The sequence below is a fragment of the Rhizorhabdus sp. P4_G6 genome (genome assembly GCF_056401045.1).
This window is the reverse complement of record NZ_JBFUKC010000010.1, coordinates 1-111,213: the sequence shown is the minus strand read 5'-3', so window position 1 is coordinate 111,213 and position 111,213 is coordinate 1. Positions and strand designations below refer to the sequence as shown.

At 67.3% G+C, this 111,213-nt stretch carries 108 protein-coding genes and 2 riboswitches (1 of these 110 only partly in view); of the genes, 45 read left to right on the top strand and 63 right to left on the bottom strand.

The features are described 5' to 3' along the window. A protein-coding gene (locus tag AC1DPF_RS12220; protein ID WP_477961581.1) for a VOC family protein crosses the window boundary here: on the top strand, positions 1-345 show its 3' portion. It extends 69 nt beyond the left edge of the window; the window shows 345 of its 414 coding nt (coding positions 70-414); the start codon falls outside the window, past its left edge; its stop codon occupies positions 343-345. Positions 346-347: 2 nt separating this feature from the next. Then, a complete protein-coding gene (gene gloB, locus AC1DPF_RS12215) occupies positions 348-1,079 on the top strand; it encodes a hydroxyacylglutathione hydrolase (protein WP_477961579.1) in 732 nt (243 codons plus the stop codon). Between the two features lie 31 nt (positions 1,080-1,110). On the opposite strand, the gene dapD is transcribed toward gloB, so the two are convergent. From dapD to AC1DPF_RS12170, 9 genes are all read right to left on the bottom strand, one after another. Beyond that, the gene (dapD, locus tag AC1DPF_RS12210; protein WP_477961577.1) at positions 1,111-1,935 is read right to left on the bottom strand and encodes a 2,3,4,5-tetrahydropyridine-2,6-dicarboxylate N-succinyltransferase; all 825 of its coding nucleotides are present in this window, start codon (positions 1,933-1,935) and stop codon (positions 1,111-1,113) included. After that, positions 1,932-2,603, bottom strand: a complete 672-nt coding sequence (locus AC1DPF_RS12205; protein ID WP_477868019.1) for a pyrimidine 5'-nucleotidase — start codon at positions 2,601-2,603, stop codon at positions 1,932-1,934. The genes dapD and AC1DPF_RS12205 overlap by 4 nt, the downstream gene beginning before the upstream one ends. 72 nt (positions 2,604-2,675) lie before the next feature. Next, entirely contained in the window at positions 2,676-3,032 is a 357-nt protein-coding gene (locus tag AC1DPF_RS12200) for a HesB/IscA family protein (RefSeq protein WP_477961575.1), read from the bottom strand. 37 nt (positions 3,033-3,069) lie between these two features. Beyond that, positions 3,070-3,528 carry an SUF system Fe-S cluster assembly protein gene (locus AC1DPF_RS12195; RefSeq protein ID WP_477868023.1) on the bottom strand — a complete coding sequence of 153 codons (459 nt, stop codon included), beginning with the start codon at positions 3,526-3,528 and terminating at the stop codon, positions 3,070-3,072. Positions 3,529-3,554: 26 nt separating this feature from the next. Further along, positions 3,555-4,745, bottom strand: coding sequence for a cysteine desulfurase (locus AC1DPF_RS12190; RefSeq protein WP_477961573.1), 1,191 nt, complete (start codon positions 4,743-4,745; stop codon positions 3,555-3,557). Next, the gene (locus tag AC1DPF_RS12185; RefSeq protein WP_477961571.1) at positions 4,742-5,818 is read right to left on the bottom strand and encodes a SufB/SufD family protein; all 1,077 of its coding nucleotides are present in this window, start codon (positions 5,816-5,818) and stop codon (positions 4,742-4,744) included. Before AC1DPF_RS12185 ends, AC1DPF_RS12190 begins: the two co-directional genes overlap by 4 nt. Further along, positions 5,815-6,558 (bottom strand): Fe-S cluster assembly ATPase SufC, encoded by a 744-nt coding sequence (sufC, locus tag AC1DPF_RS12180; RefSeq protein WP_477868029.1) that lies wholly within the window; start codon positions 6,556-6,558, stop codon positions 5,815-5,817. Before sufC ends, AC1DPF_RS12185 begins: the two co-directional genes overlap by 4 nt. A 207-nt stretch (positions 6,559-6,765) precedes the next feature. Continuing rightward, entirely contained in the window at positions 6,766-8,247 is a 1,482-nt protein-coding gene (gene sufB, locus AC1DPF_RS12175) for a Fe-S cluster assembly protein SufB (protein WP_477868031.1), read from the bottom strand. After that, the gene (locus AC1DPF_RS12170; protein WP_477868033.1) at positions 8,244-8,666 is read right to left on the bottom strand and encodes an SUF system Fe-S cluster assembly regulator; all 423 of its coding nucleotides are present in this window, start codon (positions 8,664-8,666) and stop codon (positions 8,244-8,246) included. Before AC1DPF_RS12170 ends, sufB begins: the two co-directional genes overlap by 4 nt. A 336-nt stretch (positions 8,667-9,002) precedes the next feature. Between AC1DPF_RS12170 and hisG the strand changes: the two genes are divergently transcribed. The 6 genes from hisG (at position 9,003) to AC1DPF_RS12140 (ending at position 15,411) form a co-directional block, all read left to right on the top strand. Then, positions 9,003-9,689, top strand: coding sequence for an ATP phosphoribosyltransferase (hisG, locus tag AC1DPF_RS12165; protein WP_477869230.1), 687 nt, complete (start codon positions 9,003-9,005; stop codon positions 9,687-9,689). Beyond that, a complete protein-coding gene (gene hisD / locus AC1DPF_RS12160) occupies positions 9,670-10,962 on the top strand; it encodes a histidinol dehydrogenase (RefSeq protein WP_477961569.1) in 1,293 nt (430 codons plus the stop codon). The genes hisG and hisD overlap by 20 nt, the downstream gene beginning before the upstream one ends. A gap of 3 nt (positions 10,963-10,965) precedes the next feature. Beyond that, positions 10,966-11,421: a transcription antitermination factor NusB gene (nusB, locus tag AC1DPF_RS12155; protein WP_477868037.1), complete on the top strand. Its 456-nt coding sequence runs from the start codon at positions 10,966-10,968 to the stop codon at positions 11,419-11,421. Continuing rightward, the gene (locus tag AC1DPF_RS12150) at positions 11,418-12,197 is read left to right on the top strand and encodes a sulfite exporter TauE/SafE family protein (protein WP_477961567.1); all 780 of its coding nucleotides are present in this window, start codon (positions 11,418-11,420) and stop codon (positions 12,195-12,197) included. Before nusB ends, AC1DPF_RS12150 begins: the two co-directional genes overlap by 4 nt. 50 nt (positions 12,198-12,247) lie before the next feature. Next, positions 12,248-13,177 carry a thiamine-phosphate kinase gene (gene thiL, locus AC1DPF_RS12145; protein WP_477868041.1) on the top strand — a complete coding sequence of 310 codons (930 nt, stop codon included), beginning with the start codon at positions 12,248-12,250 and terminating at the stop codon, positions 13,175-13,177. A gap of 134 nt (positions 13,178-13,311) precedes the next feature. Next, positions 13,312-15,411, top strand: a complete 2,100-nt coding sequence (locus tag AC1DPF_RS12140) for a sodium-translocating pyrophosphatase (RefSeq protein ID WP_477868043.1) — start codon at positions 13,312-13,314, stop codon at positions 15,409-15,411. A gap of 595 nt (positions 15,412-16,006) precedes the next feature. Here the strand turns inward: AC1DPF_RS12140 and AC1DPF_RS12135 are convergent. Next, positions 16,007-16,255, bottom strand: coding sequence for a hypothetical protein (locus AC1DPF_RS12135; RefSeq protein ID WP_477868047.1), 249 nt, complete (start codon positions 16,253-16,255; stop codon positions 16,007-16,009). A gap of 94 nt (positions 16,256-16,349) precedes the next feature. Between AC1DPF_RS12135 and AC1DPF_RS12130 the strand changes: the two genes are divergently transcribed. From AC1DPF_RS12130 to rpoN, 6 genes are all read left to right on the top strand, one after another. Beyond that, positions 16,350-19,694 carry a glycosyltransferase gene (locus AC1DPF_RS12130; protein ID WP_477961565.1) on the top strand — a complete coding sequence of 1,115 codons (3,345 nt, stop codon included), beginning with the start codon at positions 16,350-16,352 and terminating at the stop codon, positions 19,692-19,694. Continuing rightward, a complete protein-coding gene (locus tag AC1DPF_RS12125) occupies positions 19,678-21,072 on the top strand; it encodes a hypothetical protein (protein ID WP_477961563.1) in 1,395 nt (464 codons plus the stop codon). Before AC1DPF_RS12130 ends, AC1DPF_RS12125 begins: the two co-directional genes overlap by 17 nt. 79 nt (positions 21,073-21,151) lie before the next feature. Further along, positions 21,152-21,457, top strand: coding sequence for a hypothetical protein (locus AC1DPF_RS12120; RefSeq protein ID WP_477868053.1), 306 nt, complete (start codon positions 21,152-21,154; stop codon positions 21,455-21,457). 40 nt (positions 21,458-21,497) lie between these two features. Further along, entirely contained in the window at positions 21,498-22,502 is a 1,005-nt protein-coding gene (locus AC1DPF_RS12115) for a threonine aldolase family protein (protein ID WP_477961561.1), read from the top strand. 165 nt (positions 22,503-22,667) lie between these two features. Further along, positions 22,668-23,444, top strand: a complete 777-nt coding sequence (gene lptB / locus AC1DPF_RS12110) for an LPS export ABC transporter ATP-binding protein (RefSeq protein WP_477868057.1) — start codon at positions 22,668-22,670, stop codon at positions 23,442-23,444. 145 nt (positions 23,445-23,589) lie between these two features. Then, positions 23,590-25,113 carry an RNA polymerase factor sigma-54 gene (gene rpoN / locus AC1DPF_RS12105; protein WP_477961559.1) on the top strand — a complete coding sequence of 508 codons (1,524 nt, stop codon included), beginning with the start codon at positions 23,590-23,592 and terminating at the stop codon, positions 25,111-25,113. 13 nt (positions 25,114-25,126) lie between these two features. On the opposite strand, the gene AC1DPF_RS12100 is transcribed toward rpoN, so the two are convergent. After that, entirely contained in the window at positions 25,127-26,389 is a 1,263-nt protein-coding gene (locus AC1DPF_RS12100; protein ID WP_477961557.1) for a NupC/NupG family nucleoside CNT transporter, read from the bottom strand. A gap of 201 nt (positions 26,390-26,590) precedes the next feature. On the opposite strand from AC1DPF_RS12100, the gene argB reads away from it, so the two are divergent. The 5 genes from argB to AC1DPF_RS12075 all read left to right on the top strand — a co-directional run bounded on the left by argB (position 26,591) and on the right by AC1DPF_RS12075 (position 29,996). Continuing rightward, the gene (gene argB / locus AC1DPF_RS12095) at positions 26,591-27,496 is read left to right on the top strand and encodes an acetylglutamate kinase (protein WP_477961555.1); all 906 of its coding nucleotides are present in this window, start codon (positions 26,591-26,593) and stop codon (positions 27,494-27,496) included. A 326-nt stretch (positions 27,497-27,822) separates the two neighbouring features. After that, complete coding sequence (locus AC1DPF_RS12090) at positions 27,823-28,125, top strand: YggT family protein (protein ID WP_477961553.1); 303 nt, start codon at positions 27,823-27,825, stop codon at positions 28,123-28,125. Further along, positions 28,101-28,439 (top strand): DUF167 domain-containing protein, encoded by a 339-nt coding sequence (locus AC1DPF_RS12085; RefSeq protein WP_477961627.1) that lies wholly within the window; start codon positions 28,101-28,103, stop codon positions 28,437-28,439. The genes AC1DPF_RS12090 and AC1DPF_RS12085 overlap by 25 nt, the downstream gene beginning before the upstream one ends. Continuing rightward, positions 28,436-29,329, top strand: a complete 894-nt coding sequence (gene folD, locus AC1DPF_RS12080; RefSeq protein WP_477961551.1) for a bifunctional methylenetetrahydrofolate dehydrogenase/methenyltetrahydrofolate cyclohydrolase FolD — start codon at positions 28,436-28,438, stop codon at positions 29,327-29,329. The genes AC1DPF_RS12085 and folD overlap by 4 nt, the downstream gene beginning before the upstream one ends. Positions 29,330-29,354: 25 nt before the next feature. Beyond that, positions 29,355-29,996: a MarC family protein gene (locus AC1DPF_RS12075; protein WP_477868069.1), complete on the top strand. Its 642-nt coding sequence runs from the start codon at positions 29,355-29,357 to the stop codon at positions 29,994-29,996. Positions 29,997-30,044: 48 nt separating this feature from the next. Here the strand turns inward: AC1DPF_RS12075 and AC1DPF_RS12070 are convergent, their stop codons facing one another. Continuing rightward, the gene (locus tag AC1DPF_RS12070) at positions 30,045-31,862 is read right to left on the bottom strand and encodes an AcrB/AcrD/AcrF family protein (RefSeq protein WP_477961549.1); all 1,818 of its coding nucleotides are present in this window, start codon (positions 31,860-31,862) and stop codon (positions 30,045-30,047) included. Positions 31,863-32,173: 311 nt separating this feature from the next. Here AC1DPF_RS12070 and AC1DPF_RS12065 point away from each other — a divergent pair, with 311 nt between their 5' ends. Genes AC1DPF_RS12065 through AC1DPF_RS12055 form a run of 3 tightly spaced genes read left to right on the top strand, consistent with a single transcriptional unit; the run spans position 32,174 to position 34,310 of the window. Then, a complete protein-coding gene (locus AC1DPF_RS12065) occupies positions 32,174-32,590 on the top strand; it encodes a GtrA family protein (protein ID WP_477961547.1) in 417 nt (138 codons plus the stop codon). Then, positions 32,587-33,579, top strand: a complete 993-nt coding sequence (locus tag AC1DPF_RS12060) for a glycosyltransferase family 2 protein (RefSeq protein ID WP_477868075.1) — start codon at positions 32,587-32,589, stop codon at positions 33,577-33,579. The genes AC1DPF_RS12065 and AC1DPF_RS12060 overlap by 4 nt, the downstream gene beginning before the upstream one ends. Then, positions 33,579-34,310 carry a class I SAM-dependent methyltransferase gene (locus tag AC1DPF_RS12055; RefSeq protein WP_477868077.1) on the top strand — a complete coding sequence of 244 codons (732 nt, stop codon included), beginning with the start codon at positions 33,579-33,581 and terminating at the stop codon, positions 34,308-34,310. Before AC1DPF_RS12060 ends, AC1DPF_RS12055 begins: the two co-directional genes overlap by 1 nt. On the opposite strand, the gene AC1DPF_RS12050 is transcribed toward AC1DPF_RS12055, so the two are convergent. The 5 genes from AC1DPF_RS12050 to AC1DPF_RS12030 form a co-directional block, all read right to left on the bottom strand. Next, entirely contained in the window at positions 34,238-35,854 is a 1,617-nt protein-coding gene (locus AC1DPF_RS12050; protein ID WP_477961545.1) for a hypothetical protein, read from the bottom strand. The genes AC1DPF_RS12055 and AC1DPF_RS12050 overlap by 73 nt on opposite strands. A 43-nt stretch (positions 35,855-35,897) precedes the next feature. Next, positions 35,898-37,688 carry a hypothetical protein gene (locus AC1DPF_RS12045; RefSeq protein WP_477961543.1) on the bottom strand — a complete coding sequence of 597 codons (1,791 nt, stop codon included), beginning with the start codon at positions 37,686-37,688 and terminating at the stop codon, positions 35,898-35,900. A gap of 43 nt (positions 37,689-37,731) precedes the next feature. Next, positions 37,732-39,267 carry an NAD(P)/FAD-dependent oxidoreductase gene (locus tag AC1DPF_RS12040; protein WP_477868083.1) on the bottom strand — a complete coding sequence of 512 codons (1,536 nt, stop codon included), beginning with the start codon at positions 39,265-39,267 and terminating at the stop codon, positions 37,732-37,734. Between the two features lie 157 nt (positions 39,268-39,424). Further along, positions 39,425-42,109 (bottom strand): aconitate hydratase AcnA, encoded by a 2,685-nt coding sequence (gene acnA / locus AC1DPF_RS12035; protein ID WP_477868085.1) that lies wholly within the window; start codon positions 42,107-42,109, stop codon positions 39,425-39,427. 84 nt (positions 42,110-42,193) lie between these two features. After that, positions 42,194-42,628, bottom strand: a complete 435-nt coding sequence (locus AC1DPF_RS12030; protein WP_477868086.1) for a DUF6628 family protein — start codon at positions 42,626-42,628, stop codon at positions 42,194-42,196. A gap of 185 nt (positions 42,629-42,813) precedes the next feature. On the opposite strand from AC1DPF_RS12030, the gene AC1DPF_RS12025 reads away from it, so the two are divergent. Next, positions 42,814-43,743 carry an MBL fold metallo-hydrolase gene (locus AC1DPF_RS12025; RefSeq protein WP_477961541.1) on the top strand — a complete coding sequence of 310 codons (930 nt, stop codon included), beginning with the start codon at positions 42,814-42,816 and terminating at the stop codon, positions 43,741-43,743. Positions 43,744-43,779: 36 nt separating this feature from the next. On the opposite strand, the gene AC1DPF_RS12020 is transcribed toward AC1DPF_RS12025, so the two are convergent. From AC1DPF_RS12020 to AC1DPF_RS11985, 8 genes are all read right to left on the bottom strand, one after another. After that, positions 43,780-45,108, bottom strand: a complete 1,329-nt coding sequence (locus tag AC1DPF_RS12020; RefSeq protein WP_477868090.1) for a bifunctional folylpolyglutamate synthase/dihydrofolate synthase — start codon at positions 45,106-45,108, stop codon at positions 43,780-43,782. 150 nt (positions 45,109-45,258) lie between these two features. After that, positions 45,259-46,113, bottom strand: a complete 855-nt coding sequence (gene accD, locus AC1DPF_RS12015) for an acetyl-CoA carboxylase, carboxyltransferase subunit beta (protein WP_477868092.1) — start codon at positions 46,111-46,113, stop codon at positions 45,259-45,261. Continuing rightward, on the bottom strand, positions 46,110-46,925 hold the full coding sequence (gene trpA, locus AC1DPF_RS12010) for a tryptophan synthase subunit alpha (RefSeq protein WP_477961539.1): 816 nt from the start codon (positions 46,923-46,925) through the stop codon (positions 46,110-46,112). The genes accD and trpA overlap by 4 nt, the downstream gene beginning before the upstream one ends. Further along, the gene (trpB, locus tag AC1DPF_RS12005; RefSeq protein ID WP_477868096.1) at positions 46,922-48,136 is read right to left on the bottom strand and encodes a tryptophan synthase subunit beta; all 1,215 of its coding nucleotides are present in this window, start codon (positions 48,134-48,136) and stop codon (positions 46,922-46,924) included. The genes trpA and trpB overlap by 4 nt, the downstream gene beginning before the upstream one ends. Continuing rightward, positions 48,133-48,777: a phosphoribosylanthranilate isomerase gene (locus AC1DPF_RS12000; RefSeq protein WP_477868098.1), complete on the bottom strand. Its 645-nt coding sequence runs from the start codon at positions 48,775-48,777 to the stop codon at positions 48,133-48,135. Before AC1DPF_RS12000 ends, trpB begins: the two co-directional genes overlap by 4 nt. A gap of 44 nt (positions 48,778-48,821) precedes the next feature. Next, on the bottom strand, positions 48,822-49,508 hold the full coding sequence (locus AC1DPF_RS11995; RefSeq protein ID WP_477868100.1) for a Crp/Fnr family transcriptional regulator: 687 nt from the start codon (positions 49,506-49,508) through the stop codon (positions 48,822-48,824). A 79-nt stretch (positions 49,509-49,587) separates the two neighbouring features. Next, on the bottom strand, positions 49,588-50,034 hold the full coding sequence (locus tag AC1DPF_RS11990) for a cupin domain-containing protein (protein ID WP_477868102.1): 447 nt from the start codon (positions 50,032-50,034) through the stop codon (positions 49,588-49,590). Continuing rightward, the gene (locus AC1DPF_RS11985) at positions 50,034-50,255 is read right to left on the bottom strand and encodes a hypothetical protein (RefSeq protein WP_477868104.1); all 222 of its coding nucleotides are present in this window, start codon (positions 50,253-50,255) and stop codon (positions 50,034-50,036) included. Before AC1DPF_RS11985 ends, AC1DPF_RS11990 begins: the two co-directional genes overlap by 1 nt. A 93-nt stretch (positions 50,256-50,348) precedes the next feature. Between AC1DPF_RS11985 and AC1DPF_RS11980 the strand changes: the two genes are divergently transcribed. From AC1DPF_RS11980 to AC1DPF_RS11960, 5 genes are all read left to right on the top strand, one after another. After that, a complete protein-coding gene (locus AC1DPF_RS11980; protein ID WP_477868106.1) occupies positions 50,349-50,861 on the top strand; it encodes a hypothetical protein in 513 nt (170 codons plus the stop codon). A 108-nt stretch (positions 50,862-50,969) separates the two neighbouring features. Beyond that, entirely contained in the window at positions 50,970-51,347 is a 378-nt protein-coding gene (crcB, locus tag AC1DPF_RS11975; protein ID WP_477868108.1) for a fluoride efflux transporter CrcB, read from the top strand. After that, on the top strand, positions 51,344-52,477 hold the full coding sequence (locus AC1DPF_RS11970) for an RluA family pseudouridine synthase (protein WP_477868110.1): 1,134 nt from the start codon (positions 51,344-51,346) through the stop codon (positions 52,475-52,477). Before crcB ends, AC1DPF_RS11970 begins: the two co-directional genes overlap by 4 nt. After that, complete coding sequence (locus AC1DPF_RS11965; protein ID WP_477868112.1) at positions 52,474-53,160, top strand: HAD-IA family hydrolase; 687 nt, start codon at positions 52,474-52,476, stop codon at positions 53,158-53,160. Before AC1DPF_RS11970 ends, AC1DPF_RS11965 begins: the two co-directional genes overlap by 4 nt. Beyond that, positions 53,157-53,849 (top strand): ATP12 family chaperone protein, encoded by a 693-nt coding sequence (locus tag AC1DPF_RS11960; protein WP_477868114.1) that lies wholly within the window; start codon positions 53,157-53,159, stop codon positions 53,847-53,849. Before AC1DPF_RS11965 ends, AC1DPF_RS11960 begins: the two co-directional genes overlap by 4 nt. Before the next feature lie 7 nt (positions 53,850-53,856). On the opposite strand, the gene AC1DPF_RS11955 is transcribed toward AC1DPF_RS11960, so the two are convergent. From AC1DPF_RS11955 to AC1DPF_RS11935, 5 genes are all read right to left on the bottom strand, one after another. Continuing rightward, positions 53,857-54,420 carry a hypothetical protein gene (locus AC1DPF_RS11955; protein WP_477868116.1) on the bottom strand — a complete coding sequence of 188 codons (564 nt, stop codon included), beginning with the start codon at positions 54,418-54,420 and terminating at the stop codon, positions 53,857-53,859. Positions 54,421-54,567: 147 nt separating this feature from the next. Continuing rightward, complete coding sequence (gene gmk / locus AC1DPF_RS11950) at positions 54,568-55,209, bottom strand: guanylate kinase (RefSeq protein WP_477961537.1); 642 nt, start codon at positions 55,207-55,209, stop codon at positions 54,568-54,570. A gap of 61 nt (positions 55,210-55,270) precedes the next feature. Then, the gene (locus AC1DPF_RS11945; protein WP_477868120.1) at positions 55,271-55,489 is read right to left on the bottom strand and encodes a hypothetical protein; all 219 of its coding nucleotides are present in this window, start codon (positions 55,487-55,489) and stop codon (positions 55,271-55,273) included. 119 nt (positions 55,490-55,608) lie between these two features. Continuing rightward, positions 55,609-57,000 (bottom strand): class II fumarate hydratase, encoded by a 1,392-nt coding sequence (gene fumC / locus AC1DPF_RS11940; RefSeq protein WP_477961535.1) that lies wholly within the window; start codon positions 56,998-57,000, stop codon positions 55,609-55,611. Between the two features lie 199 nt (positions 57,001-57,199). Further along, the gene (locus AC1DPF_RS11935) at positions 57,200-57,691 is read right to left on the bottom strand and encodes an SspB family protein (RefSeq protein WP_477868124.1); all 492 of its coding nucleotides are present in this window, start codon (positions 57,689-57,691) and stop codon (positions 57,200-57,202) included. Positions 57,692-57,821: 130 nt separating this feature from the next. On the opposite strand from AC1DPF_RS11935, the gene hisB reads away from it, so the two are divergent. The 4 genes from hisB (at position 57,822) to hisF (ending at position 60,631) form a co-directional block, all read left to right on the top strand. After that, positions 57,822-58,418: an imidazoleglycerol-phosphate dehydratase HisB gene (gene hisB / locus AC1DPF_RS11930; RefSeq protein ID WP_340314251.1), complete on the top strand. Its 597-nt coding sequence runs from the start codon at positions 57,822-57,824 to the stop codon at positions 58,416-58,418. 5 nt (positions 58,419-58,423) lie between these two features. After that, positions 58,424-59,041, top strand: coding sequence for an imidazole glycerol phosphate synthase subunit HisH (hisH, locus tag AC1DPF_RS11925; protein ID WP_477869234.1), 618 nt, complete (start codon positions 58,424-58,426; stop codon positions 59,039-59,041). 103 nt (positions 59,042-59,144) lie between these two features. Next, complete coding sequence (hisA, locus tag AC1DPF_RS11920) at positions 59,145-59,873, top strand: 1-(5-phosphoribosyl)-5-[(5-phosphoribosylamino)methylideneamino]imidazole-4-carboxamide isomerase (RefSeq protein WP_477961533.1); 729 nt, start codon at positions 59,145-59,147, stop codon at positions 59,871-59,873. Further along, positions 59,870-60,631, top strand: coding sequence for an imidazole glycerol phosphate synthase subunit HisF (hisF, locus tag AC1DPF_RS11915; protein WP_477868128.1), 762 nt, complete (start codon positions 59,870-59,872; stop codon positions 60,629-60,631). The genes hisA and hisF overlap by 4 nt, the downstream gene beginning before the upstream one ends. 127 nt (positions 60,632-60,758) lie before the next feature. Here the strand turns inward: hisF and gorA are convergent, their stop codons facing one another. Next, on the bottom strand, positions 60,759-62,105 hold the full coding sequence (gorA, locus tag AC1DPF_RS11910; RefSeq protein ID WP_477868130.1) for a glutathione-disulfide reductase: 1,347 nt from the start codon (positions 62,103-62,105) through the stop codon (positions 60,759-60,761). Between the two features lie 113 nt (positions 62,106-62,218). Then, a complete protein-coding gene (gene pgi, locus AC1DPF_RS11905; RefSeq protein WP_477961531.1) occupies positions 62,219-63,724 on the bottom strand; it encodes a glucose-6-phosphate isomerase in 1,506 nt (501 codons plus the stop codon). A 173-nt stretch (positions 63,725-63,897) separates the two neighbouring features. Between pgi and AC1DPF_RS11900 the strand changes: the two genes are divergently transcribed. The 3 genes from AC1DPF_RS11900 to rsmD all read left to right on the top strand — a co-directional run bounded on the left by AC1DPF_RS11900 (position 63,898) and on the right by rsmD (position 66,578). Then, complete coding sequence (locus AC1DPF_RS11900) at positions 63,898-64,923, top strand: cache domain-containing protein (RefSeq protein ID WP_477868134.1); 1,026 nt, start codon at positions 63,898-63,900, stop codon at positions 64,921-64,923. 71 nt (positions 64,924-64,994) lie between these two features. Next, complete coding sequence (locus AC1DPF_RS11895; protein ID WP_477868136.1) at positions 64,995-65,936, top strand: pseudouridine synthase; 942 nt, start codon at positions 64,995-64,997, stop codon at positions 65,934-65,936. Between the two features lie 120 nt (positions 65,937-66,056). After that, positions 66,057-66,578 carry a 16S rRNA (guanine(966)-N(2))-methyltransferase RsmD gene (gene rsmD, locus AC1DPF_RS11890; RefSeq protein ID WP_477961529.1) on the top strand — a complete coding sequence of 174 codons (522 nt, stop codon included), beginning with the start codon at positions 66,057-66,059 and terminating at the stop codon, positions 66,576-66,578. Here rsmD and AC1DPF_RS11885 read toward each other — a convergent pair. The 6 genes from AC1DPF_RS11885 to AC1DPF_RS11860 all read right to left on the bottom strand — a co-directional run bounded on the left by AC1DPF_RS11885 (position 66,553) and on the right by AC1DPF_RS11860 (position 72,987). Next, entirely contained in the window at positions 66,553-67,176 is a 624-nt protein-coding gene (locus AC1DPF_RS11885) for a DUF938 domain-containing protein (RefSeq protein WP_477961527.1), read from the bottom strand. The two genes, rsmD and AC1DPF_RS11885, sit on opposite strands and share 26 nt — an antisense overlap. A 108-nt stretch (positions 67,177-67,284) precedes the next feature. Next, on the bottom strand, positions 67,285-68,853 hold the full coding sequence (gene gcvPB / locus AC1DPF_RS11880; protein WP_477961525.1) for an aminomethyl-transferring glycine dehydrogenase subunit GcvPB: 1,569 nt from the start codon (positions 68,851-68,853) through the stop codon (positions 67,285-67,287). Then, a complete protein-coding gene (gcvPA, locus tag AC1DPF_RS11875) occupies positions 68,850-70,220 on the bottom strand; it encodes an aminomethyl-transferring glycine dehydrogenase subunit GcvPA (protein ID WP_477961523.1) in 1,371 nt (456 codons plus the stop codon). Before gcvPA ends, gcvPB begins: the two co-directional genes overlap by 4 nt. Before the next feature lie 117 nt (positions 70,221-70,337). Beyond that, positions 70,338-70,709, bottom strand: coding sequence for a glycine cleavage system protein GcvH (gcvH, locus tag AC1DPF_RS11870; protein ID WP_477868146.1), 372 nt, complete (start codon positions 70,707-70,709; stop codon positions 70,338-70,340). Between the two features lie 5 nt (positions 70,710-70,714). Further along, positions 70,715-71,845 carry a glycine cleavage system aminomethyltransferase GcvT gene (gcvT, locus tag AC1DPF_RS11865; RefSeq protein WP_477868148.1) on the bottom strand — a complete coding sequence of 377 codons (1,131 nt, stop codon included), beginning with the start codon at positions 71,843-71,845 and terminating at the stop codon, positions 70,715-70,717. Between the two features lie 52 nt (positions 71,846-71,897). Then, positions 71,898-72,015: riboswitch (glycine riboswitch) on the bottom strand. 22 nt (positions 72,016-72,037) lie between these two features. Then, positions 72,038-72,133, bottom strand: a riboswitch (glycine riboswitch). Between the two features lie 206 nt (positions 72,134-72,339). After that, on the bottom strand, positions 72,340-72,987 hold the full coding sequence (locus AC1DPF_RS11860) for a hypothetical protein (protein ID WP_477961521.1): 648 nt from the start codon (positions 72,985-72,987) through the stop codon (positions 72,340-72,342). 107 nt (positions 72,988-73,094) lie between these two features. Here AC1DPF_RS11860 and ispH point away from each other — a divergent pair, with 107 nt between their 5' ends. Genes ispH through rnhA form a run of 3 tightly spaced genes read left to right on the top strand, consistent with a single transcriptional unit; the run spans position 73,095 to position 75,456 of the window. Further along, on the top strand, positions 73,095-74,045 hold the full coding sequence (ispH, locus tag AC1DPF_RS11855; RefSeq protein ID WP_477868152.1) for a 4-hydroxy-3-methylbut-2-enyl diphosphate reductase: 951 nt from the start codon (positions 73,095-73,097) through the stop codon (positions 74,043-74,045). Further along, positions 74,045-75,007: a homoserine kinase gene (gene thrB, locus AC1DPF_RS11850; RefSeq protein ID WP_477961519.1), complete on the top strand. Its 963-nt coding sequence runs from the start codon at positions 74,045-74,047 to the stop codon at positions 75,005-75,007. Before ispH ends, thrB begins: the two co-directional genes overlap by 1 nt. Further along, a complete protein-coding gene (gene rnhA, locus AC1DPF_RS11845) occupies positions 75,004-75,456 on the top strand; it encodes a ribonuclease HI (RefSeq protein WP_477961517.1) in 453 nt (150 codons plus the stop codon). The genes thrB and rnhA overlap by 4 nt, the downstream gene beginning before the upstream one ends. A gap of 29 nt (positions 75,457-75,485) precedes the next feature. On the opposite strand, the gene AC1DPF_RS11840 is transcribed toward rnhA, so the two are convergent. From AC1DPF_RS11840 to secA, 3 genes are all read right to left on the bottom strand, one after another. Next, positions 75,486-77,381: an ATP-binding protein gene (locus AC1DPF_RS11840; RefSeq protein ID WP_477961515.1), complete on the bottom strand. Its 1,896-nt coding sequence runs from the start codon at positions 77,379-77,381 to the stop codon at positions 75,486-75,488. A gap of 172 nt (positions 77,382-77,553) precedes the next feature. Next, entirely contained in the window at positions 77,554-77,925 is a 372-nt protein-coding gene (locus tag AC1DPF_RS11835) for a YbaN family protein (RefSeq protein ID WP_477868160.1), read from the bottom strand. Between the two features lie 59 nt (positions 77,926-77,984). Further along, positions 77,985-80,723, bottom strand: coding sequence for a preprotein translocase subunit SecA (gene secA / locus AC1DPF_RS11830; protein ID WP_477868162.1), 2,739 nt, complete (start codon positions 80,721-80,723; stop codon positions 77,985-77,987). Between the two features lie 206 nt (positions 80,724-80,929). On the opposite strand from secA, the gene argJ reads away from it, so the two are divergent. From argJ to AC1DPF_RS11815, 3 genes are all read left to right on the top strand, one after another. Then, positions 80,930-82,156, top strand: a complete 1,227-nt coding sequence (argJ, locus tag AC1DPF_RS11825; RefSeq protein WP_477961513.1) for a bifunctional glutamate N-acetyltransferase/amino-acid acetyltransferase ArgJ — start codon at positions 80,930-80,932, stop codon at positions 82,154-82,156. A 111-nt stretch (positions 82,157-82,267) separates the two neighbouring features. Continuing rightward, positions 82,268-82,879, top strand: coding sequence for a glutathione S-transferase family protein (locus tag AC1DPF_RS11820; RefSeq protein ID WP_477961511.1), 612 nt, complete (start codon positions 82,268-82,270; stop codon positions 82,877-82,879). Then, positions 82,879-83,673, top strand: a complete 795-nt coding sequence (locus AC1DPF_RS11815; protein WP_477961509.1) for an inositol monophosphatase family protein — start codon at positions 82,879-82,881, stop codon at positions 83,671-83,673. Before AC1DPF_RS11820 ends, AC1DPF_RS11815 begins: the two co-directional genes overlap by 1 nt. 230 nt (positions 83,674-83,903) lie before the next feature. Here AC1DPF_RS11815 and trxA read toward each other — a convergent pair whose 3' ends face one another. The 10 genes from trxA to AC1DPF_RS11765 form a co-directional block, all read right to left on the bottom strand. After that, the gene (trxA, locus tag AC1DPF_RS11810) at positions 83,904-84,224 is read right to left on the bottom strand and encodes a thioredoxin TrxA (protein WP_477868170.1); all 321 of its coding nucleotides are present in this window, start codon (positions 84,222-84,224) and stop codon (positions 83,904-83,906) included. Between the two features lie 49 nt (positions 84,225-84,273). Then, complete coding sequence (gene addA / locus AC1DPF_RS11805) at positions 84,274-87,702, bottom strand: double-strand break repair helicase AddA (protein ID WP_477961507.1); 3,429 nt, start codon at positions 87,700-87,702, stop codon at positions 84,274-84,276. After that, on the bottom strand, positions 87,699-90,749 hold the full coding sequence (gene addB, locus AC1DPF_RS11800) for a double-strand break repair protein AddB (protein ID WP_477961505.1): 3,051 nt from the start codon (positions 90,747-90,749) through the stop codon (positions 87,699-87,701). Before addB ends, addA begins: the two co-directional genes overlap by 4 nt. 185 nt (positions 90,750-90,934) lie before the next feature. Continuing rightward, a complete protein-coding gene (locus AC1DPF_RS11795) occupies positions 90,935-91,693 on the bottom strand; it encodes a nucleotidyltransferase family protein (protein WP_477961503.1) in 759 nt (252 codons plus the stop codon). Beyond that, positions 91,690-92,649: an aminoglycoside phosphotransferase family protein gene (locus AC1DPF_RS11790; RefSeq protein ID WP_477961625.1), complete on the bottom strand. Its 960-nt coding sequence runs from the start codon at positions 92,647-92,649 to the stop codon at positions 91,690-91,692. Before AC1DPF_RS11790 ends, AC1DPF_RS11795 begins: the two co-directional genes overlap by 4 nt. Continuing rightward, the gene (tsaE, locus tag AC1DPF_RS11785; protein ID WP_477868178.1) at positions 92,646-93,089 is read right to left on the bottom strand and encodes a tRNA (adenosine(37)-N6)-threonylcarbamoyltransferase complex ATPase subunit type 1 TsaE; all 444 of its coding nucleotides are present in this window, start codon (positions 93,087-93,089) and stop codon (positions 92,646-92,648) included. The genes AC1DPF_RS11790 and tsaE overlap by 4 nt, the downstream gene beginning before the upstream one ends. 120 nt (positions 93,090-93,209) lie before the next feature. Next, a complete protein-coding gene (locus AC1DPF_RS11780; RefSeq protein WP_477961623.1) occupies positions 93,210-95,597 on the bottom strand; it encodes a sensor histidine kinase in 2,388 nt (795 codons plus the stop codon). Positions 95,598-95,708: 111 nt separating this feature from the next. Further along, positions 95,709-97,118: an adenosylhomocysteinase gene (ahcY, locus tag AC1DPF_RS11775; protein WP_477961501.1), complete on the bottom strand. Its 1,410-nt coding sequence runs from the start codon at positions 97,116-97,118 to the stop codon at positions 95,709-95,711. A 141-nt stretch (positions 97,119-97,259) separates the two neighbouring features. Next, positions 97,260-97,748 carry a hypothetical protein gene (locus AC1DPF_RS11770; protein ID WP_477961499.1) on the bottom strand — a complete coding sequence of 163 codons (489 nt, stop codon included), beginning with the start codon at positions 97,746-97,748 and terminating at the stop codon, positions 97,260-97,262. A 177-nt stretch (positions 97,749-97,925) separates the two neighbouring features. Next, on the bottom strand, positions 97,926-98,486 hold the full coding sequence (locus tag AC1DPF_RS11765; RefSeq protein ID WP_477868184.1) for a YqgE/AlgH family protein: 561 nt from the start codon (positions 98,484-98,486) through the stop codon (positions 97,926-97,928). A 23-nt stretch (positions 98,487-98,509) separates the two neighbouring features. Here AC1DPF_RS11765 and AC1DPF_RS11760 point away from each other — a divergent pair, with 23 nt between their 5' ends. The 3 genes from AC1DPF_RS11760 to AC1DPF_RS11750 all read left to right on the top strand — a co-directional run bounded on the left by AC1DPF_RS11760 (position 98,510) and on the right by AC1DPF_RS11750 (position 101,524). Continuing rightward, positions 98,510-99,472, top strand: a complete 963-nt coding sequence (locus tag AC1DPF_RS11760) for a glycosyltransferase family A protein (RefSeq protein ID WP_477961497.1) — start codon at positions 98,510-98,512, stop codon at positions 99,470-99,472. Positions 99,473-99,563: 91 nt separating this feature from the next. After that, positions 99,564-100,046: a redoxin family protein gene (locus AC1DPF_RS11755; RefSeq protein WP_477868188.1), complete on the top strand. Its 483-nt coding sequence runs from the start codon at positions 99,564-99,566 to the stop codon at positions 100,044-100,046. Between the two features lie 29 nt (positions 100,047-100,075). Then, the gene (locus AC1DPF_RS11750; protein WP_477868190.1) at positions 100,076-101,524 is read left to right on the top strand and encodes an AMP nucleosidase; all 1,449 of its coding nucleotides are present in this window, start codon (positions 100,076-100,078) and stop codon (positions 101,522-101,524) included. A gap of 7 nt (positions 101,525-101,531) precedes the next feature. Here AC1DPF_RS11750 and AC1DPF_RS11745 read toward each other — a convergent pair whose 3' ends face one another. The 4 genes from AC1DPF_RS11745 to AC1DPF_RS11730 form a co-directional block, all read right to left on the bottom strand. Beyond that, the gene (locus AC1DPF_RS11745; RefSeq protein WP_477961495.1) at positions 101,532-102,701 is read right to left on the bottom strand and encodes a GGDEF domain-containing protein; all 1,170 of its coding nucleotides are present in this window, start codon (positions 102,699-102,701) and stop codon (positions 101,532-101,534) included. A gap of 285 nt (positions 102,702-102,986) precedes the next feature. Beyond that, positions 102,987-104,834, bottom strand: coding sequence for a M2 family metallopeptidase (locus AC1DPF_RS11740; RefSeq protein ID WP_477868194.1), 1,848 nt, complete (start codon positions 104,832-104,834; stop codon positions 102,987-102,989). Between the two features lie 89 nt (positions 104,835-104,923). Next, positions 104,924-105,700, bottom strand: a complete 777-nt coding sequence (locus AC1DPF_RS11735) for an alpha/beta fold hydrolase (RefSeq protein WP_477868196.1) — start codon at positions 105,698-105,700, stop codon at positions 104,924-104,926. Next, positions 105,681-106,124 carry a GFA family protein gene (locus AC1DPF_RS11730; protein ID WP_477961493.1) on the bottom strand — a complete coding sequence of 148 codons (444 nt, stop codon included), beginning with the start codon at positions 106,122-106,124 and terminating at the stop codon, positions 105,681-105,683. The genes AC1DPF_RS11735 and AC1DPF_RS11730 overlap by 20 nt, the downstream gene beginning before the upstream one ends. 99 nt (positions 106,125-106,223) lie before the next feature. On the opposite strand from AC1DPF_RS11730, the gene AC1DPF_RS11725 reads away from it, so the two are divergent. Beyond that, positions 106,224-106,556 (top strand): hypothetical protein, encoded by a 333-nt coding sequence (locus tag AC1DPF_RS11725; RefSeq protein ID WP_477961491.1) that lies wholly within the window; start codon positions 106,224-106,226, stop codon positions 106,554-106,556. A gap of 218 nt (positions 106,557-106,774) precedes the next feature. Here the strand turns inward: AC1DPF_RS11725 and AC1DPF_RS11720 are convergent, their stop codons facing one another. The 8 genes from AC1DPF_RS11720 to rpsP form a co-directional block, all read right to left on the bottom strand. Beyond that, entirely contained in the window at positions 106,775-107,800 is a 1,026-nt protein-coding gene (locus AC1DPF_RS11720) for an aspartate-semialdehyde dehydrogenase (protein WP_477868202.1), read from the bottom strand. A gap of 180 nt (positions 107,801-107,980) precedes the next feature. Continuing rightward, a complete protein-coding gene (rplS, locus tag AC1DPF_RS11715) occupies positions 107,981-108,370 on the bottom strand; it encodes a 50S ribosomal protein L19 (protein WP_340314310.1) in 390 nt (129 codons plus the stop codon). A gap of 3 nt (positions 108,371-108,373) precedes the next feature. Then, positions 108,374-109,114: a tRNA (guanosine(37)-N1)-methyltransferase TrmD gene (gene trmD, locus AC1DPF_RS11710; RefSeq protein WP_477868205.1), complete on the bottom strand. Its 741-nt coding sequence runs from the start codon at positions 109,112-109,114 to the stop codon at positions 108,374-108,376. Further along, positions 109,111-109,491 carry a PIN domain-containing protein gene (locus AC1DPF_RS11705; protein WP_477868207.1) on the bottom strand — a complete coding sequence of 127 codons (381 nt, stop codon included), beginning with the start codon at positions 109,489-109,491 and terminating at the stop codon, positions 109,111-109,113. Before AC1DPF_RS11705 ends, trmD begins: the two co-directional genes overlap by 4 nt. Beyond that, positions 109,488-109,787: a hypothetical protein gene (locus AC1DPF_RS11700; RefSeq protein ID WP_477868209.1), complete on the bottom strand. Its 300-nt coding sequence runs from the start codon at positions 109,785-109,787 to the stop codon at positions 109,488-109,490. The genes AC1DPF_RS11705 and AC1DPF_RS11700 overlap by 4 nt, the downstream gene beginning before the upstream one ends. An 80-nt stretch (positions 109,788-109,867) precedes the next feature. Then, complete coding sequence (locus AC1DPF_RS11695; RefSeq protein ID WP_477868211.1) at positions 109,868-110,146, bottom strand: hypothetical protein; 279 nt, start codon at positions 110,144-110,146, stop codon at positions 109,868-109,870. Further along, positions 110,143-110,616: a ribosome maturation factor RimM gene (gene rimM / locus AC1DPF_RS11690; protein WP_477868213.1), complete on the bottom strand. Its 474-nt coding sequence runs from the start codon at positions 110,614-110,616 to the stop codon at positions 110,143-110,145. The genes AC1DPF_RS11695 and rimM overlap by 4 nt, the downstream gene beginning before the upstream one ends. A gap of 6 nt (positions 110,617-110,622) precedes the next feature. After that, positions 110,623-111,048 carry a 30S ribosomal protein S16 gene (gene rpsP, locus AC1DPF_RS11685; RefSeq protein WP_477868215.1) on the bottom strand — a complete coding sequence of 142 codons (426 nt, stop codon included), beginning with the start codon at positions 111,046-111,048 and terminating at the stop codon, positions 110,623-110,625. Positions 111,049-111,213 lie beyond the last annotated feature (165 nt).

Here is a 111,213-nt window from a genome sequence, read left to right as displayed (position 1 = left end):
GGGCTGCGCGAGATCAGGCGCTTCGACAATGAGGCGGGCCGCTTCACCCTGATCTTCCTGGCGGCGCCCGGCGACGAGGACGCGCAGGTCGAGCTCACCCATAATTGGGGCGAGAAGGGCTATGAGGGCGGCCGCAATTTCGGCCATCTCGCCTATCGCGTCGACAATATCTACGAGACCTGCCAGCGGCTGATGGACGCCGGGGTGACGATCAACCGGCCGCCGCGCGACGGCCATATGGCGTTCGTGCGGACCCCCGATAACATCTCGGTCGAGCTGCTCCAGGACGGCAAGCTCGAGCCCGCCGAGCCCTGGGCTTCGATGCCGAACGTCGGGAGCTGGTGAGCATGGCGGTCGAGATCCTTCGCCTGCCGGTGCTCAGCGACAATTATGTCTGGCTGATGCACGATCCGGCCTCGGGCGAGACGGTCGTGGTCGATCCGGCGGTGGCGGAGCCGGTGCTCGACGCCGCGGCGGCGCGCGGCTGGACGATCGGCCAGATCTGGAACACCCACTGGCATCCCGACCATATCGGCGGCAACGCGGCGATCAAGGCGGCGACCGGCTGCATCGTCAGCGGCCCCGCCGCCGAGGCCGCCAAGATCCCGACTCTCGATGTGCCGCTGCGCGAGGGCGATATCGTCCGGATCGGCGCGATCGAGGGGCATGTCATCGAGGTCCCCGCGCACACCGCCGGGCACATCGCCATCCACCTGCCGACCGAGGGCGCCGCGTTCGTCGGCGACACCCTGTTCGCGATGGGCTGCGGCCGGCTGTTCGAGGGAACGCCGGCGCAGATGTTCGCCAACATGGCGCGGCTGTCGGCCTTGCCGGCCGAGACGCGGGTCTATTGCGCCCATGAATATACCCAGTCCAACGGCCGCTACGCGCTGGTCGCGGAGCCCGACAACCTCGCGATCCGCCAGCGGATGAGCGAGGTCGACGCGGCCCGCGCGGCCGGCGAGGCGACGGTGCCGAGCACCATCGCGCTCGAGCGCGCCACCAATCCGTTCATGCGGGCCGCCACCGTCGAGGAACTGGCCGGCCGCCGCGCCGCGAAGGACGCCTTCAGGGGCTGATCGTTGCGCCGGGCAGTTCCGCGGGGCCGCCTCAGTCGCGCAGCAGCTCGTTGATGCCGGTCTTGGAGCGGGTCTGCGCGTCGACCCGCTTGACGATCACCGCGCAGTAGAGGCCGGGGCCGCCATCCTTGCCGGGCAGCGTGCCGGGCACGACCACCGCATAGGATGGCACGCGGCCGACGAAGACTTCGCCGGTGGCGCGGTCGACGATCTTGGTCGAGGCGCCGAGATAGACGCCCATCGACAGCACCGCGCCCTCCTCGACGATCACCCCCTCGGCGACCTCCGAGCGCGCGCCGATGAAGCAGTTGTCCTCGATCACGACCGGGCCGGCCTGCAGCGGCTCGAGCACGCCGCCGATGCCGACGCCGCCCGACAGATGGACATTCTTGCCGATCTGCGCGCAGCTGCCCACCGTCGTCCAGGTGTCGACCATCGTGCCTTCGCCGACGAACGCGCCGAGATTGACGAAGCTCGGCATCAGCACCGCGCCCTTGGCGATATGCGCGCCGCGCCGCACGATCGATCCCGGCACCGCGCGGAAGCCGGCGCTGCGATATTCCGCCTCGCCCCAGCCGGCGAACTTCGACGGGACCTTGTCCCACCAGCTCGCGCCGCCCGGCCCGCCCGGGATCAGCTCCATGTCGTTGAGGCGGAAGGAGAGCAGCACCGCCTTCTTAAGCCACTGGTTGACCGTCCAGCCGTCGGCCCCCTTCTCCGCGACGCGGCGGGTGCCGGCGTCGAGCGACAGCAGCGCTTCCTCGACCGCATCGCGCACCGCGCCCCTGGTCGAAAAGCCGATCGCGTCGCGATCTTCCCAGGCCTGTTCGATGGTCTTCTGCAGATCGCCGCTCATTGCATACCCCCTGTGATTTCGTGCAGCCATTGGCCGACGTCATGGATTTCATAGTCGATGAAGCTCAGGTCGACCTCATGGCTGCCGAGTTCGGAGCCATTGTTCACCCACACCGTGGTCATGCCGATCGCCTTGGCCGGCTTGAGGTTGCGGGCCATGTCCTCGACGAACAACGATGTGGTCGGCTCGATCCCGAATGCCTTCACCATCGACTCGTAGCTCGCGACATGCGGCTTGGGCTGGTAGGCGCAGGCGTGGATGTCGTGGATCGCCTCGAAGCTCTTCGACAGGCCGAGCCGTTCGAGCACCCGCTCCGCATAGACGGCATCGCCATTGGTGAAGATCAGCTTGCGCCCCGGCAGCCTGGCCACTGCCTCGACCAGCCGCCGGTCCTCTTCCAGCGCGTCCATCTCGACATCGTGGACGAAGGCGAGGAATTCATGCGGGTCGATCTCGTGGTTCTTCATCAGCCCGGACAGCGTGGTGCCATGCTCGCGAAACAGCCGCTTCTGGATCTGGTGCGCCTCCTCGGCATCGACGCCGAGCAGTCGCTGGACGTACAGCCCCATGCGCACGTCGATCAGCCCGAACAGATCGGCCGTCGCCGGATAGAGGGTGTTGTCCAGATCGAAGATCCAGGCGTCGATATGGTCGAGGGCGGCAAGCATGGCGGGCGAGTAGCGGTTGGGGGGAGGCGAGGCAACCCGCCGGCCTTCCCAGCCGCGATAAGGGGAGGAGGCTTAAACGGTAAAGCTCTCGCCGCAGCCGCAGCTGCCCTTGGCGTTGGGATTGGCGAACACGAAGCCGGCCGAGAAGTCGTCCTCGACCCAGTCCATGCGCGAGCCGATCAGGTACAGGATCGAGCCGCCGTCGACATAGAAGTCGCCCCCCGGGGTCATGATCTTCTCGTCGAACGGATCGGCCTGGCTGACATAGTCGACCGAATAGGCCAGGCCGGAGCAGCCGCGGCGCGGCGTCGACAGCTTGACGCCGATCGTCCCCTCGGGCGCCGACGCCATCAGATGCGCGATGCGCGCCTCGGCCGACGGGGTGAGCGTCAGCGCGGCGGGACGGGCGCGGGTTTTCACGTCACTCATGGTTCGTCTCCAGACCTTCCCGTTCAGGGAGGGTAGATTACAACATTCCAAGTTCCAGCTTCGCCTCGTCGGACATCTTCGCCGGATCCCATGGCGGATCCCAGACGAGGTTGACCTCGGCCGATCCGACCCCCGGGACCGCGCCGACGCGCAGCTCGACCTCGCCCGGCATCGATTCGGCCACCGGACAATGCGGCGTGGTCAGCGTCATCGTCACCACGACATGGCTGTCGGGGGTGACGTCAACGCCGTAGATCAGCCCGAGCTCATAGATGTTGACCGGGATCTCGGGGTCGTAGATCTCCTTGAGCGCGTCAATCACGCCCTCGTAGAGATCGCCGCCCGGCTCCCCTGCACCCGCGGACGCCGGTTTTTGCGCCAGGAAGCCTTCGAGATAATCGGGCTTGTGGCCCACATCGTCGAGATCGACGCGTGCCTTGGGCGGCGCCGCGACGGCGGTGACCTCCTCGATCTCGATCTTGCCTGGTTCGTTCATTGGTTCGCCTTGCTCGCTATCTGGCATCATCCGAAAATCCGCGTCACCCGTTCGATTCCCCGCGCCAGCGCCGCAACATCGCTCTCGTCATTGTAGATGCCGAAGCTCGCGCGCGCGGTCGCGGGGATATCGAGGTGTTCCATCAGCGGCTGGGCGCAATGATGCCCGGCCCTGATCGCCACCCCTTCCTCGTCCAATATGGTGCCGATGTCGTGCGGATGCACCCCTTCGATCGCGAAGGAGACGATGCCCGCGGCATCCTCCGGTCCGAACAGCCGCACGCTGTTGATCGCCGACAGCGCGTCGCGCGCCTGCGTCACCAGCGCCACTTCGTGGGCGTGGATCACCGGCAGGCCGATCGCCTCGACATAATCCATCGCGGCATGGAGGCCGAGCGCGCCGACGATGTTGGGCGTGCCCGCCTCGAAACGCTGCGGCGCGGGCGCCCAGCTCGTCTTCTCGAACGTCACCTTGTCGATCATCGACCCGCCGCCCTGCCAGGGTGGCATCGCGTTCAGCAGCGCGCCCTTCGCCCAGAGCGCGCCGATACCGGTCGGTCCATAAAGCTTGTGACCGGAAAAGGCGTAGAAGTCGCAGCCGATCGCCTGCACGTCGACCGCGATCCGCGGCACCGCCTGGCACCCATCGAGCAGGATCTTCGCGCCGACCGCATGCGCGAGCCCAGTCGCGCGCTTTGCGTCGAGCAGCGATCCGAGCACGTTGGAGACATGCGCGAAGGCGACCAGCTTGTGTCGCTCGGTGAGCATGCGTTGGGCCGCATCGAGGTCGATCCGGCCGTCCTCGGTGAGCGGGCAGACGTCGATAGCCACGCCGGTGCGGTCCTGGATCAGCTGCCAGGGGACGATATTCGAATGATGCTCGAGCTTGGACAGCAATATGCGGTCGCCGGGGCGGAGATTGGCAACGCCCCATGTCTGCGCGACGAGGTTGATCGCCTCGGTCGCGCCGCGGACGAACACCACTTCGTCCGAGCTGTGGGCGTGGAGGAAGCGCGCGACCCGCCGGCGTGCCGCCTCATAGGCGATCGTCATATCGGCGGAGCGGCGATAGACGCCGCGATGCACGGTCGCATAATCGCGGCCATAGGCCTGGTCGATCGCGTCGATCACCGCCTGCGGCTTCTGCGCGGTTGCCGCGGTGTCGAGATAGTGCCAGCCCTCGGGGATGGCGGGGAAATCCCGGGTCCACGCGTTCATGCGCGTCCCTCCAGCCAGCGCTCGGCGTCGGCCTGGAACATGTCGCGCGCGCGCTGCTCGCCGATCCGCGAGATCGCGTCGGCGATGAACGCCTGGGTCAGCAGTGCGCGGGCGCGATCGGGCGTGATCCCGCGCGACATCATGTAGAACAGCGCGCGCTCGTCGAGCTCGCCGACGGTCGCCCCATGGGCGCATTTCACGTCGTCGGCGAAGATTTCGAGCTCGGGCTTCAGGTTCACGGTCGCGGTGCGCTTGAGCATCAGCCCGCGCAGGCTCTGCTCGCCATCGGTCTTCTGCGCATCGCGCGCCACCTCGACCCGCGCCGCCATGCTGACGGTCGCCCTGTCGTCGGCGACGGCGCGCCACAACTGCCGGCTGGTGCCCTCTTCGCAGGCGTGGCGGACGACAATCGCCGCTTCGTGGCGCTGCTCGTCGCGCGCGAGCAATGCGCCGCCATGCTCGGCATAGGCGCCCGGTCCGTCGAGCAGGATCGCACCATCGATGCGGCTGCTGCCCTGACCGGTGCCGAGCACGGTGGTGACGAGGCTCGCCCCCGCGTCCAGCCGCGCTTCGTCGCGCAGCGAGGTGAAGCCGGACGATTGCGAAATACGGATCGCCCGCATCAGCCGCGCCGAGCGGCCGAGCCCGATGCTGGTGAGCCGGTTGGCCCAGCCGTCGCCGACATAGGTCTCGACGATGCTCGCCTGCGCGTCCTCGGCCATGACGACGCGCGCGGGCAGGTGGCTGGCGCCGCCGGTCGCTACATGGACGATCTCGATCAGGTCCTCGGCCCCGTCCTCATGGACGGCGAGCGTCCAGCCAGAGCCAGTGGCGAGCGCCGCCAGCGGATGCGTGGAGCCGATTCCGGTCGGGCCGACGGCAATCGGGCCGGGGCGGCTGCGCGCCTCATCGAACCTGCCGTCGACGAACAGCAGGCGCGGGCCGTCGCCGATCCAATGTGCATCGAGATCGCGCGCGCCGGCGGCGGGTGCGGCGGCGGCGAGTCCAGGCAGCGCCGACAGGTCGGACCAGCGCCACGCTTCCTCGCGGGGAGAGGGGAGCGACAGGCTCACGCCGCGATCGCTCCGTAACCCTCGCGCTCGAGTTCGTGGGCGAGCTCGGGGCCGCCGGTGCGGACGATGCGGCCGTCGGCGAGGACATGGACGAAGTCAGGTTTCACATAGTCGAGCAGGCGCTGATAATGGGTGATCAGCAGCACCGCCTTGTCGGGCTTGCGCATGATCATGTTGATGCCGCCGCCGATGGTGCGCAGCGCATCGATGTCGAGGCCAGAATCGGTCTCGTCGAGGATCGCCAGCCTGGGGTCGATGATCCCCATCTGCACCATCTCGTTACGCTTCTTCTCGCCGCCCGAGAAGCCGACATTCACCGGCCGCTTGAGCATGTCCATGCTCAGCCCGAGCGCATCGGCCTGCGCCCGCGCGCGCTTGAGGAAATCGCCGCCCGACAGCGGTTCCTCGCCACGCAGCCGCCGCTGGGCGTTCAACGCCTCGCGCAGGAACTGCACGTTGGAGACGCCGGGGATCTCGACCGGATATTGGAAGCCCAGGAACAGCCCGGCCGCGGCGCGCTCATGCGGCGCCAGCGCGAGCAGGTCGACGCCGTCGAAGGTCGCCGATCCCTCGGTCACCTCATAGCCGGGCCGCCCGCTCAGCACGTAACTGAGCGTCGACTTGCCCGCGCCATTCGGCCCCATGATCGCATGGATCTCGCCCGGATTGAGCGTCAGCGACAGCCCCTTGAGGATCGGCTTGCCGTCGACTTCGGCGTGGAGGTTATTGATGTTCAGCATTGACGATATCGTTTCCGTAAATTGCCTCGGCTTCAGACAAGGTGAGCCTTTTGTGCATTAGCGACACGGCGGCGGAAATTTCCTTTTCCGTCATCCGACCGACCCCTTCCAGCTTCTCCCCAGCAGCTTGTGCGGCACGGCCTTCTCAAGCCCCTCCCCTGAAGGGGTGGGGAGTCGAGGCGGCGATCCTGATCGCGAGGCGAAAGCTCAGCCAACCGAGCCCTCCAGGCTTATCCCGAGCAGCTTCTGCGCCTCGACCGCGAACTCCATGGGGAGCTGCTGGAGCACCTCCTTGGCGAAGCCGTTGACGATCAGAGCCACCGAGGCCTCCTGGTCGAGCCCGCGCGACATCGCGTAGAACAGCTGGTCGTCGCTGATCTTCGAGGTGGTCGCCTCATGCTCGATCTGTGCCGAGGGGTTCCTCACCTCGATATAGGGTACGGTGTGCGCGCCGCATTTGTCGCCCAGCAGCAGCGAATCGCACTGGGTGTGGTTGCGCGCATTCTCGGCGGTCGGGCCGACGCGCACGAGCCCGCGATAGGTGTTGTTGCTCTTGCCGGCCGAGATGCCCTTCGAGACGATCGTCGAGCGGCTGTTCCTGCCCAGATGGATCATCTTGGTGCCGGTATCGGCCTGCTGGCGGTTGTTGGTGACCGCGACCGAATAAAATTCGCCGACGCTGTTCTCGCCGGCAAGGACGCAGCTCGGATATTTCCAGGTGATCGCGCTGCCGGTCTCGACCTGGGTCCAGCTGACCTTGCTGTTCCGGCCCTGGCACAGCGCGCGCTTGGTGACGAAATTATAGATGCCGCCCTTGCCCTCGGCATCGCCCGGATACCAGTTCTGGACGGTCGAATATTTGATCTCGGCATCGTCCAGTGCGACCAGCTCGACCACCGCGGCATGGAGCTGGTTCTCGTCGCGCATCGGCGCGGTGCAGCCTTCCAGATAGGAGACGTGGCTGCCCTTGTCGGCGACGATCAGCGTGCGTTCGAACTGGCCGGTATTCTCCGCGTTGATGCGGAAATAGGTGCTCAGCTCCATCGGGCAGCGCACGCCCTCGGGGATATAGACGAAGGTGCCGTCGGAGAAGACCGCGCAGTTGAGCGTCGCGAAATAATTGTCGTGCATCGGCACGACCTTGCCGAGCCACTTGCGCACCATCTCGGGATATTCGCGGATCGCCTCGCTGATCGACCGGAAGATGACGCCGGCCCGCTCGAGCTCGGCGCGGAAGGTGGTGGCGACCGAAACCGAATCGAACACCGCGTCGACGGCGACCTTGCGCGCGCCCTCGACGCCGGCGAGCACCTTCTGCTCCTCGATCGGAATGCCGAGCTTCTCGTAGACGCGCAGGATCTCGGGATCGACCTCGTCGAGCGAGCCCAGCTCCTTCTTCGCCTTGGGCGCCGCATAATAATAGGCGTCCTGATAATCGATCGGCGGCACGTCCAGCTTGGCCCAGTCGGGCGGCGTCATCGTCAGCCAGTGGCGATAGGCCTTGAGTCGCCAGTCGAGCATCCATTCGGGCTCGTTCTTCTTGGCAGAGATGAAGCGCACGGTGTCTTCGGACAGGCCTTTCGGCGCGAAATCCTGCTCGATGTCGCTGGTGAAGCCCCATTCGTAATTGGAGGCCTTGTCGGCGGCGTCGATCGCGGCGCGATTCTTTTCGGTGCGAGTGTCGGTCATGCCGACACTCCCCTAGAATTGCCCGACAGCATTGCAAGGCTGACCCCTCCGAGCGCGCCGCGAATCGTGTCGTTGACCACGCCCCAGTGCGGCTTGACCAGGCACGAGCCCTCGAGCCCGCAGTCGTGGCGATGGTCGTCGACGCAGGCGGTCATCGCGATCGGCCCCTCGACGGCTTCGACGATGTCGGCCAGGCTGATCTCGGCTGCCGGGCGGGCGAGGCGGACGCCGCCGCCGGTGCCGCGCGCCGAGGCGAGAAGGCCCGCCTGCGCGAGTCGGCCCATCAGCTTCTGCGCGGTGGGCAGCGGCACGCCGGTTTCATCGGCGATCAGCGTCGCCGTGAGCCGCTCGCCCGGCGCGTGACGCGCGGCGGCGGACAGCATCACGACCGCATAATCGGCTAGGCTGGACAGGCGCATGACGAGTTCGACTTTCAATCGGATTGATTCGGTCCAATTGGGCAGATGGCCCCGGCACGGCCCGGCGTCAAGGCTGCTTCCCGCAATTAGGCCGCCAGCGCGGGCGCGATGTCCCGGCCGCGTTGGGCGAACACGACCGGGACATCTCGGGCTACGGGTCGGATCGACCCGGGGCACGATCGCGTACATTGCCTTCGGGGGGATGGACGCTGCGGGGGTAACGAACGGCGGCACCGGTTTAATCCCGCGCGGACATATTTTCGCAACCGGCAGATCGCACGGTGCGGGCGCGCTCCGTTGTCAGCCGGGCGGCGCTGCTCTATGGCCCGCGCCGATATGACCGAGCAGATCATCATCGCCGTTCCCAAGGGCCGCATCCTCAAGGAGGTGCTGCCGCTGTTCGCGGCGGTCGGCATCCTCCCGGAGCCGGCGTTCGGTGACGAGGACAGCCGGCTGCTGCGCTTCGCCACCAACCGCGCCGACATCGGCCTGATCCGGGTGCGTGCGTTCGACGTTGCGACCTTCGTCGCGCACGGCGCCGCGCAGCTCGGGATCGTCGGCTCGGACGTGCTGATGGAGTTCGACTATTCGGAGCTCTACGCCCCGGTCGACCTGGATATCGGCCATTGCCGGATCTCGGTCGCCGAACCGGTGGCAATGGCGGCGAGCGACGATGTCCGCGAGTGGAGCCATGTCCGCGTGGCGACCAAATATCCCAACATCACCCGCCGCCATTTCGAGGCGCGCGGCGTGCAGGCCGAATGCGTCAAGCTCAACGGCGCGATGGAAATCGCCCCTGTGCTCGGCCTGTCGAGCCGGATCGTCGACCTGGTTTCGACCGGGCGCACGCTCAAGGACAACGGCCTCGCCGAGGTGGAGAAGATCGCCGATGTCTCGTCGCGGCTGATCGTCAACCGCGCGGCCTTCAAAACCCGCGCAGGCGAGATCGCGCCGCTGGTCGAGGGTTTCCGCCGTGCCGTCGAGTCCAGGGGGGTGGGCCCCGATGCCGCTTCGGCTCGATAGCCGCGATCCCGGCTTCGCGGCGGCGTTCACGGCGCTGGTCGAGGGCCGGCGCGAGGCCGACGAGGATGTTTCGCGCGACGTGACCGCGATCATCGCGGCGGTGCGGGCGCAGGGCGACGCTGCGCTCGCCGACTATACGCGCCGGTTCGACCGGCACGATCTCGACGCATCGGGCTGGCGGATCGATCGTGCCGCCTGCGACGCCGCGCTCGCGGGGCTGGATGCCGAACTGCGAGCGGCGCTCGACCTCGCGGCGGAACGCATCCGCGCCTATCATGCCGAGCAGCGCCCTGCCGACAGCGCGCGCACCGACGCTGCGGGTGTGCGGATGGGTGCGCGCTGGGGTGCGGTCGAGGCGGCGGGGCTGTATGTGCCTGGCGGCCGGGCGGCCTATCCCTCGTCGGTGCTGATGAACGCGATTCCCGCAAAGGTCGCCGGCGTCGACCGGCTGGTGATGGTGACGCCGACCCCCGATGGCGCGGTCAATCCGCTGGTCCTCGCCGCGGCGGCGCTGGCGGGCGTGGACGAGGTCTGGCGGATCGGCGGTGCGCAGGCGATCGCGGCGCTTGCCTATGGCACCGATCGAATCAGGCCGGTGGATGTGATCGTTGGCCCCGGCAATGCCTGGGTGGCCGAGGCCAAGCGCCAGCTTTACGGCGTGGTCGGCATCGACATGGTGGCGGGCCCGTCCGAAATCGTCGTCGTCGCCGACGGCGACAATGATCCGGCCTGGATCGCCTCGGACCTGCTGAGCCAGGCGGAGCATGATCCGACCAGCCAGTCGATCCTGATCACCGACGACGCCGCCTTCGCCGATGCCGTCGCCGTCGAGGTGGAGGCGCAGCTCGGCCGTCTCCAGACCGAGGCGACCGCGCGGGCCAGCTGGGCCGACAACGGCGCGATCGTCACCGTCGCCAGCCTCGGCGAGGTGCCCGCGCTGTCAGACCGGCTCGCGCCCGAGCATCTCGAACTGGCGGTTGCCGATCCGCAGGACCTGTTCGATCGCATCCGCCATGCCGGCTCGGTGTTTCTCGGCCGCCATGCGCCCGAGGCTGTCGGCGATTATGTCGCGGGGCCCAACCATGTGCTGCCGACCGGGCGGCGCGCACGTTTCGCGTCGGGCCTGTCGGTGCTCGACTTCATGAAGCGCACCAGCTTCATCGCGCTCGATCCGGCGGCCATCGCTGCAATCGGGCCGGCGGCGGTTGCGCTCGCCAATGCGGAAGGGCTGCCCGCGCATGCGGCGTCGGTCGCCGCGCGACTGGGACGATAGATTATGACCAAGATCAACGAACGCTCGCGCTCGCGCAGCGCCGCCCGGCTCGCCGCCGCGCAGGCGCTCTATCAGCAGGAGATGGAGCAGACCCCGCTGGCTTCGCTGCTCGACGAGTTCCACCAGCACCGGCTGGGCGCGACGATCGAGGATGTCGAATATGCCGCGGCCGAAGTGAGCTTCTTCGACGATCTGGTGAAGGGCGTCGATGCCCGCCGTGCCGAGATCGACGCCGCGATTGCCGCCCGGCTTGCCAGCGGCTGGACGCTCGAGCGGCTCGACCGCCCGATGCGGCAGATATTGCGCGTCGGCGCCTATGAGCTGATCGCCCGGCCAGACGTGCCGACCGCGACGGTGATCAGCGAATATGTCGATGTCGCGGACGCCTTCTACGATCGCCGCGAAAAGGGCTTCGTCAACGGACTGCTCGACGGCATCGCGAGGGACGTGCGCGCTTGATCGAAGGCGCCGCGATCGTCAACGACCCGTTCTTCTGGCTGCTCGGGATACCGGCCGTCGTCTTGCTGGGCCTCGGCAAGGGCGGCTTCATCGGGGTCGGCACGCTGGCCATTCCGCTGATGGCGCAGGCGGTGCCGCCGGTACAGGCCGCCGCGGTGCTGCTGCCGCTGCTCATCGTCCAGGATGCCGTAGGCGTCTGGTCGTTCCGCGCCAGCTGGGACCGGCGCATCATGGTCGTCATGCTGCCGGGGGCGGTGATCGGCATCGGGCTGGGCTACTGGTTCGCCGCCAGCTTGTCCGAAGCCTGGGTGCTGGTCGCGGTGGGGCTGATTTCCTTTCTGTTCGGACTCCAGCGGCTTTGGGTCGAGCGTGGCGGGCAAGCGACGCCGTCGCATCGGCTGCCCGACTGGATCGGCGCGATATGCGGGGTCGGCTCGGGCCTTTGCAGCCAGATTGCACATGCCGGCGGGCCGCCATATCAATTGTGGGTGATGCCGCAGCGGCTGGATCGCGACAGCTTCGTCGGCACCACCGTGATATTCTTCGCGGTGATGAACTGGATCAAGGTTCCCGCTTATGCCGCGCTCGGGCAGTTCTCCACCGCCAACCTGCTCGCCTCGGCCGCGCTGCTGCCGGTGGCGACCGCCTCGACCTTCGCGGGCGTGTGGCTGGTGCGCAGGGTCGATGGCGAGCGCTTCTACACGATCATATACGGGCTCACCGTGCTGCTCGGGGCGAAGCTGCTGTGGGACGGGGCGGTTCAGCTTGCCGCCTGAACCGGCACGACCTGGGCTTCCCTCCCGGAAACGGGCGTGAACGAATGGCGATGAGCGACGAGAAGCGCCTGGTCGATGCCCTGCGCGGCCTTGCCACGCATCCTGGCGCGCGCGCGCTGCTGGACGACGCTGCGGTGTTGCCCGCGCCGATCGGCCGCGATCTCGTCTTCACCCACGACATGCTGGTGGAGGGGGTTCATTACCTGCCCGGCGACCCGCCCGGCGACGTCGCGTGGAAGCTGCTTGCGGTCAATCTGTCGGATCTCGCGGCGAAGGCGGCCCAACCGGTCGGCGTGCTGATGGGCTATGGCCTGACCGGCGCGCACGATTGGGATGCGGCGTTCGTCGAAGGGCTCGGCCGCGCGCTTACGCATTTCGGCGTGCCGCTGCTCGGCGGCGATACGGTCGCGCAGCCGTCGGGCGATGCGCGCGTGCTGGGGCTGACCGCGATCGGGCAGGTCGCGCCCGGCGGCGCGCCCGACCGGCGAGGGGCGCAGCCGGGCGACCTGCTGTTCGTCACCGGCACGATCGGCGATGCGGGCTTGGGCCTGCGCATTGCACTGGGCGAGATCGAGGGCCCTCGCCGCCTGCTGAAGGCCTATCGGCTGCCGATGCCGCGGCTCGTCGAGGGGCGGGTGCTCGGCGGTCTGGCCCATGCCATGGCCGACGTGTCGGACGGGCTGCTGATCGATGCGCAGCGCATGGCGGCCGCGTCGAATCTTGCGGTCGAGGTCGATCTCGATGCGCTGCCCCTGTCGGCGGAGGCGCGCGGCTTCGGCGAGGATCGCCCAGCGCGGCTCGCCGCAGCCATAGCGGGCGACGATTATCAGCTGCTCTGTGCCGTCCCGCCGGGTGATCGCGATGCCGCCGCGGCGGTCGCGGTCGAAATCGGCCGTTTCGAGGCGGGGGCGGGGCTCGCCGTCCGCGATCGCGATGGCGCGGTGCCGTTGCCCGCGCATCTCGGTTACGAGCATCGCTGAACCGCAGCTGAAGGCCTGAATTACGGGCCTTGCGGCGCGCCGACATCCCGGACATACAGAACGCCCACGCGTCTTGAGGTCAAAAAAGGGCGGAAAAGCCCGATCCGAACGCGAACGGAGCGAAGGGAGTCAGGATGCTCATCATAGAAGTCGCGATCGGCTGCGGGCTGCTCGCCATATTATACGGGCTGTTCACCAGCCGTCAGGTGCTGGCCGCATCGGCCGGCAATGAGAAGATGCAGGACATCGCCGCAGCCATCCAGGAAGGCGCGCAAGCCTATCTCGGACGGCAATATCGCACCATAGCCATCGTTGGCGTGATCGTCGCGGCGCTGGTCTTCTATTTCCTCGGGCTGACCTCGGCGACCGGTTTCGTGATCGGCGCGCTGCTTTCCGGTTCTGCCGGCTATGTCGGCATGAACATCTCGGTGCGCGCCAATGTCCGTACTGCCGAAGCGGCGCGGACCAGCCTGCAGAGCGGCCTCACCGTCGCCTTCCGGGCCGGTGCCGTGACCGGTGTGCTCGTCGCCGGCCTCGCGCTTCTCGCGATCTCGGTGTTCTACTGGTATCTCACCGGGCCGCGCGGCTACGCCCCCAATGACCGGGTCGTCATCGACGCGCTGGTAGCGCTGGCGTTCGGCGCATCGCTGATCTCGATCTTCGCGCGCCTCGGCGGCGGCATCTTCACCAAGGCGGCCGACGTCGGCGCCGATCTGGTGGGCAAGGTCGAAGCGGGCATTCCCGAGGACGACCCCCGCAACCCAGCCACCATCGCGGACAATGTCGGCGACAATGTCGGCGACTGCGCCGGCATGGCGGCCGACCTGTTCGAAACCTATGTCGTCACCGTCGGTGCGACGATGGTGCTGATCGCGCTGCTCGTCACCGGCGACGCGGCTTGGATCGGCAAGCTGATGTCGCTGCCGCTGCTGATCGGCGGCGTCTGTATCGTCACCTCGATCATCGGCACCTATATGGTCCGCCTCGGTTCGAGCCAGTCGATCATGGGCGCGCTCTACAAGGGCTTCTGGACCACCGCGATCCTGTCGGTTCCGGCGATCTACTTCGCCACCGACTGGGTGCTCGGCGACATGACCAGCGCGGTCGGGGTCGGCGATACCAGCTTCCCGATCATCAACATCTTCTATTCGGCGCTCGTCGGCCTGGCGGTCACCGGGCTGCTGGTGTGGATCACCGAATATTATACCGGCACCAACTATCGCCCGGTCCGCTCGATCGCCAGGGCGTCCGAGACCGGCCATGGCACCAACGTCATCCAGGGCTTGGCGGTCAGCCTCGAGTCGACCGCGCTGCCGACGCTGGTGATCTGCGTCGGCATCGTCGTCGCCTATCAGCTGGCGGGCCTGATCGGCATCGCCTTCGGCGCGACCGCGATGCTGGCGCTGGCCGGCATGGTCGTCGCCCTCGACGCCTATGGCCCGGTCACCGACAATGCCGGCGGCATCGCCGAGATGGCCGGGCTCGACGACAGCGTGCGCGTCAAGACCGACGCGCTCGATGCGGTCGGCAACACCACCAAGGCGGTGACCAAGGGCTATGCCATCGGTTCGGCAGGCCTTGCCGCGCTGGTGCTGTTCGGCTGCTACACCACCGACCTGACGCATTATTTCCCGAACCTGGCGGTCAACTTCTCGCTCAGCAATCCCTACGTCATCGTGGGCCTGCTGCTGGGCGCGCTGCTGCCCTATATCTTCGGGGCGTTCGGCATGACCGCGGTCGGCCGTGCGGCCGGTGCGGTGGTCGAGGAGGTGCGCGCGCAGTTCCGGGACAATCCGGGCATCATGGCCGGCACCAGCCGTCCCAACTATGCCCGCACCGTCGATCTCGTCACCAAGGCGGCGATCAAGGAGATGATCGTCCCGTCGCTGCTGCCGGTGCTCGCGCCGATTCTGGTCTATTTCGTGATCAGCCAGGTCGCGGGTCAGGCCAACGGCTTCGCGGCGCTGGGCGCGCTGCTGCTGGGTGTGATCGTCTCCGGCCTGTTCGTCGCCATCTCGATGACCTCGGGCGGCGGCGCATGGGACAATGCCAAGAAATATATCGAGGACGGCAATCATGGCGGCAAGGGATCGGAAGCGCATAAGGCGGCCGTGACCGGCGACACCGTCGGTGATCCCTACAAGGACACCGCGGGCCCCGCGGTCAACCCGATGATCAAGATCACCAACATCGTCGCCCTGCTGCTGCTCGCGGCACTCGCCCACGCGATGTGATCGGAAGCGGCAATCGGTTGAAAGAGGCCCGTCCGGAGCGATCCGGACGGGCTTTTTCATTCCCTCTCCCACTTGGGGAGAGGGAGGGGTCCGCGCCGAAGGCGTGGGAGGGTGAGGGCACGATATGTCAGGCGCAAATGCATGCAAAGAACGGACGAGGTCGACCCGGTTGCGGACATTCGCTTAGAAGGGCAGCAACCACGAAGGCGGACGGAGTCGTGAGGGCGTGACGACACAAGATGCACTTTGGACGCAAGCCTTTTGCGAACTCATGATCAGTTGCCAGCATCCGGGTTGCTCCCGGTTGTTTGATCCAAGTGTACGCAACCCGGCAACGGACCCCGTCGAGGAGTGGGCGGAGGTCGTGGCGCATGACGCACGCGCCGCTGGCTGGAAGGTCGGCGCAAGTGGCCGCGTCGAATGCGGGAAACACGAAGCCTGATGACAGTTGTCAGGTCTATTCCCCCTATGCTGACTGCCAAAGGCGGACAGTCGCTCCGTCACTTCGCACTAACCATTCCTTTGGTTGGCTCGCGCCCTCACCCTCCCACCGCTGCGCGGCGGGCCCCTCCCTCTCCCCTGAGGGAGAGGGGTTTCACGGGGCCTTCTTCCTGATCAGGTAGCGGTAGACGCCGATCAGGTTGATCACCAGCAGGACGATGTTCTGGGTGCCGATCCCCTCCGCGTCGGGCTTGAGGAATCCCCAGGCGATCAGGGCGATCGACGAGGTCACGAAGATCACGAAGGCGATGCCGGTCCAGCGGCGGCCGAGATCGAGCGAGACGAGGAGCGCGGCGATGGCGCCCGCGACCGCGCCGTACCATTGCAGCGCGGCAGTCAGCATAGCGAAAGCATCCTCTTGTCATTGGCGCATGAAGGGCCTCTAACCCGCGTGTTGCGGGTGCGTTCCAGAACCCGGTGCGACGGACCTTGGCAGCATGCACGACCAGCCGATCTTCTTCGATGCCTCCGGACGGCGGCGGCGGCGCTTCGCGCTGGCGCTGATCGCCTTCGTGCTGCTCGTCCTGCTGTCGATCGCTGCCTTCTTCGGGTCGATCGTCGAGGTGGAGCCGCAGCCGCCGCTGCCGTTCGAGGTCGAGCGGCCCGATATCGCGCCGCTGGCCGGCCATGATCACGCGCTGGTCAAGACCAGCGCCCGCCCGATCAAGGATATGTGGCGCGATTTCCGCCATCTGATCGAGCGCGGGCGGCCCGCGCAGGGGCTGCCGCCGACGACCTATGCCTTTCACGCGCCCTGGGACGACGCCTCGGCTGCCTCGCTGGCCCGCCATGTCGACGATATCGACTGGCTGATCCCGGGCTGGATCTCGATCACCGGTGCCGATCACAAGGTGACGAGCTTCGCCGACCCGCGTGGCAAGGCGATCATCAGCCATGCCCAGCACCGGCCCAGGCTGATGCCGATGGTCCAGAACGCGCTCGACGGCGCCTGGGACGGGCCGGGCATGGCCGCTCTGCTGCGCGACCCGGCGCAGACCCGCGCCACGCTCGACAGGGTCGCGCAGCTGCTCGCCGCGAATCAGGCCAGCGGGATATTCTTCGATTTCGAGGAACTGCCGCCCGACGCGCACCGGACCTATCTCGCCTTCCTGCGGCAGGCGCGCGCGCGCCTGCCCGGCATGACCATCGCCATCGCGGTGCCGGTCGCCGATTCCGACTGGGATCTTCGGGCCTATGCGAAGGTGGCCGACCGGCTGTTCCTGATGGCCTATGACGAGCATTCGGAGCCAGGCGATCCAGGGCCGATCGCCTCGCGCGCCTGGTTTGCCGATTCGGTGGCGCGGGCGGTGCGCGGCCTGCCGCCGGAGAAGGTGGTCGTGGCGCTCGGTTCCTATGCCTATGACTGGGAGAAGGGCGGCGACACCATCGCCCATTCCGTCGAGGATGCCTGGCTGACGGCGCGCGAAAGCGGCGTGGCGCCCCGCTATGATCCGCCGAGCGGCAACAGCAGCCTGGCCTATGTGGAGGGCGGCGTCCGCCACGACATCTGGCTGCTCGATGCCGCCGCCATGCACGGCGAGCTCACCACGCTCCGCACGCTCGGCCTGCAATCGGTGGCGCTGTGGCGGCTCGGGACCGAGGATCCGTCGATCTGGACGATGTTCGGGCGCAAGCGCGGCCTGCCCGAGGCGAGTGCGATCGAGGCGATACCGGCCGGCACCAATGTCGACATCGAGGGCTCGGGCGAGATCCTGCGGATCGGTGCGGTGCCGGTGCCCGGCTATCGCCATGTCGCCACCGACCGGCAGGGCGCGATCACCAATGTGCGGTTCGACCGGCTGCCCAGCCCCTATCAGATCCAGCGCACCGGCTATCGTCCCGGCCTCGTCGCGCTGACCTTCGACGATGGTCCCGATCCGGTCTGGACGCCCCGGATCCTCGATATCCTCAAAGCCGAAAAGGTGCCCGCCACCTTCTTCGTCGTCGGCGAGAATGCGCTGACCCAGCGCGCCCTGCTCGAGCGCGAGATCGCCGAAGGGCACGAGGTCGGCAGCCACACCTATACCCATCCCAACCTGGCCGACGCGACGCCGGCACAGACCGCGCTGGAGCTCAATGCCAATCAGCGGCTGTTCCAGGCCTATACCGGGCGGTCGCTGCGGCTTTTCCGTGCGCCCTATTTTGGCGACGCCGAACCGACCACCGCCGACGAGATCACCCCCGTCGCCGAAGCGCAGCGGCGCGGCTATCTGTCGGTCGGCCTGCATGTCGATCCCGATGACTGGAAGCGGCCCGGCGTGGCGCAGATCGTCCAGGGCACCATCGACGGGGTCGAGGGCGGCAATCCCGACTTCTCCACCCAGATCGTGCTGCTCCACGATGCCGGCGGCGATCGCTCACAGACCGTGGCGGCGCTGCCGCTGCTGATCCATGAGCTTCGCGCCCGGGGCTTTCGCTTCGTGCCGGTGTCCGAACTGGCCGGGCTTCCGGCGCTTCAGGTCAACCCGCCGATCTCGAAGAGCGACCGTCTCGCGGCGGAGACCGATCTCGCCCTGTTCAGCACGCTCGGCGGAATGACGATCGCGATCCGGTGGATCTTCCTGGTCGCGATCAGCCTCGGCATCGCACGCGCCGTGCTGCTGTCCGGGCTGGCGCTGGTCCAGGCCCGGCGCGAATCGCGCACCGTGTTTCCGCCGATCGATCCCGGCCGCTTCGTCACCGTGCTGATCCCCGCCTATAATGAGGAGCGGGTGATCGAGCGCTCGGTCCGCCGCGTGCTCGACAGCAGCGAGGTGGAGATCGAGATCATCGTGATCGACGACGGCTCGAAGGACCGCACCAGCGCGGTGGTCCGCGAGGCGTTCGCCGACGAGCCGCGGGTGCGGCTGCTGACCCTGGAGAATGGCGGCAAGGCGCGCGCGCTCAACCGCGCGCTTGAACTGGTGCGCGGCGAGATCGTCATCGCGCTCGACGCCGATACCCAGTTCGAACCCACCACCATCGCCCGGCTGGCGCGCTGGTTCGGCGACGAGCGGCTGGGCGCGGTCGCGGGCAATGCCAAGGTCGGCAACCGCGTCAATCTGGTCACTCGCTGGCAGGCGCTCGAATATATCACCGCGCAGAATCTGGAGCGGCGGGCGCTGGCGCGGCTCGATGCGATGACGGTGGTGCCCGGCGCGGTCGGCGCCTGGCGGCTGGCGGCGATCCGCGGCGTCGGCGGCTATCCCCCCGACACGCTGGCCGAGGACCAGGATCTCACCATCGCCATCCAGCGCGCCGGCTGGAAGATCCATTATGATCAATATGCGGTTGCCTGGACCGAGGCTCCGGAAAGCGTCCGCGCGCTCGCCAAGCAGCGCTTCCGCTGGGCGTTCGGCACGCTGCAATGCTTGTGGAAGCACCGTGCGGTGCTGGCCAGCGGACGGCCGCGCGGGCTGGCCCGGATCGGCCTGCCCCAGGCGATATTGTTCCAGATCATGCTGGCCGCGATATCGCCCGTCATCGATCTTGCGCTGTTGCTCAGCCTGGTCGCCACCTGGTTCGAGGTGGAGGCGCATGGCTGGGCGCAGAGCAGCACCGACATCGACAAGATGCTGACCTATTGGCTGGTCTTCACCGCGATCGACCTGCTCGCCGGCTTCGTGGCCTTTGCCCTGGAGCGGCGCGAACGGTGGCGGCTGCTGTGGCTGCTCGTGCCGCAGCGCATCGGCTATCGCCAGATCATGTATTATGTCGTGCTCAAGGCGCTCGCCCAGGCGATGCGCGGGCCGCGGGTCGGCTGGGGCAAGCTGGAACGGTCGGGACGTGTCACCCAGAGCTGAGGTCGAGCGGCATCCGCGCGCCGCACTCGCCCTGCTTTGCATCGCGCTTGCCCTGGTCCAGCTCTACGCCTTCCACTGGGGCGTCATAACGCCCGATAGTGTCGTCCAGTACGGCCAGGCGCTGAGCGGGCGTTACGACGACTGGCACCCGCCGGTCACCGCCTGGCTATGGCGGCAGCTGCTCCGGCTCGGACCCGGCGGGGCGCCGTTCCTGCTGCTCGACGTCGCGCTCTACTGGGGGGCGATCGGGCTGATCGCGGACAGCCTGCGTGCGCGCCATGGCTGGCGCGCGGCGGTGCTGCCGATCCTGCTCGCGCTGCTGCCGATCCCGTTCGGACAGGTCGGCGCGATCCTGAAGGATCCGCTGATGGCGTGCCTGATGCTGATGGCGGCGGCATTGCTGGTCCGCCGCGCGGCGGGCGGGCCGGCATGGCTGGCGGCGGTTGCGGTGCCGTTGATCCTGATCGCCGCGGCGACGCGCATCAACGCGCTGTTCGCGGCGCTGCCATTGCTGCTGCTCGTGCTGCCGGCGCGGTGGACGGCGAGTCCGCTGCGTCTGTCCGCCGCCGCGACGGCGTCGCTGGCGCTGCTGCTGGCGAGCAACTGGGCGATCAACGAGGCCATGCTGAGGCCCAGCCATTCGCATCCGCTCTATTCGCTGATCAATTTCGATCTCGCGGGGATCGTCGCGCAGGGCGGCGGCAATGGCTATCCGGGGCTGAGCGACGCGCAGGCCCGCGCCGCCACGGCGCATTGCTATACCCCGCGGCTCTATGGCGGCGGCGATGAGCCCGGCTGCACCATGGCCGAGGACAGCCTGGCCGAGCATGTCTCGCGCACCGGCGACAGCCCGATCGGCACCTGGCTCAACGCCGTGATCGCCTCGCCCGCCGCCTATGCCCGGCACCGGCTTGCCCATCTCGACTGGAACTGGCGCTTCCTGCTCCGCGAGGTGCCGGGCGACGCGGTCTACCTGATGAGCCAGCCCAACGAACTGGGGCTCCGCTTCACCCCGAACGGCGCGACCAGCACCATCGTGAAGGCCTCGATGTGGCTGGCCTGGTCGCCGCTGGGCCGCCCGGCCACCTGGCTCGCGGTCGCGCTCGGCCTGATGATCGCCGCGCCGGGCCTGCCCAGCCGGCGCATCGTCGCGGCGCTTGCCGCCTCGGCGCTCTGCTATGGCGGTGCCTATGCGCTGATCAGCGTCGCACCCGACCTCCGCTATAATCTGTGGACGATGCTGGCCGTCATCATCGGGCTGGCCATCGCGCTGCCCGAGCGGGCGGCGCTCGGAGCAGGCCGCCGGCTCGTGGCCGTCGCGCCCGCCATCGCCGCAATGCTGATGGAGACCATGGCCTTGCTGGGGGTTAGCGGCTGAGGCCGATTGCGGTATAGCGAAGCAGCGTGAACGGCTGGCGATCCAGTCGGTTCGTGACAGGAATGGAGAGGATCGGATCGTGGACAATGAAAGGCGAAAGCTTCGCGAAACCGTCGACCTGCTCGGCTTCCGCGCGCAGGCGACCGCCGTCGGGCTGGTGCAGCTGGCGGTGGAGCTCAAGGCCGTCGGCGTCCTCGACGCGGCCGCGGTCGGGCGGATCAAGGATGCCATTTGCGGCGACCTCATGCTGTCGCGGCCCAGCTGCGTGGAGCGCGCCGAATATGAGCGGACGTTGCGGCGCCGGCTCGACGGACTGTTCGATGGCGGAGAGCGCATGGGGGCGGTGCCGCCGCCGCAGCTCGGCCACACGCAGGATGCGGCCTGATAGCCATTGACTTCGCCGACGCGGCATCTGCAATTCGCCGATGCGCTTCTTCTCCGATAATGCCGCCAGCGTCTGCCCCGAAGTCATGGCGGCGCTCGGCCGCGCCAATTCGCCCGATACCGCCTATGACGGCGATGCGCTGAGCGCGTCGCTCGATGGCGCTTTCTCGGATCTGTTCGGCACCCAGGTCGCGGCGCTGTGGGTGTCCAGCGGAACGGCCGCGAATGCCCTGGCGCTCGCGGCGATGGTGCAGTCGCACCAGGCGGTGATCTGCCATGCGGACGCCCATATCCAGGCCGACGAATGCGGCGCACCCGAATTCTACACCGGCGGGGCCAAGCTGATGCTGGCAAGCGGCGTGGGCGCGAAGCTCGATCCGGCGGGCCTGGAGGCTCTCGCCGCCTCTGTCCGCAACGATGTCCACCAGACCCAGCCGGCGGCGGTGTCGATCACCAACGCGACCGAATATGGGCTGGTCTACACGCCCGACGAGGTCGCCGCGATCGGCGAAGCGGCGAAGCGGCGCGGGCTCGGCCTGCATATGGACGGCGCCCGTTTCGCGAACGCCGTCGCGACGCTCGGCTGCTCGCCGGCCGATCTCACCTGGCGGGCCGGGGTCGATGCGCTGAGCTTCGGCTTCATCAAAAATGGTGGCATGTCGGCCGAGGCGCTGCTGTTCTTCCGGCCGGAGCTTGCCCAGGCGACGCGGTATCGCCGCAAGCGCGCCGGGCACCTGCTGTCGAAGGGCCGTTTCGCCGCGGCGCAGATATTGGCGATGCTCGATGGCGGCGTCTGGCTGCGCAACGCCCGCGCTGCCAATGCCGCCGCCGCGCACATCGCCAACGCCGCGCGCGGCCGGCTGCTGCACCCGGTGGAGGCCAATGAGATATTCCTGCGGCTGACGGCGGCCGAGGCCGAGTCGTTGCGGGCACAGGGCTTCGAATTCTACGACTGGACGCCCGGCGTCGCCCGGCTGGTGTGCAGCTGGGAGCAGCCTGCGGGCGAAGTCGACGCGCTGGCCGCGGCGATCATGGCGCTGACCTGATCGCGGCTCCCGCACGCTGTCGGCCGCAGCGGCGCGGCGGCTCGTGCCGGCTTTTCAGCCGGCTTACCGCCCGGTTAGACGTCATGCACGAAGCTTGCCAGTTTCCTTGACCATCGGCTTTCGCTAATCAGGGCGACCTTCACCGCGCCGACAGGACAAGCCTGCATGAACGACACCGCCACGCTCCAGCGTCCGACCGGCCCCGAAGCGGCCAGTGTCGCACGCGGCCTGTCGGTCGTGTCCATCGCCAAGACCTACGACAAGCGCCAGGTGCTGTCGGATATTTCGCTCGATGTCGCGCGGGGCGAAGTCGTCGGGCTGCTCGGCCCGAACGGCGCCGGCAAGACGACATGCTTCTATTCGGTGATGGGTCTGGTGAAGCCCGACGCCGGTCGTATCCTGCTCGATGGCGACGACATCACCACCCTGCCGATGTATCGGCGGGCTATCCTGGGGCTCGGTTATCTGCCGCAGGAAACCTCGATCTTCCGCGGCCTCACCGTCGCGCAGAACCTGCTCGCGGTGCTCGAGCTGGTCGAACCCGACAGGGCGCAGCGCGGCGAGCGGCTGGAGGAGCTGCTCAGGGAGTTCCACCTGACCCATCTGCGCGATTCGCCGGCGATGGCGCTGTCGGGCGGCGAGCGCCGCCGCTGCGAGATCGCCCGCGCGCTGGCTGCCGATCCGTCGATCATGCTGCTCGACGAACCTTTTGCCGGCATCGACCCGATTTCGATCTCCGACATCCGCGAGCTGGTGCGCGACCTGAAGCGCCGCGACATCGGCGTGTTGATCACCGATCACAATGTTCGCGAAACGCTCGACATCGTCGATCGCGCCTGCATCATCTATGACGGCAAGGTGCTGTTCCAGGGCAGCCCGGCAGCCCTGGTGGCCGATCCCAACGTCCGGCGGCTATATCTGGGCGAAGGTTTCTCGCTCTGACGCCATGGTTTCAATGAAATTGAAACCGAGCGGTACCGGCCCGCGCCCCCACCCGACCTCCCACAGAGTAACTTGTTTGGGAGGTCGGGTGGGRGCGCGGGCCGGTACCGCTCTCTCTCCTCCTTCCGAGGAGGGAGAATAACCCATGGCGATCGGCCCACGCCTCGATCTCCGGCAAAGCCAGTCGCTGGTCATGACGCCGCAGCTCCAGCAGGCGATCAAGCTGCTGGCGCTCTCCAATCTCGAGGTCGAAGCCTTCATCGCCGAGGAGATCGAGAAGAACCCGCTGCTGGAGAGCGGCGCGAACGAGGCATCCGAGCGGGACGCCGACGACCGTTCCGACGACGGTGCTGGCTTCGAAGATGAGGGAATCGGCGATGGCGAGGGATATGACGGCCCGACTGCCGACCGGCTGATCGAGGCCGGCGATGCCGTGGCCGATGCCCCGCTGGACGTCGACTATGCGGCGGAGACCTTCCACCATGACAGCGCCGCCGATTCGATGCGCGGCATGGATGGCGGGCTCGGCCTCGAAGGCGACGCCAGCGGCTCGGCCGAAGCGCCCGATCTCGACGACTATGCCACCGCGACGCTGTCGCTGCGCGATCATCTCACCGCCCAGGCCGGCGAGTTGCTGTCGGGATCGGATATGGTCATCGCCGCGCAGCTGATCGACCTGATCGACGAGGCCGGCTATTTCGAGGGCGACACCGCGGAGCTCGCCCGCCAGCTGGACGTGCCGCTGTTCCATGTCGAGCGCGTGCTCGGGGTGATCCAGACGCTCGATCCCAGCGGGGTCGGCGCGCGGTCGCTGGCCGAATGTATCGCCATCCAGGCCCGGGAGGCCGACCGCTACGATCCGGCGATGGCGAAGCTGATCGACAATCTCGACCTGCTCGCGCGCGGCGCGATCCCGCAGCTGCGCCGGCTCTGCGGGGTGGACGAGGAGGACATGGCGGACATGATCCGCGAGCTCCGCAATTACGATCCCAAGCCGGGGCTGCGCTTCGGCGGCGAGCCGCCGGCGCCGGTGACGCCCGATATCTTCATCGCGCGCACGGCCACCGGCTGGGCGATCGAGCTCAATGGCGCGACCTTGCCCCGGCTGCTCGTCAACCGCGCTTATTATACCGAATTGTCGAGCGGGGCGCAGGACAAGGGCAGCAAGGCATGGCTCAGCGAATGCCTCGCCTCGGCCAATTGGCTGGTCAAGGCGCTCGACCAGCGCGCCCGCACGATCGTCAAGGTCGCCAGCGAGATCGTGAAGCAGCAGGAGGCGTTCTTCCTCCACGGCGTCGAGCATCTCCGCCCCTTGACCCTCAAGGCGGTGGCCGACGCGATCGGCATGCACGAATCGACGATCAGCCGCGTCACCTCGAACAAATATCTGATGTGCGAGCGCGGGCTCCACGAGCTCAAATATTTCTTCACGAGCGGCGTCGCCGCGTCGGACGGCGGCGACAATGTCTCGGCCGAGGCGGTGAAAAGCCAGATCGCCAAGCTGATCGCCGTCGAAGGCGACGACATATTGTCCGACGACAAGCTGGTCGACCTGCTCAAGGACAAGGGCTTCGACCTGGCCCGGCGGACGGTGGCCAAATATCGCGAGGCGATCGGACTGGGATCGTCGGTGCAGCGCAGGCGCCAGCGGGCGATGAAGGCGGCGTAGCAGGCCGCGGCGGTCACATCGGGATCAGCAGCCCGGCCAACGCCGCCGACATCAGGTTCGCCAGGCTGCCCGCCACCAGCGCCTTGATTCCCAGCCGGGCGATGGTCGGTCGCTGGTTGGGCGCGAGGCTGCCGGCGGACGCCATCTGGATCGCGATCGACGAGAAATTGGCGAAGCCGCACAGCGCGAAGGTGACCACCGCGACGCTGTGGGGGCTGAGCGTCGCCCTGATCTGGCCGAGGTGGATATAGGCGACGAACTCGTTGAGCGCGACCTTCTCGCCGAACAGCCCGCCGGCGACGTGCGCCTGATCCCAGGGGATGTTGAGGAGGACCATCACCGGCGCGAACAGCAGGCCGAGCAACTGTTGGAAGCTGGCCTGCGGATAGCCGAACCAGCCGCCGACCGCACCGAGCATGCCGTTCGCCAGCGCCACCAGCGCGACGAAGGCGAGCACCATCGCGCCCACCGAGACCGCGATCCTCACCCCGGTCTGCGCGCCGAGCGAGGCGGCCATGATGATGTTTTCAGGCCGTGCGCCGGCCTCGTGCGCTTCGGCGACCGCGATCACTTCGTCCTCGGGCGCGTCGCCGAGCGGCAGTTCGCCCTCGACTGTGCGGGGATCGGGCATGATGATCTTCGCCATCAGCAGCGCGCCGGGCGCCGACATGAAGCTGGCGGCGAGCAGCAGATCGATGCTGATCCCCATCGCCGCATAGGCCGCCAATATGGTGCCCGCGACGCCCGCCATGCCCGATGTCATCACCGCGAACATCTGATGCGGCTTGAGCCCGGCGAGATAGGGGCGGATCACCAGCGGGGATTCGCTCTGGCCGACGAAGATATTGGCGGCGGCGCAGAGCGATTCGACCTTGGAGACGCCGGTCACCGCCTCGATCGCGCCGCCGACCCAGCGGATCACCAACTGCATGACGCCGAGATAATAGAGGATCGACACCAGCGCCGCGAAGAAGATGATCACCGGCAGCGCCGCGATCGCGAAGCTGGTGCCGCCGATCGCAGGACTCGCGATCGAGCCGAACAGGAAATCGGTGCCGGCCTGGGCATAGCCGAGCAGGCTCGACACGCCGCCGGAGAGCCAGGCCAGCGCCGCCCGGCCCCAGGGGACGTAGAGCGCGAGCACGGCGATGCCTGCCTGCAAGGCGAAGGCGGCCCCCACAACGCGCAGGCGGATCGCCTTGCGGTCCGACGACAGCGCCACCGCCACCAGCAGGATGAGCGCGATGCCGGCGACGCCGGTCAGCAATTTGGTCATGCGGGGGCATCTCGCGGTGCAGAGGGCTGACGCCGCACCTTGGCGTGCGGTGTCCGGCGGTCAAGCGCTGCTTTTGCCGCTGCCTGGGGCCTGTCCATTCTCTCCTGGCGATCGGGCGGCGGCCGGATGCGCCCCCGGCCGCGCGATGGCCGGCGCGACGATAGCCTTTCTAACGCCACGGACCTCGGCTAAGGGCCGCGCATGCCGACAGACTACAGCCCCGATCCGATCCTCCTGGCCAAGGCCGAGACCCTCACCGAGGCGCTGCCCTATATGCAGCGCTATGCCGGCGAGACTTTCGTCGTGAAATATGGCGGCCACGCCATGGGCGATCCCGAGCTGGCGCACGATTTCGCGGAGGATATCGTCCTGCTGAAGGCGGTTGGGATCAATCCGGTCGTCGTCCATGGCGGCGGGCCGCAGATCGGCAGGATGCTGAAGACGCTGGGCGTCGAGAGCAGCTTCATCGACGGGCTGCGCGTCACCGATGCCGAGACCGCCAGGATCGCCGAAATGGTGCTGTGCGGATCGATCAACAAGGAGATCGTCTCCTGGATCGCGCATGCCGGCGGCCGCGCGGTCGGCATGTCGGGCAAGGACGGCCGCATGGTGGTGGCCGAGAAGGTCCGCCGCACCCGGATCAACCCCGACACCAGTGCCGAGGAACCCGTCGATCTCGGCTTCGTCGGCGAGCCCGCGGATATCGACCGGCGGGTGATCGACACCATCTCCAAGGCCGGCATGATCCCGGTCATCGCCCCGATCGCGATCGGCGAGGACGGCCACACCTACAATGTCAACGCCGATACGATGGCCGGTGCGATCGCGATCGCGCTGGGCGCGGCGCGGCTGTTCCTGCTCACCGACGTGCCCGGCGTGCTCGACAAGCAAAAACAGCTGATCCGCGACCTGACGCCCGAGCAGATCGGCGCGCTCCGCATCGACGGCACGATATCGGGCGGCATGATCCCCAAGCTGGAAACCTGCGTCGACGCGGTGGAAGGCGGCGTCGATGCTGCCGTCATCCTCGACGGCCAGGTGCCGCACGCGATGCTGATCGAAGCCTTCACCCGCCGCGGCGCCGGCACGCTGGTGCGGATGGGGTAAGTTTTTTTGTTGTGCCCTCAAACGCCGGGCGGCAGGCATCCGCCTGCCTTGGCTTCGCGCCAATAAGGCGCGGCGGCCGTTCGGCCTTGCGGAACACTGGCGCGTTCCGAGGCCGGGCTCATCGTCGGAGCCCGACGGGGCTCCGCAAGGCCGAACGGCCGCCCGAGCTTATTGCGAGGAAGCCAAGCAGCACGGATGTGCTGCGCCCGGCGTTTGAGGGCGAACACAGACTCAGTCGGCACGGCGTGCCGATTGATACGGTCACGTCATTGCCCGCGGCGATCTGCGCCACTACATCCGGCCGCGACACTCTCGAAGGGCTTTAGATGCTTCTCCTCCTCCTGCAGATCGTCGACCTGCTGCTAAGCGTGCTGCGCTGGATCATCATCATCCAGGCGATCATGTCGTGGCTGGTCGCGTTCAACGTGATCAACACCTATAACGACTTCGTCCGCCAGCTGCTCTACGCGCTCGACAAGATCACCGAGCCGATCTACCGGCCGATCCGCCGGATCATGCCCGATTTCGGCGCGCTCGACCTGTCGCCGCTGGTGGCGCTGCTGCTGATCATCATCCTGCAGATGGTGATCGGCCACGCCGAAGCATCGGTGATGATGGCGGGCGTCTGAGCGCCTGGAGCATCGTTGCCGACGGCGTCGTCATCGCCGTCCGCGCCAGTCCCAAAGCCAGCCGCGAGGCCATAGAAGGGATCGTCACAGCCGATGACGGCCGCGACTGGCTGGCGGTCAGGCTGACCGCTCCGCCGAGCGACGGCGCCGCCAATGCGGCGCTGATCCGGCTGGTGGCAAAGGCGCTGCGGGTCGCGAAGGGGGATGTGACGCTGGCCAGCGGCGCGACTTCGCGGCTAAAGAGGCTGCATATCCGGGGCGAGCCCGCGGCCCTGGCCGTTGCCCTCGCCCACATCGTCAAGGACAAGGCATGAGCGCGGACATCATCGACGGCAAGGCGTTCGCGGGCGGGTTGCGCGCGCGGATCGCGGAGATGGTTCCGGGCTTCCGTACCGCTGCCGGCCGCGCGCCTGGGCTCGCCGTGGTGCTGGTGGGCGAGGATCCGGCCAGCCAGGTCTATGTCCGCTCGAAGCACAAGGCGACGATCGAGGCAGGCATGGAGAGCTTCGAGCACCGGCTGCCGGCCGAGGCCAGCCAGGAGCAGCTGCTCGGCCTGGTGCGCCGGCTCAATGAGGACGAGACGGTCGACGGCATCCTCGTCCAGCTGCCGCTGCCGGCGCATATCGACGAGGATCTGGTGATCGCGACGATCGATCCGGACAAGGATGTCGACGGCTTCAACGTCATCAATGTCGGCCGGCTGTCGACCGGCCTGCCCGGCTATGTGCCCTGCACGCCGCTCGGCTGCGTCATGCTGCTGAAGGATCGGCTCGGCGACCTGTCGGGGCTGGACGCCGTGGTGATCGGCCGCTCGAACATCGTCGGCAAGCCGATGGCGCAGCTGCTGATCGCCGAGAGCTGCACCGTGACCGTCGCGCATAGCCGCACCCAGAACCTCGCCGACGTCGTGCGCCGCGCCGATATCGTCGTTGCCGCGGTCGGCCGGCCCGAGATGATCAGGGGCGACTGGATCAAGCCCGGCGCGACGGTCATCGACGTCGGAATCAACCGCGTGCCCGGCGCGGAGCCCGGCAAGACCAAGCTGGTGGGCGATGTCGCCTTCGTGGAAGCTGCCCAGGTCGCGGGGGCGATCACGCCGGTCCCCGGCGGCGTCGGGCCGATGACGATCGCGGTCCTGCTGCGCAACACGCTGGTCGCCGCGTACCGCCGCGCCGGAGTGCCGCTGCCGGCTGACGCGATCTGATGCGCCGTAGCGGGCGCGGCCGGCCATGATGGCGCTGTTCCTCTCGGCGTTCGTCACGCTGTTCGTGGTGATCGATCCGCCCGGCTGCGCGCCGATCTTCGCCGGCCTGACCAGCGGCTCGTCCGATACTCACCGCCGCGCGATGGCGCTGCGCTCGACCATGATCGCGTCGGTCCTGCTGCTGCTGTTCGCGCTGGTCGGCGAGAAGCTGCTCGACACGCTCGGCATCAGCCTCGATGCCTTCCGCATCGCGGGTGGCATCATGGTGTTCCTGATAGCGCTCGAAATGGTGTTCGAGAAGCGCACCGAGCGCCGCGAGGGCCGTGCCGACGAGATCAGCCGCAAGGCGGCCGAGGAGCACCGCCCGGTCGAGGACATATCGGTCTTCCCGATGGCGATTCCGATGATCGCTGGTCCCGGCTCGATCGCGACGGTCATGCTGCTGGTGTCGCGCAGCCATGGCATCCAGCAGACCCTGGTCGTGATTGCCGCGCTGGCATCGGTGCTGCTGCTCACCCTGGCCGCGCTGATCGCCGCCGGCCCGATCATGCGGGTGCTCGGCCCGAAGCTGGAGGCGATGATCAGCCGCGTGCTGGGGGTGCTGCTGGCAGCATTGGCCGCGCAATTCGTGATCGACGGGATCACGGCGGCGTTCCACCTCGGGTGACGCAACCTCCCTCTCCCGCTTTCGCGGGGGAGGGTCGGGGTGAGAGCCCTACCTCACCATCCGCCACAGCCGGAATGGCGAATTGGCCGGCAGCGCCACCGGTGTCAGCCAGGCCGGCACCTTGTCGTCCATAATCTGCATGTAGAAGCCGTCGCGGGCCTGCGCCCGGTAGATGGTCGACTCCGCCATGCCGGGGCACAGCAGCAGCATCGTCGCGCCGTGGCGCTTCATCACGGCATGGGCGACCTCGGGCGATGTCGAGCGGAATGCCCTCTGCACTTCGAGGATGATGTCGCCATTGCGGTGATAGGGGCCGGCTATCGCGCTGTGGCGGGTCATCGTGATCAGCCGCGGTCCCATGTCGATGAAGGTGAGCATCGTTGCGGGCGGGAGCGCATCGAGCTGGCGCAGCGCCGGCAGCGTCGGGCAGCGTCGGGCGTTCTCGGCGGCCTTGGCCGCTGCGCTCGCGCTGCGCACTTCCTTCGCGGTCGGCGGGATCATCGTCGCGAATTGCGCGAGCTGGCCCGACAGCGCGAAGAAGACGAACAGCGTGCCGCCGATCCGGATCAGCGACCAGCTCGATTCGAGCAGCCTCGGCAGCAGCAGCCACGCCAGCGAGGTCGCCCCGAACACGCCGATCAGCTGTGCCTGCGGCCCGAAGCGCGATTGCCAAGCGAGTCCCAGCGTCGCGACCAGGCTGAGCAGCGCGATCGACATCCAGGCGCCGGCGGTCGGCGCGCGCCGCGCCTGCCAGGCTGCGATGACGGCACCGATCGTGCCGATCACCGGCAGCCAGGCGGTGCCGAGCGCATCGCGCCATGGCTTGGTGTAGAGCGGCTTCACCTCGCGGATATTGTCGAACCACATCCGCGCCAGCTCGGGCGATATGTGCTCTGGCCGGCCGAGGCATTGCGGGAAGCTGATCGCGAAGAAGCCGGCGATCAGCGCGCCGGCCGCGAGCAGCAGGACCAGCCGCAGCGCCCGGCTCCCGCTGCGCACGAAGCTCAGCCCGAGCAGCAGCGCGCTCGTGAGCAGCAGCGTCGCCAGATAGACCGGCGACAGCACGTCGCAGACCATCGCGCGGTTGTCATAGGAAGCGAAGCCGCCGAACGCGATCGCGCAGCCGCCGCCGAGGGCGATCGCATAGGCCGCCAGCCGACCCGCCTCGGCGCGGTTGCCATTCGTGCCCAGGGCCCAGCGCAGCGCGACCGAAGCGCCCGCTATCGTCATCATCGGGATCAGTTCGAGGCCGATGCCGAACGAAACCGCCGTCGCCAGGCCGGCTACCGCGCCGCCGCGTCGGCCGTTGGGATCGGCCAGGCCCGCCACCACCAACATCAGCGTGGCGAGCTGCCAGCCATGATGGTCGACGCGCAGCGGCATCCACATGAACAGGGTGGTCTGCGCGCACAGCATGATCGCGAAGGCGATCGGATAGGCGCGCGGATGGATCAGCCGCCGCACCGCCAGGATCATCGCCCATAAGGCCGGGCCCAGCGCCAGCATCGGCGCCACGGCGCAGGCGATCTGCTGCGCCATATAATCGCCCACGATAGGTCGGAAGATCAGCAGCATCGCTGCGATCGGCAGGTCGACGATCCGCGACCAGTGGATGTTGAGGCCGTCGGGCGGCGCCAGCTTGTGCTGCCGCAGGTCGAACCAGGCCTGCCCGTCGAGCCACGCCTTGACCTCGGCGAGCCGCATATTGTCGTCGGTGTCGGCGAGGCCCAGCCAGCGTATCTGGCCCCATTTGTAGAACAGGAAATAGGCGCAGGTGCCGGTGAACAGCATCCAGAAGACCGTTCGCCACCGGCGTTCGATCCATGCCATCATCCGTTCTTCGAAATCGCCGCCATCGTCCCGCATCGCGCCCGCTTAGAGCCGCGGCCGCCTGCGGGCAACGCTCGAACCCGGCACAGGACCATTTTTGATCGGCCGCCGAATCGAACTGCCCGCCGGGCCGGGTTCCGCCACCGGCGCGGGACCGCCGGGCTCGCTCGGGCGCCGTTCCGGCTAGCGCGGGGGACAGCGGGACGGGACTGGCAATTTCGGCCGTCCGGGAGAGGCTCCTCCGGGGTGGCCTGTCCCCGGGCGTGCCCTCTGTCCCCCTTTTGCACCAGAGGGATTGGGCACCTCGTGGCTTGAGGCGTCGGCGCTTTTATGGAAGAGCGCGGGCGATGCCTCAGATGCCGATCATGACCCGCGAGCGGATGACGTTGCTGGGCCAGCTTGTCCGCTACGCGATCACCGGCGTTTTCTCGTCGCTGGTCAACATCGGCATCTATCATGTGCTGGTGAAGGCGAGCGGTCTCGATCCCAATCTCGCCTGGACGATCGGCTTCGTCGGTGCGGCCAGCACCGGCTATGTCATCCACGGCCAATGGAGCTTCAAGGGCCATGGCAGCCGCGACCGGCAGATGCAGCGGATCGTGCGCTACGCCATCGTGTCGCTGATCAGCTTCGCCTGCAACAGCCTGTGGGTGTGGCTGCTCGTCCAGCATCTGGACCTGCCGCTATGGGCGCCCTATCCGCTGGTGTTGTGCGTGACTCCGCTCCTGGTCTTCTGGCTGAATCGCCAATGGGTGTTCGAATGAGCACCGTGCCGGCCGATGCGCCGCTGCTGTCGGTGATCGTTCCCGTCAAGGACGAGGAGGAGGCGATCGGCCCGTTCGTCGCGCGCATGACCCAGGTGCTCGAAGCGCTGCGCGATCCCGCCGGCCAGCCCACGGGCTGGGAGATAGTGTTCGTCGACGACGGCAGCACCGACCTGACCATGGCGGCGATTCTTGCGGCGCACGACGCCGATCCGCGCATCGGCGCACTGTCGCTGTCGCGCAATTTCGGCAAGGAGGCGGCGCTGTCGGCCGGGCTGGACAATGTCCGCGGCGAAGTGGTCGTGCCGATCGACGTCGACATGCAGGATCCGCCCGAGGTGATCGGCGCGATGATCGACAAATGGCGCGAGGGCTATGAGGTCGTTTATGGCGTGCGCCGCAATCGCCTCACCGACAGCTTGCCGAAGCGGCTGACCGCCGATCTCTACTATCGCGCGCACAACTGGCTCTCGATGGACAAGATCCCCGAACATGCCGGCGACTTCCGACTGCTCGATCGCAAGGTCGTCGAGGTGATCAAGCGCATGCCCGAGCGCAACCGCTTCATGAAGGGGCTGTTCGCCTGGTCGGGCTTTCGCCAGACCGCGGTCGATTACGACCGGGTCGAGCGTGCGGTGGGCAGCACCAAGTTCAATTACTGGAAGCTGTGGACGCTGGCGATCGACGGGATCACCTCGGCCTCCACCGCGCCGCTGCGGGTGTGGTCCTATCTGGGCGGGGTGATCGCGCTGCTCGCCCTGGTCTATGCGGTGTTCATCGGAGTGAGGACGCTCATCCTGGGCGCGGATGTCGCCGGCTATCCGTCGCTGATGGTCGCGATCCTGTTCATGGGCGGCGTGCAGCTGCTGTCGCTCGGCATCCTGGGCGAATATGTCGGCCGCATCCTGGTCGAGACGAAGCACCGCCCGATCTACATCATCCGCCAGCGGATCGGCTGCCCCGAGCCTGCCGACCAGAGGATCGCCTGATGGATCGCGCCACCTATGACCGCATGGCCGAGATCGACCGCGACCATTGGTGGTTCGTCGCGCGCCGCCGGATCATCGGCCGGCTGATCGAGCGGCACCGGCCGAAGGCCGGACCGCTGAAGATCCTCGAGGTGGGCGCGGGCACCGGCTCGAACCTCGAACTGCTCAAGCGATTTGGCGAGGTCGACGCGATCGAGCCCGACGATGGCGCCCGCGCTTTTGCCGAGCAACGCAGCGGCCTGAAGATCAAGGGCGGCTATTTGCCCCATGTGCCGCTCGACGATGGCGCCTATGACCTGATCGTCCTGCTCGACGTGCTCGAGCATATCCCGGGCGATGTCGAGGCGCTTGCCTATCTCAAGGGCAAGCTGGCGCCGGGCGGACGGATCATCGTCACGGTGCCGGGCAGCCCGTGGATGTGGAGCGCGCACGACGTCGCGCACCATCATCAGCGCCGCTATACCGACGCCAGCCTGTCGCGGGTGCTGCGGGAAGCCGGGCTGCGCCCGCGTTTCACCACGCATTTCAACAGCCTGCTGTTTCCGTTGATCGCCGGCATCCGCCTGGCGGGCAAGCTGCTGCGCCGCGAGGGCGGCGATGATGCGATGCCGTCGCGACCGGTCAACGCCGCGCTGACGGCGATCTTCGGCGCAGAGCGTCACTGGGTGGCGACGCTCTCCATTCCCTTCGGCGTGTCCATGGCGAGCGTCGCGGAGCCGGTGATCCGGTAGAGCACGCCGCGCTCGCCGCCGTTCCAGACCATCTTGAGGGTCGGATCGTTGGCGGGCCAATGGTCCTGGGACGTGTTGATCAGCCACAGATAATCGAACGCCTGGCGGGGAAACAGCGCGATCGAGCTTTCGATCGAGCGCGCGGTCGGCGCGCGGCAGCGGCGCGGCCGCATCACCTGGGTCGGGTCCTCGGCATAGCCCTTGGCCGGCGCATATTTGATGCTGAGCAATTGCGCGCCCGGCATCGTCCACTGGCCGTTGACGAAGGCCTCGCGCCGCACGATCGCCATCGCGCCGAGATGCTCCAGCCGCGGTGATTCCCACAGCGACAGGCAGGGCAGGTCGACCAGCGCGAACACCCGGCTCTGCGGCTCGACATGGTCGAGCGCGGCGAGCTGCTTCTCCTGCCAGGTCGAGAAGGCGATGAAGCGATCGGTCGACTGGTAGACGCGGAAGCCGAAGATGATCAGCGCCAGCGCCGCGATGGTGTTCAGCGCGATCCGGTTGGTGAAGGCCGGCACCACCCCGATCACGCCGATCGCGATCACATAGGGCGCCAGCCGCATGTCGGCATAGGCCGAGCCGATCACGATCCGCGGCATCAGGATATAGGCGATGATCAGCACCAGCAGCGCGACGCCCAGGGTGCGGCGCATCCGGAAGCCATATTGTTGCCAGCCGATCGAGCTCATGCCGAACAGCACGAGCAGGATCAGCGCGCTGACCAGCGCGATATCGAACTGCATCCAGTGGTTGCGCAGCGACGAGACCAGATAGACATATTTGGCGATCCAGTTGAACCAGTCGACGGTCTCCCCCGCGACATTGCCCGAGCGCCACGCCACCATCAGCAGCAGCGGCGGCGCGAGCGGCAGGCAGTGCAGCGCCCCGCGCCACAGCGATTCGCCATAGCCGCGGCCCTCGACGTCGCGCATCCGCACGATCTCGGCGGCGAAGGCGAGCAGGCCGAGCACGCCCCAGGCGAAGCCATGGCCCAGCCAGATCAGCGCGGCGATCGGCACGAACAGCGCCGCGCGTAGTCGCAGCCGCCCGATCCGAGCCAGATAGAGCCACAGCGCGAACGCGTTGAGCGTCAGCGCCATCGCCAGCACATAGTTGATGAAGCCCCACTGGAACGGCCAGCAATAGGCGAACGGCGCGACCAGCCCGGCCGTCGCGGGCAAGCGGCCATGCACCTCGCGCGCGACCAGCAGCAGGCCGGTGATGGTGAGCGGCGGCACCATCATCACGATCAGCTTCACGCCCAGTTCGAGCCCGAAGATCTTGGCCATCGGCACGACCAGCAGGTCGACGCCGAGATTGCCCATCAACGCCCAGTGGAAGCTGAAATAGCGGGTGAGCAGCGGCGAGGAGGGATCGGCGATCTCGACCCGGTACCGCCCCATATGGCCCATCAGGTCGATCAGCGGCGGCACCTGCGGCTGGATCAGCGGGATGATCGATATCAGCGCGAGAAAGGCGATATACCAGCTACGCGTCCACCAGCCGGACGGCGGCGTTACAGGCGGTGTGGACCGGAACATCGGACCCGCCCTTATGGGGAGCGAGGGGACACCGCAAGAGGTGTCAGCCCGGCATCCGCTTCCACAGTCTGAGCGTGCTGCCTTTCAGGGCCACCGGCTCGAGCCACGCCGGCGTCCGCGCCTGCAGCAGATCGGCCATCAGTCCTCGCGGCGCGGCCCTGCTGTAGATCATCGCCTCGTTGCCGTCCGGATCGATCAGCACATAGTCCATGCCGTGACGCGCCATCATCCTGCGCGCAGCCTCCGGCGGGCCGGTGAAGTCATCGATCACCCGTCGGATCGCCTGCGGATTGCGATGGTGGCCGCTGCCGGCGAAGCTGTGCGGCGTCATCACCAGCAGCCGCGGGGTCAGATCGATTCCGGTCAGCATGGTGGCGGGCGGCAGCCGGGCGAGCGCAGCGAAGGGCGCACAGGGCGCCGGGCACACAGGCGGCTCCGATGCGCCGCTGTTGCCCTGCTCGCCGGCCGAGAGCGCGACAGTGCCGATCAGCACCGCGCCGACCGGCGACAGCGCCAGGATCGCGCCGGCCGACACGATGACCCGCAGCAGTCCATGGCGCCAGCGCCCGACAGCGTCGAGCAGCCGCGCCAGCAGGAAGGCGCCGCCCGGCAGCGCACAGCCCTGCGCGAATCCTCCGGCGCGCTGGACGAGCAGCGACAGCGCGAAGGCCGCGAGCAGCAGCGCGAGCATCATCAGCCAGTCCCGCGCGGCGCGCGCGGTTGCGGCGGAGCGCCAGGCCAGCAGGGTGCCGAGCAGGCCGATCGGTGGAAAGCCGACCAGCAGCAGGCGATTGTCGAAGGGCTGCTTCCAGACCGGTAATCCTTCGAGAACATTGTCGTACCAATAGAAGCGCACCACCGGATCGAGCGCCGCGAATGGCCCGTGGAGGCAGGCTGGCGCGGTGGCGGCCAGCAGGGCCACGCCGGCGGCACCGGCGGCGGCGAGGATGGCGATGCGCAGCGCCATGTCGTAGCGCGAGGCCAGCGGCACGAGCAGCGCCGCGAGTGCGGGCGTCAGCACCATCGGCCCGAACCAGGCCGGGCTGACGGCATCGCAATAATTGCGCGCATAGGCGGCTGGGCCGTGGAACAGGACGAACAGCGCCATGCCCGAAAGCGCGAACGCGCCGGCGAAGGCCTGCAATCGCTTCCCCTCGTCACTCCGGCCTCCGCCGGACTGACGATTGGGGTGAGCATCCGCGCCGAACCGCAGCGCCAGCAGCGCTGCGATCGCCGCCACCATCGGCAGCGCCTCGAGCGAGATCGCCAGCCACAGCGCCGCCGTCGCGCCCGCGATCATCCCGCCGCGCCGTGGCCGCGGATCGAAGCAGGCGGCGATGGTGAACAGGCCAAGCATGGTCTGCCAGCCATGATGGTCGATCCGCAGCGGCATGACATGAAACAGCATCAGCGGCGCCGCCGCCGCCAGCATCACCGCGATCAGCGCGGTGCGCCGGTCGGCGAGCCGTGATCCGATCAATGCCAGCGCCGCCAGCGAACCACCGAAGATCAGCAGGGGCACGGCGCTTATCGCGACGCGCTCCGCCAGCATGGCGCCCAGCATCGGCCTGAGCGCCAGGATCAGCGCCGCGATCGGCAGATCGACGATCCGCGACCAGTGCATGGGCACCCCGTGCGGCGGATCGATGCGATATTGCGAGACGTCGAAAAAGCTCTGCCCGCCGAGCAGGTCGCGGACCTGCTGAAGGCGGAGATAATCGTCGGGATCCCACATGCTCAGAGCGGCGATATGGTGCCGCGCGATGACGAGCAGGATCGCGCTGGCGAGCAGCCAGACCGCGAACACGGAGAGACGCAGCCGCGCGGCGGTCATTCTTCTTTCCCACTCGCTTTCAAGGGAGGGGGAATATGAGCACTCACGCTGCGCGCTTGCTTGCGATCCGCTCCGGCACCAGCCGCTCCGATCGCAGCGCCGCCGCCACGCCGGCATCGTCGCCCTCGGCGCCTGCCTCGTGATATTCGGCGTCCTCGTTGACCGCCCAGACATCGTGCCGCCGTGTTCCGGCGATGATGTTGCGGGCGGTGAGCATCGCCGTCATCATCGCATGGTCCTGGTTGTTGTAGCGGTGCATGCCGTTGCGGCCGACGAAGTGCAGCGTGGGATAGCGCGCCTCCAGTTCGGCGCGCACGGCCGCGACATTGTCGGCATAGCCATCGTCATAGACCGGATAGGCCTTCTCCTGCCGCACGACCGCGCCGCCCACCACCTGGCCGGCATTGCAGAGCCCGAGCTGCGCCAGCTCGCGCGTCGCCAGCGCGATCAGGTCGGCGTCGGAGGAGGTCCACAACCCGTCCCCCTCGAAGCAGAAATATTCGAGCCCGACGCAGGCGAGGTTCTCGTCCGGCACCATCTCGGGCGACCAGCTGCGAAAATTCTGGATGCGGCCGACCTGGACCTTGTCGTCGTGGATATAGATCCAGTTGTCGGGAAAGAGATCGTCGGAACGGATCATCAGCGCGACGGTGAGGAAATCGCGATAGCCGAGCGCCATGGCGCTGGGCAGGCTCGCGGGCACCGGATGGACCCGCGCCGCCAGCTCGCGCATCGGCGCCGAGCTGATGACATGATCGGCGGTGAGCATCGCCAGCCGGCCGTCCTGCCCCATCGCCGCAACCCGCCAATAGCCGGCCGTCGCATCCCAGGACAGCTGATGGAGCTGGTGCCCCATCAGCAGGCGGTTGCCCTGTTCGAGGATGCGGTCGCGCGCGGCGTCCCACATCATGCCAGGGCCCTTGCGCGGATAGCGGAAGCTTTCCAGCAGCGTCTTTGTCTGCATGCCGTCATTGGGCCGCTTGTTGAGCCCCAGCGAACGCCGCATCCCGTCGAGCACCGCCTTGCCCAGGCTGAGACCCTTGATGCGCTGGGCCGCCCAGTCGGCCGACATCTCGTCGCACGGCATGCCCCACACCTTCTCGGTGTAGGTCTTGAAGAAGATGCCGAACAAGCGCGCTCCGAACTGGTTGACCACCCATTGCTCGAAGCTCTTCACTTCCTTGTGGGGGAAGAGTTTCCAGCGAAAGAAGGATGCCATGCACAGGCTCGACTGCCACAGGCCGAGATTGCGCAGCGCTTCGAACGCCCGCAGCGGATAGCTGTAATATTTGCCGCCATAATAGATCCGGCTCATCCGCGGCCGCTCGATGAAGTCGTCGGGCAGCAGTTCGTTCCAGAGATCGACCACCTCGCGCGACTTGGAGAAGAAGCGATGGCCGCCGATGTCGAACCGGAAGCCCTGGTGCTCGACCGTCCGGCTGATGCCGCCGACCTGCACCGGATCCTTCTCGACCAGGGTGACGCTGAACCCTGCCTTGCCGAGCATATAGCCGGCGGTGAGCCCGGCCGGTCCTGCGCCGATGATCGCCACATCGGCGTGATTCGTGGCACGCGGCATGTACTTCCCTCATCGTCCGGAGCTCGGCGGACAATGGCGGGAACGCGTTAGAACATGGTTAACGGGCGTCCGTTCTCTCGCGGAGGTGAGGGCCTCCGGCAAGAAAAAGGCCGGCCCGCCTCGCAGCGGACCGGCCCTGTCTTCAAAACGGCGTCCCTTACGCGGCCAGCTTGCGCAGCACGTAGTGGAGGATGCCGCCGTTGAGGAAATATTCGAGTTCGTTGACGGTATCGATCCGGCAGAGCGTCTCGAACGTCTCGGTCGAGCCGTCGGCGCGAGTGAGCTTCACCGATACGGTCTGGCGCGGGCGCAGGCCGGCGACATTCTCGATGGTGAAGGTCTCGGTGCCGTCGAGCTTGAGCGTCGTGCGATCGATGCCCTCGGCGAACTGCAGCGGCAGCACGCCCATGCCCACGAGGTTCGAGCGGTGGATGCGCTCGAAGCTCTCGGTGATGACCGCGCGGACGCCGAGCAGGTTGGTGCCCTTCGCCGCCCAGTCGCGCGACGATCCGGTGCCATATTCCTTGCCGGCGACCACCACCAGCGGGGTACCCTCCGCCTTGTACTTCATCGCGGCGTCGTAGATCGCCATCACTTCCCCGGTCGGGATGTGCTTGGTCATGCCGCCTTCGATGCCGGGGATCATCTGGTTCTTGATGCGGATATTGGCGAAGGTGCCGCGCATCATCACGTCATGATGGCCGCGGCGCGCGCCATAGCTGTTGAAATCCGCCTTCGACACCTGATGCTCGGTCAGGAAGCGTCCCGCCGGGCTGTCGGCCTTGATCGAGCCCGCCGGGCTGATGTGGTCGGTGGTGATCGAGTCGGCGAAGATCGCCAGCGGACGCGCCTCGATGATGTCCTGCACCGGTGCCGGCGTCATCGACATGCCCTCGAAATAGGGCGGGTTGGCGACATAGGTCGATCCGGCGCGCCATGTGTAGGTGTCCGAACCCTCGACGTCGATCGCCTGCCAGTTCTTGTCGCCCAGGAACACATCGGCGTAGCGCTTCGAGAACATCTCCGAGTCGATCGCCGCCGCGACGGTATTCGCCACCTCCGCGGTCGTCGGCCAGATGTCCTTCAGATAGACCGGCTTGCCGTCGGTCGACTCGCCGATCGGTTCGACGGTAATGTCCTTGGCAGTGGTGCCGAAGATCGAATAGGCGACCACCAGCGGCGGCGATGCCAGATAATTGGCGCGCACGTCGGGTGAAACGCGCCCTTCGAAGTTGCGGTTGCCCGAAAGCACCGCCGAGGCGACCAGGTCGTTCGAGTTGATCGCCTTCGAGATCGGCTCGGCGAGCGGGCCGGAATTGCCGATGCAGGTCGTGCAGCCATAGCCGACGAGGTTGAAACCGACCGCGTCGAGATCCTTCTGCAGGCCTACGCGGTCGAGATAGTCGGTGACCACCTGCGATCCGGGAGCAAGGCTGGTCTTGACCCAGGGCTTGGCCTTCAGCCCGAAGGCGTTCGCCTTGCGCGCAACCAGGCCGGCGGCGACGAGCACCGACGGGTTCGAGGTGTTGGTGCAGCTGGTGATCGCGGCGATCACGACATCGCCATGGCCGATCTGGAAGTCTTCGCCCTCGACGGCGACGCGCTTGTCGCCTTCGTCGCCCTTCTTGTAGCCCGAGGCGAGCTCATTGTTGAAACCCTCGTCGACCGAGCTGAGCAGGACGCGGTCCTGCGGGCGCTTGGGGCCGGCCATCGACGGCAGCACGGTCGACATGTCGAGCTCGAGATTGTCGGTGAACACCGGATCGGGGGCGGTCGCGTCGCGCCAGAAGCCCTGCTCCTTGGCATAGGCTTCGGTCAGCTCGATCGTCTCCGCCGGGCGGCCGGTGAGGCGCATATAGACGAGCGTCGCGTCATCGATCGGGAAGAAGCCGCAGGTGGCGCCATATTCCGGCGCCATGTTGGCGATCGTCGCGCGGTCGGCGAGCGACAGCGAGTCGAGGCCCGGGCCGTAGAATTCGACGAACCGGCCGACCACGCCCTTGGCGCGGAGCATCTGGGTGACGGTCAGCACCAGGTCCGTGGCGGTGATACCCTCGGTCAGGGTGCCCGACAGCTTGAACCCGACCACTTCGGGGATCAGCATCGACACCGGCTGGCCGAGCATCGCAGCTTCGGCCTCGATGCCGCCGACGCCCCAGCCGAGCACGCCGAGGCCGTTGATCATCGTGGTATGGCTGTCGGTGCCGACGCAGGTGTCGGGATAGGCGACCGGGGTGCCCGAGCCGTCGGCCGAGCTCCACACCGCCTGGGCGAGATTCTCGAGATTGACCTGGTGGCAGATGCCGGTGCCGGGAGGGACCACCTTGAAGTTGTTGAGCGCCTTCGAACCCCAGCGGAGGAATTCATAACGCTCGCCGTTACGGGCATATTCGAGCGCGACATTTTCGTCGAACGCCTTCGGCGTGCCGAAGCTGTCGACCATCACCGAATGGTCGATCACGAGATGGACCGGCACCAGCGGATTGATCTTCTGGGCGTCGCCGCCGAGCTTGTTCATCGCGTCGCGCATCGCGGCCAGATCGACCACGCAGGGCACGCCGGTGAAATCCTGCATCAGCACGCGCGCCGGGCGATACTGGATCTCGCGGTCGGACTTGCGCTCCTTCTGCCAGTCGATGATCGCCTTGACGTCCTCGACGGTCACGGTGACGCCGTCCTCGAACCGCAGCAGGTTTTCGAGCAGCACCTTCATCGAGAAGGGCAGGCGCGAGATATCGCCGAGCTGGCCCGCCGCCTTGGCGAGCGAATAATAGGCGTAATGCTTGCCGTCGACGTTGAGGGTAGAGCGGGTTTTGAGAGTGTCCTGACCGACGGCCGTCATTGCTGTAGCCCCTGTGCTGCAATTGCGAGAATCCACGGGGCTATAGCGAGCGCGATGGCCAAACGAAAGGGGCCGAAGCCGCGATTATCCTGCTTCGATCGGCCGGCCCAGATCGGCGAACGCCTGCGCCACCGCCTGCGCGCTCGACAGCACGCCGATGGCGCTTTCCATGCCGCACAGGTGGCACAGCATGTCATGCGACTGGCGCGGCCGCTCCGACGACCTCGCCACCGCGCCGAGCAGCATCGATTCGGCGATCGTCATGCGGCAGCAGCACGAGGGCGCGATCATGATCGATCGCTGCGAAGCACGCGCCATCTCGGCCATCAGCGCGCGCATCAGCACCAGCGGACGGCGGAAGGACAAGCCGAAAGCGCCGATCAGCGCGCTGGCGGCCTGGGCGTCGCCGAGCCCCCCGACTCCCATCCGGCGCACGCTGCTGAGGAACAGTCGCGCACCGCTGCCATCGGGGGTGCTGTGGGGCAGAAGGCGGGCGGTGGACTCGGCGTGCTCGGACATGGTGCTCTCCTTTCGAATACCGAGAACAGATCATTTATGCTATTGCAAGTCAATCGCAATAAAGAAGGGCGGCGGTCAAAGGAACCGGCGCGGCGATCGGCTCTTTGCCAACTGCTCGATCTCCGCCGATAAGGCTGGCAGGCTGCGAGTCGATGATCGGCGATCAAGGCGGCTGAGGAGAGGATATGGCGGAGATATCGTTCGCCCCGTCTGGCGCCGCCGTGCTCGAGCGCGCGACCGCGCTGCAGAGCTGGCAGATCGGCGAGGTGAAGGTCAGCAAGCTGGTCGAGTTCGCGATGAGCGCGGCGATCGAGGATATCTTCGCCAATGCGACCAGCGAGGCCTTCCGGGCGATCCCCTGGCTCCAATCCGATTTCCGCAGTCCCGAGGGGCTGGCGCTGATGAGCATCCATGCGCTCATCGTCGAGACGCCGACCCGGCGGATCATGGTCGATACCTGCGTCGGCAACGACAAGGAACGAGCGTCGCCGGGGATGGAGCATCTCCAGACCCCGTTCCTCGCCAATCTGGAAGCCGCCGGCTTTGCGCGCGAGAGTTTCGACGTGGTGCTGTGTACCCACCTCCATTTCGACCATGTCGGGTGGAACACGATGCTCGTCGACGGGTGCTGGACGCCGACATTTCCCAAAGCCCGCTATCTGATCAATCGCACCGAATATGATTATTGGGAACGCGACGAGGGCGTGTACACCGGCAATGACTGGGCGCTGGTCCAGCGCCAGACCTTCGCGGATTCGATCCGGCCGGTGATCGATGCGGGTCTGGTCGATCTGGTCGAGGGGATCCATCAGGTCTGCGACGAGGTCAGCCTGGTGCCGACGATCGGCCATTCGGCGGGGCATGTCAGCATCCGCATCCGCTCCGGCGGCAAGGAGGCGCTGATCACCGGCGACATGGCCCACCATCCGAGCCAGCTTGCATATCTCGAATGGGGCATGCCGATCGATCATGATGCCGAACAGGCGATCCGCACCCGCCAGGCGGTGTTCGCCGACGCGGCGGAGCGCGACGTGCTGATGATCGGTACGCATTGGCCGGGGGCGACCGCGGGACGGATCATCCGCGACGGGACGGTTTTCCGGCTGGAAATCTGATGACGTGCCCTTTCCCTTCGGGGCAGGGACAGGGCTTCAATCGATAACGGTTCCGTTCAGCGCCAGCGCCTCGCCGGCCAGGTAGAGCGAACCCGCGATCAGCACGGTGGGTGGCGCGCTACCGGCATGACGCCGTGCGATCGCGGCGATCGTCGCCTCGATTCCGTCACAGGCAACCGCGGTGAACCCAGCCAGGCTGGCGATCTCCGCCAGTTCGGTTGGCCTGTGGTGGGCGTGGCCCCGCACCGGAACCATGTGGAAGCGGGCGTGCAGCTGTCCCATGGCGGCGAGGAAGCCGGCGGCGTCCTTGTTCTCGAGCAGGCCCATGACGATGTGCAGCGGCCGGTCGATCGCGACATGGCTGCGCAGGAAGTCGCCGATAACGCGGCCCGCAGACGGATTGTGGCCGCCATCGATCCACAGCTCGGCCCCGGGCGGCAGCTTTTCGACGAGGGCTCCGCCGCGGACATTCTGAAGCCGGGCCGGCCAGTCGGCCCAGCCCATTGCGGCGCGTAGCGCCGAGGCGGGGATGGCGAGGGCGTCCTGCTGTCGCAGCATGGCGATCGCCAGGCCTGCATTCATCGCCTGATGCTGCCCGGCAAGGCCCGGAAGCGGCAGATCGAGCTTGCCCGCGCCATCGCGATAATGGAGCCGGCCCTGATAGGCGGCGGCATCCCAGGATCCGCCCTTCATATGCCAGATGGCGCCTGCTGCATCGATTACCTGGCCGACGCGATTGGCGATCGTCGCCGGATAATGGAGCGTGACGATCGGCACGCCGCGCTTGGCGATGCCGGCCTTTTCGGCGGCGATGTCCTCGATCGTGTCGCCGAGGAAGCTCTGATGATCGAGCCCGAGCTGCGCGACCCCGCAGATCAACGGCGCGGGGATGATGTTGGTGGCATCGAGCCGTCCGCCGAGCCCGACCTCGATGATGCAGGCATCGGCCGGCGCCCGCGAGAAGGCGAGCAGCGCAGCCGCGGTGGTGACCTCGAAGAAGCTTGCGCCGATGCCGTCCGCGACATCGAGCACCTCGGCGAGCAGCGGCGCAAGCTCGGCATCGGCGATCAGCTCGCCGGCGATGCGGATGCGCTCGTTGAAGCGGATAAGATGGGGGCTGGTGAAGACATGGCAGCTCATCCCCGCGGCTTCGATCGCCGCGCGCAGATAGGCGCAGGTCGATCCCTTGCCGTTGGTGCCGGCGACGTGGAACACCGGCGGAAGCCTGCGCTCGGGGTGGTCGAGCCGCTCCATCAGCTGCGAGATACGCTCGAGCCCGAGGATATCGGCGCCGGGGGAAAGCAGCGTCAGGCGATCGAGCTGGGCCTGGACGGCCGGGTCGGTGGAGGAAGCGTGGTCGGCCATACGACTGAAGCGTTCTCGTAAAACGGTCCGTCATTCCCCAGAAAGCGGGAATTTACGGCCAGGGAAGGTTAGATCCTCCATCGCCCCTCCTCCATGGATTCCCGCTTTGGCGGGAATGACGGAGAGGATAGTCCTGTCCTGCCGCTGAGGCTAGGCCGCCTTTTTCCCAGGGCAGAGGAAGTCGATCAGCCGCGCCAGCTCGGCGCGCAGGCTGTGACGGTCGACGACCATGTCGAGCATGCCGTGCTCGAGCAGATATTCGGCGCGCTGGAAACCTTCGGGCAGCTTCTCGCGGATCGTCTGCTCGATCACCCGCTGTCCGGCGAAGCCGATCAGGGCGCCCGGCTCGGCGATCTGGATGTCGCCCAGCATGGCGTAGGAGGCGGTGACGCCGCCGGTGGTCGGATCGGTCATCACCACGATATAGGGCAGCCCGGCCTCGCGCAGCTTGGCGATCGCCACGGTGGTGCGCGGCATCTGCATCAGCGAGAGGATGCCCTCCTGCATGCGTGCGCCGCCCGCCGCGGTGAAGATGATATAGGGGCATTTGTCGGCGATCGCCGCGTCGATGCCGGCGATGAAGGCGCTGCCCACCGCGAGGCCCATCGATCCGCCCATGAAGGCGAAGTCCTGCACGCCGACCACCGCCCTGAAGCCCTCGATCGTGCCGCGGGCGTTGATCAGCGCGTCCTGCTCGCCGGTCGCGGTGCGGGCGGTCTTGATGCGATCGCTGTAGCGCTTGGTGTCGCGGAACTTCAGCGGATCTTCGCGGACCTGCGGGCTCGGCAGCACGGTGTGGACGCCGCCGTCGAACAGGTGGTCGAAGCGCGCACCGGGGCCGATCCGGCCATGATGGTTGCATTTCGGGCAGACCGACAGGTTTGCCTCATATTCCTTCGAGAAGATCATCTGCTGGCAGGCTGGACATTTATGCCAGAGATTGTCGGGGCTCTCGCGCTTGGCGATGAACGGGATCTTCTTGCGGACACTGTCGAGCCAGCTCATGCGGCCTTCTCCCTGACGGCGCGACGGACCGCCGCGCTCAAGGTGGAAATGAAATCGCGGACCAGCGGCGCTGAGCCCGCGCCATGCTCGCCGATCAGCTCGACGATCGCGGAGCCGACGACGACGCCATCGGCGACGCGGCCGATCGCTTCGGCCTGCTCGGGCCCGCGCACGCCGAAACCGACCGCCACCGGCAGGTCGGTCGCCGCCTTGAAGCGGGCGACGGCGGCCTCGATGCTGGCCTGCCCCGCCTGCTGCAGGCCGGTGATGCCTGCCACCGAGACATAATAAAGGAAGCCGGACGCGCCTTCCAGCACGGCCGGAAGCCGCGCGGCATCGGTGGTCGGCGTGGCGAGGCGGATCAGGTCGAGCCCTGCCGCGCGTAGCGCCGGGCCAAGCTCGGCGTCCTGCTCGGGCGGGATGTCGACGCAGATCACGCCGTCCACCCCGGCGCGAGCGGCTTCCGCGGCGAACCAGGGCGCGCCGCGGCGGACCATCGGATTGGCATAGCCCATCAGCACCAGCGGCACGCTGGGATGGCGGGTACGGAATGCCCTGGCGATCTCGAGAAGATCCGCCGTGGTGGTGCCTGCGGCCAGCGAGCGGAGATTGGCGCGCTGGATCGCCGGCCCGTCGGCCATCGGATCGGTGAACGGCATGCCGAGTTCGATCACGTCGGCGCCGCCCTCGACCAGCGCATCGAGGATCGCGCCCGTGTCGCCCGGCGTTGGATCGCCGCCGGTGACGAACGCGATCAACGCAGCGCGGCCCTCGGCGCGCGTGCGGGCGAAGCTGTCGGCAAGGCGGCTCATATTTCTACTCCCAGCGCCTTCGCCACGGTGAAGATATCCTTATCGCCGCGCCCCGACAGATTGACCACGATCAGCTTGTCGGCGGGGAGGCCCGGCGCGATCTTCTCCACCGCGGCGAGGGCGTGCGCCGTCTCCAGGGCCGGGATGATGCCTTCAAGCTTGGCCAGCCGCTGGAAGCTGTCGAGCGCCTCGGCATCGGTGACGGGGACATAGTTCACCCGGCCGATGTCGTGCAGCCAGCTATGCTCGGGGCCTATCCCCGGATAGTCGAGCCCCGCCGAGATCGAATGCGCCTCGGTGATCTGGCCGTCCTCGTCCTGGAGCAGGTAGGTGCGATTGCCGTGGAGCACGCCGGGTTCGCCGCCGGCGAGGCTGGCGGCATGCTTGCCACTGTCGATCCCCTCGCCCGCCGCCTCGACGCCGATCATCTCGACCTGCGGGTCGTCGAGGAATGGGTGGAACAGGCCGATCGCGTTCGATCCGCCGCCGACAGGAGCGATCAGCATGTCAGGCAGGCGCCCCTCCGCCGCCAGCATCTGCTCGCGGGTTTCGGTGCCGATCACCGACTGGAAATCACGCACCAGCTCGGGATAAGGGTGCGGGCCGGCTGCGGTTCCGATGATGTAGAAAGTGTCGTGGACGTTCGCGACCCAGTCGCGCAGCGCCTCGTTCATCGCGTCCTTGAGGGTCTGCGAACCCGAGGTGACGGCATGGACCTCCGCGCCCAGCAACCGCATCCGGAAGACATTGGGCTGCTGCCGCTCGACATCGACCGCGCCCATGAAGATCGTGCAGGGCAGGCCGAAGCGCGCCGCGACCGTCGCGGTGGCGACCCCGTGCTGGCCGGCGCCTGTTTCCGCGATGATGCGGGTCTTGCCCATCCGGCGGGCGAGCAGGATCTGCCCGATGCAGTTGTTGATCTTGTGCGCGCCGGTGTGATTCAGTTCCTCGCGCTTCAGATAGATCTTGGCCCCGCCGAGATGCTCGGTCAGCCGCTCGGCATAATAAAGCGGGCTGGGGCGGCCGACATAATGCGTCATCAGGTCGTCGAATTCGGCCTTGAACGCGGGATCAGCCTTCGCCGCGCGATATTCACGCTCGAGATCGAGGATCAGCGGCATCAGCGTCTCGCTGACATAGCGGCCGCCGAACTGGCCGAAAAGCCCGCGCTCGTCGGGGCCGTTGCGCAGAGTGTTGGGAATGGCGGTCATAATGATGCGATCCGTTGAAGGAAGGCGGCGATCTTGTCCATATCCTTGATCCCCGGTGCGGTTTCCACGCCGGAGGAGATGTCGATCAGCCGCGCGCCGGTGATGGCCGCCGCACGCTCGACATTGGCGGCATCGATCCCGCCCGACAGCGCCCAGCGCTGGGGATGGGCGAAGCCGTCGAGGAGCGTCCAGTCGAAGCGCAGGCCCATGCCTCCGGGCAGCGTGCCTGCCGGGGTCTTGGCATCGTAGAGGATCAGGTCGGCGATCGTGGCATAGGACCGCGCCGCCTGCAGGTCGGTGCGGGTGCGGACCGGAACCGCTTTCCACAGGCCGATCTTCGGATGGCGGGCGCGCAGTCCGGCGACTCGTTCGGGCGGCTCGCTGCCATGGAGCTGGAGCGTGTCGATCCCGCCGACCAGGATCGCCTGGTCGATCAGGGCATCGTCGGCATCGACGAACACGCCGACCTTGCCGATCTGCGGCGGCACGATCGGGGTAAGCGAGGCTACCTGCTCGGGGGTGACGTTGCGCGGACTCTTCGGAAAGAAGACGAAACCGACATGACTGGCGCCCAGCCGCACCGCCGCACCGACGGTCTCGGGAGACGAAAGCCCACAGATTTTGGCGCTGACGCGATTCATGGCGGGCATGTCGGCCTTGCACGGGGCAAGGTCAAGCTTGCCGCTTAGTCCACCGCCTCGGCGATCTGGGTCAGATACTCGAAATCGACGATGCGGATCTTGCCCTGGGTGAGCTCGATCACGCCTTCGCTAGCCCAGGCGGCGAGCTGGCGGTTGATATTCTCGCGGCTGATGCCGACGAAACTGCCCAATTCGGACTGGCTGAGATCGCGCGTCAGCCGCGTGCCGTGGACCTTCTGGTCCGTCAGCCGCTTCAGGTAGCGGGCGAGCCGCGGGCCGGTCGTGAAGGCGCGGTCGCTCTCGATGGTGCTGTCGGTTTCGCGCAGCCGCCGCGCCATTTCGCGCAGCAGCCGGATCGCCACCTTGGGATGGCGCTCGATGAAGCCTTCGAAGGCGGTGCGCGACAGGCGGAAAAAGCGGCCCGCCCACATGGCGGTCGCCGAGGCGGTGCGGGGCTGGCCGTCGAGCACCGCAATCTCCCCGATCACGGTGCCGGCTTCGGCATAATCGAGGATGATCTCACGGCCATTGGGGGTGACCATCGAGATGCGCACCACGCCGTCGAGCACGATCACCAGCGAGGTGCCCTCGTCGCCCTGGCGCAAGATTTCGTCATTGGCGCGGGTCGCGTGGACGCTGCCGACGCTGAGCAGGTCGGCAAGCTGGGCGTCATCGCATTCGGCGAACACGCTGCCCTTCGGCAGGTGCGCGGCAAGCTCGGCTGGCGTCATCGAATATCCCCCCGGTCGGATCCCCATCCTCCGGCGCGTGCAAAGTGCCGACTTTCATCGTTGTTGGCAAGCAAGGGGCTCAGGGCGCGGATCGGGGCTGCCAATCCGGCGCGGCGAGCTCGAAGCCGGCGAAGTCGAACCCCGGCGCCACGACGCAACTCAGCAGCGCCCAGCCATCGCGTGTCTCGGCCGCCTGCCACCAGCCGGCCGGTACCAGCGCCTGTGGCCGCTCGCCCGCCGCGACGTCGACGCCGACCCGGATCGTCTCGACCGCCCCGGAGTCGCCGGGCGCCATCCGCAGATCGATCGCGGTGCCGGCATGGAACAACCACATTTCGGCAGCGTCGACCCGGTGCCAGTGCGAACGCTGGCCAGCTTCGAGCAGGAAATAGATGGCGGTGGCATGGCCGCGTTGGTCGCCGCCCGCCGTTTCGCGCCCCGCCGTTTCGCGCCATGTCTCGCGATACCAGCCGCCCTCGGGATGGGGGGCGAGGCCGAGCGATGCGATCAGCGCCTGGGGATCCATCAGAACAGGCCGCCGCCGATGATCAGCCGGACGATACCGACCACCAGCACGAAGCTGTTGAGACGCCGCCCGCTGTCGTGCTGCGACACCATGCCGAAGCCGGCACCCATCAGCGCGAGCGGCACCACCGCCCAGTTCATCCAGCCGAGGAACGGAAAGAAGCCGAGGATCGCTCCGCCGAGCGCGATGAAGCCGATGATCAGCGAGACGAGATTGAACATGGCGCCAAGCATCGCCGATGAAGGTTCGGATTGCAACAGCTGTACTGCTAATATAATACAGTTTCGGGAGACGCCGCCGAGGAGGAGGACAGGATGCGCAAGGCCATGGCAGGGCTGGCGGTGCCGATGCTGCTGCTCGCCGCCTGCGAGCTGAAGGTCGGCAAGGACGGCCAGGGGTCGGCGAAGCCCGACGCCGATCGCGACGTCGCGATTGCGCAGCCGGACGGGACGCAGGGCGTGTCGATCGCGATCCCCGGGCTCGACGGCCGAATGAAAGTCCCCGGGATTTCGCTGAGCGGCGACGACATGGATATCGACGGGATAAAATTATACCCGGGGACGAAGCTGAACGGCCTCAACGTCACGGCGCGCGAGGGCGCCAGCGACGGGGTCGTCGAGATGCGCTTCACCAGCCCCGCCGCGCCCGATCTGCTCGCCGCTTATTATGCCAGGGCGGTGCGCGCCAGCGGGTTCAGCGGAACCAGCGTCGCCGGCTCCGGCGGCAAGGTAACGCTGACGGCGACGAAGCCGGGCGGCGATGCCGTGATCATAGAAACGGCGCCGGCCGCGGGCGGCACCGCCGGACGGATTCTCGTGAAGGGCTAGGGTCCGACTCCAGGCCCCGACCCTTCGACTAGCCATCCGGCCATGTCGGGGCGGCAACAAGCCAAGCCGCCACTGGCGCCCAATCGCCCTTGCGGCTAAAGGGCCGCCATGCCCCCGCTTTTTCTCGTCATGCTCGGCGGCGCCATCGGCGCAGGCTTTCGCTACCATATCGGCACGGTCGCGCTCAGGAATCTGGGCCCCGGCTTTCCGTTCGGTACCTGGCTCGTCAACCTGCTGGGCGGATTGCTGATGGGCGTGCTCGCCGGGGTGATCGCGCGCACGCCGATCGAGGGCGAGCCGCTTCGGCTGTTCCTCGGCGTCGGCGTGCTGGGCGGTTTCACCACCTTTTCGGCGTTCAGCCTGGAGACTTTCAACATGCTGTCGCGCGGCGAATATGTCATGGCGGGCGCCTATGCGGTGTCGTCGGTCGCGGGGTCCGTGCTGATGCTGTTCCTCGGCCTCGGCCTCGGGCGGACACTGGCATGAGTGAAGCTCCCGCCACCGGCGCCACCCAGGCCGAGATGCGCCAGTTCGTGGTCGCCGACGATGACGACGGCATCAGGCTCGACCGCTGGTTCAAGCGGCACATGCCGGACACCAGCTTCAACATCGTGTCGCGCTGGGCGCGCACCGGCCAGCTGCGCGTCAACGGCAAGCGCGCTGCGCCCGGCGACCGGCTCGAAGCGGGACAGATGATCCGCCTGCCCCCGCCCGAGGTCGCCGCAGCGGCCGCCACCGCCGCGAAGGCGCCGCGTCCCAAGGCCCCGCGCGAACCGCTGTCGGCGGAGGAGACCGAGCTGGTCCGCGGCTTCGTCATCCACCAGGACCGCCAGGCGATCGTCATCAACAAGCCGCCGGGTCTCGCCACGCAGGGCGGCACCAAGACCGAGCATCATGTCGACCGGCTGCTCGACGGGCTCCAATTCGAAGCTGAGAACCGGCCCAAGCTGGTCCACCGGCTCGACAAGGATACGTCGGGCGTGCTGCTGCTCGCGCGCACCTCGCGCGCGGCGGCGCACTTCGCCAAGGCGTTCAGCAGCCGCACCGCGCGCAAGGTCTATTGGGCGATCGTCACCGGCGTGCCCTCGATCACCGACGGCATGGTCGAGTTGCCGATCGGCAAGCAGCCCGGCACCGGCGGCGAGAAGATGCACGTCGACGAGAAGGAAGGCAGCCCTGCGCGCACCCGCTATCGAGTGATCGAGCGCGCCGGCAACCGCGCCTGCTGGGTCGAGCTGCAGCCCTATACCGGACGCACCCATCAGCTGCGCGTCCACATGGCGGCGATCGGCCATCCAATCGTCGGCGACGGCAAATATGGCGGCGCCGAAGCTTTCCTGTCCGGCACGATCAGCCGCAAGATGCATCTTCATGCGCGGCGGCTGAAGGTCGATCATCCCGATGGCGGCGTGGTCGACGTCGTCGCCGAGCTCCCCGAGCATTTCGCGGAGACGTTGCGCAACCTGGGCTTCGAGGAAAGCAAGGGCAACGCCCTGCCTGTGGACGACGTCAAATTCTCCGAAACCGCCGAAGGCAGGCGTCGCGCAATCGCCCACAAGGCCAAGGACGCCCGCAAGGCCCGGCGCGGCGAGCGGCGCGGCCGGAACCGCGAATGAGCGCAGGCGCCGCCAACCGGCTGGCGATCTTCGACTGCGATGGCACGCTGGTCGACAGCCAGGCGAATATCTGCCGCGCGATGATCGACGCCTTCGGCGCCGAGCAGCTGGTGCCGCCGGCCCATGGCGCCATCCGCCGGGTCGTCGGCCTCAGCCTGACCGAGGCGATGCGCGCATTGCTGCCGGAGGGAGAGCCCGCGCTCCATGCCCGGCTCGGGGACATGTACAAGCGCGCTTTCCAGGCGCTGCGCGGTGCTGGCCAGGTCGAGGAACCACTGTTTCCGGGCATCGTCGAGGTACTGCATGCGCTCGAGGCCGATGGCTGGCTGCTGGCGGTCGCCACCGGCAAGTCCGATCGCGGCCTGCGCCATTGCCTCGACGTCCATGGCATAGCCGATATGTTCGTGTCGTTGCAGACTGCCGACCGGCATCCGTCAAAGCCGCACCCGGCGATGATCGAGCAGGCGATGGCCGATGCCGGCGCGCGGCCGGGAACGAGCGCGATGATCGGCGACACCAGCTTCGATATCGGCATGGCGGTTGCCGCGGGCTGCACCGCGGTCGGTGTGTCCTGGGGCTATCATTTGACCGCGGAGCTGTTCGAGGAGGGTGCGCATTTCGTCGCGGAAAGCCCCGATCAGCTCCCTGAAATCCTCCGGCGGGCGATGGTGGCGAAAGCGTGAAGCGTTTCTACAAGACAGTGTCGGTCGAGCCGGTGGCCGGCGGCGGCGCGATCCGGCTCGACGGTCGGGCCGTCAAGACTCCCGCCCGCCTCGAACTCGTGCTGCCCACGCCGGCGCTCGCAGCCGCGGTCGCTGCCGAATGGGAGGCGCAGGCCGAAACCATCGATCCGCGATCGATGCCGCTGACCGGCCTCGCCAACGCCGCAATCGACCAGATCGCGCCCGATCCTGCCGCTTTCGCGCAGATGCTGGCCGTCTATGCCGAGACCGACCTGCTGTGTTATCGGGCCGAGAGCCCGGCCGAGCTGGTTGGGCACCAGGCCGAGTGCTGGGACCCGCTGATCGACTGGGCGCAGCAGCGCTACGGGATCGAGTTCGAGATCGTGCATGGCATCATCCACTGCCCCCAGCCCGATGAAACCATCGCCCGATTGAGCGCGGCGATCCGCGGCTATGGGCACTTCCAGCTCGCAGGGCTGCAGCAGCTGATCACCATATCGGGCTCGCTGGTGATCGCGCTGGCGCTGGCCGAAGGCGAGATCGATGGCCGGGCGGCGTTCGACGCGGCGCACCTCGACGAGCTGTGGCAGGTCGAGCAATGGGGCGAGGACGAGCTGGCCACGTTCGCCCGCGACGCGCGATCGGCGGATTTCAGGGCGGCGGCGCGGTTTCTGGGGTTACTCGTCTAGCGGCTCTTCAGCTCTGAATTCCGCCGCGTGGCAGGAACCAGCGCGCGATGATCAGGCCTGCCACCGACAGCCCGATGAAGTCGCTCAGGAAGAGGTAGGTCCAGTAGCCGAAGCCGAAATGGTTGAAGATCGGCTGACCGAGCTCGGTATAGAGCGTGCCCGCCAGCGCGAACAGCACCGCGACTTGGGCGCGGCTGAAGAAGTCGGTGACCCGCGATCCAATGGCGCCGAGCGCCAGGGCGATGATGAGGCCGGTAACGATCGCGAGCAGGAATCCGGACAGAAGCGCGCCCGAGTCGACGACCGGAAAGCCGGACGTGTTGAAATGCACCATCGCGACCGGGCCGCGGGCGTAAAGCAGGTCGCCGGCCGCGGTGCCGGTGGCGGGCACCAGATAGGTGCCGGTGCCGCTCGTCGTCAGCGTTTCCGCCAGCGCCTGCTGGAGCGCCGCCGATTGCGGCTCGCCGATGCTGTTGAAGGCGAGCAGGCTCAGCGGCGTTCCCCAGAACAGGAACCCCACCAGATACAGCGCGATCCCGGCGACGACGCCGCCGATCAAGGTCTTGGCCATGGGCTGCCTCCTCTCCAAACCAGATCGCGGCAGGCTAGGCTCAATGCCATCGCATGCAAGCCAAACTGCGGTGGGGCGTTGCAGCGGTCGGCTTGCGCGGCGCCCTGGACGCCGCCATGTCCTGCGCCGCGACTGCGCTGGCCTGCGTTATGCCGCGGGCGTCGTCAGCTTGCGGATGAAACCGATCAGGCCGGTCTGGCGGCTGCGCTTGAGGCGCTCCGCTTCGAGGATATCCTTCACCTCGGCGAAGCAGCGGTCGATGTCGTCATTGATGAGGACATAGTCATAACCGTCCCAGTGGCTGATCTCGGCGGCGGCGCGCTGCATCCGGCCGTTGATCACCTCTTCGCTGTCGGTCGCGCGGCGGCGCAGCCGATCCTCGAGCTCCTCCATCGACGGCGGCAGGATGAAGACGCGGACCACATCGCCGCCGCAGGTCTGGTAAAGCTGCTGCGCGCCCTGCCAGTCGATGTCGAACAGCACGTCGAGCCCGGCCGCGAGCATGTCTTCGATCGGCTGCTTGGGGCTGCCATAGCGATGGTTGAAGACATGCGCCCATTCGAGGAACTCGTGCTTCGATGCCATTGCGCGGAAATGCTCGAGGTCGACGAAATGATAATCGACACCCTCGACCTCGCCGGGCCGCATCGGGCGGGTCGTCGCCGAGACCGACATCTTGAGATGGTCGTCGGACGCGAGCAGCCGGCGGGCGATGGTGGATTTGCCCGCCCCGGAAGGCGAGGAGAGGACGAACAGCACGCCACGGCGCTTGAGCGAAAGATGGGCCATGGCGGCACTTGCATCGGACAAGGCGTCCGCGTCAATGCGAGATCGTGCCGCTCGCGGCGCGTCATTCGTGCGAAGAGATGCTCCCTGCGGCGCGGTCCGCCTTGCGACGGTCCATCGCTTTCTTGGCGACCCAGGCGCCGCCGATCAGCAGGCCGATCGGGCCGGCGCGGCGGATGAGGCCGGCGCCGGCCGCGCCGAGAACCGCACCCTTGAGCCCGCCCCGGCCGTCGCGTCGGTCGATCTCGCGGCCGACCAGGGCGCCCAGAATCTTGCCGATCATGCGTGTCTCCTATGGAACTGATTTGACAAGGAATCGCGCGGGATAGGTGGAAGTTCCTTATCGTTTTAACTCTGCCGCGTCATTCCAGCTTTCGCTGGAATGACGGTGGAGAGAGGCTGCTATCTTCCCACCATGTCTTCCGGCCGCACGATCCGGTCGAACGTCGCCTCGTCGACCAGGCCCAGCGCCAGGCCGGCTTCCTTCAGGGTCAGGCCCTGTGCATGTGCATGCTTGGCGATCCTGGCGGCATTGTCATAGCCGATCTCGGGCGCCAGCGCCGTCACCAGCATCAGCGATCGGCCGACCAGATCGGCGATCCGCTGCCGGTCGGGTTCGAGACCGGCCAGCGCGCGCCGCGTGAAACTCTCCATGCCGGTCGACAGCAGCGCGATCGAGCGAAGCACCGCCGCGCCGATCAGCGGCTTGAACACGTTGAGTTCGAGATGGCCCTGCAGCCCGCCGATCGTCACCGCCTGATGGTTGCCGATCACCTGCGCGGCCACCATCGTCAGCATTTCGGCCTGGGTGGGATTGACCTTGCCCGGCATGATCGAGCTGCCGGGTTCGTTCTCGGGCAGGATCAGCTCGCCGATTCCGGCGCGCGGGCCCGAGCCGAGCAGGCGGATGTCGTTGGCGATCTTGCCGAGCGCGACAGCCAGCGTGCCGAGAGTGCCCGACAGGTGGACCAGCGCATCGTTGGAGGCGAGCGCCTCGAATTTGTTCGGAGCGGTGACGAAGGGCAGGCCGGTCAGCCGGGCGATTTCGGCGGCGATGTCCTCGGCGAAACCGGGGGCTGCGTTCAGCCCGGTGCCGACCGCCGTGCCGCCTTGCGCAAGCTTCATCATGCCGCCGGTCACCGCGCCTTCGAGGCGTTTGCGGCAAGCGATCAGCTGCGCGGCATAGCCCGAAAACTCCTGGCCGAGCGTGAGCGGGGTGGCGTCCTGCAGATGCGTGCGGCCGATCTTGACGATATCGTCCCACGCCGCGGTCTTGGCGAGCAGGTCGGCGAGCATCGCATCGAGCGCGGGATAGAGACGCTGGTGCACCGCGAGCGCGGCGGCGACGTGCAGCGCGGTCGGGAAGCTGTCGTTCGAGGACTGGCCCATGTTGACATGGTCGTTGGGATGGACCGGGCTCTTGCCGCCGCGCGTACCGGCCAGCAGCTCGTTGGCGCGCCCGGCGATCACCTCGTTGACGTTCATGTTCGACTGGGTGCCCGAGCCGGTCTGCCAGATCACCAGCGGAAACTGGTCGTCGAGCTTGCCGGCGACGATCTCGCCCGCCGCCTGCTCGATCGCCTGGGCGAGCTTGGGGTCGAGCCCGTGCCCGCGATTCACCTTTGCCGCCGCCTGTTTCACGATCGCCAGGGCATGCACGATCCCGATCGGCATCCGCTCTTCGGGGCCGAACGGGAAATTCTCGATCGAACGCTGGGTCTGTGCGCCCCAATAAGCGGAGGCGGGAACCTCGATTGGCCCGAAGCTGTCGGTTTCGGTGCGGGTGTCGGGCATGGCTGATCTCTATATCGTCGTGCCAGCGCAGGCTGGCACCCATGTCTGTCATAACGCGCAATGCCATTTCATGCCGCAAGAGACATGGGCCTGGCGTGTGAGCCAACAACCGAACGCCAACGAGACGAAGATCAACCTTTCGAATGCCCATAGCGCCATGAGCGCCCGGCTTCCAACTCTCTGGATCTGGTCGCGTGTTCTACTTCTTCCGGGTAAAGTCGACCGACACGACGTTGGAGCCGTCCTCGGCCGGAGCTCCCGGGGCTGCCGGGGCGTCGTTTCCGGCCGAGCTGTGGCCGGTGTCCTCGCCGTCATCATCGATCTGCGCCTGGAATTGCAGCGCGAAATTGACCGCGGGATCGACGAAGCCGGTCACGGCGGCAAAGGGGATGATCAGCTTGGCCGGCACCTGGTTGAACGACAGGCCCACCTCGAAGCCGTCGGGCTTCACCTTCAGGTCCCAGAATCGATTCTGGATGACGATCGTCATCTCGTCGGGGAATCGCTCGACGAGGTGCCTGGGGATGTCGACCCCGGCGCCCTGCGTCTTGAAGGTGATGTAGAAATGATGCTCGCCGGGGAGGCCGCCGGCGGTTTCGACCTCGCCCAGCACCCGGCCGACCACGGCGCGCAGCGCCTCCTGGACGATCTCGTCATAGGGAATCAGGCTGTCGGGCGCTTGGTCGCTCATCGCGCTGTGGTGGACGCTGAGTCCGGCCCGGTCAAGTCGGCGTTGCAGCGTCGCGCAACCTCGCTATAGCGGCGCCGTCCGGTGTGGAGGATTTGCCACACCGGCTTCGAGCCAGCTTCAGGGGTGGGCCATGCGGACCGCATCGATCACGCGCAAGACCAGCGAGACCGACATTTCGGTCGAGATGAATCTCGATGGCAGCGGCGCCTACACGGTGTCCACCGGCATCGGATTCCTCGATCATATGCTCGAGCAGTTGTCGCGCCATTCGCTGATCGACCTGACGGTGAAGATCGCCGGCGACCTTCATATCGACCAGCATCACACCACCGAGGACAGCGGCATCGCCATCGGCGAGGCGCTCGCCAAGGCGCTCGCCGACAAGCGCGGCATCACCCGTTACGGCCACGCCTATGCGCCGATGGACGAAACGCTGACCCGTGTCGCGCTCGACATTTCCGGGCGGCCCTATCTGGTGTGGAAGGTGGCGCTGTCCGGTCCGAAGCTCGGCGAATGGGACACCGAGCTGATCGAGCATTGGTTCCACAGCTTCGCGCAGGCGGCCGGGATCACGCTCCACGTCGAGAATATCTATGGCGCCAACATGCACCATATCGTCGAGAGCTGCTTCAAGGGCCTCGCCCGTGCGCTGCGCGTCGCCACCGAGATCGACCCCCGCAAGGCGGACGCGATTCCCTCGACCAAGGGAACGCTGGGCAGCGCATGACCGGCATGCGCCCCGAGACGATCGCGCTCATCGATTATGGCGCGGGGAATCTGAGGTCGGTCGACAACGCGCTTCGTGCGGCGGGGGGCAATCCCACCGTCACCGCCGATCCCGACCTGGTCGCCTCGGCCGATCGCGTCGTGCTGCCGGGCGTCGGCGCCTTCGGATCGTGCATGGCGGGGCTGGCTGCCATCCCCGGTATGATCGAGGCGATGAACCGCGCGGTGCATGACCGCGGCGCGCCGTTCCTCGGCGTCTGCGTCGGCATGCAGCTGCTCGCCGATGCGGGCCACGAACATGGCCGCACGCCGGGGCTCGGCTGGATCGGCGGCGATGTGCGGATGATGACCCCCGGCGCGGACTTCAAGGTGCCGCACATGGGCTGGAACGATGTCGTGCCGGCGCGGGATCATGCGCTGCTCGTCCCGGGCGAGGCCTATTATCTGCACAGCTTCGCGTTCGACGTGGCCGACCCCGCCGACCGGCTGGCGACCAGCGACCATGGCGGCCCGATCACCGCGGCGGTGGGGCGCGGGAATGTCGTCGGGGTGCAGTTCCATCCCGAGAAGAGCCAGGCCTATGGGCTGCGGTTCCTCGGGCGATTCCTGGAGTGGCGGCCGTGATGTCCTTTAGGCCGTCCCCGTTCGTGTCGAGCGAAGTCGAGACACGTCATGCAACGCTCGCGTCCCTCGACTTCGCTCGGGACGAACGGATTTTTCTACCGCTATGATAACCGTATTCCCCGCGATCGATCTCAAGGGCGGCCAGGTCGTCCGCCTGGCCGAAGGCGATATGGCGCGTGCGACCGTCTATGGTGACGATCCCGCCGATCAGGCGCGCAAATTCGCCGAGGCGGGGGCCGACTGGCTCCATGTCGTCGATCTGGACGGGGCGTTCGCCGGCAAGGCGGTGAATGCCGGCGCGGTGGAGGCGATCCTCAAGGCCTTTCCGGGCAAGGTGGAACTGGGCGGCGGCATTCGCGACCGCGCGGCGATCGACCGCTGGCTCGGCCTGGGCGTCGAACGCGTCATCATCGGCACGGCCGCGCTCCAGGATCCCGAGTTGGTCAAGGAGGCTGCCAGGGCGCTGCCGGGCAGGATCGTCGTCGGCGTCGACGCGCGCGACGGCTATGTCGCGACCCATGGCTGGGCGGAGGTCTCGACCGTCAGCATCACCGACCTCGCCGATCGCTTCGCCGATGCCGGTGTCGCCTCGCTGCTGTTCACGGATGTCGGCCGCGACGGGCTGCTGAAGGGCTGCAATGTTGAGGCGACGGTCGCGCTTGCCCGCCATGCGTCGATTCCGGTGATCGCCAGCGGCGGCGTGGCGAGCATCGCCGACATCCATGCGCTGGTCGCCCATGCCGCGGACGGCATCGAAGGCGTGATCACCGGCCGGGCGCTCTATGACGGGCGGCTCGATCTGGCCGAGGCGCTGGCGGTGGCCCGCGCATGACCGTCCGGGTTCGCGTGATTCCCTGTCTGGACGTGGCGGGCGGGCGCGTGGTCAAGGGCGTCAACTTCGTCGACCTCGCCGATGCCGGCGATCCGGTCGAGCAGGCCAAGGTCTATGATGCCGCCGGCGCGGATGAGCTGTGCTTCCTCGACATCACCGCCAGCCATGAAGGGCGCGGCACCATCCTCGACGTCGTAGCGCGCACCGCCGCGGTCTGCTTCATGCCGCTGACCGTCGGCGGCGGGGTGCGCACCCCCGAGGATGCCCGCGCGCTGCTGCTCGCGGGCGCCGACAAGGTCGCGGTCAATTCGGCGGCGGTGGCGCGGCCCGAGCTCTGCGCCGACATGGCCAACCGATTCGGCGCGCAGTGCGTGGTCGGCGCGGTCGACGCGCGCAATGTCGGCCCCGGCAAGTGGGAGATCTACACCCATGGCGGCCGCAAGCCGACCGGGATCGATGCCGTGGCGCATGCCATGCGGCTGGCCGAGCTCGGCGCGGGCGAGATATTGCTGACCTCGATGGATCGCGACGGCACCCGCGACGGCTATGATCTCGCGCTGACGCGCGCGGTCGCGGATGCGGTGTCGGTGCCGGTGATCGCCAGCGGCGGAGTCGGCAATCTCGATCATCTCGTCGACGGCGTGATGCACGGCGGCGCGAGCGCGGTGCTGGCAGCGTCGATCTTCCACTTCGGCCAGCACAGCGTGGCGCAAGCGCACGCCGCGCTGAAGGCTGCGGGGCTGCCGGTTCGGGCGTAGACGGCCTATTCTTCCTCGTCATCCTGAACTTGTTTCAGGATCCACCGTTTCACGATCCTGGACTGCAAGGATGATGGGTGGATGCTGAAACAAGTTCAGCATGACGAGCTAAAGACAACGCCCACCCTTATTTCATCAGCACCAGTTCCTCGGCCATCGATGGGTGCAGCGCGACGGTGTCGTCGAACTGCGCCTTGGTGAGCTTCGCCTTCACCGCGATCGCCGCTGCCTGGAGGATTTCGGGCGCGTCGGGGCTGATCATGTGGATGCCCAGCACGACGTCGGTCTCCGGATGCACCACCAGCTTGTAGAGCGAGCGTTCGTTGCGGCCGGCCAGCACGTTGCGCATCGGCCGGAAGTCCGACGTGAAGATCTTCGGGTCGCCATATTGCTCGCGCGCCTGACGCTCGGTGAGGCCCACGCCTGCCATCGGCGGATTGCTGAACACCGCGCTCGGGATCATCTGGTAATCGACCCGGTGCGGCTTGTTGCCGAACAGCGTGTCGGCGAAGGCCTGGCCCTCGCGGATGGCGACGGGGGTCAGCTGGACACGGTTGGTGACATCGCCGATCGCATAGATGGACGCTACGCTCGAGCGGTTATCCTCGTCGACGACGATCGCGCCCTTGTCATCGATCTCGACGCCGGCAGCCTCCAGCCCCAGCCCGTCGATCTTGGGGCTGCGGCCGATCGCAAACAGCAGCAGGTCGGTGTCGCACTTCTCATGGTCCTTGAAGTGGACGCAGAGCGAGCCGTCCTCCTGCTTCTCGATCTTGTCGAACGAGGCGTTGAAGATGAACTCGATGCCCTTGTGGGTCGAAATCTGGAACAGTCGGTCGCGGATCTGCTCGTCATAGCCGCGCAGGATCTGGTCGGAGCGGTTGACCACCGTCACTTTCGAGCCGAGCGCGTGGAAAATGCCGGCGAACTCGTTGGCGATATAGCCCGCACCGGCAATCACCACCCGCTTCGGCAATTTTTCGATGTAGAAGACCTCATTCGAGCTGATGCCGTGCTCGGCGCCGGGCACCTTCGGCACCACCGGCCAAGCCCCGGTGGCGACCAGGATGAACTTCGCGGTGATCTTTCGCCCGCTCGCGAGCAGGATCTCGTTGGCACCGGACACCGTCGCGCGCTCGTGGAAGATCTCGACCGCATTGTTCGTGAGGGTGTTCGTATAAAGCCCCTCGATCCGATCGACATCCGCGTTGACGTTGTCGCGCAGCGTCTTCCAGTCGAAGCGGATGTCGCCCAGCTGCCAGCCATAGCGCGCGGCATCCTGAAGGTCCTCGGCGAAGTGCGAGCCATAGACGAGCATCTTCTTGGGCACGCAGCCGCGGATCACGCAGGTGCCGCCGACCCGATGTTCCTCGGCCACCGCCACGCGCGCTCCATAAGCGGCCGCCACCCGCGACGCGCGCACCCCGCCCGAACCGGCGCCGATGACGAACAGGTCATAGTCATACTCGGCCATCGGCCCTTATCCTTCTTCATGTTCCGGCATCGATATGGGGGCGGTATGATTGCCGGGCAAACCGATCGTCATCATCAGAGTGATCGAGCGAGTAGGTCAGGCTACAGGCGCCATTACGATCCCAGCGCACGGGCTATCAGCGCCCTGGTCGAGGTATCGAAGCGCGCGGTGCCCTCGCTCTCGATCGAGCGGGCGATCTCCTTGCCGAGCTCGACCCCGAACTGATCGAACGGGTTGATCTCCATCAGCACCGCATTGGCAAAGGTGCGGTGCTCGTAAAAGGCGAGCAGCGAGCCGAGCCGCGCCGGATCGACGCGGTCGAGCAGGATCGTCGTCGACGGCCGGTCGCCGGCATAGGCGCGGGCGGGATCGTCATTGGCCTTGCCCGCCATCAACGCCGCAGCCTGCGCGAAGCAGTTGATCAGCAGCGCCCGATGATGCCCCTCGTCGAGGACATGCTCGGGCTCGATCGCGGCGACGAACTCGACCGGCACCAGCCTCGTCCCCTGGTGGAGCAGCTGGAACACCGCATGCTGCGCGTCGGTGCCCACTCCGCCCCAGCTGATCGCCGCCGTCGGCCCGTCCACCGCCGAGCCGTCGGTCTTCACGCTCTTGCCGTTCGATTCCATCTCGAGCTGCTGGAGGTAGGAGGGCAGCAGCCGCAGCCGCTCGTCATAGGCGAATATGGCGCGGGTCTCGGCGTTGCGGATGCGCGAATAATATTGATCGACGAAGGCGGCGAGCAGCGGAAGATTGCGCTCGGGCGGTGCCAGGCGGAAATGGCGGTCCATCGCCGCCGCGCCCTCGAGCAGGTTTTCGAATGCGTCCCAGCCGAGGCCAAGCGCGGCCGGAAAGCCGATCGACGACCACAGCGAATAGCGTCCGCCGACGCTTTCGGAGAAGGGCAGGATCCGGGTCTCGTCGACACCCCATTCCACGGCCTTTTCCGGCGCGGCGGTCAGCGCGACCACGCGCGAATAGGGGTCCTCGACATTGGCCTCCTCCATCCAGCCGAGCACGCTGCGCGCGTTCATCATCGTCTCGGTGGTGGTGAAGGTCTTCGAGGCGACGACCAGCAGCGTCGCGTCCGGATCGAAGCGCTTGAACACTTCGTCCAGCGCAGCGCCGTCGACGTTGGAAACCACCGCCACCTCATAGCGATCGGCGTCGCGGCCGAGCGCGTCGACCAGCAGGTCCGGGCCCAACGCCGATCCGCCGATCCCGACATGGAGGATGTGGCGGATCGGCCCCAGCACCTCGGCCTCGATCGCGTCGATCATCGCCCGCATCCGGGCCTGGAAACCGCGCGCGCGCGCCACGCTGTCGGGTGCGCCCTGGCCGCGCTCGGCAGGATGCTCGGCGGCGCGGCCTTCGGTGACGTTGACCGGCTCGCCCGCGAACAAGGCGCCGCGTTTGCCGGCAAAGTCGCAGGCTTCCGACAGGGCGACGAAGCGCTCGATCAGCGGGGCGGAGAGATGCGTCTTGGAGAAATCGAACAATATGCCCGACTCGTCGATGGCCAGCCGCGAAAGCCGGTCGGGCTCCGTGGTGAAGAGCTCCGAAAGCGTGGCCGAGGGGAGCCCAGCGATCGCGTTCCAGGCGGCTTTTGCATCGGTCATGTCGAATCTCCGTGGTGCAAATGCGAAAATTGGCAGATTTTGGTCGTAACGGGGCGGCTTGGTTACCAGTTATTTACGAAATCAGGCCATGCCTTTCGGCGAAAGAGCAACCTAATGCTACCATCAAGATGCCGAGAGGGTGCCGCAAGCGAGGTCGAACTGGGAGACCACGAATGCAGGACGACATATTACGCTTGGCTTATGAAGTCTCGCGGATCACCGAAGAGAAGGTCGATCGCATCGACCGCGTCATGAAGCAGACCGGCATGCTGGCGATCAACGCCCGGCTCGAAGCCGCCCGCGCGGGCGAAGCCGGCCGCGCCTTTTCGGTCGTGGCCCAGGAACTCGGCGCGCTGGCCGCGTCGATCTCGGGAATCGGCGGCGAACTGCGTTCGGCGATCGCGTCCAACATCGCCTCGCTGCGCACGGCCGGCAGCCAAATGCTCGTCGATTTCAAGGGGACGAGGCATACCGATCTCGCGCGTTCGGCGGTCGAGATCATCGACCGCAACCTCTATGAGCGCTCCTGCGACGTGCGCTGGTGGGCCACCGACAGTTCGGTCACCGATGTGCTGGAAGCGCCGTCGGCTGCCACTATCGACCATGCCACCGAGCGGCTGGCGACGATCCTGCGCTCCTATACCGTCTATCTCGACCTCTGGATCGCCGACAGCCAGGGTCGCGTGATCGCCACCGGCCGGCCCGATCGGTACCCTGATGCGATCGGCCAGAATGTCGCCAGGGAAGACTGGTTCCGCGCCGCGATGGACACCCATAGCGGCGACGACTTCCGGGTCTGCGACATTTCGGTCAATCGGACTCTGGGCGGCGCCCAGGTCGCGACCTACTCGACCGCGGTGCGCGCGGGCGGCCGCACCGGCGGCAACCCGATCGGCGCGCTCGGCATCTTCTTCGACTGGGCCCCGCAGGCCTCGGCGATCCTCGAAGGCATCGGCCTGTCGCCGGCCGAGCGCGCGACATCGCGGCTGATGCTGCTCGACTCCGACCACAGGATCATCGCATCGTCCGATGGCCAGGGCATCTGCACAGATCATTATCCGCTGCGGACCGACAAGCGCGAGAGCGGCTATTATCAGCGCGACGGCAAGCTGATCGCCTTTGCGCTGACACCTGGCTACGAGACCTATCGCGGACTTGGCTGGCTGGGCTGCATCGAGAGCCAGATGCTCGAGGAATAGGGACCGCCCGATCGGGGCGGCGCCGAAACCCCAACTGGCGCTAAGCCCGGCTTGTCGCTACAGCGGCGGCTATGCGTCCTCCCAGAACCCCAGGCGGCCGGCCTCCCGGCCGATCGACCACCGGCAAGCCGGCCGGCATCAACTCGCCTGGCAAGACCACGCCGCCGCCCAAGCTCGGCCGCCGGCAGGCGCGCGGACTGGCGCGTCCGGTCAAGCCGTCGGTGCCGCATCCCGCCCGTGCCGAGGCGAAGCCCGGCCAGGAGCCGCAGCGCATCGCCAAGCTGCTCGCGCGGGCCGGCGTCGCCTCGCGCCGCGAGATCGAGCGGATGATCGAGGACCGCCGCGTGGCGATCGACGGCGTGGCGATCGAGACCCCGGCCACGCTGCTGAAATCGCTGAAGGGCGTCACCGTCGACGGCAAGCCGGTCGCGGCACCCGAGCCGACCCGGCTGTTCCTCTATTACAAGCCGCAGGGGCTGCTCACCACCGAGCGCGATCCCGCCGGCCGGCCGACCATCTATGACAAGCTGCCCAAGGACCTGCCCCGGGTGATGCCGGTCGGGCGACTCGACCTGAACACCGAAGGCCTGCTGCTGCTGACCACCGACGGCGAGTTCAAGCGCCAGCTCGAGCTGCCGAGCACCGGCGTGACCCGCGTCTACCGCGCCCGATCCTATGGCAATGTCACCCAGGCCCAGCTCGAGGAACTGATCGAGGGCGTCGAGATCGAAGGCGTCCGCTACGGCTCGATCGACGCCAATATCGAACGGCGCACCGGCGCGAATGTCTGGATCGAGATGAAGCTCAGCGAGGGCAAGAACCGCGAAGTGCGGCGCGTGCTCGAACATCTCGGGCTCCAGGTTTCGCGGCTGATCCGCATCGCCTATGGCGCGTTCGAGCTGGGCGACCTGCAGCCCGGCGAGGTCGGCGAGATATTGCAGCACCAGCTGGTCGCCTTCCGCAAGACGCTCAAGTCGGTCCGGGGGCCGAAGAAACCAGGCGCGGCTGAATGACGCCAATACGCCCCATCCTCACCGTCATGCTGAACTTGTTTCAGCATCCACCCATCGTCCCGGGCCCGCCCCCGAGTGGAGAAGTGGATCCTGAAACGAGTTCAGGATGACGGATACGATATGCGTATAATCGCAGGGGCCTGGCGCGGCCGCACCCTCATCGCACCCACCGGCGATGTCACGCGTCCGACCGCCGACCGCACCCGCGAGGCGCTGTTCTCGATGCTCACCAGCCGGCTCGGCAGCCTGGAGGGGCTGAAGGTCGCCGATGTCTGCGCGGGCACCGGCGCACTCGGCCTCGAGGCGCTGTCGCGCGGCGCGGCGCACTGCACCTTCGTCGAGCGCGAGCGCGGCGCGATCGAGGCGTTGCGCGCCAACATCGCCAAGCTGGGCGCCGAGGCCGAGGTCCGCGCGATCGCCGCAGAGGGCTTCAGCGGCGGCCCGTTCGATCTGGTGCTGATCGATCCGCCCTATGGCACCGGCCTGGGCCAGAAGGTCCTCCCCAATATCGGCCTCGCGCCGGGCGGCTGGGCGAGTATCGAGACGGCGAAGAACGAGCCGGTGACGGTGGACGGCTTCACCGTCGAGGCCGAACGGGTCCACGGCAAGGCGCGGATCACCCTGCTGACGCGCGAACGCTGACCCGGCGGAGCGTCACGGAGAGATTGTTGGCGGGCATCTCGACGATGTGATCGAGCATCATTCCACTATCCTCGGCCAGCGCGATGATTTCTTCCAGGTGGCGCAGCCCCCATCGCTGGTCGCGCATCTTCAGGCTGGCGTCGAATGCCTCGTTGCTGTCGGCGGTCGCAACGCCGGCGCGGAGATAAGGACCATAGAGAACAAGCGGTCCACCCACCGGAAGCAGCTTTGCGCTGTGTCTCAGCAAACCCACCGTCGCTTCCCACGGGCTGATATGGACCATGTTGATGCACAGGATCGCATCGGCCTTCTCGATCGGCCATTCGGGTGCCGCGGCATCGAGCAGCAGCGGCGGGCGCAGGTTGCCCAGCTTGCCCGCCTCGGCCCAGGCGCGGATCGAGGCGAGGGCGGAGGGGTCGGGGTCGCTCGGCTGCCAGACCAGATCGGGCAGGGCGCGGGCGAAATGGATGGCGTGCTCGCCGGTGCCGCTCGCGACCTCCAGCACCGTGCCGCTCGACGGCAGGACGTCGCGCAGGACCGCAAGGATCGGCTCGCGGTTGCGCGCGGTCGCGGGGGCGTGGCGGCGGGGATCGGTCATCGGCCAACCCCTACGTCATTCCAACGCAAGCTGGAATCTCCCTTCTGGTCCAACGGAAGGACGGCAGTGAGATCCAGCTTGCGCTGGGATGGCGCGAGAAGGGGCGTGCTACTCGGCCGCTTCCGTCAATGCCGCCTCCTTCCACACCAGCACCGGCTTGCGCGCCGCGGCGGTCTCGTCGAGCCGCCGCCGCGGGGCGAGCGCAGGGGCGGCCTTGAGCGCGGGGTCGCCGGCGCGGGCGCGTTCGGCCACCGAGCGCAATGCGCCGATGAACTGGTCGAGCGTCGCCTTGCCCTCGGTCTCGGTCGGCTCGATCAGCATCGCGCCATGGACGACCAGCGGGAAATACATCGTCATCGGGTGGAAACCCTCGTCGATCAGGCCCTTGGCGATGTCGAGCGTGGTGAAGCCTGCCGCGAGCCCCGCATCGCTGAACAGCGCCTCGTGCATGCACGGCCCGCTGGCGGCGAAGGGCGCGTCGAGCACGTCTTCCAGGCTACGCAGCACATAATTGGCGTTGAGCACCGCATCCTCGGCGACCTGGCGCAGCCCGTCGGCGCCATGGCTGAGGATATAGGAGAGCGCCCGGGTGAACATGCCCATCTGGCCGTGGAAGGCGGCCATGCGGCCGAAGCTCGACCCATGATGGTCGCCGGCGGTCTCTTCCTCGACCAGCACATAGCGGTCGCCCTGCCTGTCGACGAAGGGCAGCGGTGCGAACGGCGCCAGCGCGGCGGAGAACACCACCGGCCCGGAGCCCGGCCCGCCGCCGCCATGCGGGGTCGAGAAGGTCTTGTGCAGGTTGATGTGCATCGCATCGATGCCGAGGTCGCCCGGCCGCACCCGCCCGACGATCGCGTTGAAGTTGGCGCCGTCGCAATAGACCAGCCCGCCGGCCGCATGGACCGCGTCCGAGATCGCCTTCATGTCCCGCTCGAACAGGCCGCAGGTGTTGGGGTTGGTGATCATCACCCCGGCGACATCCGGCCCGAGCCGGGCCTTGAGCGCGTCGAGGTCGACGCGGCCTTCGGCGGTCGCGGGGATGTTCTCGACCCGGTAATTGCAGAAGGCGGCGGTCGCCGGATTGGTGCCATGCGCCGATTCGGGGACCAGGATCACCGAGCGGGCGTCGCCGCGCGCTTCCTGCGCGGCGCGGATCGCCAGCAGTCCGCACAGCTCGCCATGCGCGCCGGCCTTCGGCGCCATCGCCACCGCTGCCATCCCGGTCAGCGTCTTCAGCCATCCGGCCAGTTCGTGGATCACCGCCAGCGCGCCCTGTACCGTGTCGACCGGGGCGAGCGGGTGGATATCGGCGAAGCCGGGCATCCGCGCGACCTTCTCGTTGAGGCGCGGATTATGCTTCATCGTGCAGCTGCCGAGCGGGAACAGGCCGAGGTCGATCGCGTAATTCTGCCGGCTGAGCCTGGTATAATGGCGCACCGCCTCGGGTTCGGGCAGGCCGGGCAGGCCGATCGGCCGGTTGCGCTCCAGCCCGCCGAGGCGGCTCGCGACCTTCGGCGGCTCGGGCAGGTCGACGCCGGTGCGGGCATAATCGTCCTGCTCGAAGATCAGCTTTTCCTCGAGCATCAGCGCGCGGTTGCCGGTGAAGGTCGGCGGCGCCGAGGACGAGGCGGTGTTTTCCGGCCGGGTGACGCGGCCTTCGCTGTTCATGCTCATGCCGCCAACTCCGCTTCGAGGGCCTGCGCCAGGGTTTCGACATCTTCCGCGCTGCTGGTCTCGGTGACTGCGACGACGAGCCCGTTCGCGAGCGCCGGCGCCTCGGGGTAGAGCCGGCCGAGCGAGACGCCGCCCAATATCCCCTTGTCGGCCAGCGCGCGGACGACCGGGCGCGACTCCGTCGGCAACTTGAGGGTGAACTCGTTGAAGAAGGCGCCGTTGACCAGTTCGACGCCGGGCAGTTTCGCCAAGCGGTCGGCCGCCGCGACCGCGCCGGCATGGTTGAGCGCGGCGAGGTTGCGCAGGCCGGTTTCGCCCAGCAAGGTCATGTGCGCCGAGAAGGCGAGCGCGCACAGCCCGGCATTGGTGCAGATGTTCGAGGTCGCCTTTTCGCGGCGGATATGCTGCTCGCGGGTCGACAGGGTCAGCACGAAACCGCGCTGGCCATCGGCATCCTGGGTGACACCGGCGAGGCGCCCCGGCATCTGGCGGACATATTTCTCGGCGCAGGCGAACAGGCCGACATAGGGGCCGCCGAAGTTGAGCCCGACGCCGATCGACTGGCCTTCGCCGACGACGATGTCCGCGCCCATCTCACCGGGCGAGCGGACCGCGCCGAGCGACACCGGCTCGGTCACCACCGCGATCAGCAGCGCGCCCTTTTCGTGCGCGCGCGCCGCCAGTTCGGAGAGGTCGGCGACATGGCCGAGGATGTTCGGATTCTGGACCACCACGCAGCTGGTGTCGCCGTCGATCGCGTCGATCAGCCGCGCCATGTCGTCGCCGGGCGCGCCGGTGGTCAGCTCGGGCAGGGCGATGTCGAGGCTGTCGCCGGTGAAGCGCGCCATCGTCCTGGCGAGCGAGACATAATGCGGATGCAGGCCGGCCGAGAGGATCGCCTTGCCGCGCCGGGTGACGCGCCGCGCCATGGTGATCGCCTCCCAGCAGGCGGTCGAGCCGTCATACATCGAGGCATTGGCGACGTCGCAGCCCAGCAGCCGGGCGACCTGGGTCTGGAACTCGAACAGCGCCTGCAGCGTCCCTTGCGCGATCTCGGGCTGATAGGGGGTGTAGCTCGTCAGGAACTCGCCGCGCTGGATCAGGTGGTCGACGCTGGCGGGAATGTGATGCCGATAGGCGCCGCAGCCGAGGAAGAAGGGCGCGTCCCCGGCCGACAGATTCTGCTTCGCAAGCCGCGCCATGTGCCGCTCCACGGAAAGCTCGGACGCATGCGGGGCAAGGCCTTCGATCGGTCCGGCAAGTTGCGCCGCGGCGGGAACGTCGACGAACAGCTCATCGACCGACGAGGCGCCGATCGTCGCGAGCATCAAGCTGCGGTCGGCGTCGGTAAGGGGCAGGTAGCGCATTTCTTGCTCCTAGCCCTCCCCTTCAGGGGAGGGGTTGGCGTGGGGCCTCAAGTCAGGGTGCGGCGCCTGTGGACAGGCCCCGCCCCGCCTCCCCTGGAGGGGAGGGGTGAAGAAGCGTCAAAGCCCTTCGCAGAAGGCCTTGTACTCGGCGGCATCCATCAGGCCCTCGAGCTCGGACGGATCGGCCAGAGCGAGCTTGAAGAACCAGCCGCCCGTTTCCGGCGCGCTGTTGACCAAGGCAGGGTCTTCCTCGAGCGCGGGGTTGATCTCGCTCACCGTGCCGGTCACCGGCGCGAACACGTCCGACGCGGCCTTGACCGATTCGACCACCGCCGCCTCGCCGCCCTTGGCGACATCGGCGCCGAGAGCGGGCAGCTCGACAAAGACGATGTCGCCCAGCTGGGCCTGGGCATAATCGGTGATGCCGACGGTGGCGGTCCCGTCCTTGACCGAAATCCATTCATGCTCGTCGGTATAGAAGGTCGTCATGGGTCTCAGCTCCCTTGGCGGACATAATGATGTGGAACGAAAGGCATCGGCGCGACCACGGCGTCGAGCCGCTTGCCGCGCACTTCTATCAGGAGCGGCCGGTCGAGCACCGCACTGCCGGCGGCGACATAGCCCATCGCGATCGGCACCTGCAGCGAAGGGCTGAACCCGCCCGAGGTGACAATGCCCACCTCGACGTCGCCGTCGAAGATCGGCGCGCCCTCGCGCGCCGGAAGCCGGCCTTTCAGGATCAGGCCGATCCGCTTGCGCGGCGGCCCCTCGGCGAAATGGCGGCAGACGATGGTCGCGCCGGGGAAACCGCCCTCGGCGCGGCGGCGCTTCGGCACCGCGAAGCCGAGGCCCGCCATCGCCGGATCGGTCATGGCGTCGAGATCATGGCCGTAGAGCGGTAGCCCCGCCTCGAGCCGCAGCGAATCGCGGGCGCCCAGGCCGATCGGCTTGACCTCGGGCTGGGCGGCGATCAGCGACGCGATCGTCGCGGCGTCGTCGGCCGGGATCGAGATCTCGAAGCCATCCTCCCCGGTATAGCCCGAGCGGCTGATCCACAGCGGCACGTCGGCCATCTCGAAGGCGCCGGCGGTCATGAAGACCAGTGCCTCGACGCCGGGACAGATCCGCGCCAGCGCATCCACGGCCTTCGGCCCCTGCAGCGCGAGCAGCGCATGTTCGCCGAGATGGTTGAGGGTAAGCTCCTCGGGCAGATATTCGTGGAGATGGGCTATGTCGTCGGCCTTGGTGGCGCCGTTGACGACGAGGTAGAAGTCACCGGCGCGGCGCGTCACCATCAGATCGTCGAGAATGCCGCCCTGGTCGTCGAGCAGCAAGGAATAGCGCATCCGGTCGACGCCGAGATTGACGATATCGCCCGGCAGCAGCTTCTCGAGCGCGACATCGACGGGCACGCTTTCAGCATCGCCGCTGATCAGCAGCTGGCCCATGTGCGACACGTCGAACAGGCCGGCCGATTCGCGGGTCCACAGATGCTCGGCGATGATGCCGTCATACTGGATCGGCATGTGATAGCCGGCGAACGGCACCATCCTGGCGTCGCGGGCGCGATGCCAATGATCGAGCGGCAGGGTCTGGATGATTTCTTCAGGCTCTTCGTCGCTCACACTCTTGCCTCCGTGACGGTCAATGACGCCGGGCGCAATCCGCCCGACGGTCATTGCCCCCTCTGTCACGGAACCTGAGAGCATTCACACGGGCCGTCCACATCATGGCGGCGCCCGGGCTTACCCCTTCGGTGGGATGATCGTCCGGTCCGGTTTCCCGGGGGCCGTCCATCCGCTTTCCAGAGTGTCGATCCTGTCCACGCGGTCCATTGACCTGAGAGATTCCGGGGCGGTTGCTCCTTCGGCGGCCTTGGGATCGCTCCCGCGGCACTCTCCCGCGTGGTCAGCACCGGCTGCCCGGCGACGACGCTCAAGGCTTGGCGTGGCCGTCCGCCCAAGTCAACGGGGGATGCAGGTGATCGGCGTAATTGTCGGAGCGAGATGCTCATCGTCATCCCAGCGAAAGCTGGGATCTCATTTTCTACGTCGCGGACGTCGCGTGAAGGCAGGGAGATCCCAGCTTTCGCTGGGATGACGGCTCGAGAAGGGGAAGATCAGCGCGAGGCGTTGTAGGCCAGCTGGCTTTCCGACAGCTGGAAGCCGACGAGCAGTTCGAAATTGGCGTTGTTGACCGCCTCGCGCACCGTCGGCTCGTTCATCGGGTCGAGCGCAGCGTCGGCGTCGCCCGCCTTGCGCTTGCGGTTGATCCGCTGGAGAATTTCGGGCGGCAGCGTCGCCGCGGCGCGGGAGACCATCGCCGTCGCCGAGGCATGGGCGCTGCCGCGCAGCTGGCCTTCGGGGAAGCTGATGGTGACTTCGCCGACCTGCTTCGATTCGATCTGGGTGCCGGCGCGCAGCACCGTCGCGAACCAGGGCAGGGTGATGGTACGGGCGGGGCCGGCGGTGCCGCGGCGGGCCTGGACGTCGAAGCTTGCCGTCACCTGGATCTGCGCGCCGTTGTCGCCTTCGTTGCAGCTGGCCTGCAGGTTGGCGATATTGGCGGTGGCATCGATGGCGTTGACGCTGCGATCGGCCGGCGGATCGAACAGCGTGATGTCGCCGGTATAGGTCGCGATCGCCGCCGCCGGGCAGGCCGAGCGCGCGATCTTGAAGCCGCCGCGCTCGTCGAACTCCGCGTCCGTCTTACAACCGGCAAGCGTCAACGCGGCGAGGAGGATCGCGGTCGATTTCGAAAACTGCACTACGGGGCATCCTTCATCATGGTCCGGAGCGGTGCGCACGCCCGGCCGGTCCTGCCGATCATAGGAACCGGCTTTCGCACAGGCAAGCAATCGCTTAAGGCCGGCGCATGACGACCACCGACCGGCCACCCCTCGACCTGCTGATCGCGGCGCCGCGCGGCTTCTGCGCCGGGGTCGACCGGGCGATCCGCATCGTCGAGCTGACGATCGAGAAATATGGCGCGCCGGTCTATGTGCGCCATGAGATCGTCCACAACAAATATGTCGTCGACGACCTGAAGGCGAAGGGCGCGATCTTCGTCGAGGAGCTCGACGAGGTGCCGGACGATGCGCCGGTGGTGTTCTCGGCGCATGGCGTGCCGAAGGCCGTTCCGGCCAAGGCGAGCGAGCGCGGCCTGAACTTCCTCGACGCCACCTGTCCGCTGGTCTCCAAGGTGCATCGCCAGGCCGAACGGCTGGTCAAGAATGGCCATCACATCTTCTTCATCGGCCACAAGGGCCACCCCGAGGTGATCGGCACCTTCGGCCAGGTGCCCGACGGGGTGATGACGCTGGTCGAGACCGCCGAGGATGCCGCGGTCGTCATGCCGCCGGCAGGGGTTCCGCTGGCCTTTCTGAGCCAGACGACGCTCTCGGTGGACGACACGATCGAGATCATCGGCGTGCTGCGCGCGCGCTTCCCCGAAATCGCGGCGCCCCGCTCGGAGGACATCTGCTATGCGACCTCGAACCGCCAGGCGGCGGTCAAGGCGATCGCGGCCCATTGCGATGCGATGCTGGTGATCGGGGCCCCGAACAGTTCCAATTCGGTGCGGCTGGTCGAGGTCGCTACCCGCAATGGCGTCAAGGCGCGGCTGATCCAGCGCGCCGCGGAGATCGATTTCAGCTGGCTCGAGAGCGTGCGCACGCTGGGCATTACCGCCGGCGCCTCGGCGCCGGAGATCCTCGTGCGCGAACTCGTCGACATGCTGGCGACCCGCTTCACCATCCACGAGCGCGAGGTCGAATCGGTGACCGAAGACATGTTGTTCAAGCTTCCCAGGACGTTGGTTGCCTGATGGCGGTCTATACGCAGGTCTCCAGCGAGGAGATGAACGCCTTCCTCCACCGTTATGACCATGGCACGCTGATCTCGGCCAAGGGCATCGCCGAAGGCGTCGAGAACAGCAACTACCTGATCGAGACGACCGCCGGCCGTTATATCCTGACGCTCTACGAGAAGCGGGTGAATGTCGACGACCTGCCTTTCTTCGCGGCACTGACCGACCATCTCGCCGCCAAGGGGCTCAACATCCCGCGGATGCTGCGCGACCGGCGCGGGGAACAGCTCCAGACCCTGGCCGGCCGTCCCGCCTGCCTGATCGAGTTCCTGACCGGCGTCTCTGTCACCCATCCGACGCCGGCGCAGGCGCGGGCGGCGGGCGGCGCGCTGGGCGACATGCACCGCGCGCTTGCGGATTTCCGGCAGACGCGGCCCAACAGCCTCGATCTCGGCGGCTGGCAGGCGCTCGCAGCTCGCTGCGGCGGCGATCTCGATCGCATCCATGGCGGCCTCCGCGCGCGGGTGGCGCGCGAGCTGGATTGGCTCGATGCACATTGGCCGCGGCACCTGCCGACGTCGGTGGTCCACGCCGATCTCTTCCCGGACAATGTCCTGATGCTCGGCGAAGAGGTGAGCGGCGTCATCGACTTCTACTTCGCCTGCACCGACATCCGTGCCTGGGATGTCGCGGTCACCCATGCCGCCTGGTGTTTCGAGAATGACGGCACCAGCTATCATGCCGATCTCGGCCGTGCGCTGATCGCTGGATATGACAAGCAGTTCGGCCTCTCGACCGAAGAGCGGCTCGCCTTTCCGGCGCTGGCGCGCGGCGCCTGCCTGCGCTTCCTGCTGACCCGTGCCTGGGACTGGCTCAACACCCCCGCCGACGCCATGGTGACGCGCAAGGATCCGCTGGCCTTCCTGCGCCGCCTGGATTTCTATGCGGAAGCCGACCCGGAAACGCTGGTGACGATTTGACCGAGCTTTCCCCTGAACTTCCGCTGGTCGAGATCGCCACCGATGGCGCGTGCAAGGGCAATCCCGGACCGGGCGGCTGGGGCGCGCTGATGCGCTTCGGCGGTACCGAGAAAGAGTTGTCGGGCAGCGAAAACCCGTCGACCAACAACCGCATGGAGCTGATGGCGGCGATCCGCGCGCTCGAGGCGCTCAAGAAGCCGTGCCGGGTGAAGCTGTCGACGGACAGCCGCTATGTGATGGACGGCCTCACCAAGTGGATCCACGGCTGGCGCAAGAATGGCTGGAAGACCGCCGACCGCAAGCCGGTCAAGAATGCCGAGCTGTGGCAGCGACTGCTCGATGCCGCCGCGCCGCACCGGATCGAATGGCTATGGGTGAAGGGCCATGCCGGCCATCCCGACAATGAGCGCGCGGACAAGCTGGCCAGCGACGCTGCGCTGCGAATTTAGCGCCAGCGCCGCGGCCCTCGGCTCCGTCTTCAGCCCCTCGTACCGCGCATGAAATCGGGTTCCACGACATTGTCGATCGCCTGCGCGATCGGCAGGGGGATGGCGCCGACTTCATGGTGAAGCAGCGTGGCGAGCGCGCGCGACTGGGCGAGCAGTTCGTCCAGCACCGCCGGCTCGCATTCATGGCGCAGGCACTGGCGGCTGATCCCGGTCAGCAGGCGCGAGAGGCTGAAGCTGCCGAAGCTGTCGAGCAGGGTGCGTAATGCCTCCGCCTCCGCCGCCGCCAGCTCCCAGGCCCTGGCGCGAACCGCGGCGGCAATGCGCTGCGGCCGGTCACCGATGTCGAACAGCAGCATCTTGATGAGCACTGCGACCTCCTCGTGGCCGCCCTGCTCGACCAGCAGGTTGAGGCGTGCGCGGTCGAACTGGTCACCGCCGATCTCTGCCTGCACGCGCTTGCTACGGCGCATCTTCCCGATCATGTCGAGCAACTGGCCCGACACGATCGGCTTGGGCAGGAAGCTGTCGACGCCGGCCTCGAAATAGATGCGCCGTCGTTCCGGCAGCGAGTCGGCGCTGATCGCCAGAATCGGCGTATTGCAGGCCGGGGCGTCGAGCGCGCGGATGGCGCGGGTGGCGGCCAGGCCGTCGAGCTCCGGCATCTGCATGTCCATCAGGATCAGGTCGAATGGCTGGGCGGCGATGGCGCCGAGTGCCTTGCGGCCATCGTCGACGGCGACGACGTGATGGCCTTCCCGGCTCAGCAGCCCGGCCATCAGGCGGCGATTGATCGGGTTGTCTTCGGCCAGCAGGATCTGCATTGGGCCGGTGAGCGCATTTTCCGCCGAGGCCCCGCTGTCGGCGTGCTTGAACGGCAGTTCCACCGAGAAGGTGGTGCCGCGCCCCGGGTCGCTCGACACCGCGATCGAGCCGCCCATCGCTTCTGCCAGCTGCTGGCTGATTGCGAGGCCGAGGCCGGTGCCGCCCTGCAGCCGCAAGCGAGCCGCATCGACCTGTTCAGCGCGCGAGAAGATCCGGCCGAGCGCGTCATGGCCGATGCCGCGACCGCTATCGCGCACGGTGATCATCCAGTAATCGCCCTGCTCGCCCGAGCGGGTCGGGGACAGGCCGACCGAGACGCTGCCGGTTTCGGTGAATTTGATCGCATTGCCGACCAGGTTGGACAGCAATTGCTGAAGCCGCGCCGAATCGCCGCGCACGATCACCGGTTCGCCGTCGAGGCCATGGACATCGAGCGCCAGACCCTTGGCGGCGGCGGCGCCGTTATACAGGTTGATCGTCGTGCGAATCGCCGCCTTCAGGTCGAAATTGATGCTCTCGATGACGACCCGGCCGGCTTGCACGCGCGAATAATCGATCATGTCGTCGACCACGCTCATCACCGTGCAGGCGGCTTGGCTCAGCCCTTCGAGCAGCGAGCGGCGCTGTTCGCCGGGCGGATCGCGCCGCAGTGATTCGATCAAGGTGAGCAGCCCGTTCATCGGCGTCCGGATCTCGTGGCTCATCACCGCGAGCAGCTCGGCCTTGGCGCGTTCCGCCGCACGCGCCTGGTCGCGCATGGCGATCAACGCGCGCTCGGCTTCGACTTCCTCGGTGATCTCGCGGATGATGCCGAACAGGCTTTCGGGGCCATCGCACTGCGCGGCAATTTCGACGTGGATGAGCTTGCCGTCGGGGCGGGTGATGCGGAACCGCGTTGGCGGCATCGCTCCGGTTCGGACCGCTTCGTCGACGGCCAGATCGATCCGCCCGAGCTCTTCGGGGTGATACAGACTCCGCATGAGCTCATAGGTCAGGACGATATCGTCCGCGATGCCGAGGATCCGGCGCAACTGGGGGGACCAGACATGGCGGTTGCTCCCATAGTCGGAGCGCCAGGTGCCGAGCCCCGCAAGCGACTCCACGAGGGCCAGCAGACCGTCGGCCTCGGTTTTGTCATCCAGCGAAATCGGCCCATCCCCCCTTTTCGCCGAGCGGTTAACCTCCCGCCCAGACTGATCTTTAGGGCCAGATCGGGCCTGAGGGAAAGCGATAGATGTAAACTTCGGTTAACTCGAGACCTGACCGGCCGAGATCTCACGCAGCGGGCCGCGTCGCCACATAGATGGCGCAGGCGACCAGCGCCGACGCAACGATGACCGCCAGCCACCACATCGGCCGTAGCGTGAACAGCATGATCGCAAAGCCCCCGGCCATGCTCGTGATCGCGACGATCTTAGCCTTGCGCGGGATGGCGCCGCGCTCGCGCCAGCGGCGAATCGAGGCGCCGAACCAGCGATGATCGAGCAGCCACGACTCGAAGCGGGGGCTGGAATGGCTGAAACAGCCGGCCGCCAGGATCAGGAAGATCGTGGTCGGCATCACCGGCAGCAGCAGGCCGATAAAGCCGAGCGCAACCATCACCCAGCCCAGCGCGAACCAGCCCCAGCGCTTGATGGGGCTATGCATGGGCTAGTGGTTCCGCCGAGGCGCGGCGGCGCCGCCCCCGAGCCGGGCCGCAACTGCCACTAAAGCGCGCCGTGGCAGTGCTTGTACTTGCGGCCCGACCCGCAAGGGCAGGGCGAGTTGCGGCCCAGGGTCGCGGCGACCTCGGGCGGGATGGCGAAATCATCGCCAGCCATGCCCAATGCCGCTTGCGGTGCCCGCGTCGTGATCAAGCCCAGCATGCCCGCGTCGCGGTCGGCCGAATCATCGTCGCCGGTGAACGGATCGAGGTGGCTGGTGATGAAATCGGGCATCGGCGGCAGTTCGGCGAAGTCCTGCGGCGCGGCCTCGAAGCGCACGGTAGCAAGGATGCGGGTCACCTCTTCGCGGATGGCGAACAGCATCCGCTCGAACAGCGCGAACGCCTCCGACTTATACTCGTTGATCGGCGTTTTCTGTGCATAGGCGCGCAGGTGGATGACCTGGCGCAGCGCGTCGAGCGTCGCGAGATGCTCCTTCCAGTGATGGTCGAGCGTCTGCAGCAGCACGCTCTTCTCGACCCCATGCCAGTTCTGCTCGTCGATCACCTCGCGCTTGGCGGCAATCACCGCATCGGCCTCGGCCAGCACCCGTTCGGTGAGCCTCTCGGGATCGATGCCGTCCTCGGCCAGCCAATCGTCGAACGGCGGCTCGATGCCCAGCGTCTCGGCGGCGCGCGCCTTCAGCATCTCCATGTTCCACTGTTCGGGATAGGAGTGGGGCGGGCAGGCTTCGCCGACGATCACGTTGGCGGTGTCGGCGCGCATGTCGGAGACGACCTCGTCGACGGTGTCGGCATCCATGATGTCGGCGCGCTGCTCGTAGATCACCTTGCGCTGGTCGTTCATCACGTCGTCATATTCGACGACCTGCTTGCGAATGTCGTAGTTGCGCGCCTCGACCTTTTTCTGCGCTGTCTCGATCGCCTTGGAGATCCAGGGAGAGACGATGGCTTCGCCATCCGCCAGATTCTTGTTCATCATCCGCGCGAACATCGTCTGCGGGCCGAAGATGCGCAGCAGATCGTCGTCGAGCGACAGGTAGAAACGGCTGAGGCCGGGATCGCCCTGACGGCCCGAACGGCCGCGCAGCTGGTTGTCGATGCGGCGGCTCTCATGGCGCTCGGTACCGAGCACGAACAGGCCGCCGGCGGCGAGCACGGCTTCCTTCTCGGCAATGATCTCGCCCTTGATGCGTTCCGCGGCGGCATCGAATTCGGGCGTGCCGATCTCGAGGTCGGGATGCTCGTCGAGCAGGCGGAATTCGAGGTTGCCGCCGAGCTGGATGTCGGTGCCGCGGCCGGCCATGTTGGTGGCGATGGTGATCGCCCGCAGCCGGCCCGCCTGCGCCACGATATGCGCTTCCTGCTCGTGATAGCGCGCGTTGAGCACCTTGTGTTCGACGCCCTCGCGGGTCAGGAACTCGGACAGCAGCTCGGATTTCTCGATCGACACGGTGCCGACCAGCACCGGCTGGCCGCGCTCCTTGGCTTCGCGGATCGTCTGGGTGATCGCGGCGAACTTATCCTGCATGTTCTTGTAGAATTCGTCGTCCTGGTCGATCCGCTTGACCGGCAGGTTGGTCGGGATGGTAACGACGTTCATCTTGTAGATCTGGTAGAATTCGGGCGCTTCGGTCGCCGCGGTGCCGGTCATCCCGCCCAGCTTGGGATACATGCGGAAATAATTCTGGAAGGTAATCGAGGCGAGCGTCTGGTTCTCGGGCTCGATCTGGACGCCTTCCTTGGCTTCGACCGCCTGGTGCAGGCCATCGGACCAGCGGCGTCCGTCCATCATCCGGCCGGTGAACTCGTCGATGATGACGACCTTGCCGTCCTTGACGATATAATCGATGTCAGCCTTGAACACGATGTTCGCCTTCATCGCCTGGTTCAGGTGATGGACGACCTGGGTATTCTCGAAATCATAGAGGTTGGCGCCCTCGAGCAGGCCGGCATCCTCCAGCAGCCGCTCGACCCGCTCGGTGCCGTCCTCGGTGAGCACCACCGAGCGCGCCTTCTCGTCGAGCTCATAGTCGACGGGCGTGACCTGCTGCACGATCGCGTTGACCTGCTTGTACAGCTCGGACTTGTCGTCGGTCGGGCCGGAGATGATGAGGGGCGTGCGCGCCTCGTCGATCAGCACCGAATCCACCTCGTCGACCACGGCAAATCTGAACGGGCGCTGCACCATCGAGCTGCGCTCATATTTCATGTTGTCGCGCAGATAGTCGAAGCCGAACTCGTTGTTGGTGCCGTAGGTGATGTCGCAGGCATAGGCGTCGCGGCGCTGATGATCGCTGAGATTGGGAACGATCACGCCGACGGTCAGGCCCAGGAAGCGATAGACCCGGCCCATCCACTCGGCATCGCGGCTGGCGAGATAATCGTTGACGGTGACGACGTGGACGCCCTCGCCCGGGAGCGCGTTGAGATAGACCGCCAGCGTGGCGACCAGCGTCTTGCCTTCGCCGGTCCGCATCTCGGCAATCTCGCCGCGGTGGAGGACGATGCCGCCGATCATCTGGACGTCATAATGCCGCTGGCCGAGCACGCGCCGGGCGGCCTCGCGCACCGTCGCAAAGGCCTCCGGGAGCAGCGAATCGAGCGACTGGCCTTCGTCGAGCCGCTTGCGGAAGATGGCGGTCTGACCGGCCAGTTCCTCGTCGCTCATCGCCTCCAGCGTCGGCTCGAAGCCGGCGATGCGCTGGACGATCGGCCGCAGCGACTTCACATAACGGTCGTTCGACGACCCGAAAATGGCTTTGGCGAGGCCGCCGAGCATGGGCATTCCTTGAAACATGGGCGCGCGGGCGGCGTTTATGCCGCCTCGCGATCGTGCGGGTGCAGATAGGTGCCGGGGCCGACTACGTCAATTCGCCGCCCTAATGATGATGTGCCGGCGGAGTTCCTCCGCATCGGCCCGGCGCTCGTCCGATATTTCAAAGTCTGACCCTGCCCCCTATAGCGGCGGTCCCTCCGGAGTAGCTCATGACCGATCGTTCGCCGCTTGCGCCCGCCGCCTTTCCCGTCCTGCCGCCGATCGCCGGCGTCCGCGCCGCCGTGACGCGCGCAGGCTACAAGGCGTGGGAGCGGAGCGATCTCACCTTCGTCTCCTTCGCCGAGGGCACGGCGGTCGCCGGCGTCACCACCAGGAGCAAATGCCCCTCGCCCGAGGTCGAATGGTGCCGCGCCGCACTGCCGCTCGGCCGGGCACGGGCGCTGGTCGTCAATGCCGGCAACTCCAACGCCTTCACCGGCGATCGCGGCCGCGCCGCAGTCGAGGCGATCACGGCGCGGGTGGCGGGCGCGCTCGGCTGCAATCCGTCGGACGTCTATGTCGCCTCGACCGGGGTGATCGGCGTGCCGCTGCCGATCGACAAGGCCGAGGCCGGGATCGACGCGGTGCTGACCGCGCCCGAGGCGAGCTGGGAACAGGCCGCCGAGACGATCATGACGACCGACACCTTCGCCAAGGCCGCCATGGCCTCGGCGATGGTCGGCGGCACGAAGGTCGAGCTGGTCGGCATTGTCAAGGGCTCGGGCATGATCGCACCCGACATGGCGACGATGCTGGGCTTCGTCTTTACCAATGCCGCCATCGCGGCGCCGCTGCTCCAGACGATGCTGGACGAGGCGAACGGCAGGAGTTTTTCGTGCATCACCGTCGATGGTGACACCTCGACCAGCGACACGGTGCTCGCCTTCGCCACCGGTGCGGCGGGCAATCCGCCGATCACGACGGCCGACGACGCAGGCGCCGATGCCTTCCAGGCGGCGCTGGCCGATGTCTGCCTGCAGCTGGCGCAGCTGGTGGTGCGCGACGGCGAGGGCGCGTCGAAGTTCATCAGCATCGCCGTCGAAGGGGCGGAGAGCGACGCCAGCGCGCACCGTATCGCAATGTCGATCGCCAATTCGCCGCTGGTGAAGACCGCGATCGCCGGCGAGGACGCAAATTGGGGCCGGGTGGTGATGGCGGTCGGCAAGGCGGGCGAGCCGGCCGAACGCGACAAGCTGTCGATCCGCTTCGGTGCCACCCAGGTGGCAAGCGGCGGCCTCGCGGTCGAAGGCTATGACGAGGCGCCGGTCGCCGCCCATCTCAAGGGCCGCGAGGTCGACATCGGCGTGAGCCTCGGCATCGGCAACGGCCGCGCCACGGTTTGGACATGCGACCTCACCCATGGCTATATCTCGATCAACGCCGATTATCGGAGCTGAGCCATTCCGCTCTGTGTCATCCCGGCGGAGGCCGGGTCTCGGGCGTAGGACCGCCATCCCATGAGATTCCGGCCTCCGCCGGAATGACGCAGTTGGGCCCAAGGAGTCGACATGTCGCTGATCATCTGGGGCCGCCTCAACTCGCACAACGTCAAGAAGGTGGCGTGGGCTGCCGATGAGATCGGCATGCGGCATGTCCGCCACGATATCGGCGGCAGCTTCGGCTATACCGACGCCTATCTGGAGATGAACCCGAACCGGCTGGTGCCGACAGTCGAGGATGACGGATTCGTGCTGTGGGAATCGAACGCGATCCTGCGCTATCTCGCCAGCAAATATGCGTCAGAGCTCTGGCCGTCCCACCTCGAGGAGCGTGCTTCGGCCGATCGCTGGATGGACTGGCAGTTCGGCTATGCCGATGCGCAGCGGCCCGCCTTTCTCAATATGGTCCGATACGCTCCAGCGGATCGCGATCAGGCGGCGGTCGCCGCGTCGGCCAGGCGCTGCGGCGAGATGATGGCGATTCTCGACGCGGCATTGGCGCGCAAGCCCTGGTTGACCGGCGACGATTTCGGGATCGGCGACATACCGATGGGGGTCTATGTCCATAGCTGGTATACGCTCGACATCGAGCGGCCGGACTGCCCGCATGTCGCCGACTGGTATGCGCGGCTGCAGGCGCGGCCCGGCTATGCAGCCAATGTCATGATCCCGCTGACCTGATGCACAGCCTCTACCAGCCCGTCCTCGACCTCATGCGCGCGGTGGCGCGCGACATCATGATGCCGCGCTTCCGCAAGCTGTCGGCCGACGAATATGCGGAGAAGACGCCCGGCGATTTCGTGACGATCGTCGATCGCGAATCGGAAGCGCTGCTGAGCGAGGCGCTGGCGCGGCTGCTGCCCGGGGCGCGGATCATCGGGGAGGAGGCGGTCGCCGCCGATCCTGCGATCGTCGACCGGGTCGGCGAGGGTGTCGCCTGGATCATCGATCCGCTCGATGGCACCAATAATTTCACCGAGGGCAAGCCGCCCTTCGCGATCATGATCGGGCTGGCGGTCAATGGCACGCGCGAAGCCGGATGGATTCTCGATCCGATCCGCGGCCGGGTCTGCCATGCGGTGCGCGGCGGCGGCTGCTTCGTCGACGGCGTCGCGGTTCGGGCGCGGCGCTCGGACGGCCGGCTGCCGAAAGCGGCGATCGCCACCTATTTCATGCCGGAAGACCGCCAGGCGGACGTTCGCCGCCGCGCCGAGGGCCGGATCGAGATCGTCGACATCCCGCGCTGCGCGGGCGAGCAATACCCCCGGCTGATCCTGGGCCAGAACGACATCGCCCTGTTCGAGCGGACCCAGGTCTGGGATCATGCGCCGGGCGCGCTGATGCTCGAGGAAGCGGGCGGCAGGATCGCGCGCAACGACGGCGCAGACTATCGGCTCGACGTTCCGGGTCGCGGGGCGATCGCGGCGAGCACGCCCGAGATGTGGGACCTGGCGAAGGCCGTGCTGTTCGACTGAGAATTAGTTTTTATACGCTGCCGCTAAAACGAACCGCTCATGCTGAGTAAGGACTGAGCTTGGCGAAGCATGTCCTGAGCGCCTGCCTTGGCAGGCAGTCGAAGGGGCCGCATCGAAGTACGTCCTTCGAGACGCCACTTCGACAAGCTCAGTGGCTCCTCAGGATGAGCGGATGATACTATCGAACCATATGATCTGCCCTCCCGTGAAAGGGAGGGGGATAGCAGCGCTTATAGTTCGCTTTCGAGCCAGCCCTTGAGCTGGCTCTTCGGTGCGGCGCCGACCTTGGTGGCGGCGGGCTGGCCGTTCTTGAACAGGATCATCGTCGGAATGCCACGCACGCCATATTTGCCGGGGGCGTCGGGATTTTCGTCGATGTTGATCTTGGCGATGGTCACCTTCTCGCCCAGTTCGTCCGAAATCTCTTCGAGAGCGGGGCCGATCATCTTGCACGGGCCGCACCATTCCGCCCAGAAATCGACGAGCACGGGGCCTTCGGCTGCAATGACGTCGCTGTGGAAGGACGAATCGGTGATGGCTTTGGTCGGCATAGAAAGCTCCTTGAGGTTGATCTGGATGTAGGATGGCTGGAGGTTCGGCTCAACGGCCTGTCCGCTGCTTTTGCTCCTCGGCCCTAAAGCCGGGCTTGTTCGCCTGCAGCAGCGCTTCGGGCAGTTCGATGAGGTTCGGACCCGCGGTGTAGAGCAGCGCGGCCTCGATCGGCCGGCCGGGAAAGATCACGCGCAGCGCCGCCGCATAGGCCGCCATCTGGCGGATATGGTGCGCCGGAGCTGCGGCCAGGTCGGCGGGGGCGCGACGGCCGGTCTTGAAGTCGACGACGAGGATGCGATCGTCGCTCACCAACAGCCGGTCGACCGTGCCGGCGATCACCTCGCCGTCGACGACCGCGGCAATCGGCGCCTCGGCCAGCGCTTCGGAGGAGAAGATCGCGGAAAAGCGCGGGTCGGCGATCACCCGGCAGGCGTCGTCGGCAAGCTGGCGGGCATAGCCGGCATCGTCGACTCCCGCCGAGCCCAGCAGCCAGCGTTCCGCCACGGTCGCGCGATCTGACGGTGCGATTCCGGGCAGCCGCTCGAACAGGGCGTGGAGCAGGGTGCCGCGCCGGGCCGCCTCGCGCAGGGCCGCCGACGGAGGAGGATCGGCTATGTCGTCGGTGCCGATCGAGGATGGCGCCAGCGGCCGGGATGGGCGTGCCTCGACCGGGGCGGGGGCCCGCAGCCAGGCCGGTTCGGCCAGCCGCGGCGCTTCGCCGCGCGGGCGAGCGGGTGCGGCGGCCGTGCCCGGCTGCACCGTGCCATGATAATGGCGCGCACTGGTCCACAGCTCGTCGTCAACAGGATCGCAGCCGAGGCCGGCCATCGCCTGGTCGACCGCCTGGTACCAGCTGGCGGCGGGCGGCACGCCTTTCGCTCTTATGCCGAGCGCGCCGCCGATCACCAGATGCTCCTGGGCGCGCGTCAGGGCGACATAGAGCAGCCGCCAATGCTCCTGCCGCTCGCGGATCCTGAGGGCTTCGGCGTCCTCGCGCAGCGCATCGACCATCTCGTTGCGGCGCGGGCGCAGGATCGGCACCGGCAGCGATTCGTCGTCGAGCGCCCAGTCCAGCCTGCGATCGGGGCTGAGATCGGGATCGGCCGTGGCGTCGGCGAGGATGACGAGCGGCGCTTCGAGGCCCTTCGAGCCATGGACCGTCATCACCCGCACCGCATCGAGCGGCGCGGAGGGGTCGCGGATGATCTCGACATCGCCGCGGTCGAACCAGTCGAGGAAGCGCTGCAGGCTGGCGGTGGCGGTGCCCTCGAACTGGAGCGCGGCGCCGAGCAGTTCCTCGATCGGATCGCGCGCCTCGGTACCCAGCCGGCGCAGCAGCTTGCGCCGGCCATCGAGCGGCCCGGTGAGCAGATGCTCCAGGAAGCGATAGGGCGTGGTGAAGTCGGCGCGGCCGAGGATGTCGTCGAGGGCCGCGATGGTAGCGGCATCGCCCGAAGCGCGCACCGCATCGATCAACGCGCCCTTGCGGCGAAAGGCGACGCGATAGAGCCGCTCCTGGTCCCAGCCGAACAGCGGCGATACCAGGAGGGCGGCGAGGCTCAGATCATCCTCGCGCTGGACCGCGAAGCGGATCGCGGCGAGGAGGTCCCTGACGCCGAGCGGCGCGGTCAGGCGCAGCCGGTCGACGCCGGCCACCGGCACTTTCTCCGCGTGGAGCCGCGCCACGATCAGCGAGGCAAGGTCGGCGCGCCGCCGCACCAGGATCAGGATGTCCTCGGGCCGGATCGGCCGCTTCTTGCTCGCGAGCCACAGCCGGTCGTCGATCCACTGCTTCACCTGTTTGGCGAGACGGGTGGCGTAGGCGCGGGTGGCGCTGTCGGCGAAGCCCTCCTCGCCCTCGTCGTCGATCGCCTCGTCATGCGCGAGCGGCCGCCACAGCGTGACGCGGCCGGGGATGTGGTGATGTGCGGCATGGCGCTCGGCGGGGTTGAACAGGCCCATCGTCTCATGGCCCAGATCGGTGACGAGCTGGTCGACCAGCTCGAGCACCGCCGGCGCGGAGCGAAAGCTCCGGTCGAGTGACAGGTCGCGAAATTCACGCTCGGCGTGGAGTGCCTTCAACGCGAACTGGAGCCGGGCTCGTTCGAACTCGCGCGGGTCGGTGCCCTGGAAGCCGAAGATCGCCTGCTTGAAATCGCCGACGGTGAAAAGGGTGCGGAGCACCTGGCCGCGCGCGCCCGCGCCGGCGAAGAATTCCTCGGCGATCCGGTCGACGATCGCCCATTGCGCGGCATTGGTGTCCTGCGCCTCGTCGACGAGAATGTGGTCGGTGCTCTGGTCGAGCTTGAAGCGCACCCAGTCGCCCATGCCGGGCGTGTCGAGCAGGCGCACCGCGGCGCGGATCAGGTCGTCGAAGTCGACCAGCCCGGCGCTGCGCTTCGCCTGCGCATAGGCGGCGGCATAGGCTTGGCCGGCGCGCAGGCCGGCGGCGATCGTCGCGGCGAGCGCGGCGCGGATGCGCAGCGACAGCAGCGCGCCGATCTGTTCGGCGAGCCTGCCGCAATGATCGACATAGAGCGGCTCGGCGTCGATCAGCTTCTGCGAATATTTGCGCGGCTCGCCCGATTTCGTCAGTGCGACGCCGATCAGATCGTCGAGCATCGCGGCGCGCGCTTTGGGCGAGGCAGCCAGGAAAGCGGCGACGATATCGGCATGCTCCAATCCGCTCTTGGTGCCCCAGGCGGCGTTGGCGGCGGCGAGCTTCTGCAGGCAATCGAGATCGAGTTCGGCGCAGCCCTTCTCGATCGCCTCCTCGACCTCGCCGAGCGGCGCGCCTAGCGCCCAGCGCAGCCGCGGTTCGATCGCCTCGCGCGCGCCGAGCCCGGCCAGCGCGTCGGGCGCGCGGGCGCAATCGAGCAGATAGGCTTCGACGCCGGCCTCGCCGAGGCGGAGGCTCAAGGCTTGCACGTCGCGGATCAGGGGAAGATCGCCGCCGCGGGTGGCGGCATCGAGCATGTCGGCGAGGGTGCGGCGCGCCAGGGCCGCTTCCTCGCGGCCTTCGATCGGGCGGAAGCCGGGGGTGAGCCCCGCCTCGGCCGGGAAGCCGGCAAGCAGCGTCTGGCAGAAGGCGTGGATGGTCTGGATGCGCAGCCCGCCGCCGGGCGCGTCGAGGACCCGCGCGAACAGCCGGCGCGCGCGCTTGAGCGCATCGGCATCGCTGTCCTCGCCCAGCCGGGTCAGGTCTTGCGCGAGCTTGCGGTCGTCCTTCAGGCCGGCCCAATGCGCCAGCCGGCGGTGGATGCGCTCGGCCATCTCGGCGGCGCCGGCCTTGGTGAAGGTCAGGCACAGGATCGATTCGGGCGCCGCGCCGCCGAGCAGCAGCCGCAGCACCCGTGCGGTCAGTACATGGGTCTTGCCGGTGCCGGCCGACGCGGACAGCCAGACGAGCTCGCGCGGGTCGGAGGCGTCGCGCTGCTGCGGCTGGAGCGGATCGAGCGGTTTCAGGCGCGCGCTCATGCCCCAGCTCCTTCGCCGCGGCCTGCGTCGACATCGCGGCCATACCATTCGTCGAGCCGCATCAGCTGGTCATAATCGGCATAGGGCGCATATTCGGGCGCGATCTTCGCGGTGAAGGGATCGCTGCCGGTCAGCCACCGCTCGACCGCCTGCCGCAATATCGCTTCGGCATGGGCGATGAAATCCTCGGGGGGAATGCCGCTCTTGCCGCCGGCCGGGCTGCGGACCTGCCCGAAGGAGTCCTTGTCCTTGGCGAGCGACCAATATTCGAAGGTCAGCGGCTTGCCCTGCACATCGTCGAACCCGCCGCGCGCGGCGATCAGCCCGAGCAGGCCGAGCTGCATCGCATAGCCGGCCTGGACCTGCGCGGCGCTGGGCGGCTTGCCGGTCTTGTAGTCGACGATCGCGAGCGTGCCGTCGGCGAGCCGGTCGATCCGGTCGACCTTGCCCTTGAGGGTGATGCCGGCGATGCTGGTCTCGCCATCGATCTCCGCCGCGATCGGCTTGCGGCCGGAGAGCGCGGCCTCGACCATCTGCGCGGCGACCCAGCGCAGCGCTTCCATCAGCCGGGGCTCCCACAGCGCACGCATCACCGGGTGCGCGGCCATGTCGGCAAGCATCGCCTCGGCGCGCGACAGCAGCCTGGCGGAATCGCAGCCGTCCTGCTTCATCCAGGCTTCGAACACTTCGTGGACCGCGGTGCCACGCCAGGCCGGGGTGGGATCGGCGTCGACGGCATCGAGCGGGCGCAGCCTGAGCATGGCATCGGCATAGAAGGCGAAGGGATCGGCCTGCAGCCGGTCGAGCTTGGTGACGGCGATGATGGTCGGGCGGTCGGCAACCGGCGGCGCCGGGGCGGGGCGCCTGTACCACAGCCGGTCGGCCGGGCGGTCGAGCGCCGCCGCCCAGCTCGGCAGGCGATGCTCGCGGGTCATGCCGCCGGTCATCGCTTCGAGCCGCAGCCAGAAGCGCGACGCTATGGTCGGCGCTCGGGCATCGCGCCGCGCGCGGGTGACGATCACCTCGGGCGCGCCCAGCGCCATCGCGAAGTCATGCGCCGACAGGCCGATGCGCCGCTCGAGGCCGCTCAGGCCCAGCTCGGCGCGGATGCGCGGGGCGAGCCAGGGGTCGGGGCTGGGCAGCGTCGGCCATATGCCCTCGTTGAGCCCGCCGAGCACCATCAGGTCGGCATGCTGGAGCCGCGCTTCGAGCAGGCCCCAGATCGACAGGCGCGGATGGCCGCCCTGCGGCGGGCGGACCGCGACCGCATCCATCATCAGGCGCAGGGTCGGGGCGAGGCTGGCCGGCTCGAACGCGGCCGGGCCGAGCGGGGCGGCGGCTTCGAGATCGGCGATCAGATCGGCGGCGGCGCGGCCGTCGGGACCCGACCAGCCGGCGTCGCCGGAGAGGGTGGTGACGGCCTCGCGCAGGGCGGCGAGCAAGTTTCCCAGAGTCCGTTCGTCCCGAGCGAAGTCGAGGGACGTTGGCCGGGCGGAGCGTGTCTCGACTTCGCTCGACACGAACGGAGCAGTAAATACCTGTTCCAGCGGCTCCAGCAGCGCTTTCACCTCGGCCCACCAGCTCTGTGCCGGCGCCCGCAGGCGTGCCGAATAGCGGTCGCCATCCGCCAGAAATCGCGTGATCCCGTCGAGGCCGGCGGGCGGGCGCGGCCCGCGCAGCGCCATGTCCAGCTTGCGCGCGCCATCCAGCCAGGCGCCACGGGCTTCGCCGCGGCGGACCAGCGGATGCTTGAGCAGGGCAAGCAACGGCACCGGCGCAAAGCCCTCGGCGGCGGCTTCGGCGATGGCGAGCAGCAGCGTGCCGGCGGGGGTCACCGACAGCGGCGTCCCGGCGCTGTCGTCGGCAACGATTCCCCAGCGCGCGAGATGCGCGGCGACGCGGCGCGCCAGGACGCGGTCGGGCGTCACGAGCGCGGCGGTGCGGCCCGGGGTCTCGATCGCCTCGCGCAGCGCCAGAGCAATCGTCTGCGCCTCCTCGGAAGGGTTGGCCAGTTCGATCGCGCGCACGCCGGTCAGGCGCCGCTCAGCCGGTGGCAAGCCATGCCATTTGTCGGTGAAGGCAGCGGGCGCCATCGCGTTGGCGATCGCCTTCGCCCGGATCGCGCGCGCGTCGCGTCCGCCGCCCCAGCGCCAGGTCTGGATCTCGTCGAGGCCGACGTGCATCTGGTCGAGCAGCAGCTTGAGCGCATATTGCGGATGGCTTTCGATCGGCCGCGGCGGCCGCGATCCGTCGTCGCGGGGCTGGTGCGGGCCGAGCGCCTCCCATTCCTCGCGCGGCGAGATGGTGTCGACGCCGGGCAGCACCACCATCCCCCGCGGCAGCCGCGCGACTATGCCGAGCAGTCTTGCCACGGCGGGCGTCGTGCTGCTGATGCCCGCCGCGATCACCGGGCCCGGGGGCGGGCTGGCGCGCCAGTTGCGGGCGACGCGGTCGAGCAGGCGGTTGCGGCGCTCGGCGAGGTCGATGCGGCCGCGCGCCTGGAGCAGCTGGGGCCAGCGCGTCAGGATCGCGTCGAGCATGTCGAGCGAGCGCTGCCAATGCTCCGACAGGTCGGGCAGATCGGCGAGGCCGCGCAGCTTCGACGGTGGCACCTGTTCGATCAGCAACTGGTCGAGGGTGCGTCCAAGCTCGCCCGCCAGGCGGATCGCCTCGCCGCCGTCGATCGGATCGCCGGCGGCGGCGCGCGCTTCGCCGGTCAGGCGGGCGAGGATCATCTGCCGTTCGAGCGGATCGATCGCGGGCGGAACAGGGTCTGCCTCGTCGGTGCCGATCGGATCGAGCAGCCCGCCAAGCCGTTCGTCGAGCTCTGGATCGCCGATCGCCACAAGCCGCGGAAGCAGCAGCCCACCCTCCGCACGACGCACGAAGGCATCGTTGATCGCGCGGGCGGCGCGGTTGTTGGGCACCAGGATCGCGGCCCGGGCCAGCTCCAGCGGATCGGGGCCATATTGCGCGATCAGGCCACCCGCGAGCGCGTCGGCGAAAGCGCGATGCGCGGGGATCGTGAAGACGGTGGGGGCGGTCATCGAGGCCACCTTAGGGCCAGTCGCTGTCGGATAGAAAGGGCGTCGACAGCGAACCGCTCGTCAACCGTCGCCCCAGCGAAGGCTGGGGTCCATGTCTGTCCTGCCTTGATGTGCCATCTGATAAGACGACAGAGATGGATGCCAGCCTTCGCTGGCACGACCCCTCATTTTTCAAGAGTGGGAGCTTAGCCGAACCCCAGTATGGCCTCGGTCTTGCCGATCGCGGGCGGCGTGCCGACGTCGAACCACAGGCCCTGGTGGGACAGACCATAAGCCCGGCCAGCGGCGATGGCGCGGTCCCACAGCAGGTTGAACGAGAAGGGGCCGTCCGGCAGGTCGGCGAACAGCCGCTTCGAGACGAGCTGCACCCCGGTGAACACGAAGGGCGCCACCTTGGCGGCCCGCCGCCTGCTGATGCGTCCGGCGGGGTCCATGTGGAAATCGCCGAGCCCGCTATGGCAGTTGGCGCGCGCCAGCGGCACCAGCAGCAGCAGCGCATCCATTTCCGCATCGTCCCAGCGGTCGGCGAGCAGCCGGATCGCATCGACCGGGCCGTCGATCCAGAGATTGTCGCTGTTGGCGATGAGGAAGCGCTCGTCGGCGATCAGCGGCAGTGCCTTGGCCACGCCGCCGCCGGTTTCCAGCAGCAGGCCGCGCTCGTCGGAAATCTGGACGTCCAGGTCGCCGGCCTTGCGCTTGAGGTGCGCCTCGAGCGAATCGGCGAGATAGTGGACGTTGACCACGACCCGGCCGATCCCTGCGCTGCGCAGCCGATCGAGGACATGGTCGAGCAGCGGCTTGCCGGCGACCTCGACCAGCGGCTTCGGGCGGGTCGCGGTCAGCGGGCGCATCCGCTTGCCAAGGCCCGCGGCCAGCACCATCGCGGTGCCGATCGGCGCCTGGACCGGGTTGGGGCGCAACGACATCGGCTTGGCGAAACTCATGCCGCGGTCCCTTGCCAATGCGCCGCCCGCGCCGCCGGCGGGACATGGGCGTCGAACCATGCCTGGACCGGCGCCAGCGCGGGATGCGCCAGATCGCGTTCCAGATAGGCCCACACGCGCGGCTGGAAGGCGAGGTAGCGGGGCTTGCCGTCGCGCTTCCACAGGCGCGTGAAGATGCCGAGGATCTTGGCGTTGCGCTGGGCGCCGAGCAGCGCATAGGCGGCGGCGTCGAACGGGCGGCGGGCGGCATAGCGCGCGATCATGGCCGCCTCCAGCGCATGTGGTACGTCGCGGCGCGCATCCTGGAGCAGCGAGACGAGGTCATAGGCGGCATGGCCGGCCAGCGCATCCTGGAAATCGAGCAGGCCGAGGCTGCCGTCGCCGAGCAGCATGATATTCTCGGCATGGTAATCGCGCAGCACGGTGATCGACTGGTCGGACGCGATCGGCGCAAGCGCTGCGTCCCATGCGGCCCGATAGGCGTCCGTGTCGCTGTCGAGCCCGACGGCGGGCATATACCACTCGGGGAACAACCCTGCCTCGCGCTGGTACACGGCCATGTCATAGGGCGGCAGGTCGCCGGGGCGGGCGGCGTGAAGATCGGCCAGCAGGTCGATCGCCTGCGCATAGATCGGGGTCTCCGCGGCGGGATCGGCTTCGATCACCTCCTTCATCCGGGCGTCGCCGAAATCCTCGAGCAGGATAAGCCCCCGGGCAAGATCCTCGGCGAGAATGCGCGGCGCGCGAAATCCGATTCGGTCGAGGTGGCGCGCTACGGCGAGAAACGGTCGGCTGTCCTCATGTTCGGGTGGCGCGTCCATCAGCACCGCGCTCTGCCCGTCGCGTTCGACGCGGAAATATCGGCGGAAGCTGGCGTCGCCGGCCAGCGGCAGGATCGCGGCACCACGCCAGCCGGCATCCTCCAGGAAGGCAGGGGCATGCGGGGGCGGAATCATCGGGGCGGCCATCGGCCTTCCCATGCCGCGGGCACGTGCCAAGTCAAGCGGCGCGCATCATCGCCGTCGCGCTCGATGCGGAGGCGGAGCGCATCGGGCCACAGCATAGCGCCCATCCGCTCGGGCCATTCGATCAGCAGCGCGCTGTCCTCACGCGCCTCGTCGAGGCCGAGCTCGACGATCTCGCCAGGATCGTCGATGCGGTAGAGATCGACGTGCCAGAGCGGCAGGCGGAGGTCCGGCGGGGCATAGGGGACGACGATCGGAAAGCTGGGACTGGGCACGTCGCCTTCGAAGCCCAGGGCCAGGATCAGGCCGCGCGCGAGGGTGGTCTTGCCGGCGCCGAGATCGCCATCGAGCGCGATCACGTCGCCCACGCGCACCAAGCCGGCCAGCGTCGCGCCGACGGCGCTGGTTTCGGCCGAGCCAGTCAGCCGCATGTCTGATCGGTCATCCCGTCGGAGGCCGGGATCTCGATAGGGGGGCGCGACATCGGCTCCGTCCCGGACGATCGAGACACCGGCCTCCGCCGGGGTGACGGAACGGGCGTGCGATACATCCTACAGCGCCGCCTCGCCGTGGCGGCGCGGCAGATGGATGGTCACGGTGGTGCCACGGCCCGGCTCGCTCTCCAGCGCGATCGAGCCGCCATGCGCCTCGACCAGCTGGCGGGTGAGCGGCAGGCCGATGCCGATCAGCTGCTTGCCGTCCTCGTTATTGGCGTCGATGCGCGGATAGCTGTCGAAAACCCGCGCGCGCTGAGCGGCATCCATGCCCTGGCCGGTGTCGGAGACCGTCCAGATGATCATGTCCTCGTCGCCATGGACGCGGATCGTGACGCGTCCCTGGGGCGGGGTGTAGCTGATCGCATTGCTCAGCAGATGATCCGCGATCTGGCGCAGGCGGCGCGGATCGCCACGCATCAGGCCGAGTTCGGGCTCGATGTCGACCAGCAGCGATACCGGCTTCGCCTTGGCCGCCTTGCTCGCCGAGGACACCGCCTCCCTCAGCACCACGCCGACGTCGACATGCTCCTCCGAGAGCGGGAGATTGCCGGCGGCGCCCTGAGTGAGGTCGAGCACGTCCTCGACCAGCGACCCTAGCCGCCCGACCGACGACAGGATCGCCTTGACATATTCGCCCGCCACCGGCGGCAGATCGCCCGCATAACCGGCGTCGAGCAGCTCGGCGAAACCGGCGATCGAGGTCAGCGGCACGCGCAGCTCGTAGCTCATATTGGCAACGAAGGCGGTCTTGAGCTTGTCGGCTTCCTCCAGCGCGTCGGCGCGGCCGCGCAGGGCCTCCTCGATCCCGCGCGAGGCGGTGATGTCGAGCAGGGTGAACAGCGCGTTGCCGTCGGGCAGCGGCACCACTGCGAAATCGAAATAGCGGCCGTCGGCGAGTGCCATCCGCCCGGTGCGGGCCTGGCGGTCGACGGTGGCGATGCGGACCAGGTCGCGCAGCAACTGCGCGCGCGAGGGGTCGGCGAGCTTGGCGGCGACCAGCTCGACCATCGCGTCGACGCGCAGATTCTGAGCGAGATCGGCGTCGGACAGGCCCCAGATGTCGCGGAAGCTCTGGTTCCAGATGTGTAGCCGCCCGTCGGACGCGAACACGCCGATCGCCTCGAACAGATTGTCGAAGGTCGCGGTCCTCACGCGCAGCAGCGTGTCGCGGGCGCTCGACAGCTGGACATGCTCGGTGCGGTCTTCGAAGAACAGCAGCAGGCCGCCATTGGGCAGCGGCTGCGCGACGACGCGCAGATGCTGGCCACCGGGCAGCATCCATGTCTCCTCGATCGCGTCGACCGCGTTGAACCAGCCGCGCCGCTCGGCCTTCCAGCCGGGAAAGTCGCGCGCTTCGGGCAGCCGCTGGGTTTCGCGCATCCGTTCGAGCACGCGATCGAACTCGGGGCGGTCGGCGAGCCATTCCGGGGCGAGCGAGAAGAACTGCAGGAAGGGCTGGTTGTAGAAGAGCAGGCTGCGATCGGGCGCGAACTGGGCGACGCCGGCCGACAGCCGGTCGAACAGTTCGCGCTGGGCCTCCTGGAAACGGCCGAGCTCGCCGCGGGTCTGCTCGAGATCCTGAATGTCGAAGGCGTAGCCGGCGACGCCATGCTCGCCCATCGGCACGTCCACGATCCGCATCGTCCGCCGCTGGCCGGAGAGCGTGACCGGCACGACATGGGTCTTGATGCGGCCGCTGTCGCGCGCGGCGAGCGCCGTCGCGCGCGGCGCACGGCCCTCGGCGGCGTCGATCAGTTCGATCCCGCGGGTGACGACATCCTCGGCGCTGGCGCCCTCGACCGCGGCGACATAGGCCGAATTGACCAGCGCCAGCTTGAGGTCGGGCCCGCGGTGCCACATCGGGAAAGGGGCGGCCTCGATCAGCGCCAGGCAGCTGTCTAGCGCATCGCTGATCGCCGTTGCCTCGGCCGAGAGACGGGCGATGGCGCCTTCGCTTTCGCTATTGTCGAACAGCCAGACGATCACGCCGTCACCGATCGGCGGCGTCGCCAGCCGGCCGCGCGCGAGCAGCACCCGATCGGTGCCGGCGAGATGGAGGGCCCGCTCGAACGGCCTTCCGGCCTGGATCGCGGCGGCGACATCGGCGGCGAGGCCTTCCGCGTCGACCACCGATATGCCGCCGACGCGGAGGTCCTGGCTGCCGGCCATGTCATCGATCGTGGCGGGCTGCCGGGCGAGGCCGAGCCAATGCGCGAGGCGGGCATCGCCGGCGACGCGGCCATCGAGCGAGACCCTGAACGGCACGGCCGGGGCGCTGGCGAGGAGGGCCGCCTGGCGCTCGATTTCGCGGGCGCGCGCCTTGGCGACGGCGTCGCGCCGCAGGCCCATGAGGATGGCCGCAACCGCCGCCGCGATCCACAGCGCGACGATGATCGCGAGCATCAGTGCGGCGACCGGGTCGAGCTGGATCATCTGCTGCATGGTCGACGCTTCTAAGGTCGGCATCGGCCTGCCGCAATGGCAACGGATGCAGCCGAAACGTCGCCACCTTCATTCCCGCGCCGGCGGGGATGAAGGTGGCGGTATCGGATATTAGTAGCGGTAATGGTCCGGCTTGAACGGGCCTTCGGTGCTGACGCCGATATAGCCCGCCTGCTTGGGGGTGAGCTTGGTCAGCTTGACGCCGAGCTTCTCGAGGTGGAGCGCCGCCACCTTCTCGTCGAGATGCTTGGGCAGGACATAGACCTGGTTCTTGTAGGTCTCGCCCCGGGTCCACAGCTCGATCTGGGCGAGCGTCTGGTTGGTGAAGCTTGCCGACATCACGAAGGACGGGTGACCGGTCGCGCAGCCCAGGTTCACCAGCCGGCCCTTGGCGAGGATGATGATCTGCTTGCCGTCGGGGAAGGTCACCAGGTCGGTGCCGGGCTTGACCTCGTTCCACGCATAGTTGCTCAGCGCCGCGATCTGGATCTCGCTGTCGAAATGGCCGATGTTGCACACGATCGACATCGGCTTCATCGCCGCCATATGCTCGGCGGTGATGACGTCGGCATTGCCGGTGGCGGTGACGAAGATGTCGGCGCGGGTCACGGCCTCTTCCATCGTCACGACCTCGAAGCCCTCCATCGCCGCCTGCAGCGCGCAGATCGGATCGACCTCGGTGACCATCACGCGCGCGCCGCCGTTGCGCAGCGACTGGGCCGATCCCTTGCCGACATCGCCGAAGCCGGCGACGCAGGCGACCTTGCCGGCGAGCATCACGTCGGTGGCGCGGCGGATCGCGTCGACCAGCGATTCCTTGCAGCCATAGAGATTGTCGAACTTCGACTTGGTGACGCTGTCGTTGACGTTGATCGCGGGGAACGGAAGCTCGCCCTTCTTGGCGATCTCGTAGAGGCGGTGAACGCCGGTGGTGGTCTCTTCCGAGACGCCCTTCAGATTCTTGACGGTCTCGGTCAGGTAGCCGGGGCGGCGGGCGATGAACGCCTTGAGCGCGCGCTGGAACTCGACTTCCTCGTCATTTTCCGGCTCGGCGAGCGTCGCGCCCGCCTCGAGCTTGGCGCCCCACAGCGCGAACATGGTGGCGTCGCCACCGTCGTCGAGGATGATGTTGGCGGTCTCGTCGCCCCAGTCGAAGATCGAACCGACATAGTCCCAATAGTCGGCCAGGCTCTCGCCCTTGATCGCGAACACGGGCACGCCGGTCGCGGCAATGGCGGCGGCGGCGTGGTCCTGCGTCGAGAAGATGTTGCAGGTCGCCCAGCGTACCTGCGCGCCCAGCGCGGTCAGCGTCTCGATCAGCACGGCGGTCTGGATCGTCATGTGCAGCGAACCGGTGATGCGCGCGCCCTTCAGCGGCTGCGACGGGCCGAACTCGGCGCGCAGTGCCATCAGGCCGGGCATCTCGGTTTCGGCGATGTTGATCTCCGCGCGGCCGAACTCGGCGAGGCTCAGATCGGCGATGACATAATCGTTGAATTCAGTCGCAACGGCGGTGGCCACCTTGCTTCTCCTTGGGGCTGTGGCAGCCGGAGTCACCGGCGGCGATGCTCGCGGCCTTAGCGGCAGGGGGTCGGGAATGCAAATATAAAGATATCTTTATATCCGCTGCCACATAAGAAAGGAGCGTCCGGCCAGGGTCGATCAGCGCCCCAGTTCCGCCATCGCCTCATGCCCGCAGATCCCGCCGGGCAAGACCGGATTCAGGCCCTGGCGGGCGGCGATCATTTCGAGGCCTTCGCCGGAATTGGCCATCAGCGCCGCTTCTGCCGCTATGCTGCGCGCATCGTCGCACGTGTCGGCATTGGTGCGGCCGGCGCCATAGGCGTTGGCGAGCGAGGTAGCGAAACGGTCATAGGCGGTCTGGCCATAGACCGGCCCGGCCGTGCCGATGAAGAAGGCCTTGAGCCGGTCGTTGGCGGCGCCGATCGCTGCGCGGTTGCCGCGCACAAAGGCGTTATAGTTCGCCGAGATGTCGAAGCCGGTGGCCTGGCAGCGCAGCGTCTCGACCATCAGGAAGGTCTGGAGATCGCGGATATGTGCGGCGCTAACATGCTCCGCCGACCAGCAGCCGGCCGTGACCGGTGATGCCGCTGTCAGTATCGCGGTTACCGCGCACAGGATATTTCGCATCGGAGAACGCCTCGCCTCGCTGCCGGCTGCCCCCGTCGAGCCGCCAGACCATCAGCAAAGCTGCGCGATATTCTTTTCCTTAAGATTGAAGGTTTTGGTTAACGCCCAGGCGAACTCTTTTGAAATCAGTACGTTACCGGAATGAAATAGCTGGTGGGCGCTTTGTAGGTCGACCCGTCACGCCTGGCCGCTGGTGGCGGCGAGCAGGCGCGGGTCGATGCCGGCACGCCGCATCGCCAGCTCCCAGCGGCGCGGCGCGTCATTCTCGAACAGCAGCTCGTCGTCGCCGGGAGTCGCCAGCCAGCCATGGCGCCGCATCTCCTGGTCGAGTTGCCCCTCGCCCCAGCCGGCATAGCCGAGCGCGACCAGCCAGCGCTTCGGGCCCTGACCCTCGCTGATTGCGCGCAGCACGTCGAGCGTCGAGGTCAGCCCCCAGCGCTCGCCGACCTGGAGGGTGTCGCCGCCCGCCCAGTCGGTGCCGTGAAGGACGAAGCCGCGTTGCGGCTCGACCGGACCACCGACATGGATCGCGCAGTCGGGCGCTGCTCCCGGCGGAATGTCGAGCTGGTCGAGCAACTGGTGCAGGGTGATGCCGGGCAGCAGCCGGCCGACCCCGACGCCGAGCGCGCCATGCTCGTCATGGGCGCACATCGCGATCACCGCCTTGGCGAATCGCGGATCGCTGATGCCGGGCATGGCGAGCAGATATTGTCCGCTGAGAGAGGCTGGCGCATCCATCGCCAACTTTTATAGTCCTGCCGATGACGACGCAATCGGGGGAAGAGGCAGGCGCGCCAGGCCGAGCCGTGATGACGGTGGTAATCCCGGCCTATGGGGTTGGCTCGATGCTCGCCGACGCGATCGAATCGGTGATCGCGCAGGACCGGGCCGACTGGACCGTGATCGTGGTCGATGACGGCGACGCGCGGGTGGCGGAGCATGTCGCGCCCTATCTCGACGATCCCCGGATAAATTTCCTCCAGACCGATAATGGCGGGCTGCCGATGGCGCGCAACCGCGCGATCGCCGCGGCGGACACGTCCTATGTCGCGCTGCTCGACGGCGACGACATGCTCGAGCCTGATTTCGTCTCGGCGATGGTCGCGGCGATCGAAGCCTCGCCGCGGATCGGCTTCGCGACCGGTGACGCCGTCTTCTTCGGCGCCGACCGGGTGGGCGAGCGCTTCTCGGCCTATTGCCCGCAGATCCTGCCCGCGACGCTGGAGCGGGTCATCCGCCGCGAGTTCAACATATTCGGCCTGACCGCGATGCGCCGCGAGGCGATACAGGCCATTGGCGGCTTCGATGCCGGGCTCAAGTCCTCCGAGGACCTCGACGCCTGGATCCGGCTGCTCGCGGCCGGCTGGGACCTCGCCTATGTGCCGCGCCCGCTGGCCCGCTACCGCCGCCGCGAGGGGCAGATGTCGGGCAACACGGCGGTGATGCTGCGCACCGCCCATGCGGTGATGGACAAGGCGCGACACTATCTCGCCGGCCAGCCGGAAGCGGCCGCGGCGGACGAGATGTGCGCGCGGATCGAGCGGGATATGGCGATCGAGGACGGCTTCCGGCGCGTCGCCGCCGGCCAGGTGCGCGCCGGCGTCGCCGACCTGATCCGCCTTGGTGTCGGCACTCGCAGCCCACGCTGGCGCAAGGCGCTCTGGCTGATGCGGATGGCACCCTTCCTGGCACCCTGGCTGCTGCGGCTACGCGAGCGGGTCTAGAACGCGCTTGGGAAGAACGGCTGGTGGTATTAGTCCATAAACTGCAACATGATCCGATTAGCCGCACATCGGACAAACACGAGGACAACATATGACGATCGCCACCGGAGCCCGAATTCCCGCCGCCAGCTTCAGGAAGATGACCGCCGAGGGCCCGGCCGAGGTCACCAGCGACGCGCTGTTCGGCGGCCGCACCGTGGCGCTGTTCTCGGTGCCCGGCGCCTTCACCCCGACTTGCTCGGCGCGCCACCTGCCCGGCTTCATCGACAAGGCCGAGGCTATCCTGGCCAAGGGTGTCGATGAGATCGTCTGCACCGCGGTCAACGATGCCTTCGTGATGGACGCCTGGGGCAAGTCCGCCGGCGCCGGAGGCAAGGTGACGATGCTCGCCGACGGCAATGGCGAGTTCGTCAAGGCGCTCGGCCTGACGATGGACGGGACTGCCGCCGGCATGGGCCTGCGCGGGCAGCGTTTCTCGATGATCGTCAAGGACGGCGTCGTCACGACCCTCAATGTCGAGGCGCCGCGCGATTATAATGTCAGCAGCGCCGAATATATGCTGGGGCAGCTCTGACGCCACTGCCGCACAGGAGGGACGCCTGTTTGCCATCTGCCCAGAGCCTGGCCATCGTCGAACAGCTCGACGCAATCTACCGCACATCGGTCTCCTGCCTTCGCGCCGCGCTGAACCTGTACATCCAGAGCGGCGCGCGGCCCGATCCCGCGCTGCGCGGCAACGGCGCCTTCGCCTATCCCGAGATCAGGCTGCGCTATGACGGCGCGCGGGACCCGGGCCCGCTCGGCCGCGCCTATGGGCGGCTCCAGGCGGCCGGCGACTATGCGATCGCCGTCACCCAGCCATCGCTGTTCGCGCCCTATCTCGCCCAGCAGATCGACCTGCTGATCGACGATTATGGGGTCACCGTGGAAGCCGGTGTCAGCACCACCGAGATCCCCTATAACTATGTGCTCGACGCCGGCGAGGATCTCGACCTGACCGGCGCCTCGCCAGTCGATCTGGCGCGGATCTTTCCTTCGACCGAACTGGCGCAGATCGGCGACGAACTCGCCGACGGCCTCTGGGTCCATGACGGCGACAGCCCGCGCCCGCTCGCGCTGTTCGATGCCCCGCGCGTCGATTTCAGCCTGGCCAGGCTCCGCCATTACACCGGCACGCCGCCGGGCCACGTCCAGGACTATATCCTGTTCACCAACTATCATCGCTATGTCGACGAGTTCGTCCACTGGGCGATCGACCAGCTCGACGGCGACAGCCGCTATACGCTGCTGAGCGGCGCGGGCGGCGTCGAGGTGCGGCCCGGCGATCCCGATCCGCGCGCCGCCATCGCCGACAGCGCGTGGCGGCGGCACCAGATGCCGGCTTATCATCTGGTCGCGCCCGACCGGTCGGGGATCACCCTCGTCAACATCGGCGTCGGTCCTTCCAATGCCAAGACGATCACGGATCATCTTGCGGTGATGCGGCCGGCCGCCTGGCTGATGATCGGCCATTGCGGCGGGCTGCGCCCCAGCCAGCGCATCGGCGACTATGTCCTCGCCCATGCCTATCTGCGCGACGACCATGTCCTCGACAGCGTGCTGCCGCCCGAAATCCCGATTCCGGCCATTGCGGAGGTGCAGCAGGCGCTGACCCACGCCGCCGAGATCGTCTCCGGCGAGAGCCGCGAGCAGCTCAAGCTCAGGATGCGCACCGGTACGGTGGTGACTTCGGACGATCGCAACTGGGAGCTGCGCTACACCGCCTCGGCGTTGCGCTTCAGCCAGAGTCGGGCGGTCGCGATCGACATGGAGTCGGCGACGCTCGCGGCCCAGGGCTATCGCTTCCGTGTCCCCTATGGCACGCTGCTGTGCGTTTCCGACAAGCCGATCCATGGCGAGATCAAGCTGCCCGGCCAGGCCAACCGCTTCTACGAACGCGCCATTGCCGAGCATCTCCAGATCGGCATCGCGGCGGTCGATCAGCTGCGCGGCGAGGGAGCACGCCTGCACAGCCGCAAATTGCGCGCTTTCAACGAGCCGCCTTTCCGCTGAACCCCCGCTAGATCGTTTCTTCCAGTTCCTCGGCGCTCGTCACGCGGTCCCGGCCGTCGAGTTTGGAACGATAGAGCGCCCGGTCTGCGCGCGCGAGCAGGGCGGCCAGCGAGATATCGCCCGGACGCAGGCCGGTGACGCCGAAGCTGGCGGTCATCGTGATCCTGGCGGGGCCGTCGACCGGCATCGCGGCGATGTCGCGACGGATGCGCTCGACGACGTCCAGCGCGTTGTGGGCGCGGGTGTTGACGAGCAGCAGCGCGAACTCCTCGCCCCCTATCCGGCCGATCAGGTCGCCGCGCCGGATAAGGCGTTCGAGTCTGGTCGCAAAATGGCGCAGCGCCCGATCGCCGTTATTATGGCCGTGGCGGTCGTTGATCGCCTTGAAGTTGTCGATGTCGGCGATCACCACGGCGAGCGGTTGGCGCTGGCGCTGGGCGTTGCGGATCGCCCGCTCGGCAGAATCCTCGAAGCCGCGGCGATTATAGATGCCGGTCAATATGTCGGAGGTCGCCAGCTGCCGCATGGTCTCCGCCAGGTCCGCGGCGACCAGGAAGACCGAAAAGATGCCCACGCCGATGAAGGCCAACGGATAGAGCAGCAATAGCAGGGTGTGGACGATCATCAGGCTTTCGCTATAGCCGGCGGGGCCTTCGCCAAGCGTGACCCCCGCAGCTGCGAAGTCGATCGCGGCGAACATGATCAGCATCATCGCGACCGATCGCTCGGGCGGCGGGGCGGCCTTCAACGACCGCGCGACATTGGCGGCGCTGATCACCAGCATCGCGCCGCCAAAGAACAGCCACGCCGCTTCGCGCACGCCGCGATGATGGATGGCGAAGGTCAGGCCGGTGATCAGCGCTCCTGCGGCGCATGCCGCGAGCAGCAGCGGCAGCAGCCGCGCGCTCGCACGCGCTCGCGCGACGAAGCCGACCGCGATCAGCGCGTTCGAGAGGCAGCTCAGGCCGGCGACAAGCGCGAACAGCAAGACGTCGTCGGCCGCATAGAGCCGCATCAGCAAGCTGAAGAACCACTCTCCGGTGGCGATGGCAAATGCGATCGCCCAGATCAGTGCATGGCGCGGCCTGCCGAAGCTGTACCACGCGATCAGCATCACCGCCGCGAGCATCGCAGCGATGAAGGTCAACGCAATGATGTGGACCATCGCTGCCGTCATCGAGTCCCAAACACAACAAAGCCGAACGGCAAAGGCAGAACACGCCTTCGACGGTCGACACAATTCGATGTCGAATGGATCGCTGCACTGCAGCAGGCGGTTACAAAAGGCAATAGTCTACAACGAGTGCCACGCTCCGTTTCCGGTCATTCGCGCCATTTTGGAGTTTATTTCTGAAAGATTCCAGTGTTTCGCCCCTGCAGCAGTCAACCGTTTCTTGGCCAGTTCGAGTTCCAGGTCGCGGAAGCGGGCCGCTGCCGAATCGCTCCGGCAGCGGCTTCTTGCTCACCAGCCGCAGCGCTGTCCCTTGTTCTGCGCGTTAAGCCACCCGATGAGTGGCTTGAAATAGGCAAGCATTGCGGAGCCGTCGATCCGACGGCTGCCGGTGAACGCCTCGAGCGCGTCGGGCCAGGGCTTCGATGCCCCCATCGCCAGCATCGCGTTCAGTTTTTCGCCGACCTGCTTGTTGCCATAGAAGGAACAGCGATGCAGCGGTCCCTTCCAGCCGGCCTGGTCGCACGCGGCCTTGTAGAACTGGAACTGGAGGATGCGGGCCAGGAAGTAACGCGCATAGGGCGTGTTTCCCGGAATATGATATTTGGCGCCGGGATCGAACGCGTCGGCGTCGCGCGCCACCGGCGGGGTGATCCCCTGATATTGCAGGCGCAGGTCGGTCCACGCCTTCTCGTAGTTCGCCGGCTGGATCGCGCCGCTGAATACGCCCCAGCGCCATTTGTCCATCAGCAGCCCGAACGGCAGAAACGCTACCTTGTCCATCGCCTGGCGCAGCAGCAGGCCGATATCCTTGTCCGCGCTCGGCACGGAGGCGGGGTCGAGCAGGCCGATCTTCACCAGATAATCGGGCGTGATCGACAGCGCGACGAAATCCCCGATCGCCTCATGAAAGCCGTCATTGGCACCGTTCATGTAGAGATAGGGCTGCTTGTTGTAGGCGCGCTGATAATAGTTATGGCCAAGCTCGTGGTGGATCGTGACGAAGTCGTCCGACACCAGCTTCGTGCACATCTTGATGCGCAGATCGTCCTTGTTGTCGATATCCCAGGCGGAGGCGTGGCAGACGACTTCGCGATCACGCGGCTTGGTGATCTGCGATCGCGTCCAGAAGGTCTCGGGCAGCGGTGCGAACCCCAGCGACGAATAGAAGCCCTCGCCCGTCCGGACCATCTTCACCGGATCATATTTCTTCGCGACCAGCAGGTCGCCGATGTCGTAGCCGATGTCGCCGGCGCCCTTCGGCGCGACGACATCATAGATGTTGCCCCATTCCTGCGCCCACATATTGCCGAGCAGGTCGGCGCGGATTGGTCCGGTCTTCGCCTGGACGGCGTCGCCATATTTCGCGTTGAGCCGGGCACGGGTGTAGCAGTGGAGCGCGTCGTAGAGCGGCTTCACTTGAACCCAGAGCTTGTCCATCATCCTGGCGAAGTCGTCGGCGGGCATGTCGTAGCCCGCACGCCACATTGCCCCCAGATCCTTGTAGCCGAGATCGACCGCGCCCTTGTTCGCGATCTCGACCAGCTTGGCATAGTCGCCCTTCATCGGCCGGCCGACATTGTCGTGCCAGCTGACCCACATCTCCCTGAGTTCCGCCGGGTTGCGGTTCTTGCCCATCTCTGCCTCGATATCCGAGCCGTCGATGTCCTGGCCGCGCAGGGTCCCCCTGCCCTTGCCATAAGCGGACTGGAGCCGCGTCGCGATGTCGTTGAGCTCGCGGGCCGCGCCGGGCGTGTCGGGCGCGGGCAGGGTGATGCTCTGCTTCAGCATGTCGAGCTTGCGGCGGGTGTCGTAGCTCAGCCCCTTGAGCTCGTCGAAGCGCGCCGCGCCCTTGGCGAGGCGCACCTGCATCTCAGTCTGGTCGGCGCCGACCTTCGCGTTGACCGCGTCGGTATCGTCGGTGATGTAGGTGGCGTTGATCCAGGCCACCTGCGCTGCGAAGATGCCGTAGTCGTCGAGCTCCTTTTCGGCGGCCGCGACGAAGGCGTCCGCATCGGCCGTGGTGGCAGGCGCGGCAAGCGGGGCGGCTGCGCCGGGACCTTGCGCGGCGGCAGGTGCGGTCGCCAGCAGGACAGCGAGAGCAAGCGCGGACGATGCCGCCTTGATTGCAGATTTCATGGAATGATCCCTCGGTGAAGCGGTTGTGCTGACAGCATTGTCACCAGCCACCGGGGAACGGTCAAGCAGTGTATTGGCCCGCTGATACGCTATCGAAACCAGTCTGCGACCGCATCGCCGAACTGCGGCAGCGTCACCACGCTCATATGATTGCCCGGCACCTCGACCAGCGCGGCATTGGGCAGCGCATCGGCCAGCGCCCGTGCCGAGCCATTGTCGCGGTCCTCGGCACCTGTCAGGATCAGGATCGGCAGTTCGAACTCGGTGAGTGCCGCGCGCGGGATCGCGGGGAAGTGATCGAGCAGCAGGAGCAGCGCCCTGGCATCGCCGCCGGTGGTCTTGAGAAAGGCCTCGGCCATCCATTCCGACGAGAATTTCTGATGGGTGCCGGCGCCTTCCAGCACCGAGCGGAAGAATTCCACCCGGTCGCCGAGATCGAGCAGCCCCTCGAGTCCCATGCCCGCAAGCATCGCCCTGGCCGGACGAGCGCCGCGCAACAGCATGCGCGCGGCGGTGCGGGCGCCGAGCGAGTAGCCGCCGAGATCGTAGCTGCCGGGCGCGAGCCCCAGCTGTTCGATCAGCGCCAGATTGTCATTGGCGAGGATGTCGTGGCTGTAGCCGCCGGCGTCGTGCGGCTTCGCGCTTTCGCCATGCGCGCGCAGATCAGGCATGATCACCCGCCGCCCTTGCGCCACCAGTTTGGCGGCATGGCCATAGCGTATCCAGTTGGTGGCGGCGTTCGAGAACAGCCCGTGAATCAGGATCAGCGGCCGCGCATCGGCCGCCCCCATCTCGTGCCATGCCATCGCCGCGCCGTCGGCGCCCGCGAAGCTGTGGGTGGTGATCTCAGTCGGGGAGTTTGCCAACGGCCTTCATCCAGCGGTCGACGATCGCCGCATTGTCGTCGGTGCGGTAGCGCGGCAGGCCGCGCGTGTCGATCCACGCCTCGTGCAGCCCCTCCGCACCGCTATGATGCGACGGCGCGAAGCGCGACGGATCGTCGAAGCTGCCGATCGTGAGGTCGCAATTCTCGCTGTCCGGAAACTCGAACCCAAGTGGCGTGCCGCAGGTCGAGCAGAATGGCCGGCGCGCGATCGGCGAGCTGTGGTAGAAGTCGGGTTCGCTTTCCCACCGCACTGCCGTCTTCTTCAGGTTGAGGAAGGCGATCGAGACGCCGCCGGTGGCGCGCTGGCACATCCGGCAATGGCAGAGATAGGCCTCCGCCGAGTCGATGTCGGCGCGGTAGCGGATGCGGCCGCATTGGCAGCCGCCGGTCATGGTTTCGCTCATCCGGCTAAGATGGACCGAAATCGCGCCGCTCGTAAATCGAGCTTGGGCGAGATGCCCCGTCCGTGGGATAGTCGCAGCGATATTTCGAAAGGCATGGCCATGACCAAGACGATGCAATTTTCGCTCGCACCCGAAAAGCTTTGGCAGGCGATCAACCCGTGGACCTTATATCAGCAGGGCGCGCGGTTCGGCCTGATCAACATCGATCTGGGCCAGACGCCCCATCCAGAGATCGAGCAGGAGATACTGGACGAGGTGGGCAGCTACGGCCGCCAGCTCGGCCGGATCGGCGACGCGATCGAGATATTGATCAAATATGCGGATCTGTCGCGAATGGATGATGAGGAGAAGGAGGCGATTAAGATCCTCGAAGGTCAGCTCGCGCAGGTGAGCCAGATCAAGCGGCGCGGACAGGCGACACCCTCCGCATAGCGCCGCGCCTCGGCCGCCGTGCGGATCGCCGGCGCGCCGAGGGCTGAGCAGCGGTGAGAGCGCGACGATCGCGACGGGCGACCATCGTTGGGTTGGCAGGCGGATGCCGAAATCTCGTCCTCGTCACCCCAGCGAAAGCCGGGATCTCCCTTCCCCCTTTGTAGGGAGAAGGAAGACAGATTTCAGCTTTCGCTGGAATGACGCCAAGGGTCCGCTGCCTATCCCTTCTTCAGGTGACGTCGGCCGAGCAGCTCGGCGATCTGGACCGCGTTGAGCGCGGCACCCTTGCGCAGGTTGTCGGAGACGCACCACAGCACCAGGCCGTTTTCCACCGTCGGGTCCTCGCGGACGCGGCTGACGAAGGTGGCGAAGTCGCCGACGCACTCGACCGGGGTGACGTAGCCGCCGTCCTCGCGCTTGTCGACGAGCATCACCCCGGGCGCCTCGCGCAGGATCTTCTGCGCGTCCTGGGCCGGCAGCTCGTTTTCGAACTCGATGTTGATCGCTTCGGAATGGCCGACGAACACGGGTACGCGGACGCAGGTGGCGACGACCTTGACCTTGGGGTCCAGGATCTTCTTGGTCTCGACGACCATCTTCCACTCTTCCTTGGTGAAGCCGTCGTCGAGGAAGCTGTCGATGTGCGGGATCACGTTGAACGCGATCTGCTTGGTGAATTTCTTCGGCGTCGCGGGATCGCCGACGAAGATGTTGCGGCTCTGCTCGAACAGCTCGTCCATGCCTTCCTTGCCGGCGCCCGACACCGACTGGTAGGTCGACACGACGACGCGCTTGATCGTCGCGGCATCGTGCAGCGGCTTGAGCGCGACTACCATCTGCGCGGTCGAGCAATTGGGGTTGGCGATGATGTTGCGCGCCTTGTAGCCGTCGATCGCCTCCGGGTTCACCTCGGGCACGATCAGCGGCACATCCGGGTCCATCCGGTAGAGCGAGCTGTTGTCGATCACGGTGCAGCCCGCTGCGGCTGCCTTGGGCGCATAGATCTTGGTGGCCGTCGATCCGATCGCGAACAGCGCGATGTCCCAGCCGGTGAAGTCGAAATGCTCGATATTCTGGACTTTGAGCATCTGGCCGGTCTCGCCGAACTCGATCTGGTCGCCCTGCGACCGTGCGGAGGCGAGCGCGGCGATCTCGTCGATCGGGAATTCGCGCTCGGCGAGGATGTTCAGCATTTCGCGGCCCACATTGCCGGTGGCACCCGCGACGACGACACGATAGCCCATGATATTGTCTTCCTTGTTAAGGCGTCATCCCGGCGGAGGCCGGGATCTCAGGAGGCTGACGAGACCCCGGCCTCCGCCGGGAGACGCCTCATGTTGGTGATGAACCCGAATGGATAAACAAACGGCCGGTCTCCCTGGGGAGCCGGCCGCTTGCGAGGTTTGGTTTGGTTGCCTGGTCGATCAGGCTTCCTGGGCCTCGGCGGCCGGTTTATTGTCGCGGCGCTCCGCAATTCGCGCCGATTTACCGGTGCGGCCACGCAGATAGTATAGCTTCGCGCGACGCACGACGCCCTTGCGGACGACTTCGATCGAATCGACGTTCGGCGAATAGAGCGGGAAGACGCGCTCGACGCCCTCGCCGAAGGAAATCTTGCGCACGGTGAACGAGCTGCCCATGCCCCTGTTCGAACGCGCGATGCACACTCCTTCGTAATTCTGGACGCGGGTGCGCTCGCCTTCGACGACCTTCACGCCGACGCGGAGCGTGTCACCGGGACGGAAATCGGGAATCGACTTCGATTCCTTGAACTTGGCAATCTGCTCGGCTTCGAGCGTCTGGATGAGGTTCATGGCTCATCGCTCCTTCTTCTGTCGCCGCGCGCCAGAGGGAGACTTGACCCGAGCGCCCTCATGGCGCTCCCAAAGGTCCGGCCTCCTTAGCCTTGTATCGGTCTCGGCCATCGACTTGCGCCATGCCTCGATCCTCGCATGATCCCCAGATCGCAGCACCTCGGGGATCGTGCGCCCTTCCCACTCAGCAGGTCGGGTATAATGCGGATATTCGAGCAGCCCCGTTTCGAAGCTCTCGTCATCCCCGCTATCGGGGGCGCCCATTACCCCGGGAAGCAGCCTTATGCAAGCATCGAGCAGCACCATCGCGCCCATCTCGCCGCCCGACAATATATAGTCGCCGATCGAGACCGGCTCGATCGGCCGCGCCTCGAACAACCGCTCGTCGATTCCCTCGAAACGGCCGCAGAGAATCGTGACGCCGGGGCCGGCGGCGATTTCGCGCACGCGGGCCTGGGTAAGCGGAGCGCCACGCGGCGTCATCGCGAGAACCGGAGAGTCCGGCTGGCGATCGAGGGCGTGATCGACCGCACGCGCGAGGATGTCGGCGCGCATCACCATGCCCGCCCCGCCGCCCGCAGGCGTGTCATCGACCGAGCGATGCCTGTCGGTGGTGAAGTCGCGGATCTGGACCGGCTCGCATGCCCATTTGCCCTGGGCGAGCGCGCGGCCCGCCAGCGAGACGCCGAGCGGGCCAGGGAACATCTCGGGATAGAGGGTGAGGATGGTGGCGGCGAAGGTCATGCCGGCAAAGTCCAGTTCTCAACCTTTAGACCGGGCACGTCCGCGAAGTGCGCCACATTGTCCGTAACAACGACAAGCTCGTGCGACAGGGCATGCGCGGCGATCAGCCGGTCATAGCTGGCGCGCCGAAATGGGAGCGACGCATAGGTCATCGCCGCCTTCAGGTCGAAATCTAGCACCGGGACTTCTTCGAGAAATGCTTTTAGCTGCTCCAAGGCAGGCGGCTTTCCCTGTGCCGAGCCATAGGCGACTTCGGCCAGCGCGATGGCGGAGGTGACTAGGTCACCGTCGTCGCATTCGGCGGCGCGGGCGCGCAGCACATGCCCGGACGCCATCGCAAGGCGGATGATGATGTTCGAATCGAGGAGATATTTCACCCGCGTTCGTCACCCGCGTCGTCAGCTCCCCATAGCGGCCGTTCGTCGAACGTCCGATCGGCCGCATCGATGAGCTGCAGGTCGGTGGCCGAACCCCACACCTTGTCGATCGCGAACTTCCGCTTCGGCGTTTCGACGGGCCAGAACTCGTAATGCTGGTTGTCCTCAACCCTGAGTTCCATTTCGACGCCGGGTTCAAGCCCGAGCCCTGCCGGCAAACGCAGCGCCAGGGAATTGCCCGACTTGAAGGTGCGCGTCCGAAGATGCTTGATTTCCCGCGGCTTCAGCTCCGGCATTGAGCCAGCAATGCTTTCCAGAGAGATTCGCTTTACTTCCGTCACGGCTTATTATCCGATGTATATACAACGCGTATATACTACAGAACCCGCTTCGCGACAATGTCTGTGCAGATCGCCAGCAGCGCCCCCGCGACGAGCAGCATCGCCAGCATAACGCCCCATCCACCGATCATGAAGGCATCCCGCGTCATCAGCAGCGCGCCGAACAGGATCGCGGGCGGCAGCACCACCTGCGCGGTGGCGGCGGCGAAGCGGACCTGGAGCGGCAGGCCGCGCTTGCGCGTGCGCACCACGCCATAGGCGATGATCACCAGATAGACCGCGCCGATGGTCAGGAAGATGGCGGCAGGGTTCATTCGACGAACTCCGGGTCGATCAGCAGGCGATCGGGCTCGATCGTGACGGCCTTTGCGACGGGGACCATGAAGCGCTTGCCGTCGGGCTTCTCGATCTCGAGCACGTCGCCGGCACCGAAATCGTCGATCATGACCGCCGTGCCGACCGGCTCGCCCGCGGCAAGGCAGGGCAGGCCGATCAGGTCGACATGATAATATTCGCCTTCGCCCAGTGGCGGGAGCGCCGACCGCGCTACACCGAGCTCGGTGCCGCGCAGCGCCTCGGCGGCGTTACGGTCGGTGACCTCGGCGAAGCGCGCAACGGCGCCCGCCCCGGCTGGCCGGAGCGATTTGAGCGTGAAGGTTCGCCCGGCGCCCGAAAGCGACGGATAGGCCTTGAGGTCCTCGCTCAGCAGCTTGAGCCGCACCTCGCCCGTCACGCCATGTGCGCCGATGATGACGGCCAGCGTGATCGGGCGATCGGCGGTCATGCCGGCTTAAGCCTCGCTGCTTTCCTCGACAGCGGCTTCCTCGGCGGGAGCTTCCTCGGCGACTGGCGCCGGAGCTGCGGCCGCCTCGGCAGCGGCGTCGAGCTTGGCCTGGCGCTCCTCGGCACGCTCCTTGGCCTTCTCGCCGGGGACGCCCTTGTTCGGGTTGCTGCGGGCAGGGCGTTCCTTGACGCCGGCGGCGTCGAAGAAGCGGGCGACGCGATCGGTCGGCTGTGCGCCGACCGACAGCCAATGCTTGGCGCGCTCGGTGTCGAGCACGACGCGGTTGGCGTCATCCTTGGCGAGCAGCGGGTTGTACGACCCGATCTTCTCGATGAAGGCGCCGTCGCGCGGGCTGCGCGAATTGGCGACGACGATACGATAATAAGGACGCTTCTTGGCGCCACCACGGGCGAGACGGATCGATACGGACATTCGGGAAGTTCCTTTCTGGTAATCTGACGTAAGTGCTTATTTCTTCTTCATGAAATTCTGGAAACCGGGGGGCAGGCCCTGGGGATTGCCGGGCAGGCCGGGAAGACCGCCGCCGCCCGCCATCGGCGGCATGCCGCCGCCCCCGCCGAGCAGGCCGCCCAAGCC

What these genes read in the sequence shown, in the direction of transcription:
- gloB (WP_477961579.1), top strand. Translation starts at nt 348, where the DNA reads ATGGCGGTCGAGATCCTTCGCCTGCCGGTGCTCAGCGACAATTATGTC.
- dapD (WP_477961577.1), bottom strand. Translation starts at nt 1,935, where the DNA reads ATGAGCGGCGATCTGCAGAAGACCATCGAACAGGCCTGGGAAGATCGC.
- AC1DPF_RS12205 (WP_477868019.1), bottom strand. Translation starts at nt 2,603, where the DNA reads ATGCTTGCCGCCCTCGACCATATCGACGCCTGGATCTTCGATCTGGAC.
- AC1DPF_RS12200 (WP_477961575.1), bottom strand. Translation starts at nt 3,032, where the DNA reads ATGAGTGACGTGAAAACCCGCGCCCGTCCCGCCGCGCTGACGCTCACC.
- AC1DPF_RS12195 (WP_477868023.1), bottom strand. Translation starts at nt 3,528, where the DNA reads ATGAACGAACCAGGCAAGATCGAGATCGAGGAGGTCACCGCCGTCGCG.
- AC1DPF_RS12190 (WP_477961573.1), bottom strand. Translation starts at nt 4,745, where the DNA reads ATGAACGCGTGGACCCGGGATTTCCCCGCCATCCCCGAGGGCTGGCAC.
- sufC (WP_477868029.1), bottom strand. Translation starts at nt 6,558, where the DNA reads ATGCTGAACATCAATAACCTCCACGCCGAAGTCGACGGCAAGCCGATC.
- sufB (WP_477868031.1), bottom strand. Translation starts at nt 8,247, where the DNA reads ATGACCGACACTCGCACCGAAAAGAATCGCGCCGCGATCGACGCCGCC.
- AC1DPF_RS12170 (WP_477868033.1), bottom strand. Translation starts at nt 8,666, where the DNA reads ATGCGCCTGTCCAGCCTAGCCGATTATGCGGTCGTGATGCTGTCCGCC.
- hisG (WP_477869230.1), top strand. Translation starts at nt 9,003, where the DNA reads ATGACCGAGCAGATCATCATCGCCGTTCCCAAGGGCCGCATCCTCAAG.
- hisD (WP_477961569.1), top strand. Translation starts at nt 9,670, where the DNA reads ATGCCGCTTCGGCTCGATAGCCGCGATCCCGGCTTCGCGGCGGCGTTC.
- nusB (WP_477868037.1), top strand. Translation starts at nt 10,966, where the DNA reads ATGACCAAGATCAACGAACGCTCGCGCTCGCGCAGCGCCGCCCGGCTC.
- thiL (WP_477868041.1), top strand. Translation starts at nt 12,248, where the DNA reads ATGAGCGACGAGAAGCGCCTGGTCGATGCCCTGCGCGGCCTTGCCACG.
- AC1DPF_RS12140 (WP_477868043.1), top strand. Translation starts at nt 13,312, where the DNA reads ATGCTCATCATAGAAGTCGCGATCGGCTGCGGGCTGCTCGCCATATTA.
- AC1DPF_RS12135 (WP_477868047.1), bottom strand. Translation starts at nt 16,255, where the DNA reads ATGCTGACTGCCGCGCTGCAATGGTACGGCGCGGTCGCGGGCGCCATC.
- AC1DPF_RS12130 (WP_477961565.1), top strand. Translation starts at nt 16,350, where the DNA reads ATGCACGACCAGCCGATCTTCTTCGATGCCTCCGGACGGCGGCGGCGG.
- AC1DPF_RS12115 (WP_477961561.1), top strand. Translation starts at nt 21,498, where the DNA reads ATGCGCTTCTTCTCCGATAATGCCGCCAGCGTCTGCCCCGAAGTCATG.
- lptB (WP_477868057.1), top strand. Translation starts at nt 22,668, where the DNA reads ATGAACGACACCGCCACGCTCCAGCGTCCGACCGGCCCCGAAGCGGCC.
- rpoN (WP_477961559.1), top strand. Translation starts at nt 23,590, where the DNA reads ATGGCGATCGGCCCACGCCTCGATCTCCGGCAAAGCCAGTCGCTGGTC.
- AC1DPF_RS12100 (WP_477961557.1), bottom strand. Translation starts at nt 26,389, where the DNA reads ATGACCAAATTGCTGACCGGCGTCGCCGGCATCGCGCTCATCCTGCTG.
- argB (WP_477961555.1), top strand. Translation starts at nt 26,591, where the DNA reads ATGCCGACAGACTACAGCCCCGATCCGATCCTCCTGGCCAAGGCCGAG.
- AC1DPF_RS12090 (WP_477961553.1), top strand. Translation starts at nt 27,823, where the DNA reads ATGCTTCTCCTCCTCCTGCAGATCGTCGACCTGCTGCTAAGCGTGCTG.
- folD (WP_477961551.1), top strand. Translation starts at nt 28,436, where the DNA reads ATGAGCGCGGACATCATCGACGGCAAGGCGTTCGCGGGCGGGTTGCGC.
- AC1DPF_RS12075 (WP_477868069.1), top strand. Translation starts at nt 29,355, where the DNA reads ATGATGGCGCTGTTCCTCTCGGCGTTCGTCACGCTGTTCGTGGTGATC.
- AC1DPF_RS12070 (WP_477961549.1), bottom strand. Translation starts at nt 31,862, where the DNA reads ATGCGGGACGATGGCGGCGATTTCGAAGAACGGATGATGGCATGGATC.
- AC1DPF_RS12065 (WP_477961547.1), top strand. Translation starts at nt 32,174, where the DNA reads ATGCCTCAGATGCCGATCATGACCCGCGAGCGGATGACGTTGCTGGGC.
- AC1DPF_RS12060 (WP_477868075.1), top strand. Translation starts at nt 32,587, where the DNA reads ATGAGCACCGTGCCGGCCGATGCGCCGCTGCTGTCGGTGATCGTTCCC.
- AC1DPF_RS12055 (WP_477868077.1), top strand. Translation starts at nt 33,579, where the DNA reads ATGGATCGCGCCACCTATGACCGCATGGCCGAGATCGACCGCGACCAT.
- AC1DPF_RS12050 (WP_477961545.1), bottom strand. Translation starts at nt 35,854, where the DNA reads ATGTTCCGGTCCACACCGCCTGTAACGCCGCCGTCCGGCTGGTGGACG.
- AC1DPF_RS12045 (WP_477961543.1), bottom strand. Translation starts at nt 37,688, where the DNA reads ATGACCGCCGCGCGGCTGCGTCTCTCCGTGTTCGCGGTCTGGCTGCTC.
- AC1DPF_RS12040 (WP_477868083.1), bottom strand. Translation starts at nt 39,267, where the DNA reads ATGCCGCGTGCCACGAATCACGCCGATGTGGCGATCATCGGCGCAGGA.
- acnA (WP_477868085.1), bottom strand. Translation starts at nt 42,109, where the DNA reads ATGACGGCCGTCGGTCAGGACACTCTCAAAACCCGCTCTACCCTCAAC.
- AC1DPF_RS12030 (WP_477868086.1), bottom strand. Translation starts at nt 42,628, where the DNA reads ATGTCCGAGCACGCCGAGTCCACCGCCCGCCTTCTGCCCCACAGCACC.
- AC1DPF_RS12025 (WP_477961541.1), top strand. Translation starts at nt 42,814, where the DNA reads ATGGCGGAGATATCGTTCGCCCCGTCTGGCGCCGCCGTGCTCGAGCGC.
- AC1DPF_RS12020 (WP_477868090.1), bottom strand. Translation starts at nt 45,108, where the DNA reads ATGGCCGACCACGCTTCCTCCACCGACCCGGCCGTCCAGGCCCAGCTC.
- accD (WP_477868092.1), bottom strand. Translation starts at nt 46,113, where the DNA reads ATGAGCTGGCTCGACAGTGTCCGCAAGAAGATCCCGTTCATCGCCAAG.
- trpA (WP_477961539.1), bottom strand. Translation starts at nt 46,925, where the DNA reads ATGAGCCGCCTTGCCGACAGCTTCGCCCGCACGCGCGCCGAGGGCCGC.
- trpB (WP_477868096.1), bottom strand. Translation starts at nt 48,136, where the DNA reads ATGACCGCCATTCCCAACACTCTGCGCAACGGCCCCGACGAGCGCGGG.
- AC1DPF_RS12000 (WP_477868098.1), bottom strand. Translation starts at nt 48,777, where the DNA reads ATGAATCGCGTCAGCGCCAAAATCTGTGGGCTTTCGTCTCCCGAGACC.
- AC1DPF_RS11995 (WP_477868100.1), bottom strand. Translation starts at nt 49,508, where the DNA reads ATGACGCCAGCCGAGCTTGCCGCGCACCTGCCGAAGGGCAGCGTGTTC.
- AC1DPF_RS11990 (WP_477868102.1), bottom strand. Translation starts at nt 50,034, where the DNA reads ATGGATCCCCAGGCGCTGATCGCATCGCTCGGCCTCGCCCCCCATCCC.
- AC1DPF_RS11985 (WP_477868104.1), bottom strand. Translation starts at nt 50,255, where the DNA reads ATGTTCAATCTCGTCTCGCTGATCATCGGCTTCATCGCGCTCGGCGGA.
- AC1DPF_RS11980 (WP_477868106.1), top strand. Translation starts at nt 50,349, where the DNA reads ATGCGCAAGGCCATGGCAGGGCTGGCGGTGCCGATGCTGCTGCTCGCC.
- crcB (WP_477868108.1), top strand. Translation starts at nt 50,970, where the DNA reads ATGCCCCCGCTTTTTCTCGTCATGCTCGGCGGCGCCATCGGCGCAGGC.
- AC1DPF_RS11970 (WP_477868110.1), top strand. Translation starts at nt 51,344, where the DNA reads ATGAGTGAAGCTCCCGCCACCGGCGCCACCCAGGCCGAGATGCGCCAG.
- AC1DPF_RS11965 (WP_477868112.1), top strand. Translation starts at nt 52,474, where the DNA reads ATGAGCGCAGGCGCCGCCAACCGGCTGGCGATCTTCGACTGCGATGGC.
- AC1DPF_RS11955 (WP_477868116.1), bottom strand. Translation starts at nt 54,420, where the DNA reads ATGGCCAAGACCTTGATCGGCGGCGTCGTCGCCGGGATCGCGCTGTAT.
- gmk (WP_477961537.1), bottom strand. Translation starts at nt 55,209, where the DNA reads ATGGCCCATCTTTCGCTCAAGCGCCGTGGCGTGCTGTTCGTCCTCTCC.
- AC1DPF_RS11945 (WP_477868120.1), bottom strand. Translation starts at nt 55,489, where the DNA reads ATGATCGGCAAGATTCTGGGCGCCCTGGTCGGCCGCGAGATCGACCGA.
- fumC (WP_477961535.1), bottom strand. Translation starts at nt 57,000, where the DNA reads ATGCCCGACACCCGCACCGAAACCGACAGCTTCGGGCCAATCGAGGTT.
- AC1DPF_RS11935 (WP_477868124.1), bottom strand. Translation starts at nt 57,691, where the DNA reads ATGAGCGACCAAGCGCCCGACAGCCTGATTCCCTATGACGAGATCGTC.
- hisB (WP_340314251.1), top strand. Translation starts at nt 57,822, where the DNA reads ATGCGGACCGCATCGATCACGCGCAAGACCAGCGAGACCGACATTTCG.
- hisH (WP_477869234.1), top strand. Translation starts at nt 58,424, where the DNA reads ATGCGCCCCGAGACGATCGCGCTCATCGATTATGGCGCGGGGAATCTG.
- hisA (WP_477961533.1), top strand. Translation starts at nt 59,145, where the DNA reads ATGATAACCGTATTCCCCGCGATCGATCTCAAGGGCGGCCAGGTCGTC.
- hisF (WP_477868128.1), top strand. Translation starts at nt 59,870, where the DNA reads ATGACCGTCCGGGTTCGCGTGATTCCCTGTCTGGACGTGGCGGGCGGG.
- gorA (WP_477868130.1), bottom strand. Translation starts at nt 62,105, where the DNA reads ATGGCCGAGTATGACTATGACCTGTTCGTCATCGGCGCCGGTTCGGGC.
- pgi (WP_477961531.1), bottom strand. Translation starts at nt 63,724, where the DNA reads ATGACCGATGCAAAAGCCGCCTGGAACGCGATCGCTGGGCTCCCCTCG.
- AC1DPF_RS11900 (WP_477868134.1), top strand. Translation starts at nt 63,898, where the DNA reads ATGCAGGACGACATATTACGCTTGGCTTATGAAGTCTCGCGGATCACC.
- AC1DPF_RS11895 (WP_477868136.1), top strand. Translation starts at nt 64,995, where the DNA reads ATGCGTCCTCCCAGAACCCCAGGCGGCCGGCCTCCCGGCCGATCGACC.
- rsmD (WP_477961529.1), top strand. Translation starts at nt 66,057, where the DNA reads ATGCGTATAATCGCAGGGGCCTGGCGCGGCCGCACCCTCATCGCACCC.
- AC1DPF_RS11885 (WP_477961527.1), bottom strand. Translation starts at nt 67,176, where the DNA reads ATGACCGATCCCCGCCGCCACGCCCCCGCGACCGCGCGCAACCGCGAG.
- gcvPB (WP_477961525.1), bottom strand. Translation starts at nt 68,853, where the DNA reads ATGAGCATGAACAGCGAAGGCCGCGTCACCCGGCCGGAAAACACCGCC.
- gcvPA (WP_477961523.1), bottom strand. Translation starts at nt 70,220, where the DNA reads ATGCGCTACCTGCCCCTTACCGACGCCGACCGCAGCTTGATGCTCGCG.
- gcvH (WP_477868146.1), bottom strand. Translation starts at nt 70,709, where the DNA reads ATGACGACCTTCTATACCGACGAGCATGAATGGATTTCGGTCAAGGAC.
- ispH (WP_477868152.1), top strand. Translation starts at nt 73,095, where the DNA reads ATGACGACCACCGACCGGCCACCCCTCGACCTGCTGATCGCGGCGCCG.
- thrB (WP_477961519.1), top strand. Translation starts at nt 74,045, where the DNA reads ATGGCGGTCTATACGCAGGTCTCCAGCGAGGAGATGAACGCCTTCCTC.
- AC1DPF_RS11835 (WP_477868160.1), bottom strand. Translation starts at nt 77,925, where the DNA reads ATGCATAGCCCCATCAAGCGCTGGGGCTGGTTCGCGCTGGGCTGGGTG.
- secA (WP_477868162.1), bottom strand. Translation starts at nt 80,723, where the DNA reads ATGCTCGGCGGCCTCGCCAAAGCCATTTTCGGGTCGTCGAACGACCGT.
- argJ (WP_477961513.1), top strand. Translation starts at nt 80,930, where the DNA reads ATGACCGATCGTTCGCCGCTTGCGCCCGCCGCCTTTCCCGTCCTGCCG.
- AC1DPF_RS11820 (WP_477961511.1), top strand. Translation starts at nt 82,268, where the DNA reads ATGTCGCTGATCATCTGGGGCCGCCTCAACTCGCACAACGTCAAGAAG.
- AC1DPF_RS11815 (WP_477961509.1), top strand. Translation starts at nt 82,879, where the DNA reads ATGCACAGCCTCTACCAGCCCGTCCTCGACCTCATGCGCGCGGTGGCG.
- trxA (WP_477868170.1), bottom strand. Translation starts at nt 84,224, where the DNA reads ATGCCGACCAAAGCCATCACCGATTCGTCCTTCCACAGCGACGTCATT.
- addA (WP_477961507.1), bottom strand. Translation starts at nt 87,702, where the DNA reads ATGAGCGCGCGCCTGAAACCGCTCGATCCGCTCCAGCCGCAGCAGCGC.
- addB (WP_477961505.1), bottom strand. Translation starts at nt 90,749, where the DNA reads ATGACCGCCCCCACCGTCTTCACGATCCCCGCGCATCGCGCTTTCGCC.
- AC1DPF_RS11795 (WP_477961503.1), bottom strand. Translation starts at nt 91,693, where the DNA reads ATGAGTTTCGCCAAGCCGATGTCGTTGCGCCCCAACCCGGTCCAGGCG.
- AC1DPF_RS11790 (WP_477961625.1), bottom strand. Translation starts at nt 92,649, where the DNA reads ATGATTCCGCCCCCGCATGCCCCTGCCTTCCTGGAGGATGCCGGCTGG.
- tsaE (WP_477868178.1), bottom strand. Translation starts at nt 93,089, where the DNA reads ATGCGGCTGACTGGCTCGGCCGAAACCAGCGCCGTCGGCGCGACGCTG.
- AC1DPF_RS11780 (WP_477961623.1), bottom strand. Translation starts at nt 95,597, where the DNA reads ATGCAGCAGATGATCCAGCTCGACCCGGTCGCCGCACTGATGCTCGCG.
- AC1DPF_RS11770 (WP_477961499.1), bottom strand. Translation starts at nt 97,748, where the DNA reads ATGCGAAATATCCTGTGCGCGGTAACCGCGATACTGACAGCGGCATCA.
- AC1DPF_RS11765 (WP_477868184.1), bottom strand. Translation starts at nt 98,486, where the DNA reads ATGGATGCGCCAGCCTCTCTCAGCGGACAATATCTGCTCGCCATGCCC.
- AC1DPF_RS11760 (WP_477961497.1), top strand. Translation starts at nt 98,510, where the DNA reads ATGACGACGCAATCGGGGGAAGAGGCAGGCGCGCCAGGCCGAGCCGTG.
- AC1DPF_RS11755 (WP_477868188.1), top strand. Translation starts at nt 99,564, where the DNA reads ATGACGATCGCCACCGGAGCCCGAATTCCCGCCGCCAGCTTCAGGAAG.
- AC1DPF_RS11745 (WP_477961495.1), bottom strand. Translation starts at nt 102,701, where the DNA reads ATGACGGCAGCGATGGTCCACATCATTGCGTTGACCTTCATCGCTGCG.
- AC1DPF_RS11740 (WP_477868194.1), bottom strand. Translation starts at nt 104,834, where the DNA reads ATGAAATCTGCAATCAAGGCGGCATCGTCCGCGCTTGCTCTCGCTGTC.
- AC1DPF_RS11730 (WP_477961493.1), bottom strand. Translation starts at nt 106,124, where the DNA reads ATGAGCGAAACCATGACCGGCGGCTGCCAATGCGGCCGCATCCGCTAC.
- AC1DPF_RS11725 (WP_477961491.1), top strand. Translation starts at nt 106,224, where the DNA reads ATGACCAAGACGATGCAATTTTCGCTCGCACCCGAAAAGCTTTGGCAG.
- AC1DPF_RS11720 (WP_477868202.1), bottom strand. Translation starts at nt 107,800, where the DNA reads ATGGGCTATCGTGTCGTCGTCGCGGGTGCCACCGGCAATGTGGGCCGC.
- rplS (WP_340314310.1), bottom strand. Translation starts at nt 108,370, where the DNA reads ATGAACCTCATCCAGACGCTCGAAGCCGAGCAGATTGCCAAGTTCAAG.
- trmD (WP_477868205.1), bottom strand. Translation starts at nt 109,114, where the DNA reads ATGACCTTCGCCGCCACCATCCTCACCCTCTATCCCGAGATGTTCCCT.
- AC1DPF_RS11700 (WP_477868209.1), bottom strand. Translation starts at nt 109,787, where the DNA reads ATGCCGGAGCTGAAGCCGCGGGAAATCAAGCATCTTCGGACGCGCACC.
- AC1DPF_RS11695 (WP_477868211.1), bottom strand. Translation starts at nt 110,146, where the DNA reads ATGAACCCTGCCGCCATCTTCCTGACCATCGGCGCGGTCTATCTGGTG.
- rimM (WP_477868213.1), bottom strand. Translation starts at nt 110,616, where the DNA reads ATGACCGCCGATCGCCCGATCACGCTGGCCGTCATCATCGGCGCACAT.
- rpsP (WP_477868215.1), bottom strand. Translation starts at nt 111,048, where the DNA reads ATGTCCGTATCGATCCGTCTCGCCCGTGGTGGCGCCAAGAAGCGTCCT.